Origin of the sequence: Paenibacillus sp. 2KB_22 (assembly GCF_052115745.1) — a bacterium.
Lineage (GTDB): Bacteria > Bacillota > Bacilli > Paenibacillales > Paenibacillaceae > Paenibacillus.
Genome location: NZ_JBFRHG010000010.1, coordinates 1 through 112,433, shown reverse-complemented (window position 1 = coordinate 112,433; position 112,433 = coordinate 1). Strand labels below are relative to the sequence as shown.

At 47.5% G+C, this 112,433-nt stretch carries 102 protein-coding genes, 1 rRNA gene and 2 riboswitches; of the genes, 26 read left to right on the top strand and 77 right to left on the bottom strand.

Features of this window, described 5'->3' with window-relative positions:
• Positions 1-863: 863 nt before the first annotated feature.
• From AB4111_RS29575 to AB4111_RS29540, 8 genes are all read right to left on the bottom strand, one after another.
• Complete coding sequence (locus AB4111_RS29575) at positions 864-2,240, bottom strand: NCS2 family permease (RefSeq protein ID WP_036614057.1); 1,377 nt, start codon at positions 2,238-2,240, stop codon at positions 864-866.
• A 171-nt stretch (positions 2,241-2,411) separates the two neighbouring features.
• Positions 2,412-2,511, bottom strand: a riboswitch (purine riboswitch).
• Positions 2,512-2,917: 406 nt separating this feature from the next.
• Entirely contained in the window at positions 2,918-3,169 is a 252-nt protein-coding gene (locus AB4111_RS29570) for a hypothetical protein (protein ID WP_442034850.1), read from the bottom strand.
• 241 nt (positions 3,170-3,410) lie between these two features.
• Complete coding sequence (guaA, locus tag AB4111_RS29565) at positions 3,411-4,949, bottom strand: glutamine-hydrolyzing GMP synthase (RefSeq protein ID WP_253429998.1); 1,539 nt, start codon at positions 4,947-4,949, stop codon at positions 3,411-3,413.
• 214 nt (positions 4,950-5,163) lie between these two features.
• The gene (locus AB4111_RS29560) at positions 5,164-5,301 is read right to left on the bottom strand and encodes a hypothetical protein (RefSeq protein WP_442034847.1); all 138 of its coding nucleotides are present in this window, start codon (positions 5,299-5,301) and stop codon (positions 5,164-5,166) included.
• 21 nt (positions 5,302-5,322) lie between these two features.
• The gene (locus AB4111_RS29555; RefSeq protein WP_442034845.1) at positions 5,323-7,689 is read right to left on the bottom strand and encodes a transglutaminase family protein; all 2,367 of its coding nucleotides are present in this window, start codon (positions 7,687-7,689) and stop codon (positions 5,323-5,325) included.
• Complete coding sequence (locus tag AB4111_RS29550; RefSeq protein WP_442034843.1) at positions 7,676-8,938, bottom strand: DUF58 domain-containing protein; 1,263 nt, start codon at positions 8,936-8,938, stop codon at positions 7,676-7,678. The genes AB4111_RS29555 and AB4111_RS29550 overlap by 14 nt, the downstream gene beginning before the upstream one ends.
• The gene (locus AB4111_RS29545; RefSeq protein WP_442034841.1) at positions 8,935-9,924 is read right to left on the bottom strand and encodes an AAA family ATPase; all 990 of its coding nucleotides are present in this window, start codon (positions 9,922-9,924) and stop codon (positions 8,935-8,937) included. Before AB4111_RS29545 ends, AB4111_RS29550 begins: the two co-directional genes overlap by 4 nt.
• Before the next feature lie 103 nt (positions 9,925-10,027).
• The gene (locus tag AB4111_RS29540; protein ID WP_442034839.1) at positions 10,028-11,329 is read right to left on the bottom strand and encodes a polysaccharide deacetylase family protein; all 1,302 of its coding nucleotides are present in this window, start codon (positions 11,327-11,329) and stop codon (positions 10,028-10,030) included.
• Positions 11,330-11,571: 242 nt separating this feature from the next.
• Here AB4111_RS29540 and AB4111_RS29535 point away from each other — a divergent pair, with 242 nt between their 5' ends.
• The 6 genes from AB4111_RS29535 (at position 11,572) to AB4111_RS29510 (ending at position 17,788) form a co-directional block, all read left to right on the top strand.
• Entirely contained in the window at positions 11,572-12,219 is a 648-nt protein-coding gene (locus tag AB4111_RS29535) for a DedA family protein (protein ID WP_253429985.1), read from the top strand.
• 224 nt (positions 12,220-12,443) lie between these two features.
• A complete protein-coding gene (locus tag AB4111_RS29530) occupies positions 12,444-13,958 on the top strand; it encodes a spore germination protein (RefSeq protein ID WP_342571794.1) in 1,515 nt (504 codons plus the stop codon).
• Positions 13,959-13,978: 20 nt separating this feature from the next.
• Positions 13,979-15,181 (top strand): Ger(x)C family spore germination protein, encoded by a 1,203-nt coding sequence (locus AB4111_RS29525; protein WP_442034837.1) that lies wholly within the window; start codon positions 13,979-13,981, stop codon positions 15,179-15,181.
• A 6-nt stretch (positions 15,182-15,187) separates the two neighbouring features.
• The gene (locus AB4111_RS29520) at positions 15,188-15,424 is read left to right on the top strand and encodes a hypothetical protein (RefSeq protein WP_442034835.1); all 237 of its coding nucleotides are present in this window, start codon (positions 15,188-15,190) and stop codon (positions 15,422-15,424) included.
• A gap of 18 nt (positions 15,425-15,442) precedes the next feature.
• Complete coding sequence (locus AB4111_RS29515; RefSeq protein WP_442034833.1) at positions 15,443-16,567, top strand: GerAB/ArcD/ProY family transporter; 1,125 nt, start codon at positions 15,443-15,445, stop codon at positions 16,565-16,567.
• Positions 16,568-16,660: 93 nt separating this feature from the next.
• On the top strand, positions 16,661-17,788 hold the full coding sequence (locus AB4111_RS29510; protein ID WP_442034831.1) for a GerAB/ArcD/ProY family transporter: 1,128 nt from the start codon (positions 16,661-16,663) through the stop codon (positions 17,786-17,788).
• Positions 17,789-17,880: 92 nt separating this feature from the next.
• Here AB4111_RS29510 and bcp read toward each other — a convergent pair whose 3' ends face one another.
• The 4 genes from bcp to AB4111_RS29490 are packed head-to-tail and all read right to left on the bottom strand — an operon-like array spanning position 17,881 to position 21,021.
• Positions 17,881-18,345, bottom strand: a complete 465-nt coding sequence (gene bcp / locus AB4111_RS29505; RefSeq protein WP_442034829.1) for a thioredoxin-dependent thiol peroxidase — start codon at positions 18,343-18,345, stop codon at positions 17,881-17,883.
• A gap of 43 nt (positions 18,346-18,388) precedes the next feature.
• Complete coding sequence (locus AB4111_RS29500; protein ID WP_253429966.1) at positions 18,389-19,174, bottom strand: ABC transporter permease; 786 nt, start codon at positions 19,172-19,174, stop codon at positions 18,389-18,391.
• 4 nt (positions 19,175-19,178) lie between these two features.
• Positions 19,179-19,973, bottom strand: a complete 795-nt coding sequence (locus AB4111_RS29495; RefSeq protein WP_062837592.1) for an ABC transporter permease — start codon at positions 19,971-19,973, stop codon at positions 19,179-19,181.
• A 1-nt stretch (position 19,974) separates the two neighbouring features.
• A complete protein-coding gene (locus AB4111_RS29490) occupies positions 19,975-21,021 on the bottom strand; it encodes an ABC transporter ATP-binding protein (RefSeq protein ID WP_101315092.1) in 1,047 nt (348 codons plus the stop codon).
• A 213-nt stretch (positions 21,022-21,234) separates the two neighbouring features.
• Here AB4111_RS29490 and AB4111_RS29485 point away from each other — a divergent pair, with 213 nt between their 5' ends.
• Both AB4111_RS29485 and AB4111_RS29480 read left to right on the top strand, forming a co-directional pair.
• Positions 21,235-22,278 (top strand): LCP family protein, encoded by a 1,044-nt coding sequence (locus AB4111_RS29485; RefSeq protein WP_253429963.1) that lies wholly within the window; start codon positions 21,235-21,237, stop codon positions 22,276-22,278.
• Positions 22,279-22,409: 131 nt separating this feature from the next.
• On the top strand, positions 22,410-23,729 hold the full coding sequence (locus AB4111_RS29480) for a glutamate-1-semialdehyde 2,1-aminomutase (protein ID WP_339239447.1): 1,320 nt from the start codon (positions 22,410-22,412) through the stop codon (positions 23,727-23,729).
• A 220-nt stretch (positions 23,730-23,949) separates the two neighbouring features.
• Here the strand turns inward: AB4111_RS29480 and AB4111_RS29475 are convergent, their stop codons facing one another.
• A complete protein-coding gene (locus AB4111_RS29475) occupies positions 23,950-25,344 on the bottom strand; it encodes an aminotransferase-like domain-containing protein (RefSeq protein ID WP_442034825.1) in 1,395 nt (464 codons plus the stop codon).
• 158 nt (positions 25,345-25,502) lie between these two features.
• Here AB4111_RS29475 and AB4111_RS29470 point away from each other — a divergent pair, with 158 nt between their 5' ends.
• The 4 genes from AB4111_RS29470 (at position 25,503) to AB4111_RS29455 (ending at position 30,356) form a co-directional block, all read left to right on the top strand.
• Positions 25,503-26,447 (top strand): DMT family transporter, encoded by a 945-nt coding sequence (locus AB4111_RS29470; protein ID WP_442034823.1) that lies wholly within the window; start codon positions 25,503-25,505, stop codon positions 26,445-26,447.
• Positions 26,448-26,645: 198 nt separating this feature from the next.
• Positions 26,646-27,752: a GerAB/ArcD/ProY family transporter gene (locus AB4111_RS29465; RefSeq protein WP_442034821.1), complete on the top strand. Its 1,107-nt coding sequence runs from the start codon at positions 26,646-26,648 to the stop codon at positions 27,750-27,752.
• Positions 27,733-29,202, top strand: coding sequence for a spore germination protein (locus tag AB4111_RS29460; protein WP_105602359.1), 1,470 nt, complete (start codon positions 27,733-27,735; stop codon positions 29,200-29,202). The genes AB4111_RS29465 and AB4111_RS29460 overlap by 20 nt, the downstream gene beginning before the upstream one ends.
• Complete coding sequence (locus AB4111_RS29455) at positions 29,199-30,356, top strand: Ger(x)C family spore germination protein (RefSeq protein WP_179198605.1); 1,158 nt, start codon at positions 29,199-29,201, stop codon at positions 30,354-30,356. The genes AB4111_RS29460 and AB4111_RS29455 overlap by 4 nt, the downstream gene beginning before the upstream one ends.
• Positions 30,357-30,440: 84 nt before the next feature.
• On the opposite strand, the gene AB4111_RS29450 is transcribed toward AB4111_RS29455, so the two are convergent.
• From AB4111_RS29450 to AB4111_RS29385, 14 genes are all read right to left on the bottom strand, one after another.
• Complete coding sequence (locus tag AB4111_RS29450) at positions 30,441-30,857, bottom strand: sensory rhodopsin transducer (RefSeq protein ID WP_091018716.1); 417 nt, start codon at positions 30,855-30,857, stop codon at positions 30,441-30,443.
• Positions 30,858-31,344: 487 nt separating this feature from the next.
• Positions 31,345-32,526: a rhamnogalacturonan acetylesterase gene (locus AB4111_RS29445; protein WP_442034858.1), complete on the bottom strand. Its 1,182-nt coding sequence runs from the start codon at positions 32,524-32,526 to the stop codon at positions 31,345-31,347.
• A gap of 135 nt (positions 32,527-32,661) precedes the next feature.
• Complete coding sequence (locus AB4111_RS29440; protein ID WP_253442366.1) at positions 32,662-33,501, bottom strand: carbohydrate ABC transporter permease; 840 nt, start codon at positions 33,499-33,501, stop codon at positions 32,662-32,664.
• A gap of 5 nt (positions 33,502-33,506) precedes the next feature.
• The gene (locus AB4111_RS29435) at positions 33,507-34,409 is read right to left on the bottom strand and encodes a carbohydrate ABC transporter permease (RefSeq protein ID WP_253429934.1); all 903 of its coding nucleotides are present in this window, start codon (positions 34,407-34,409) and stop codon (positions 33,507-33,509) included.
• A gap of 139 nt (positions 34,410-34,548) precedes the next feature.
• Positions 34,549-35,832: an ABC transporter substrate-binding protein gene (locus AB4111_RS29430; protein WP_442034817.1), complete on the bottom strand. Its 1,284-nt coding sequence runs from the start codon at positions 35,830-35,832 to the stop codon at positions 34,549-34,551.
• A 220-nt stretch (positions 35,833-36,052) separates the two neighbouring features.
• Positions 36,053-37,606 carry a response regulator transcription factor gene (locus AB4111_RS29425; protein WP_442034815.1) on the bottom strand — a complete coding sequence of 518 codons (1,554 nt, stop codon included), beginning with the start codon at positions 37,604-37,606 and terminating at the stop codon, positions 36,053-36,055.
• Positions 37,581-39,368 (bottom strand): histidine kinase, encoded by a 1,788-nt coding sequence (locus AB4111_RS29420; protein WP_442034813.1) that lies wholly within the window; start codon positions 39,366-39,368, stop codon positions 37,581-37,583. Before AB4111_RS29420 ends, AB4111_RS29425 begins: the two co-directional genes overlap by 26 nt.
• Before the next feature lie 247 nt (positions 39,369-39,615).
• Entirely contained in the window at positions 39,616-40,938 is a 1,323-nt protein-coding gene (locus AB4111_RS29415) for a stalk domain-containing protein (protein ID WP_442034811.1), read from the bottom strand.
• A 306-nt stretch (positions 40,939-41,244) separates the two neighbouring features.
• Positions 41,245-41,535: a hypothetical protein gene (locus AB4111_RS29410; RefSeq protein ID WP_442034809.1), complete on the bottom strand. Its 291-nt coding sequence runs from the start codon at positions 41,533-41,535 to the stop codon at positions 41,245-41,247.
• A 64-nt stretch (positions 41,536-41,599) separates the two neighbouring features.
• A complete protein-coding gene (locus AB4111_RS29405) occupies positions 41,600-42,463 on the bottom strand; it encodes an inositol monophosphatase family protein (protein WP_442034807.1) in 864 nt (287 codons plus the stop codon).
• 107 nt (positions 42,464-42,570) lie between these two features.
• The gene (uvsE, locus tag AB4111_RS29400) at positions 42,571-43,572 is read right to left on the bottom strand and encodes a UV DNA damage repair endonuclease UvsE (protein ID WP_253429912.1); all 1,002 of its coding nucleotides are present in this window, start codon (positions 43,570-43,572) and stop codon (positions 42,571-42,573) included.
• A 157-nt stretch (positions 43,573-43,729) separates the two neighbouring features.
• Positions 43,730-44,053, bottom strand: a complete 324-nt coding sequence (locus AB4111_RS29395) for a hypothetical protein (protein WP_062837611.1) — start codon at positions 44,051-44,053, stop codon at positions 43,730-43,732.
• 30 nt (positions 44,054-44,083) lie between these two features.
• Complete coding sequence (locus tag AB4111_RS29390; RefSeq protein ID WP_036614110.1) at positions 44,084-45,184, bottom strand: D-alanine--D-alanine ligase; 1,101 nt, start codon at positions 45,182-45,184, stop codon at positions 44,084-44,086.
• A 137-nt stretch (positions 45,185-45,321) separates the two neighbouring features.
• The gene (locus tag AB4111_RS29385) at positions 45,322-46,341 is read right to left on the bottom strand and encodes an amidase domain-containing protein (RefSeq protein ID WP_442034804.1); all 1,020 of its coding nucleotides are present in this window, start codon (positions 46,339-46,341) and stop codon (positions 45,322-45,324) included.
• A gap of 362 nt (positions 46,342-46,703) precedes the next feature.
• Between AB4111_RS29385 and acnA the strand changes: the two genes are divergently transcribed.
• Positions 46,704-49,418: an aconitate hydratase AcnA gene (gene acnA / locus AB4111_RS29380; protein WP_253429909.1), complete on the top strand. Its 2,715-nt coding sequence runs from the start codon at positions 46,704-46,706 to the stop codon at positions 49,416-49,418.
• Positions 49,419-49,557: 139 nt separating this feature from the next.
• Here the strand turns inward: acnA and AB4111_RS29375 are convergent, their stop codons facing one another.
• The 5 genes from AB4111_RS29375 to AB4111_RS29355 all read right to left on the bottom strand — a co-directional run bounded on the left by AB4111_RS29375 (position 49,558) and on the right by AB4111_RS29355 (position 53,108).
• On the bottom strand, positions 49,558-49,767 hold the full coding sequence (locus tag AB4111_RS29375) for a hypothetical protein (RefSeq protein ID WP_442034802.1): 210 nt from the start codon (positions 49,765-49,767) through the stop codon (positions 49,558-49,560).
• Between the two features lie 12 nt (positions 49,768-49,779).
• A complete protein-coding gene (locus AB4111_RS29370; protein ID WP_339239427.1) occupies positions 49,780-50,337 on the bottom strand; it encodes a VanZ family protein in 558 nt (185 codons plus the stop codon).
• A gap of 28 nt (positions 50,338-50,365) precedes the next feature.
• Positions 50,366-51,229: a M15 family metallopeptidase gene (locus tag AB4111_RS29365; RefSeq protein WP_442034799.1), complete on the bottom strand. Its 864-nt coding sequence runs from the start codon at positions 51,227-51,229 to the stop codon at positions 50,366-50,368.
• Positions 51,230-51,328: 99 nt separating this feature from the next.
• On the bottom strand, positions 51,329-52,417 hold the full coding sequence (locus AB4111_RS29360) for a HAMP domain-containing sensor histidine kinase (protein WP_339239425.1): 1,089 nt from the start codon (positions 52,415-52,417) through the stop codon (positions 51,329-51,331).
• Entirely contained in the window at positions 52,410-53,108 is a 699-nt protein-coding gene (locus AB4111_RS29355; RefSeq protein ID WP_442034797.1) for a response regulator transcription factor, read from the bottom strand. Before AB4111_RS29355 ends, AB4111_RS29360 begins: the two co-directional genes overlap by 8 nt.
• A 308-nt stretch (positions 53,109-53,416) precedes the next feature.
• Here AB4111_RS29355 and AB4111_RS29350 point away from each other — a divergent pair, with 308 nt between their 5' ends.
• The 4 genes from AB4111_RS29350 (at position 53,417) to AB4111_RS29335 (ending at position 56,755) form a co-directional block, all read left to right on the top strand.
• On the top strand, positions 53,417-54,367 hold the full coding sequence (locus tag AB4111_RS29350; RefSeq protein WP_442034795.1) for a helix-turn-helix transcriptional regulator: 951 nt from the start codon (positions 53,417-53,419) through the stop codon (positions 54,365-54,367).
• An 81-nt stretch (positions 54,368-54,448) separates the two neighbouring features.
• A complete protein-coding gene (locus AB4111_RS29345) occupies positions 54,449-55,267 on the top strand; it encodes a zinc ribbon domain-containing protein (RefSeq protein WP_442034793.1) in 819 nt (272 codons plus the stop codon).
• A 454-nt stretch (positions 55,268-55,721) separates the two neighbouring features.
• A complete protein-coding gene (locus AB4111_RS29340; RefSeq protein ID WP_253429884.1) occupies positions 55,722-55,889 on the top strand; it encodes a hypothetical protein in 168 nt (55 codons plus the stop codon).
• A 176-nt stretch (positions 55,890-56,065) separates the two neighbouring features.
• Complete coding sequence (locus AB4111_RS29335; protein WP_442034790.1) at positions 56,066-56,755, top strand: aspartate/glutamate racemase family protein; 690 nt, start codon at positions 56,066-56,068, stop codon at positions 56,753-56,755.
• A 529-nt stretch (positions 56,756-57,284) separates the two neighbouring features.
• Here AB4111_RS29335 and thiC read toward each other — a convergent pair.
• Both thiC and AB4111_RS29325 read right to left on the bottom strand, forming a co-directional pair.
• Positions 57,285-59,069 (bottom strand): phosphomethylpyrimidine synthase ThiC, encoded by a 1,785-nt coding sequence (gene thiC, locus AB4111_RS29330; protein WP_442034856.1) that lies wholly within the window; start codon positions 59,067-59,069, stop codon positions 57,285-57,287.
• A 420-nt stretch (positions 59,070-59,489) separates the two neighbouring features.
• A riboswitch (TPP riboswitch) is annotated at positions 59,490-59,603 on the bottom strand.
• A gap of 147 nt (positions 59,604-59,750) precedes the next feature.
• Positions 59,751-60,494, bottom strand: a complete 744-nt coding sequence (locus AB4111_RS29325) for an IclR family transcriptional regulator (protein WP_076216717.1) — start codon at positions 60,492-60,494, stop codon at positions 59,751-59,753.
• A 359-nt stretch (positions 60,495-60,853) separates the two neighbouring features.
• On the opposite strand from AB4111_RS29325, the gene AB4111_RS29320 reads away from it, so the two are divergent.
• Both AB4111_RS29320 and AB4111_RS29315 read left to right on the top strand, forming a co-directional pair.
• A complete protein-coding gene (locus AB4111_RS29320; protein WP_442034788.1) occupies positions 60,854-61,879 on the top strand; it encodes an alpha/beta hydrolase in 1,026 nt (341 codons plus the stop codon).
• Positions 61,880-62,038: 159 nt separating this feature from the next.
• The gene (locus AB4111_RS29315) at positions 62,039-63,319 is read left to right on the top strand and encodes a Fe-Mn family superoxide dismutase (RefSeq protein ID WP_442034786.1); all 1,281 of its coding nucleotides are present in this window, start codon (positions 62,039-62,041) and stop codon (positions 63,317-63,319) included.
• 153 nt (positions 63,320-63,472) lie between these two features.
• Here the strand turns inward: AB4111_RS29315 and AB4111_RS29310 are convergent, their stop codons facing one another.
• From AB4111_RS29310 to AB4111_RS29275, 8 genes are all read right to left on the bottom strand, one after another.
• On the bottom strand, positions 63,473-63,697 hold the full coding sequence (locus AB4111_RS29310) for a hypothetical protein (protein WP_091039003.1): 225 nt from the start codon (positions 63,695-63,697) through the stop codon (positions 63,473-63,475).
• A gap of 71 nt (positions 63,698-63,768) precedes the next feature.
• Positions 63,769-64,623 (bottom strand): lipoate--protein ligase family protein, encoded by an 855-nt coding sequence (locus AB4111_RS29305; RefSeq protein WP_442034783.1) that lies wholly within the window; start codon positions 64,621-64,623, stop codon positions 63,769-63,771.
• Between the two features lie 190 nt (positions 64,624-64,813).
• A complete protein-coding gene (gene folE / locus AB4111_RS29300; protein WP_062837627.1) occupies positions 64,814-65,407 on the bottom strand; it encodes a GTP cyclohydrolase I FolE in 594 nt (197 codons plus the stop codon).
• Positions 65,408-65,519: 112 nt separating this feature from the next.
• A complete protein-coding gene (locus AB4111_RS29295; RefSeq protein ID WP_017690778.1) occupies positions 65,520-65,783 on the bottom strand; it encodes a YneF family protein in 264 nt (87 codons plus the stop codon).
• A gap of 165 nt (positions 65,784-65,948) precedes the next feature.
• Positions 65,949-66,980, bottom strand: coding sequence for an HD domain-containing phosphohydrolase (locus AB4111_RS29290; protein ID WP_442034781.1), 1,032 nt, complete (start codon positions 66,978-66,980; stop codon positions 65,949-65,951).
• Positions 66,981-66,995: 15 nt separating this feature from the next.
• A complete protein-coding gene (queG, locus tag AB4111_RS29285; RefSeq protein ID WP_442034779.1) occupies positions 66,996-68,885 on the bottom strand; it encodes a tRNA epoxyqueuosine(34) reductase QueG in 1,890 nt (629 codons plus the stop codon).
• A gap of 171 nt (positions 68,886-69,056) precedes the next feature.
• Positions 69,057-69,641 (bottom strand): signal peptidase I, encoded by a 585-nt coding sequence (lepB, locus tag AB4111_RS29280; protein WP_442034854.1) that lies wholly within the window; start codon positions 69,639-69,641, stop codon positions 69,057-69,059.
• A 345-nt stretch (positions 69,642-69,986) separates the two neighbouring features.
• Positions 69,987-70,412, bottom strand: a complete 426-nt coding sequence (locus AB4111_RS29275) for a GNAT family N-acetyltransferase (protein ID WP_278297013.1) — start codon at positions 70,410-70,412, stop codon at positions 69,987-69,989.
• Positions 70,413-70,831: 419 nt separating this feature from the next.
• Between AB4111_RS29275 and AB4111_RS29270 the strand changes: the two genes are divergently transcribed.
• Positions 70,832-71,443, top strand: coding sequence for a superoxide dismutase (locus AB4111_RS29270; protein ID WP_150364015.1), 612 nt, complete (start codon positions 70,832-70,834; stop codon positions 71,441-71,443).
• 319 nt (positions 71,444-71,762) lie between these two features.
• Here AB4111_RS29270 and mutY read toward each other — a convergent pair whose 3' ends face one another.
• Entirely contained in the window at positions 71,763-73,133 is a 1,371-nt protein-coding gene (gene mutY, locus AB4111_RS29265; protein ID WP_442034776.1) for an A/G-specific adenine glycosylase, read from the bottom strand.
• A gap of 29 nt (positions 73,134-73,162) precedes the next feature.
• Positions 73,163-73,561 (bottom strand): holo-ACP synthase, encoded by a 399-nt coding sequence (gene acpS / locus AB4111_RS29260; protein WP_076216711.1) that lies wholly within the window; start codon positions 73,559-73,561, stop codon positions 73,163-73,165.
• Positions 73,562-73,811: 250 nt separating this feature from the next.
• On the opposite strand from acpS, the gene AB4111_RS29255 reads away from it, so the two are divergent.
• Entirely contained in the window at positions 73,812-74,627 is an 816-nt protein-coding gene (locus AB4111_RS29255) for an alpha/beta hydrolase family protein (RefSeq protein ID WP_442034774.1), read from the top strand.
• 94 nt (positions 74,628-74,721) lie between these two features.
• On the opposite strand, the gene nadE is transcribed toward AB4111_RS29255, so the two are convergent.
• From nadE to AB4111_RS29240, 3 genes are all read right to left on the bottom strand, one after another.
• A complete protein-coding gene (gene nadE / locus AB4111_RS29250) occupies positions 74,722-75,531 on the bottom strand; it encodes an ammonia-dependent NAD(+) synthetase (protein WP_253429852.1) in 810 nt (269 codons plus the stop codon).
• Between the two features lie 138 nt (positions 75,532-75,669).
• Complete coding sequence (locus AB4111_RS29245) at positions 75,670-76,104, bottom strand: BrxA/BrxB family bacilliredoxin (protein WP_253429849.1); 435 nt, start codon at positions 76,102-76,104, stop codon at positions 75,670-75,672.
• A gap of 221 nt (positions 76,105-76,325) precedes the next feature.
• Positions 76,326-78,020 carry a two-component system sensor histidine kinase NtrB gene (locus AB4111_RS29240; protein WP_442034771.1) on the bottom strand — a complete coding sequence of 565 codons (1,695 nt, stop codon included), beginning with the start codon at positions 78,018-78,020 and terminating at the stop codon, positions 76,326-76,328.
• 195 nt (positions 78,021-78,215) lie between these two features.
• Here AB4111_RS29240 and AB4111_RS29235 point away from each other — a divergent pair, with 195 nt between their 5' ends.
• Positions 78,216-79,484: an NAD(P)/FAD-dependent oxidoreductase gene (locus AB4111_RS29235; RefSeq protein WP_442034769.1), complete on the top strand. Its 1,269-nt coding sequence runs from the start codon at positions 78,216-78,218 to the stop codon at positions 79,482-79,484.
• A gap of 165 nt (positions 79,485-79,649) precedes the next feature.
• Here AB4111_RS29235 and AB4111_RS29230 read toward each other — a convergent pair whose 3' ends face one another.
• The 8 genes from AB4111_RS29230 to AB4111_RS29195 all read right to left on the bottom strand — a co-directional run bounded on the left by AB4111_RS29230 (position 79,650) and on the right by AB4111_RS29195 (position 87,661).
• Positions 79,650-80,036: a hypothetical protein gene (locus AB4111_RS29230; RefSeq protein ID WP_339239403.1), complete on the bottom strand. Its 387-nt coding sequence runs from the start codon at positions 80,034-80,036 to the stop codon at positions 79,650-79,652.
• 111 nt (positions 80,037-80,147) lie between these two features.
• On the bottom strand, positions 80,148-81,395 hold the full coding sequence (locus AB4111_RS29225) for an ABC transporter permease (RefSeq protein WP_442034767.1): 1,248 nt from the start codon (positions 81,393-81,395) through the stop codon (positions 80,148-80,150).
• 21 nt (positions 81,396-81,416) lie between these two features.
• The gene (locus AB4111_RS29220) at positions 81,417-82,148 is read right to left on the bottom strand and encodes an ABC transporter ATP-binding protein (RefSeq protein ID WP_442034765.1); all 732 of its coding nucleotides are present in this window, start codon (positions 82,146-82,148) and stop codon (positions 81,417-81,419) included.
• Positions 82,149-82,476: 328 nt separating this feature from the next.
• Positions 82,477-82,884, bottom strand: a complete 408-nt coding sequence (locus tag AB4111_RS29215) for a type II toxin-antitoxin system death-on-curing family toxin (protein WP_442034763.1) — start codon at positions 82,882-82,884, stop codon at positions 82,477-82,479.
• Positions 82,881-83,144, bottom strand: a complete 264-nt coding sequence (locus AB4111_RS29210) for an AbrB/MazE/SpoVT family DNA-binding domain-containing protein (RefSeq protein ID WP_442034761.1) — start codon at positions 83,142-83,144, stop codon at positions 82,881-82,883. Before AB4111_RS29210 ends, AB4111_RS29215 begins: the two co-directional genes overlap by 4 nt.
• Before the next feature lie 148 nt (positions 83,145-83,292).
• Positions 83,293-84,723, bottom strand: coding sequence for a hypothetical protein (locus AB4111_RS29205; protein WP_442034759.1), 1,431 nt, complete (start codon positions 84,721-84,723; stop codon positions 83,293-83,295).
• 49 nt (positions 84,724-84,772) lie between these two features.
• Complete coding sequence (locus AB4111_RS29200) at positions 84,773-86,122, bottom strand: hypothetical protein (RefSeq protein ID WP_442034757.1); 1,350 nt, start codon at positions 86,120-86,122, stop codon at positions 84,773-84,775.
• A gap of 207 nt (positions 86,123-86,329) precedes the next feature.
• Complete coding sequence (locus tag AB4111_RS29195) at positions 86,330-87,661, bottom strand: MFS transporter (RefSeq protein ID WP_442034755.1); 1,332 nt, start codon at positions 87,659-87,661, stop codon at positions 86,330-86,332.
• 399 nt (positions 87,662-88,060) lie between these two features.
• Between AB4111_RS29195 and AB4111_RS29190 the strand changes: the two genes are divergently transcribed.
• Positions 88,061-88,522: a MarR family winged helix-turn-helix transcriptional regulator gene (locus AB4111_RS29190; protein WP_253429818.1), complete on the top strand. Its 462-nt coding sequence runs from the start codon at positions 88,061-88,063 to the stop codon at positions 88,520-88,522.
• Between the two features lie 420 nt (positions 88,523-88,942).
• Here the strand turns inward: AB4111_RS29190 and AB4111_RS29185 are convergent, their stop codons facing one another.
• The 3 genes from AB4111_RS29185 to AB4111_RS29175 all read right to left on the bottom strand — a co-directional run bounded on the left by AB4111_RS29185 (position 88,943) and on the right by AB4111_RS29175 (position 91,647).
• Positions 88,943-90,448 (bottom strand): MDR family MFS transporter, encoded by a 1,506-nt coding sequence (locus AB4111_RS29185; RefSeq protein WP_442034852.1) that lies wholly within the window; start codon positions 90,446-90,448, stop codon positions 88,943-88,945.
• Between the two features lie 123 nt (positions 90,449-90,571).
• A complete protein-coding gene (locus tag AB4111_RS29180) occupies positions 90,572-91,144 on the bottom strand; it encodes a GNAT family N-acetyltransferase (protein ID WP_278297027.1) in 573 nt (190 codons plus the stop codon).
• A gap of 206 nt (positions 91,145-91,350) precedes the next feature.
• Positions 91,351-91,647, bottom strand: a complete 297-nt coding sequence (locus AB4111_RS29175) for a hypothetical protein (protein WP_339239393.1) — start codon at positions 91,645-91,647, stop codon at positions 91,351-91,353.
• Between the two features lie 185 nt (positions 91,648-91,832).
• Between AB4111_RS29175 and AB4111_RS29170 the strand changes: the two genes are divergently transcribed.
• Positions 91,833-92,330, top strand: a complete 498-nt coding sequence (locus tag AB4111_RS29170) for a GAF domain-containing protein (protein WP_442034752.1) — start codon at positions 91,833-91,835, stop codon at positions 92,328-92,330.
• Between the two features lie 138 nt (positions 92,331-92,468).
• Here AB4111_RS29170 and AB4111_RS29165 read toward each other — a convergent pair whose 3' ends face one another.
• From AB4111_RS29165 to AB4111_RS29135, 7 genes are all read right to left on the bottom strand, one after another.
• Complete coding sequence (locus tag AB4111_RS29165; RefSeq protein WP_253429806.1) at positions 92,469-93,242, bottom strand: MerR family transcriptional regulator; 774 nt, start codon at positions 93,240-93,242, stop codon at positions 92,469-92,471.
• Positions 93,243-93,614: 372 nt separating this feature from the next.
• A complete protein-coding gene (locus AB4111_RS29160) occupies positions 93,615-95,039 on the bottom strand; it encodes an aldehyde dehydrogenase family protein (RefSeq protein ID WP_442034750.1) in 1,425 nt (474 codons plus the stop codon).
• A gap of 94 nt (positions 95,040-95,133) precedes the next feature.
• Positions 95,134-95,556, bottom strand: a complete 423-nt coding sequence (locus AB4111_RS29155; protein WP_442034748.1) for a universal stress protein — start codon at positions 95,554-95,556, stop codon at positions 95,134-95,136.
• 18 nt (positions 95,557-95,574) lie between these two features.
• Positions 95,575-96,795: an MFS transporter gene (locus tag AB4111_RS29150; RefSeq protein ID WP_442034746.1), complete on the bottom strand. Its 1,221-nt coding sequence runs from the start codon at positions 96,793-96,795 to the stop codon at positions 95,575-95,577.
• Between the two features lie 229 nt (positions 96,796-97,024).
• Positions 97,025-97,483 carry a MerR family transcriptional regulator gene (locus tag AB4111_RS29145; RefSeq protein ID WP_442034744.1) on the bottom strand — a complete coding sequence of 153 codons (459 nt, stop codon included), beginning with the start codon at positions 97,481-97,483 and terminating at the stop codon, positions 97,025-97,027.
• A gap of 194 nt (positions 97,484-97,677) precedes the next feature.
• Entirely contained in the window at positions 97,678-98,034 is a 357-nt protein-coding gene (locus AB4111_RS29140) for an SdpI family protein (protein ID WP_339239384.1), read from the bottom strand.
• A 186-nt stretch (positions 98,035-98,220) separates the two neighbouring features.
• Positions 98,221-100,566, bottom strand: coding sequence for a heavy metal translocating P-type ATPase (locus AB4111_RS29135; protein ID WP_442034741.1), 2,346 nt, complete (start codon positions 100,564-100,566; stop codon positions 98,221-98,223).
• A gap of 228 nt (positions 100,567-100,794) precedes the next feature.
• Between AB4111_RS29135 and AB4111_RS29130 the strand changes: the two genes are divergently transcribed.
• Positions 100,795-101,166: an ArsR/SmtB family transcription factor gene (locus tag AB4111_RS29130; RefSeq protein WP_253429786.1), complete on the top strand. Its 372-nt coding sequence runs from the start codon at positions 100,795-100,797 to the stop codon at positions 101,164-101,166.
• Positions 101,167-101,319: 153 nt separating this feature from the next.
• Here AB4111_RS29130 and AB4111_RS29125 read toward each other — a convergent pair whose 3' ends face one another.
• From AB4111_RS29125 to AB4111_RS29080, 10 genes are all read right to left on the bottom strand, one after another.
• Complete coding sequence (locus AB4111_RS29125; RefSeq protein ID WP_442034739.1) at positions 101,320-102,480, bottom strand: AI-2E family transporter; 1,161 nt, start codon at positions 102,478-102,480, stop codon at positions 101,320-101,322.
• 314 nt (positions 102,481-102,794) lie between these two features.
• Entirely contained in the window at positions 102,795-103,829 is a 1,035-nt protein-coding gene (locus tag AB4111_RS29120; protein ID WP_442034737.1) for an LLM class flavin-dependent oxidoreductase, read from the bottom strand.
• Between the two features lie 159 nt (positions 103,830-103,988).
• Positions 103,989-104,300, bottom strand: coding sequence for an ArsR/SmtB family transcription factor (locus AB4111_RS29115; protein WP_017690814.1), 312 nt, complete (start codon positions 104,298-104,300; stop codon positions 103,989-103,991).
• A 113-nt stretch (positions 104,301-104,413) separates the two neighbouring features.
• The gene (locus tag AB4111_RS29110) at positions 104,414-104,995 is read right to left on the bottom strand and encodes an NAD(P)H-dependent oxidoreductase (protein ID WP_442034734.1); all 582 of its coding nucleotides are present in this window, start codon (positions 104,993-104,995) and stop codon (positions 104,414-104,416) included.
• Positions 104,996-105,160: 165 nt separating this feature from the next.
• The gene (locus AB4111_RS29105; RefSeq protein ID WP_091018819.1) at positions 105,161-105,583 is read right to left on the bottom strand and encodes a MarR family winged helix-turn-helix transcriptional regulator; all 423 of its coding nucleotides are present in this window, start codon (positions 105,581-105,583) and stop codon (positions 105,161-105,163) included.
• A 221-nt stretch (positions 105,584-105,804) separates the two neighbouring features.
• Positions 105,805-106,482: an NAD(P)H-dependent oxidoreductase gene (locus AB4111_RS29100; protein WP_442034732.1), complete on the bottom strand. Its 678-nt coding sequence runs from the start codon at positions 106,480-106,482 to the stop codon at positions 105,805-105,807.
• A gap of 218 nt (positions 106,483-106,700) precedes the next feature.
• Complete coding sequence (locus AB4111_RS29095; RefSeq protein ID WP_442034730.1) at positions 106,701-107,159, bottom strand: DUF523 domain-containing protein; 459 nt, start codon at positions 107,157-107,159, stop codon at positions 106,701-106,703.
• A 58-nt stretch (positions 107,160-107,217) separates the two neighbouring features.
• Positions 107,218-108,501, bottom strand: a complete 1,284-nt coding sequence (locus tag AB4111_RS29090) for a hypothetical protein (RefSeq protein ID WP_442034728.1) — start codon at positions 108,499-108,501, stop codon at positions 107,218-107,220.
• On the bottom strand, positions 108,498-109,076 hold the full coding sequence (locus AB4111_RS29085) for an RNA polymerase sigma factor (protein ID WP_442034726.1): 579 nt from the start codon (positions 109,074-109,076) through the stop codon (positions 108,498-108,500). Before AB4111_RS29085 ends, AB4111_RS29090 begins: the two co-directional genes overlap by 4 nt.
• A 201-nt stretch (positions 109,077-109,277) precedes the next feature.
• On the bottom strand, positions 109,278-110,012 hold the full coding sequence (locus tag AB4111_RS29080; protein ID WP_442034724.1) for a class I SAM-dependent methyltransferase: 735 nt from the start codon (positions 110,010-110,012) through the stop codon (positions 109,278-109,280).
• A gap of 162 nt (positions 110,013-110,174) precedes the next feature.
• On the opposite strand from AB4111_RS29080, the gene AB4111_RS29075 reads away from it, so the two are divergent.
• Entirely contained in the window at positions 110,175-111,530 is a 1,356-nt protein-coding gene (locus AB4111_RS29075) for an MATE family efflux transporter (protein ID WP_442034722.1), read from the top strand.
• Positions 111,531-111,690: 160 nt separating this feature from the next.
• Here the strand turns inward: AB4111_RS29075 and AB4111_RS29070 are convergent, their stop codons facing one another.
• Together AB4111_RS29070 and rrf are read right to left on the bottom strand one after the other, a co-directional pair.
• Positions 111,691-112,038, bottom strand: coding sequence for a FlxA-like family protein (locus AB4111_RS29070; RefSeq protein ID WP_442034720.1), 348 nt, complete (start codon positions 112,036-112,038; stop codon positions 111,691-111,693).
• 262 nt (positions 112,039-112,300) lie between these two features.
• Positions 112,301-112,417: ribosomal RNA gene (rrf, locus tag AB4111_RS29065) — 5S ribosomal RNA — on the bottom strand.
• Positions 112,418-112,433 lie beyond the last annotated feature (16 nt).

The window sequence follows — 112,433 nt, the reverse complement described above, 5'->3', positions numbered from 1 at the left end:
CATGCCGCCAGCGTTCGTCCTGAGCCAGGATCAAACTCTCCAATAAAGTATTGAAAAGAGCGATAAGCTCATTTTGAATCTGACGAGATTAAAAATCTCATTTGTGCTCCAGTCGATTCAAGCCAAGGCTTGTTTCCAACTTTCGCGTTTCATTCTGCAAGCAGAATGTTTACTCACTCGTTGTTCAGTTTTCAAAGATCAAACTTGTTTTGCTACCGAATGTCGTTCTCTTCAGCAACTCTTATATAATATCATGTTCCAACCAACTTTGCAAGCTCTTTTTTTTAAGTTTCTTTCGAAGCTTATTTCATTCGCTTGCCGCACCGTGTTTCTCGTGTTTTTTTGGCCGGAAATAGAATATACCATGTACGCTTATCGAATGCAAGTCTTTTTCGAATAAGATTAGTTTCTTTAAATATATTATCCCATAGTCCTTTAACAAGCATTTCCTTATTGTCGGACGTATGATACATACGCAAAAAACTCACCGTATGATTTCCAATCCTATTATAGAGAAAACTCCTTTTGTGTACATGCTACAATAACTGTGCTAATTACATTCAGATCACGAAAAGTTCACTTCACTATTATCATTCATTGTGAAAGAAAGAATAGTATAGAATCTTCATATTATAGAAGCATACTAACTGTATGATCTCATTGGATAAATAACCAACAGATCATAGAACATTATATTCATTCCTTCTATATAGAAGGGAAATATTTTTGAAATTCATTTTACTCAAGAATAGAAAACAAAAAAAAGCGAAAGCTCCGGGTATAGATCCCGTGGGCTTCCGCTTCTTTCATATATAAGGCTACATCCTTAATGCAGTATTCTTTTCATCACAACTATTGTAGGTTTACTCCCCGCCAATAAATACGTATCTGCAGACTACAATGATCGCCAAGATCCACATGAGCCAGTGAATTTTCACTTTACGCTCTGTAACCAAGTTACTGAACACCGCCAGAATCACATAAGATACGATACCTGCGGAGATCCCGTTCGCGATTCCGCCTGTGAAAGGCATCAATACAATGGTTAGGAACGCAGGGAAAGCTTGCAGGAAATCATCCCACTCGATGCTACGTACTTGACTCATCATAAGCACACCCACGATGATCAATGCCGGAGCCGTCGCAGCGGATGGAACAACCAGCGCAAGAGGAGCAATAAACAGAGCCAAGATGAACAACAAACCTGTCGTTACCGAAGTCAGTCCTGTACGTCCACCCGCCTCAACGCCTGAAGCACTTTCAACGTATGCTGTAATGGTACTTGTACCCAGGGCAGCACCTGCGCTGACACCAACTGCATCGACGAGCATCGCTTTACCGATCGTTTTCTCGCCTTTTTTCTTATCCTTCATAATCCCCATACGTGTTGCCGTACCTACCATGGTACCGAACGTGTCGAACAATTCAACGAAGGTAAAGATGAAGATGATCTCGAACAGCCCCAGACTGATAGCACCTTTCAAATCCAGTTGTCCAACCGCCAGATCACTGAAATTAGGCAACCAGCTTGCGCCTGAAAGACCACTCAAATTCGTAACTCCCATTGGAATACCAATCAGCGTTGTTGCTATGATCCCGATCAGCAGAGCGCCTTTGACACGCATAACCATCAGTATAGCAATCAGGAGCAAACCAATCAGAGCCAGCAATGCATCATGATGTGTTACAAAGTTGCCCAATGACAGGTTAAAACTGCTACCCGGAATCGGCTGACTCAGATCTGCGTCTGGTGCAACATTAACAGTTACCGCCACGAGATTAGCAAGTTTGAAACCGATAATCGTAATAAAGAGACCGATACCCACCGTAATGGCCATTTTGATCGACTGCGGAACTGCAACAAGCAGCATTTGCCGAATCTTTGTCACGGTCAAAATAATGAACACGATACCCGAAAGGAATACTGCTCCGAGAGCAGCCTGCCATGTAATCGCCCCATTGGAGCTTAGAACGACAGTCATGAAGTAAGCATTCAATCCCATACCTGGTGCGAGCGCAATCGGAATATTCACGAACAATCCCATAATAATAGTCATTAATCCGGCGCCGACGGCTGTTGCAAAGAATACTGCATTATCCGACATCCCCGCCCCGGCTTGACCCAAGAACAACGTATTCACAAAAAGAATGTAAGCCATTGTCATAAAGGTAGTAAGACCCGCAACAATCTCCGTTCTAACGTTTGTTCCGTTTTCTTTTAATTTAAAAAAACGATCCATAATTAACTAACTCCCCCTTAGAGATGTTGAAGCCATATTGAAAAACGACAAATGACCCTGATGAAGATTCTTCACCCAGGGTTCAGCTGACAAGGAGTGGCACGATGCCTTTGCTAAGAACAAAAAAAATTCTAATGTGCGTGATGTCCCGCAATCATGTAGAATTCCTGTGCTCAGCCTTCTCCTCTTCGTAGCCAGATCATTAGGGTGATCTCGTAGAGACTCCCGGGCCAATTCCCGAGATTATACGAATTAGTATGCGCTATTTGTTTGTTTCCCATCACTATTTTAGGAGGGCAGTATGTTTTTGTCAATGATAAAAACGAATGTTAATATCGATATCCTATAATATCGTTCGTATTATTTAACAGATTGAACCAGTTCAGCGGTTTACAACCCAATTGTATGCGCTTTTTTCGGTGAAATCTCAATGGAATATGTTCATTCTATCAGACTGAACGTTCAGCAGTTTAATATAAAAAAGCTATCCTGATCAAAGGGCAAGAAGCGCTCTAAATCAGGATAGCTTATGTTTCTGATGCATTTAAAGCAATCAGATGAATGGTGATTCCAGGAATAACAATGCCCCTTATTCCGAAGGCCTATTATCATTAGGTATATGGAGCAATTGGCGACATGTTCCGGAGCTATTTTTTACCGGATCAGTCCTATGTTAGTTAAATCTCTGTCTGTGGAGCATCCTGTCCCTCATGTTGTTCCTGATTCGTGTTCGTTGTTAAGTCAGAGGATAACTCCTGGTTACTGGTCTGATCGGAAGAAGCATCCGTTGCCTCTAAGTTCACAAATGGAAAGTCACCCCAACCGGAAGCCAGGTCTTGCATACCTGAACCGCATCCTGCCAGCATCACCATCAGAAACGCACTTCCAATGCCCATCTTCCATTTGCTCATATAGTCGGTTTTACGCATACATTCAATCTCCTTTCAGTAGCCATATAGCTCTTAGTATCTACTTATTGTACAGGCTAGACCTGAAAGAATCATGAATTGAACTTTAAAATGGGATGAAATTCTAGAGTTTATTATAGAAGAACTACGCCCTGATAAACGTTTAATCATACTATACGCAATAAAAAAGACTCCCTTCCATTTGCTAAACACCGCAGATAAAAGAGAGTCATTTTTCAATCTATTGTTAAGAGTTTATACCCTATTCCCACTCGATCGTTGCAGGTGGTTTGGATGTTACGTCATAGACGATACGGTTTACGTTATCAACTTCGTTAACGATCCGTACGGAGATTTTCTCCAGCACATCCCAAGGGATACGTGCCCAGTCCGCAGTCATACCGTCGATGGACGTTACTGCACGGATACCTACAGTGTAGGAATACGTACGTGCATCACCCATAACGCCAACACTCTTCATGTTCGGCAGGGCTGTGAAGTACTGCCAGATTTCGCGGTCAAGACCGGCTTTGGCAATCTCTTCGCGCAGAATGTAGTCTGAATCACGAACAATTTTAAGTTTCTCTTCGGTAACCTCACCCAGAACACGGATCGCAAGACCCGGACCAGGGAACGGCTGACGGTGTACAATTTCGTCCGGCAGGCCACACTCGGTACCGACTTTACGTACTTCATCCTTGAACAATGTGCTCAGTGGCTCGATGAGTTTGAAGTTCATGTCCTCAGGCAGACCGCCCACGTTGTGGTGGGATTTGATGGTCTGTGCAGTCGCTGTACCACTTTCCACGATGTCCGTGTACAGTGTACCTTGCGCCAAGAATGCAAAATCATCGAACTGCTTGGACTCTTCGTCAAATACGTAAATAAACTCGTTACCGATAATTTTACGTTTTTGTTCTGGATCATCCACGCCAGCCAGCTTGGACATAAAGCGCTCCTGTGCATCAATTTTGACAACTTTCATGTCGAATTTGCCAACAAACGTCTCCATGACACTTTCAGCTTCACCTTTGCGCAGCAGACCGTGGTCGATAAACATACATGTTAATTGATCACCAATGGCTTTGTGAAGCAATGCAGCTACAACGGAAGAATCTACACCGCCGCTAAGCGCACACAGTACTTTACTGTCGCCCACTTTTTCACGAATGTCTTTGATCGTGTCATCGATGAATGTCTCCATCGTCCAGTTTCCTTCGCAACCACAGATTTCGAACAGGAAGTTGCGAATCATGTCGTTACCCCGAACAGAGTGACGTACCTCCGGATGGAACTGAACAGCATACAATTTACGCTCATCGTCGCTCATGGCAGCGATTGGCGCACTTTCCGTGCCTGCATCCAGTTTGAAACCTGGAGGAAGTGTAACCACGTGGTCACCGTGACTCATCCATACGGTATGTTCACCTTCAATGCCTTTTGCGAGTGTAGATCCAGCAGCAAATTCAAGGTCTGCTTTACCATACTCACGCTTCTCGGAACGTTCTACTTTACCTTCGAGCTGTTGGGCCATAAGCTGCATCCCGTAGCAGATCCCGAAGATTGGCAAGCCTAGGTCATAGACAGCCGGGTCCACGTGTGGAGCATTCTCAGCGTATACGCTGGACGGACCACCTGAAAATACGATCCCTTTTGGTGCCATTTCTGCGATCTTCTCCGCCGGTGTATTATACGGCAAAAGCTCGCTGTATACGCCAAGATCCCGGATTCTTCTGGCGATTAACTGATTGTATTGGCCCCCAAAGTCAAGGACAACTACAATTTCATTCTGCTTATTCATAACCGTGCCTCCCTCAATTCAATGAAACTAATTATACGCAACGACAAAACATACCGTCAAGGAAAGGCGAAACTCCTTTTTTCGACATTTCAAAACAGGGTTGCCCACTGCCTCTAAATATGAAATTTCGAATGGAAAGCCTGGCAGCAAGATGATGGTTCAAGTGTATGATCGTGGAAAGACGCCTCATTCGCAGCGTAGCGCGAAAGGCGTCTTATGTATAACATACAACGATGATCAACCGATGCACAATAGAATAGATGCACCAGTGGTGATCATCTTCTGCCACAACCTGCCAAACTGTATCGGAAAGCGATAGCGAGAGTCCAATCACCGGCAGGTTGTGTGGCATCCATGTTGTAACATCCTTGGGTTACAACGCCTGCAGGCGCCGGGCCAAACGAAGTGCCCGGCGCAGGAAGTCCAGACTGTCTGCGCGCAGCGGACGGTCTGGCCCGTACAGCAGCCGTTCCCAGTCGGCTGCAAACCGCGCGATGTCCGCGCCGTCCGCGCCTGCGGCCAATGCCGGTGACGCTGCATATTCCCGCAGCGTCATACCCGGCGGCCGCGGGCCGTACCGGCGCGCGAGCGCGGCCCAGACCGGAGCGGCGGCACCCAGCAGCCGCTCGCGGTCTGGAAAGCTGCTGCGCGGCCAAGCCAGCAGCAGCCTGATTCGCAGCGCGGGGCGTAGCCGCCGCATGCGGATTAGAGCAGCGGCGCCCAGCAGGGCCGCTGCCACAAGGGCTGCCGCGAGCCACGGCTCCGCGGCAATGGCCCGTGCGCGGGCGAGCAGCCACGCGCCCGCGTTAGCCAATCCGCCGCTCATATACGGCAGAGTCTCCACAACAGGCTGCGGCCCGGCGAGCGCTGCGACATCTTCGCCCGCGCCTTGCGCCATGGTGAAGCCCGGTGTAGCCTCGAACGGCATCCAGCCTGCACCCGGAAAATACACCTCTACCCAGGAATGTGCATCTCCTTGGGAAATAATATACTGACCGGGTATATTCGGGTCAGCTATTCCAGACCCGAAGCCTTTAACCCAGCGTGCCGGGATGCCCTCTGCACGCAGCAAAACAATCATGGCTGTGGAGAAATGATTGCAATACCCCTGCCGTGTGACGAATAGAAAATCGTCCACAAAATCTGTTCCACGCGGTGGCATACGGGTATCCAGCGTATATTCGGCATGAGCAGCCAGATACGTCTTGACGGCTTGAACAGCGTCATACCGAGTTTCACTCCCTTGAATGATTTCCTTGGCTAGCGTCTGCACTCGACCCGGGAGTGACGTGGGCAGTTGAAGATATGTCCTCCGAATAGATGCGGGATCTTTGCCTTTATTCGCATTCCCTAGCAGACGTAACTGTTCCGGCGATGCCACAGGAAGCATGACGTCTGTCGTATAATTTTTAACCGTATTATCATCCCCGGAGCTTGCAATCCACAACGTTGCGGAATCTCGATTAGATAGCAAAGTACGCATGTTCTCCTCATTATTGCTGTTCTTATCCTGAAACGATACATTCAGCGGGATTCCCCCGGTAAATAACGGATTTGGCCCTTTCCAGTCCCGTTTCATCGTCACCGTTTGGCGAATACGCTTCCAATAGGCTTGATTCTCCCAACCATCAGCACGCAGGATTCCGGACGGACTGGCCGTTTCAAAGCTTTGCTCAGGGTCACTCCAGGTACTACCGTTATAATATGAACGAGTCTCCCCTCGCCAATACGTCACTTCCGGACTCTTCGCTGTGAAAAAGATGGAATCCCCCTGCACCAGAGGTGCTCCCATGGGCGCATCTGCTGTGCTATATCCCGTGACCGCCGTTGCAGCAGGGATACTACTGTGCTGCGTATAACCTGCCCAGCGAGCTATACGTTCACCCATCTGCTCCAGGGATATGCGTTCCGGTTGAGGTATGGAAGCGAACTGACCAGGTAACGCAGAGAAAAGTACCATACCTGTGGAAGCAACAATGGTTATAACGCTCCAACGGCCATAGGGACTGCCACGATAACTCGGAGTAGTGACTCCTCCGTTGAGGCGTAGTAGCTGAAGCAGAGCCTGAATTAGAAAAGTCCATAAGACAGACCGTATTACCGAAGCATATACATCCAACCCCGCAAAGGATTCAAGCAGAAGCAAGTATACCAGCGTTGCACTGCCAAATAGCATAACGCTTCTACGTAGCAATACAAGGGATTGCACAGAAGCCATGAGCATGCTCCAGCCGCACATCATGAGCAGCCCTCTCGTTTCTGTACTAATCGAGTGGAATCGCCAGCTATTCACAAAGGTGTCCATATCCGCTGAAAGTATCCCCGGGTATGCAACCGCCCAACGGACAGGATCACTTCCTCCGTACATCAGACATAACGCAGCGAGTGCAATGAATAATCGGATCAGTATTCCGGTGATCCACCCTGTGCGAAATAACCCCGCGAGCAGCAATGCTCCAGTTAATCCCGCCATTACGGACAAGAAACGTTCACTGCCCTGCTGATCTGATGACGTAACAGGATATATCCACTCCAGAGACAGTATAAGTAAAATGGCCGAAATAAAAATTTTATACAGGACAGGAATTACAACTATTCCCTCATCCTTTATGTCCGTCACAGAAGTCTGGTTCACAGCTTTAAATACGGAATGGGCCGAATCTATTCTCAGACGGGCTGTTGACGCTTTGTCAGCCGCCACAGTGGAATTGGGTTCCTGGTTTCTATTACGCTCCCACATCCGTTACCTCCACCTTTCCCAATGAAGATAACGCAACGTCTGTAACCGCATGGATCGGTACCCCGCTGTGACGAAGACGCTCCAAACTGAAGCTGTCATATTCTAATCCAGTCATTAATCTATCCACTGATTCTACCTGGTTCATTTCAGTCAATTGCACCTCTACACGATAACCCGACCCGATTGCAGTTATAATCCATTCAGCCAGAACCTGATCCATCTTACCTGTGAGAACCACAATTCGCGAACCGCTCGCCAGTCCATCCAACATCTCCGTTCGGAGTGAAACAGACACAGATTGTGCTGCTGTGGATATTCGTGCCCCCGCTAGTCTGTCCAGTCCATGATTCTCATCATCTGCAAGGAATGACCCGTTTTGCCATTGATCTTGTGCATCATGGCTCTTATCTCCACCTTCCATCCACAGATGATAAGGAATGTCATCCCGCTCAGCGGTATGAATCCAGCGGGCTGCTGCACGAACCACTCGTTCAAAAGCAGGTGCATCCTTGATCTCTGGCTGTTTTACCTCATAACCCGACGCGCCTTCATACACAAGGATGCCCAGCGAAGCCAGATCCGTGGTATCGGGCAGAAAGGTTTGAAGTTGCCCCGTTTTGGCTGTACTTTTCCAATGAACACGTCCCAGTGGGTCACCCTGCTGATATTCACGAAACTCGGGGCTACGGTTCCCCTGGCTATTTCTTCGCTCAGACAGAGTCCCTTCGATCATCGCTGCGAATTCTACCGAATCCCCCTTCCCCCAAGCCGTTGCGTGAGGAACAACAATCAAGGGTGTACCTCCTGCGGTCTCTGCGGAGAGGGTATTCCAGCCAAACATATCACCCCAGTACAACCTGCCAGTATCCCATCTGTAGACCCCTCTGCGTAAACCGGAACATTCATATTGATAGGAAAATTGTCGCCGTGTGCCCGGGAAAATCAATTTGCGATGAACACCTGCAGGTGAATTCTCACACAGAACGATCCATAACAATGGAATACGGCAATCGAATTCCAGCTCGACTAGAACCCTTACCCGCTCGCCTGCTTCAATCCGATTCGCATGTATTTTCCGACGGATGTGAATACGCCGTGGTCTGAACCAATGGAGAAGCAGACCTCCTGTGAACATCATGCAAGCCATAATGGATAGAAACAACGCCGCTTTGCCCCCATGCCACTGATACAAGGAAGCAAAAGCCACCACCAAGACAGCACTCAAAATCCGTTGTCCCAGAGCAGTCATTGCCTCCGTCCCCTTCCCTGTGATGCCATTTGTACAGGGACCGGGACCGATGACAATGCTTCCTCAATGACTTGGACTTGTCCCCAAACCTCCGCTCTGTTCTGAGCCTTCAATTGAATACGATGTGAAAGAACAGGCACAGCCAACTCTTTCACATCATCGGGAATGACATAACTGCGTCCTTGAAGGTAGGCAAATGACTGCGCCGCAGCCATCCAGGCCAGTGTTCCACGCGGGCTGATGCCCAGTCTGACCGCCGGAAGGCTGCGAGAGGCTACAGCAACGGCCACCAGATACTGTTTGACGACCGGGTCAACATGTACCTGTTTGACTTCACGCTGCATGGCTACGACTTCTTCAGCAAGCAGGACAGGGCGAAGCTCATCAAGCGCTTCTCTACCTTGCATGCGGCTTAACAGTTCCAATTCCTGTTCCGGATCGGGATACCCTAGTCCAATCCTCATGATAAATCGATCCAGCTGCGCTTCAGGCAGACGGTACGTACCCTCGAACTGTAACGGATTCTGTGTCGCCAGCAGAAAGAACGGGCGTGGCAAGGCGTAGGTTGTGCCATCAACCGTAATACGTCGTTCCTCCATTGCCTCCAGCAGGGCAGACTGAGTACGGGGTGAAGCGCGATTTATTTCATCCGCCAAGACAACGTTGGACATGACAGGTCCGGGGCGAAACTTGAATTCAGCTGTATGTGGATGATAGATTGAAGTGCCCGTAACATCTGCCGGCATGACATCGGACGTGAATTGAATCCGGCCCATGGAGCAGTCCAGCGCAGAAGCAACGGCACGAACCAGCATGGTTTTTCCGGTACCCGGCACATCTTCCAGAAGCACATGCCCCCCACTGAGCATTGCAGTGAGAACATAACGAATCTCCTTTTTTTTGCCAATAATCACACTCTCAACACGCTTCATGACCCTATTTAACAATTCAACCGCATGTTCATGTTCCATTCGGATATAAGACATTTCTCCTGATCTCCTTCCATCCATCGGCATTCCTGAGCCATAGTAATCTATGATTCAGTGTTGCCCGGAAGTAGAGAGAATAGTCCTGCAAGAATGACTTTCTTCAGATCATTTTATACTTAAATATGAGATTCATTGCTGAAATGGATCTGGAAGAGCCCGCCTTCACCGTCCACTCTGCCTCATTACTGGTTAAGGAATTTACTTTTAACCCCATCTGCTCCAGTAACTCACGTAACGGAACCCAGATGGTTCCCCCCTGACTGTGTACTGCTCCTGTTTCAATTACCCCTGTTGAGCTCAGTGTTCCGCTCACACTGTCTGCATGAATCGTTCTTTCCTTCCATACTGCTGTGGCTGTCCTTGTCTCCGGGTCCCACCGAGTGCTGCCCCCGAATTTTTTCATAAATGTACGCAAAGGCACCATGATTCGCTGCCCATCCATTCGGAACTCTCCAGGTTGCAAGGTTGCCGCAGCCAGTCCCACCTCTACCTTCAGCTTCTTGCTTGTGAGCCACAATGCGGCATTCCCTTCTACATGCTCTGCAATCCATGCCTTTCCCGGAGCCTTGCGGGACTTATACTTAGCATCGGGATGAACTCGGAATTGAACCGGTTGATCCGTGCTCTTTATGGTGTCAAAACGGTAGCCGTGATCACGATAATATTTGATAATACCCGGAAGTGCTTTTACCGTTTCAGCATGCGCACCACCGTCATGCATCAGGACAATCACCGAACGTGTTCCCGCAGGTACTTTAGTCGAATTTTTAAGGATTTCTTTGGCAGGAACCCCTTTTCGTTTGGAGTCCCCACTGTCAACATTCCAGTCCATGACGGTGTATCCACCCAATTGGAGCAAATCAAAATAACTTTGGTCAAAATGTCCGTAGGTACCTCCTGGCGCTCGCACCAGATTAGGACGGAAGCCAGTTATACGTTCCAGCACTTCCTCTGTCTGCTTGATCTGTTTCCAGAACACTTTAAAATCACTGTACAGCTGTTTATATTGATGATTGAACGTATGATTGCCCAGAGCATGTCCATCCTCCACAAGCTCTCGGATTAACTCGGGATAACGCTCTGCCTGCTCACCCAGCACAAAAAAAGTAGCCAAAACCTGCTCTTTGCGCAAAATATCCAATACTTCTCGGGTATGGTTACCCGGTCCGTCGTCAAAACTCAGATAGACGACATTGTCTTGCGTATTCTTATCTTCCTTGATCGGATCACCTGAACCGGAAGCAGAAGATGCATACGCCGTGCCTGCATATACAGCGAATACACATAGCAATATCGCAACTCGCACTAAAATGACAGACCATTGTCCAGATAAAAACGTATGTATGGATGTTACGGGAATTTCCCCTTTTTCCTTGATTCTTAATTCCGGTCTCTGTACCATTTACGAATCGCCCTCCACCGTCTCTAGTGAATTTGCTGATAGACTTCAGCAGATTTGTTAGAATTATATGGAGGCTTTATTGAAAAAAGACGCATTTTTGTTTAATATTTTTTCACAATTTGATATGGTGTGTGATTGATTCTTCGCTTCAGATTAGGTAGCATAATGGACAGGCAGAACGTATTCAAAACACCTTGGAGAGGATTCATGCTCCCACCCCGTCTTCAGGAGAGTGAAATCTATTGGAATTGCTTGAGAAGATCCAACATTTGTTTGGGTCCTACGGATACAGCGTATTGTTTTTTGGCTTGTTGCTTGAATTCATCGCACTTCCCTTTCCTGGTGAAACAACGATGGCTTACGCAGGGTTTCTCTCCTACAAGGGTCATCTCGACTTCGGAATCCTCACCATACTGGCTTTTCTGGGAACAACGATAGGCATGACCATCACTTATTTTATTGGAGCCAAAGCAGGACTGCCCTTTATAACACGATACGGAAAATGGTTTCTGCTGAAGCAGGACAAACTCGATAAAACGCAAAAGTGGTTCGCCAAGTATGGTAATGCTTTAATCTTCATCGGTTATTTCATTCCGGGAGTACGGCATTTCACCGGATATTTCGCGGGAATAGCTGCTGTTCCTTTTCGCAAGTTCGCTCTCTACGCTTATTCGGGCGCGCTGTTCTGGGTTGTACTGTTTCTGGGCATCGGCAAAATATTCGGCCCCCAGTGGAATGCCGTATTCCATCTGGCTCATCAATATGCAGCATATATCGTGGGAGGAATTGGCTTATTGCTTATTGTTGCCGTGCTTTACCGTTACCGCAAAGCATGGGTATCAAGATCCGCCGTATCCAAGTCAGCCCCTGTTCGTCAAAGACAAAAGTAAATTCGGACAAACGTCCATCTATAATAAGTAAGCAAGGAGTTGCGAATAATCGCGGCTCTTTTTTTTTCGTTTTTTTTCAATTAAACTCTGTAATCACCTCATCACCTCCTCCAAAATAAACACTTACTCAAACGGAATGATGAACTATCATTCTTTTTTGTGATAATCCGAATTCATCCAGGTCATACTAACTTGCAAATATAGGATGTATAGGGGGTGAAGATATGAGTGAACCAAACGTGGAGCATCAAGATCAGAGGCAAATCTCACCGAATCTCAGCGAAAATATGGATTACTGTAAGCAAGTCATGGGGAACAGCAATGACTTGATGATGCGCACTCTCCAGTGTCTACATAAATGGCCTGCCGTCATGTTGTACATTGATGGATTAGTGGATGTGCAGATCCTGAATCATTCCATCCTGGAATCCCTGTTAAAGACACATGACCTCCCGGAATTCTCGGCAGATGAAGAGCATCTAAGCTACATTCAAAATGATATTTTAGCCGCGAGCAATGTCATTCTGGTGGATGACATGGAGGATGTGCTCAATGCTCTCCTGTCAGGATCGGCTATTCTGCTGATCGAAGGTTGTGTGCGTGGATTGAAAATAGCTGCCGCCGGTTGGGAAGACCGTGCTGTGGGTGAACCCATCTCACAGACCGTTGTCCGGGGTCCCATGGAAGGATTCAATGAAAATCTGCGTACGAATACAGCCTTGATCCGCAAACGGATTCGGGACCCTCATCTCTGGATCGAAGAAAGAGAGATTGGTCGTATTACCAAAACAAGGGTTGCTGTCTTATATCTGAAACATACCGTTGATGCAGGTGTCGTGGAGGAACTAAGGCGGAGGCTCGATGAGATCGATATTGATGGGATTCTGGAAAGCGGGTATATCGAAGAACTTGTACAGGATGAAACAGGCACGCTATTTCCTACCGTTTACAATAGTGAACGTCCGGATACGGTTTGTGCTGCCTTGCTTGAGGGAAGAGTAGCCATCATCGTAGACGGGACGCCTTTTGTACTACTGGTCCCGGCATTGTTCGTGCATTTCTTCCAGTCACCGGAGGATTACTATCAACGGGCCGATATCAGCACATTGATTCGTATGATTCGATATCTGTCCTTTTTCATCGCTCTGCTGGCCCCATCCTTCTATATTGCTATTACCACTTTTCACCAAGAGATGCTGCCCACCAATCTGCTTATTAGTCTGGCAGCTCAACGTGAAGGCGTGCCTTTTCCCGCATTCATTGAAGCTATACTTATGGAATTGACCTATGAAATTTTGCGGGAAGCAGGCATACGGATTCCGAAAACCGTTGGTCAGGCCGTCTCCATTGTCGGGACGCTGGTTATCGGCCAGGCAGCCGTTGATGCAGGGGTTGTCTCCGCTGCAATGGTTATTATCGTTTCTATTACGGCCATATCCAGTTATGTCATTCCAGAGAATGGACTGTCCATCTCTGTCCGAATTCTGCGATTTGTATTGATGATCCTCGCGGCAGCATTTGGTTTCTACGGTATTCTCATTGTTCTGCTCATTACGGTTACCCATCTATGCAGCTTGCGTTCTTTTGGCGTACCCTATATGTCCCCCTTTGCACCTTTCATTCAGAAAGATCTGAAGGATACTCTGTTTCGTGTACCTTGGTCCCATATGAAAACACGTCCACTTTCTACAGGTACACCGAACAAAACCAGACAAGCCAGCAAAAAAACGAAGCGTTAATTCGGTAAGGAGAACATCGTATGAACAAGTGCTTCCGATTAATTCTATGCATGACATTCCTGCTCCCTCTCCTTACCGGATGCTGGGACCGCCAGGAATTGAATGAACTTGGCATCATGCTGGGTCTTGGGGTAGACAAGGATGGCGATTTGATTAAAGTGAGCGCTCAGGTCGTTGTGCCGAATGAAGTCTCCTCCAAATCGGGCGGAGGAAATGGCACCCCTGTTACACAGTATGAAGCGTCCGCACCCACGCTGTTTGAAGCGATTCAAAAGCTGACTGAGACAAGCCCGCGCCGCATATTCATGGCCCATATTCGTGTGCTGGTGTTCGGTGAAGAATATGCCCGCAAAGAGGGCATCTACGATGTCATTGAAGCGTTAATGAGAGAACCTACTGCGAGACCCGATTATTACGTCATGGTTGCTCGAAATACAACAGCTTCCAAGGTACTGGATACACTTACTCCATTGGAGAATTTACCTGCGGAGAAGTTATTTAATTCCCTCGATGTATCCGCCAAAACCTGGTCACCCACAACGACTGTCACTGGTGACCAGTTAATGGAGTATATGCTGGCTCCCGGTATACAACCTGTAATCACCGGTGTAGAGATTATTGGCAATTCTCAAAAAAGCGGAAGCAAAGAAAATATCGCGACAATCAAGTCCCCAGCTCGTCTCAATTCAACGGGATTAAGTGTCTTCAAGAAGGACAAACTGATCGGCTGGTTAACTGAAGATGAATCCAAAGGATACAACTATATCCGCAACAATGTGGTCTCTACCATTGGTCACTTGCCTTGCCGAAAAGGCGGCAATGTGACTTTCAAAACCCTTCGTACCAAGACGAAACGAAAAGCGAAGATCATCAAAGATCAGCCAGTAGTTCATATCAAAATAAAAAATGTATCTTCCATCGGTGCAGTAGAGTGTGGTGTCCGAATTGGTTCGATGAAAACGCTCAAAGAGTTGGAAAAAGACAGTGAGGAACTGCTGATGGAACTGATGGAAAAATCGATAAACTCCGTGCGGCGAAAATTCCATGTCGATATTTTTGGATTTGGTCAGGAAGTATACCATGCTGATCCTGCATTTTTCAAAAAGGTTGAGAAGGATTGGGATCAATATTTTGAGAACCTGGATGTTACGTATGAAGCCAATGTACAGATTAAACGTGTAGGTACACTGGATGATTCATTCAAGGAGGATTTGAAGGAGTGAGACCTGATGTTGATTACAATTACTGTCATTGTCATAGGGGGCCTTATAGGCTTGTTTGATCTGCCGGGTCTTATCCGTCGCAAGGAATGGAGGGAAACAGCTGTGTATAGCGGCATGCTCGTCATTGCCACAGGGTTTAGCGTGATCGCAGCAAACCTCTGGGATTTTCCGAGTCCGCTCTATATCATCATGTGGATCTATGAACCTGTTAATCAATTCTTGGCACATCTGACGGGAACCTAGAAAAAGGAGAGGACCATTATGCTTGAACAGGGGCGCCTTGGTACAAGACAATTGACCACTCTCACTTTTTTGATCGTGGTCGGGGATATGATGCTGATCTACCCCTCAGTCATCACATCCTATGCGAAACAAGACTCCTGGATCTGTGCTTTCATAGGCGTTCCTCTGGGAATGGCACTCATGGCCATGATCCTGAAGTTGTGCAGTTTGCATCCAGAAAAAAATCTGGTACAGATGGCACGAAGTATTCTGGGGTTCTGGCCAGGTACTCTCTTTTCCTGCATCTACCTGTTCTTTTTTATTATTGGTGCTTCCACCCATACGAGAGAAGTCGGCGATTTCATGACGACTCAAATCTTCCAGTACACTCCCATTCGTATCGTCATTCTGATGTTTGTCATCGTGATCGGCTGGGGAGTATTTCACGGATTAGAGGCGATGGGGCGAAGTAGTGAACTACTGATGCCCGTCGTTATTTTGTTTATTGTCGTCCTTGCAGTCTGCCTGCTTCCTCAGATTGATACCAGCAATTTGAAGCCCGTAAGTGATACGAGTGTTGTCTCTATTTTGCAGGGCATTCTGGTAAGCATTATATATCCCATTGGTGAAGTCGTCCCCATCATGATGATTCTGCCCTACGTTGCCAAGCAGGCTCATCGAACACGGGACGTACTTATTGCAGCAGGCCTAGGGAACCTGGTATTGGCAACACTTGTTACCATATCACTGCTGGTCTTGGGTGCCTTTCTCACGCAACATAACATATACGCTTCTTTTGTTTTATCCCAGAAAATTAGTATTGGAAGCTTCTTTGAACGTATTGAAGCTATTATGGCCTCTTCCTGGCTGATCTCAACTTACTTCAAAGCGATGATATACTTATACGCCTTTATTGTTGGTTGTGCGGAACTGTTCAAGCTTAAGCAGTATCGGATGCTTGTTCTCCCAGCATCGCTACTCGTTTTCGGATTAGCCAATCTTGTCTCACCAACCATAACCTTTATCGTAATCACCGTTGTTCCCTATTGGGTAGATTGGGATACTACTCTGGGGATCATTCTACCCGGCTGTCTCCTGCTGATACAATTGCTCAAGTCGCACAGAAAATCATCGGTTACTCATAACAACGCCTCACAGGAATGAATACTTTTTTCGGGAAGGAGCCTGGTACGGATAAAAAATTGAAATTCATCAACGAATGTCATCCATGCTGAATTTAGGGAAGGAGTGCGGTCTATGTTAATTAAAGAGAAAATCACCATTAGGCAATTTGCACTGCTCACCTTCCTGGTCATGGTTGGAGACATGATTCTGCTCTATCCCTCCGTGGTTACTGCTTCCGGCAAACAGGATTCCTGGTTCTGTTCTCTTATCGGTCAGCCGATCGGCTTACTCATCATATGGGTTCTATACAAACTTCATCAGACACATCCTGATCTGTCCCTTATTGAAATCTGCCAAAAAATACTTGGCCGGTGGGCAGGGGCTGTTTTGTCATCTGCATATCTGTTCTATTTCGCCATAGGCGCTGCCATATGTATCCGTGAAGTTGGTGACTTTATGACCACACAGATCTATCTTCAGACCCCCATCCGGATCATTCTGATTATACTCATTTGCGCTCTTGTCTGGGGAGTTATGCATGGCTTGAATACAATAAGTGCAAGCAGTGAATTGCTGACGCCGATTGTTGTTGCATTTATGATCCTGTTATTCATGGGGCTGATACCCCAAGTAAACAGTTCACATCTACAGCCTTACTTGAACACCCCCTGGATTCAACTGATTCAGTCTACCATTAAGGGGGCTTTCACTTCCTTTGGTGAACTAATTGTGATTACCATGGTTCTCCCTTATGTTATGTCAGGGCCACATATCAAACGTGACATGTTACTCGCTACCTTATGTGGAGGCTTATTGTTAACCACCCTGTTGCTCATTTCCTTGATGATCTTTGGCCCCTTTCTGACCCAACATGACATCTACATCTCCTATACCCTGTCTCAGAAAATTAATATTGGCAACTTTTTCGAGCGAATTGAGGCGTTCATGGCGACCGCTTGGTTGATTGCTACCTATTTCAAAAGCCTGCTGTACATGTTCTCTTTTGTCATTGGAACAGCACAGCTATTTCAGTTAAAGACATATAAGCCTCTCATCCTGCCATCAGCAATGTTATTATTCGCTTTAGCTGTACTGATATCTCCCAATGTCATTTTCTACACCAATACGATCATGCCCGCTTGGGTGGATTGGGATATCACTGTAAGCTTTATTATTCCGCTATTCCTTCTGCTCGTGCATCGGCTTCGTTCTGGCAAGAGCAAGAACAATTCAACTAATCATAAACGATTGCCCACCTAAAAAGGCTGTGTTCACGGTATACCCCGCGAAACACAGCCTTTGGTAATGAAACGGATAAGATGTATTCACTCATACATATCCAGGTCATTACATTACAATGCCTTCACAGCCTCAAGTGCTGCCTCAATATGTCCTTTGACCCGAACTTTGGACCAATCCTTGATCAATTTCCCCTCTTCATCAATCAGAAAAGTAGAGCGAACCACACCCATGTACTCCTTGCCATACATTTTCTTCAGCTGCCATACACCGTATTGCTCGGCTACAAGGTGTTCTTCATCTGATAACAAGGTGAACGGCAGTCCATATTTGGCGATAAACTTGTCATGCTGTTTCATCGGATCGGTACTGATCCCGAGAATGACCGTGTTTAGCCCTTCAAATTCAGCATGTCGATCCCGGAAATCACAAGCCTGTTGCGTACAAGACGAGGTCATATCCTTGGGATAAAAATAAAGCAGCACCCGCTGTCCGCGGTAATCGGAAAGCTTCACCGTTTCCCCCGTACTGGACGGAAGCTCAAAATCCGGTGCCAATTCGCCTACAGTTAACGTCATGTCAGTTCCTCCCTAGTCTCGCCCATGAATGTTATAGGCGTTATTATGATCCTGCTCCGCGATACCTTTTCACACCATAATTCCACAGAAGCAAGCCCATGGAACCAAACACCAGTCCCATCACAGGTGTAAGCAGCGCCATGCGATGCATCTCGGACCTCTCCAGGAACAAGGCAGCCGGATAGATACCCACGAAGGCAAACGGAATGATCCAGGTCAACAGCACCTGAATGGCACGGTTGTAGATCGTTACCGGGTAACGCCCATACCCTTGGATGTTATACATCAATGGCAGAATACCTGTTGGTGCGTCCGAATAAAAGGACAACGAAGTCAGTGTGGTATAGATTCCGGCATAGATCATTACTGAGCTGAGTGCCAGAATAATCAAGGCAGGAATATGCCACCATTCCAGCACCAAGCCCATCTCTGCTCCGCTAAAGATCATGATGATCAAGCCGATAAACGAGCCCACCAGCGCAGGCGGGTCTACATTTTCAAGCAAGATCTGGAACAGATTATGTGCAGGGCGTGTTAGGATACGATCCATCTCGCCTTTGACGATATACCGTTCACTGAATCCCCACAGATTGATAAAACAACTGAAGATGCCATAGGGCACCATAAAATATCCATAAACAAAGAGCACTTCACTCTCACTCCAGCCGCCCAGGTTATCCGTATGGCGAAAGACCACAAAGATAAAGATCAGGTTGGTTGCCTGGAACAGCAGATCCGATAGGATCTCCACCCAGAAATCAGCACGGTACGTGAGTCGTGTTTTCATATAGTTCTTCAAATATTCCCAGATCAGACCCATATAGTACATTCCGTTATCCCCCTTGCACGAACAGACGCTTGCGCGCCTTACGCCAGATCAGTACCATCGGAAGCAGCAACACGGCGAACCAGAACACCTGAATACCGAGTACATTCCAGATGGCGGTACCTTCCACTCTTCCAGTAAAGACCGAACCGGGCAGATACGTAATGGCCTGAAAAGGCAATACCTTCATCACCGCGGACATCCAGCCTGGATACAGGCTGATCGGGATGATTAGACCGGAGAACAAATCAACCACGACGCGTTTCATACGCATCATGCCTTCATTATTTTCCACAAAGAATGCTGCCAGTCCCGTGATTACATTAATCTGGGAATTAATGAGGAAACTGAAGAACAGCATGACGAGAAATCCAATCCACGCCGATGGGGCCGTAGGCAGTTCGACCGGGAACAGCAGAATGGCAATGAGCATCCCCGGAATCATGAGGAGCAGGAAGCGGAAAATGCCTTCGCCAAGACCCTGCATCATTTTGACCATAACGTAATTGATTGGCCTGATGAATTGAATCGCAATGGAACCATCCCGTATATCTGCTGCAATCTCTCGGTCCAGGTTGTTAAAGTAAAAGGCACGTGCCATCCAGGATACAGCGATGTAAGTAGTCATCTGCGCCGCCGTGAAGCCGCCAAGTTCACCACTGCTGCCGTAAATGGCTTGCCAGGTAAAGTAATACACGCCGATATTCAGCGTATATATCAAAATGCCGGAGTAATAATTCACCCGGTATGCCAGCATCGTTAGAAAACGGATGCGCATAAAATCAATAAATGCACTATTCATCTCAGGATACACCCACCGCTTCTTTCCCTGCTCCCACAATCTCGGGACGCTCGGCGGAACCGGATTGGTAAATACTGCGCACAATCTCATCCGTGTTAATCTCGATAATCTGAATATCGGTAATATCGGCTTGTCCAACGACACGTCCGAGTACATCCGAAACGTTCAATTCCAGTGGAATCCATACGGATGCAGACAATTCATTCTCTACCGTCCAACGTACAGGTAACGCCGCAGTCCATTCCTGCATCTGACTCATGTTGTGAGCTGAACCGAACTTGAAGCGGATTTCCCGTTCCTTGCCCCATTGGGACTTCAGATGATCCAGACCTCCATCATAGATGATGTTACCCGCATCAAGCATGATCACCCTGGAACATAGGGCCTCAATGTCCTGCAAATCATGGGTTGTGAGCAGAATGGTTGTTCCATGCTCCTTGTTCATGTCTTTCAAGAAATCCCGAATTTCCGACTTCACGACAATATCCAAGCCAATGGTTGGCTCATCCAGAAAAACAATACTCGGGTTGTGCAACAATGCTGCCACTAACTCGCAGCGCATACGCTGACCAAGACTGAGCTTCCGCACTGGACGACTCAGCAGGTCCTGAAGCTGCAATCGCTCAACCAGTTCATCCAGCCTTTTACGGAAATCGACCTCTCCTACACGATATACTTTGCGCAATAAATGGAAGGATTCGATAACGCCAATATCCCACCACAATTGACTGCGCTGACCAAAAACAACACCAATATTCTGTACAAACTTCTCCCGTTCCTGATACGGAACATATCCACCAACCGATATTTGCCCTGAAGTAGGCACCAAAATGCCGGTCAACATCTTGATTGTTGTTGATTTACCGGCACCGTTCTCCCCGATATATCCGCATATTTCGCCTTGCGGAATCTGAAATGAAATATCATTTACAGCCAATACCTCTTGGTATTGACGTGCAAACAGGTCCTGGAACGCGCCCTTCAGCCCACCTCGGCTTTTCTGGACGCTAAACGACTTGCGCAAATCTTTGACATCAATCGCCAGCATGATTATACCTCACTTGGATTTTGTTGAAATTGCTTGTAGCCCAAAAAGAAATTATAATGGTATCAGTCAAAATTCAGCAAGCTTTAAAATAGTCTGGAGCCGCGTCCTGCCCTTATGTATGGGAAAAGACGTGTACGGAAAGCTCCGACTACATCTTACATGAATACTCGAACTCGTTTTTTTATTTCATCTCAAATACAAAGGAGAGCTAGCATGACCAGAAAGACGAAGAGAACCATATGGATTTCTCTTGCCGCCTTCGTGTTAATTATTGGAGGAGCTGCGGCATATTATTTCGGTTCTATTCTCAATCAGTTGGACGGTTTGGCAAAGGACGGCGACGATTCACCATTCGCTGGTATCGAAAATGTGGAGAAAGTAAATACTCCTGACCCGCCCAAATGGGAAGGCACAGAAACGGTCAATATTCTCGTTATGGGTGTCGATGCACGTGGATTGAAAAAAGGTGAAGTTCCTCGCTCCGACAGCATGATGGTCGTATCGCTCGACCCACTTACCAAAAAAATTAATCTGTTCTCCATTCTGCGCGACACTTACGTCAATATTGACGGATATGGCAAGGAGCGGATCAATACCGCCATCACCCATGGTCCTAATGCAGCAATGCAAGCTGCCGGCGACCTGCTCGGCATTCCTGTACAATATTATGTGTATACGGATTTCCAAGGATTCATCAAATTGGTGGATGCCGTTGGCGGTGTTGATTTTAATGTGGAGAAAGACATGCATTATACAAGTAAAGCAGACAATAACGAATACGATATTGATCTCAAAAAAGGGTACCAGCATCTGGATGGCGAGACAGCTCTCATGTACGTTCGTTTCCGTCATGATGCGATGTCGGATTTCGCTCGTTCCGAGCGTCAGCGTGAATTGCTGAAAGCTGTTACGGCGAAAATGCAGTCCACGACTACTATTGCCAAACTGCCTGCCATTCTGGAACAGGTTAATCCTTACGTAGATACGAATCTGACACTATCCGATATGTGGAAGCTGGGTGGACTCGGATACCAGAGCAGCATGAACGGCAGTGAGCAGATTCCACCGATGAACCTGTTGAAAGAAGAACGTACAGCAGGCGGTGCGCAAGTATTGACGGTTACCAATGAAGAGAAATTGAAGCAGCATATTCAGGATATTATTCACCCGCCTGCTACAACGGATGACAGTACGACCAGCACCGAAGATAAAACAGCCAGTGGTGACGATCAGAAGTCAGAGCAACCGGCTCAGTAATCTATACATGCAGAGGGCAGCCATTACGCTGCCCTCTCGTTGTGCCCGGTTATAATATTATGAGAGAATCATCATATCTTTCTGTGGCTTGTACCTTTATCATATTTTGAATTACGAAAGGAAGTTATCTTATGAAACCATCACGTTCCCGATCCGAACTTCTATACGCAGAAGCACTTGAACATATTGTAGGAGGTGTGAACAGCCCTTCACGCTCGTTTAAAGCCGTTGGTGGCGGTGCACCTGTATTTATGAAAAAAGCCCAGGGCGCCCACTTCTGGGATGTTGATGACAACCGTTACATTGATTATCTGGCTGCTTATGGTCCAATTGTTACAGGACATGCCCACCCTCATATTACGCAGGCAATTACGGAAGCAGCAGCCAATGGAGTATTGTACGGTACCCCGACTGAACTAGAGATCAAGCTTGCCAAAATGCTGAAGGAAGCCATTCCTTCCATGGATAAAGTACGCTTTGTTAACTCCGGTACGGAGGCGGTCATGACCACAATTCGGGTAGCTCGTGCCTACACCAAACGCAACAAGATCGTAAAATTCGCGGGATGTTACCATGGTCACTCGGATCTGGTGCTTGTGGCGGCCGGTTCTGGCCCGTCCACGCTGGGTATTCCGGATAGTGCCGGCATTCCTACCAGTATTGCGCAAGAGGTCATCACCGTGCCTTACAATGACCTGGATAGCCTGAAAGCCGCACTGGAGCACTGGGGTGACGATGTTGCCGCGGTCATGGTTGAACCGATCGTTGGGAACTTCGGTATGGTGATGCCGGAACCTGGCTTCCTGGAAGGTCTCTGTGCCATGACACGCGCCAATGGCTCACTGGTTATCTATGACGAGGTTATTACGGCTTTCCGTTTCCATTACGGTTCTACACAGACGTATGCCGGACTCGATAATCATGCGGAGATTGAACCGGATCTGACGGCTCTTGGTAAAATTATTGGTGGCGGCCTGCCCATCGGTGCTTACGGTGGACGCAAACACGTTATGGAGCAGGTTGCTCCACTCGGCCCGGCTTATCAAGCGGGAACGATGGCTGGTAACCCTGCATCCATCTCGGCTGGTATCGCATGTCTGGAGGTCCTGCAAGGGGCGGGTGTGTACGAAGAGATGGAACGCCTTGCTATCGACCTGACAGCAGGTCTGCAAGCTTCTGCTGACCGTCATGGGATTGCACTGACAATCAACCGGATTCGCGGTGCATTCTCCACCCATTTCTGTGATCATCCGGTGACGAACTATGATCATGCCCAAGACACAGACGGAGAACGCTTCGCTTCCTTCTTCCGTCACATGCTGGACCGTGGCATTAACCTCGCTCCATCCAAATATGAGGCCTGGTTCCTGACCACGGCTCATACAGACGAGGATGTTCAGGCTACATTGGAAGCCGCAGAAGCTTCCTTCAAGGCGATGGCTCAGGAATAACCCGAATAATTCCCACCCAAATGTAACGTACAAACAATAGTTGATAGAGAGCAACTACGAAAAGAGGCGTCCAACAAGTGTTCAACTTGTGTGGACGCCTTTTGGTGTTTTTTACAAACAGTGGTGATTGTCTACATGGGGTTAGGGTTAGATGCTATGCAATATCTTCAAGCGTAGCTTATTGATATGGTTCGCTGTTAGGATCACGTCATTACTTAGCTTATCTCTGACTGATCTGCAGTTTCAGAATTTCCTCCCGTATCACCTGCATCCCTTCTTCGATTCGCTGCTTCGGCACATTGGAGATGTTCAATCGCAGCATCTGATCCTGATGCACCTGATAGGTTCCCTCCGGATAATACCGTTCTGTCGTATCCACGATGACTCCGCGCTTTTGGAGCCGGGACAACAGAACACGAAGTGGCATATCACCCGCCAAAGGTAACACCGTATGCTCCCCTCCTGTTCGAGGAGCGTTCATAAACGGAGCAAAGTCTGGATAGGCGTCCAGTTGCTCATGAACCGTGTGCATTCGTGCAGCATATCGGTTACGAATCACTTTCCTGTGATGAGCAAACATACCACTATGGACATAGATCTCCAGAGCAGCTTGAGACAGGACGGAAGTGTCGATATCAAGCATTTTTTTGTAAGCCCCAAAAGATTGAATGAGTGGTGCGGGCAGAACAGCTACACCAATGCGCAAGCCTGGAAACAAAATTTTGGAGTAACTCTTCAGATAGATGACCCGGCCTTCCGTATCATAGGACCATAGCGGGTCCTGTTTCGTATTGTCCTCCAGATCCGCCAGATAATCATCCTCCACCAGATACACATCGTACCGCTGTGCAAGCCGGATCAGTCTCTTCTTCTCAGCAACCGTTAACGATGTGCCAATCGGATTGTGAAAGCGCGGCATGACATAAAAAAACTTGATATCTTCCTCAGCGAACTGACGTTCAAGCGATGCCCAGTCCAGCCCATCTTGGGTACGTCTCACACCGGCAATAGGTACATTTAATCCACTCAGGAGGGAAGGCATATTGTGATAGGTTGGTAGTTCTAGCATTACTGTTCTCTTTCCATTGGGAAAAGGCATCAATGCAAGTACAGCAAGCGCCTGTTGCACACCTGATGTGATAAAGAACTGCTCTGTTCTCGCAAACACCTGATAATCCGCAAACTGCTTCTGCAACAGCAGAATTAGCGAAGGTAATCCCTGATCCGTTCCATACATGAATAACTCTGCCTGCTTCTTCTCCATCGCCTGATCCACACAATGACGAAAGTCTGCATAAGGGAACACCCGCGGATCCGGAGCAGCCGAAGCGAAGTCCATTGCTCCCTGCCAGTCCATGTCCTGAGCACCTGTCCCATTCTGTACGGCATAATAGCCAGATTGAGGGATAGCGTACACCAAATGCCGCTGTTCCAGCCACTCATATGCACGAATTGCTGTGCTTACACTGCATTGATACTGTTCAGCTATAACTCGAACAGCTGGAAGTCGGATGCCCTTATCTGCCCACTGGCGACGATCCTGCCGCTGCATCTGTTCCTGAATCCATTGCTTTAATGCTTCGGCAATCACTTCATATTTTCTCACCGCACCCATTCCTCTCCTACAATTGTACCGTTACAGTTTAACCTTTTATCTATTGTAGCACGATGCACCCGGCAGTATATTGAATAAGGCAAGCAACATGCCTTGAACCTGGTATGTTCAGGATTATAAAGATAAAACCCTAAGACCATTGTATTGGAGGAGCATTCATGAACACAGCACATACCCGGGGATACGCTTATATCGCAGCTGTATTGTACGCGGCTATTATCGGTCTATCTTTTCTATTTGTTAAAATGACTGTCACTGTTGCACATCCGATTGATGTGCTTGCCCACCGATTCGCGCTGTCGCTGATCGTTGTTAGCATTCCTGTCATTTTGGGTTGGATCAAAATCCGATTGAGCCTTCGTGATCTGTGGCGAATTATTCCACTGGGGCTGTTATCTCCCGTCCTATTTTTTGCCTTTCAAGCCTTTGGACTCGTATCTTCCAACTCATCGGAAGCGGGTATTATTCAGGCTATGGCCCCAGTATTCACACTCGTTCTCGCTTCAGTTTTCCTGAAGGAACGCACATCCACCACGCAGAAGCTTTTCCTGCTTCTGTCTGTCGCTGGAGTCGTTTTTATTTTCATGATGCAAGGAAATGGCATGTCAGTGGGTAACCTGAAGGGTATTGCATTATTGCTGCTATCCACAGTCTGTTTTGCAGGTTACGGTGTGCTTGCAAGACCATTAACCCAGAAGTATAAACCGATGGAATTAACATGGGTCACACTGATGGTTGGCTGTATTGTGTTTAACGCTGCTTCCCTGATCCGCCATGCTTCCAGCGGCTCCATGATGGATTACATCAAACCATTTGGTGATGCATCCTATCTGGGTGCACTCGCTTATCTGGCGATCCTCTCCACCATGATCTCCACCCTGCTTGCGAGCTATGCCCTGACACATCTGGAGGCGTCCCAGATGAGCGTATTCAGCAACCTGTCCACACTCATCTCCATCGTAGGCGGTGCATGGATCTTGCACGAACCCGTTGGTAGCCATCACTATATTGGAGCATTGCTAATCATCGCTGGTGTACTCGGCACCAATATGAGTGGCCGCAAACACAGGCTGGTCAGTGGGACCAACCAAGGCCAAAACTGATCCTGCCCGCATCCATCGTTCTGATCCAGGACACCCGGCACGCGACAGGCTCGACAGGTCGCACGTAACAAGATGCTTGAGGTACGGGAAGCCATGGGTATCCGTTATTTTGATCTCTAAATGTAATACCTGTATGAAGGGCTTCAAACACGTTAACACTGCTGAGGACAGTCTAATGGGAAAAGGGGACTCTTCAGCATGAAACGAACACAGCCTTCTTTTTTACAAGCGATGATGTTGATCATGTTGTCCGTTGGCTTGATCAGCCATGTTCTGATTATTCCTGCCCTTTTGGCTGCCGCCAAAAGGGATTCTTGGATTTCCGTCCTGTTATCGACCGGACCATTTCTAATATTTGCGCTAATGCTCGCTTATGTCTCTCGTTTTCTTCAGCATCAAACCTTGCATGATTGGTTAACATCCCGTCTAGGCAAGCCCATTGGCATATTGTTTCGAGTTGGCAACAGCCTCTTTTTTCTAAGCGTAATCTTTTTCACACTGCATGATACCACGGCTTGGGCTAAAACGAACTATCTGACCGAAACACCCGTGTTGGTAACCAGTATTGCCCTGATGTCTCTCTGTGCCTACGCTGCGTATAAAGGTATTCGCTCGCTGGCATTTACCGCAGGTTTAGTCCTGCCACTAGTTGTCTTGTTAGGCTTCTATGTTGCTATCGTAAATACCCAATACAAGGACTACAGTCGTCTGTTGCCCGTTCTTGAACATGGCTGGCATCCTATTTTTGAAGGCATGGTCTACAGTCTTGCAGGCATGTTTGAACTGCTGTTCATCTGGTATATCCAGCCTCATCTCACCAAACGTATACGTGTATGGCAGTATCTGATGCTCGCACTCATTCTTGTCGGACTGACTGTCGGCCCACTCATTGGGGCGATTGTGGAATTCGATCCTTTTGAGGCTGCCAAAATGAGATATCCCGCCTTTGAAGAATGGCGAATTGCCTCTTTGGGCAAATACATTGCTCAGACCGACTTCTTTTCCATCTACCAATGGCTCGCAGGTGCATTCACCCGAATTAGTCTTGCCATGTATATTATAGTAGAAATATGGAATATTAAGAGCTCTACCAAAAGGCTTATCAGTTGTATCTCGTTAGGTGTCTTCTTTATCCTGACCATGTTGTATCCTATGGATGATATGACCTTCGAAAGGCTTCTGGTTGAATACATATTCCCGTTCAATCTCGTATATCTGAGCGGACTTGCGATTATAGCAACGACGGTTGCCTTTATCCATTCACGCCATCAGAGGAGGAAACATCATGGAGCATCAAGCGATTGACACCACGTCCCATGAAACACTGCTTGCCTCTTTGAAAGAGCAATTCAATCCATGTGCAGATGTCGTTATTCAGACCTTTCCTGTTAAAGACGAATCTGATCAGCCCGTAATTCTGCTTTATTGTGACGGTCTCGTCGACGGTAAACAAATCAACCAATTTATCATTCCCCGTCTGGAACAGCACTCCCTGATCATTGAGGAATCACATCCCAAAGAACTCGGATTAACATTGAATCCGTTGGATGACCTCAAAGATACTAACAAGCTTAATATGTTGATATTTAGTGGACAACTATTGATCATTTTCGGTAATGGTGTACAGTCCTGCAGTGTAGATATTGCTGATATCCCGGGACGCAGTCCCGAAGAATCAGCCATTGAAACATCAGTTAAAGGCCCGCGCGATGGATTCACCGAAGAACTCACTACCAACGTGGCCCTTATACGCAAACGAATGAAAACATCTTCGATGTGTTATGAGAAATATGTCAAAGGCGGACGTACTCAAACTGCCATTGGACTTGTATATGTAAAAGATATTATTAATCCAGACATTCTAAAAGAAGCACGACACAATCTGGATCAGATTGAGATCGATGGCATTCTGGGAACCTCGATCATGGAGCGGGCTGTCATGGGAGGGGTTCGGAGCATCTTTCCGCTCACGGATAACACTGAACGTCCTGATTTTGTTGTCGATTCCCTGTTAAATGGACGGTTTGCCGTTCTTATTGAAGGCTCTCCTGTAGCGGTCATCGCGCCAACTACACTTTTCAATCAATTGAAATCTCCTGAAGACGAAAGTACACCCTTTTTCATCGTTACTTTCGAACGAATTTTGCGTATATCCGGACTGCTGATTGCCTGTTTCTTCCCAGCCTTCTATATCGGCCTGACCAGTTTCAATGTGGAACAGATCCCACTACCTCTCTTGGCTACAATTGCTGGTACTCGAATGGGCCTGCCCATGCCGGTGACGCTGGAAGCGTTCCTGATGATCTTTATGTTTGAGCTATTCAACGAAGCAGGGCGTAGATTACCACGTGCGTTGGGGCAAACGGTCAGCGTTGTTGGCGGGCTTATTATTGGGGATGCCGCTATTCGTGCAGGGATTACTTCTCCCACCATAATAGTCACGGTTGCGATCTCGGTCATCTCTAGTTATATTCTCGTGAATACTGTGCTAAGCGGGGCTACTGCCCATGTTCGGATCGGGATGTTACTCGTCTCTTCCATTCTTGGATTGTTCGGTTTTATGATCGGACTATTCGCCCTGTTGGTGCATCTCGTATCGTTGGAGTGTTATGGCGTATCCTATCTGTCACCTGTATCTCCTTACATTCCCGGAGACTTCACTCAGGCCGTATCCATGCCACCTTCCATGAAAAGAACCAAGCGCCCAGAAGCACTTCATACACAGGATTCTACCCGCCGGAGGAAACGTCCGTGAAACGATGGGTATCCATAAGCGGCCTTCTTATATGCTGCTTGATCCTGCTAACGGGGTGCTGGGATTCCAAAGAGGTGCAAAGTATAAACTTCATTACGGCGATAGGAATTGATTATGTAGACAACCAGTATATTGCGTATGCCCAACTGATTGACTTCTCCAGTATTGCAAAACAGGAAACACCAACTTCCCGGGAGACAAGGGATATCTGGATTGGACGGGGCGAAGGTACAACACTGAGTATGGCTATTAACGACTTGTATGAAACGTCACAGCAGCAAACGCTCTGGACTCATGTTAAAGCTATTGTTTTATCGAAAAATGCTCTCGACGGGAAGCTGGAGGATATATTTAACACGTTGCTGCATTCAGGTCAACTGAGATATACACCCTGGATTTACGCGACAGAACATAACATTCCGGACGTGCTCTCCCCTTCTGCGCTGCTGAACCAATCCGCCCAGACCATTGAGTTATTTGAGCCCATGAGGCTATACAAACAGCATTCCGGTTACGAACCAATCCGGCTCCATCAGCTTCTTGATGGACTACGGGAGCCAGCTTCCGTTGTTCTTTTACCCTCGGTTTCAACAAGGAACGAGACTTGGTTCAACGGGGATAAAACTCCCCCCCTTGTTAGAATGGATGGATTTTATGTTATTTCCAAAGGAACAAGTCAGGGTAGAGTTGCAGGAGCAGACGCGGACGGTACACGATACGTAAATTATGAGCGCGTACATCAGTACCCACTATACGTATATGGGAATGGTCGAAAGACTCCTGATTTAACCCTGATGCTTCGTGATCCCAAGACTAGAATCAAGGCAAGGAAACAAGGAGATGGCGTCACATTTGATCTGGTTACCTCGGTCAAAAGTTCCATCACCGAAGACCATGGAGCCCCGCGCACGCCTCAGGCCATGGAACAAGAAGCGGAGAAACAAATCGAATCCCAAATCCGAGATACGTTCGAAAAAACCAAGTCACGCATGATTGATTCATACGGTCTTGTGGAACACTTATATCGCCACAACCTTCCCTTATGGAAACAGGAAGTCTACAACCGGGCGGACCCACTCCAACGTTTTAAGCTTGGAAAAGTGGAGGTTCACGTGGATATCCTTAATGCGAGCACGTATAAATACAGCGAATAAATGAAGAAAAAGAAGCCCCGTGCCTGCATTGGATGCAAGGTTACGGGGCTTCTTACCATCTCCAACTGCTGTCGATTGGGGAAGTTATCCTAATGGATACGCCATGACACTCATCAAAGCCAATTCAGGCTGGGTCGTATCCAAACGACTGTACTGGACGATAACGGGGATATTGCTCGAAACCGTAATCGCATAAGGCACGCCCGGCGGAATAGACTGCTCCCCGGATCGTAGCGATGCAGTGCGAATATGCTTCGTCCTTCTCGCTGGCACTTCAGCGACCATACCTTCGAGTGGTTCTCTGTCTTCAAAGTAAATCGTGATGTGCAGCTCCGCATCCGTGGCACTGGTGTTCAGTACACAGATGCTCTCATGACTCTCCAATGTGCCCCGGCTCTCCGGGGGAATGTAACCATCCGGAATGACCCAGTAGGTGTGACCTGTAGCTGCTGAAACGTTCTTACGGGCAGATGTGCCTGATTCTGTCTGGTCAGGTGTCATTGAAATACATCCTCCTCTTTTTTACGAGTGCAATATAGGTTAAAAATAAATCGGCTCACAGGGCAGTCGCTTCGGCGGACGGATCGGGCTACAGACCGCTGTTGGCTCGGGATTTCTTTTGGCTCATTCGCGGGGGCAACTCTTAAAACCCGTGGGCTCGCGGGGCAGCCGCTTCGGCGGGCGGATCGGGCTGTGGGCCGCTGTTGGCTCGGGATTTCTATTCAATTCCCCCCTCAGCAGGGGAAATCCCGCTCCAAAGGCGGACGCTTCGCTCCCTCTACCCGATTCCGCCCTCCTCCGCTGCTACGCTCGCCGGACTGATTTAAAAGATTATTGCCTTCGCTCTTTCGCTGGGCAACTTTTGCTGGCTCGTTACTTCGTTTAACTCGCTTTGCATAAATACGGACGAACAGGACTTAAAATCCTGCGGGAACTTATCCACTAGTGCAATAGAATTAGAACCTTTACAACTGTGATGATTACTCGCCTACCGCAGATACATCTGCAGCGGTTGTAATTGCAGCTCGCGGATGGCTTCTGCCACCTGCTGGGCAAGGCGGCGGGCACCGCGTTCCTGAAAATGCGTGTTATCCTCCACGCCTGAAGGGAAGTTCACATACTCTCCTGGCAGCACCCACATAAAGTCATCCTTGGTGGCTTCCACACCCGCCTGCTCGAACAGAAGACGGCTACGCTCTGCCAGATCGATCAGCGGAACAGCTTCCTGTTCCGCCAGCTCACGCACGGCGATGATATAATCGCCATGGGTATCGGTCAATGTGCCATCATCCGCAAAATAGCGACGATGCACCGGGGTTATGAGCACCGGACGAGCCTTGGCTTCACGGGCAGCATCGATATACTTTTTCAAATATTCCTTATATGTTGTGAATGGGTCGGTCCCACGTTCAGGGTCCGGCTTCTCATCGTTATGTCCAAATTGAATAAACAGAAAATCTTCGGGCTTGATTCGCTCCATAATGGCGCTGAGCCTGCCTTCATTAATAAAGCTGCGGGAACTGCGCCCTGACTGGGCATGATTATCCACTGCCACATCATGTTTGAACTGTGCTGGCAATAGCTGGCCCCAACCACAATACGGATATCCACTTTCCGGCTGATCCGTTACGGTTGAATCCCCGGCAAGAAATACAGTCATGGTCTGATTCGCAAGGGTAATCTCTAGCGCATTGATTCTTGGCGCGGGACCGGAGAATGATAGACGAAGTCTGCCGCCACGAACAACGACCGAGAATCGCACCTCTGCAAATTGCCCAGGAAGTGTACGAATGGTTGGCAGTACAAGCCTGCCCTCACCAGCTTTCACACGGGTCACGGTCTCAGCCAATTCATCACCTGCAACAAGTAATACTTGATAGGTTCCATCGGGAACATCCACGATGAAGGATGCTTTGAGCGGAATACAGAAGCCCGAACGCAATCGGGCAGACATGGTTGTCTGCCCCGGATGGTTATGATGTTGGTTCGTGGAATTCGGCACGTCATCAACTCCGATGCGTTGTTTCTCATACACCAGAGAACCTGCTTCGAATCCGTATCCTCCTCGTTCCTCATATGCGGTTGTTGCAGTTACTTTCAGATAATCCCCTGTCTCATCTGCTCTTCCCGAGTCCGGTCCAAAGTTAAACTTCCAGCTGGTCACGGACATTGCCTGGCCCTCTGCCGCTGCCCCCATGGCAACAGCCTGACTATCCTGAGCTTTATTCAAAAGCGATAACCTCCTTGGTTAACTTTCCGTAAACGTTCAATCGGGCAAGATACGAAGATATACAGTGAAGCCTGCTTATCCTTTCAATCCGCTAGTGCTCATCCCTTGAACAATTTGTTTCTGGAAGATGAAGAACACAGCTACAACCGGAACCAGACTGACGATGGACATCGCGAACATGGCGCCCCAGTTGGAAGCAGATTCGCTATCCAGGAACATTTTCAATGCCATCGATACGGTATATTTCTCAGGCGAGTTGAGGTACAATACCGGACCGAGCAGATCCTCCCATCTCCAGTAGAAGGAGAAAATCGCTGCTGTTGCCAGAGAAGACTTGATGAGCGGCATAATAATCTGGATATACAGTCTGAATTTGTTACATCCATCAATGGTTGCAGCCTCATCCAGCTCCTTCGGAATCGTTCGAATGAACTGTACCATCAGGAAGATGAAGAACGGCATTCCGAAGAATGTAGGAACAACGATTGGCAGAATCGTATTCAGCCAACCCAGCTTCGTGAAGATAATATATTGAGGAACCAATACCACGTCATGTGGCAGCATCAGCGTCAACATCATAATGGAGAACCAGAAGCTACGACCTTTGAAGCTAAGTCTGGCAAAACCAAAAGCGATCAACGATGACGATATCACAGCACCGATGGTAGATATAACTACAATTACAAGTGAGTTGGTAATGTAATCCATGAACGGTCTTCCTGCTGTGCCTTTCCAACCATCCACATAGTTACTCCAGATCCACTCCGTAGGAAACAGGGTGTCTGCGGTAACAAAGATCGTACGGCTTTCCTTGAATGAACTGAAGAGCATCCAGAGTACAGGATAGAGCATCAGGAGGGCAAGAGCTGCAACGAACAGGTGATACACGGGCCATTTCACATTTTTCCATACCATCATCGTTACTTCCCTCCTTCAGATTCGTAGAATACCCAGTACTTGGATGTCAGGAACACAGCTACCGTGAGTATTCCAATCATAATGAGCATGATCCAGGCCATTGCCGAAGCATAGCCCATGTTGTTAAACATAAATGCCTGACGGAATAGATACAGGGAGTACAGCATGGTACCATCCATTGGGCCGCCTTCGCCTTTGGAGATAATGTAAGCAGGTACGAAGGTCATGAATGCTCCAATCGTCTGCATGATCATATTGAACAGAACGATTGGGCTAAGAAGTGGCAAGGTGATGCTGAAAAATTTTCGAACCGGATTCGCACCATCCACGCCTGCTGCCTCGTACATCTCAGGGGAGATATTTTTGAGACCAGCCAGGAAGATCAGCATGGACGAACCGAACTGCCACACAGACAGTGAGATCAGCATAACCAGGGACGCATTCGGGTCACCAAACCAGCTTATAGGCCCAATTCCAATTGCCGTCAGAGCGCTGTTGATAACACCCTCATTACTGAAGAGGTTACGCCACATAATGGATACGGCCACACTACCACCGATAATGGATGGCAGGTAATACAACGTCCGATACGTTCCAATCATACGAGAGCCAGTGTTCAGGACCATCGCTACGAAGAGGGCAAAGATCAATCTTAACGGTACCCCAATGAATACATACAGAAACGTAACTTTGACCGAATTCCAATATTTCGGGTCATCAAAAAACATTTTGGTGTAGTTATCAAGCCCAATCCACCGCGGGGAAGTGAACAAGTTATAACTCGTGAACGACATATATAAGGACACAAACATGGGGATGAGTGTGAAGCCCAGGAATCCAATAATAAACGGGCTTATGAACGCATATCCGGTTAAGTTTCTACGTAACGACGAATACTGCCTCAATGGAACGAACCTCCTTCATGGATCAGCTTACTCCCTCATCCTTACTTCGGTCATCTGGACGGGGAAAGGCCCTCGCATTCGCGAGCAGCCCCATTCCCGACCATCCCTGAAGTGGGACAAGCAAGCTATCATTCAACTGTTATTTATTGTTTGCAAGTACAGATTCGGCGTTCTTGCGGAATGTTTCTGCTGCTTGTTGAGGTGTAATTTTGCCAAAGTTCAACTCTTCAACCACATCGGCCAGAGCAGAGATTACTTCAGGTGAACCCACCGGTGGCGGAGAACTCATTGGTGAAGCCTTAGGCTCCATGGCTGCTACGAATTCAAAGACCTGTTTCGTGGCGTCACTCAGCTCAGGTGCGATGGCTTCCTTGATTGCTCCTGAGATAGGCACACCGCGCTCCCCTTTGATCAGTTTGTTGGCTTCCACGTCATTCACCCAGAAATCAATGAATTTAGCCGCTTCTTCCTTCACTTTGGAGTTGGACGTTACACCCCAGTACATACTTGGTTGCATATAAAGTCCTTTTTCCATATCCGGTCCTGGCATTGGAGCGATTTCGAGCGGACGGTTCGCTACCTGTTGCAAGGCTACGAACTGGTTGGACCATTGCCATACTCCAATTCCTTTTTCCTTCACGAGATCCGATTCTTCAATAATACCTTTGGTTTGGTTGGCTACATCCGGTGTAGGTGCTGCGCCCTGCTCAATCATGCGGCGCATAAGTCCGAAGAATTCAACAAACAATTGGTCATCATCATAACCAAGACCTGTACCTTCCGCATTGTATAGCGACAACCCTTTGGTACGCAGGAAGTAGTGGAAGAAGATATCCGGAGCTACCCCTCCATCCAAATACAAACCTTTCTCAGCGGCTTGTTTACCCAGTGCTTCGTACGATTCCCAAGTCATATTGTCAGGGATTGCATCCACGCCTGCTTTTTTAAGCAACGCCGGATCATATTGGAAGCCCAGAACGTTAACACCGGCAGGTACACCGTATTGTTTGCCATTAATTACACCTGTGCTAATTACATTCTCGGACACATTGTCCACTTTGATCTGGTTGCCCAGATAAGGAGCTAGATCCTCAAGCTGACCATTCTGTGCATATTGGCTGATGTAGGAAATATCCATCTGAACGATGTCAGGCAATTGATTTGCAGCTGCTTGTGGTGCGAGCTTTTTCCAGTAGTCATCAAATGAAGCATATTCCACGTCAATTTTGACATTCGGATTTTTCGACTTGTACAGGTCAATGACTTTCTGTGTATATTCATGCCGTGCATCCGAGCCCCACCAAGCGATCCGCAGAGTAACCGATCCATCCGAAGACCCCTGTTCGCTTCCTCCACCTGAACTACATGCCGCTGTAAAAACGAGCAACGCAGCCATCATCAGGAATATTGCCTTTTTCACCATGCCAATCTCCCCTTTTATGTTGATATGGTTGTGTGAACGAGTTATCCTTTTGTTCCTGATAACGCTTTCACAAACTTGTTAATGTCATTTTCGCAAATGTACGACCAGAGTTGAATACACAAAACCGTCTTGTTGGTTCAAAAAACAGAGGAGGACAACAGCCTCCTCTCGGCGCTGTTCGTCCTCCCCAGATAGGAGTCACATGATTGGTAGCCCATTGTTATATGCCAATCCTGCGGAATTCTGTAGGTGTCATACCGGTCCACTTTTTGAACACCTGACTGAAATATTGCGAATTACCGCCGAATCCGAACAACTCAGCTAGTTCGAATACTTTTACATCCCCGCCTCTGCGAATATGATCACACGCCCGTTCGATGCGCAGACGATTGACGTAATTGGAGAAGTTCTCGCCCGTGACTTTTTTGAAAATCTTGCCCAGATAATCCGGATTCATATATAACATCTGATGAGCGACTCCATTAAGAGAGAGATCCGCCTCTCCATAATGACGATCCACGATATCCATCATCTTCTCCACGGCGGAAGACTGGCGACTGATATGGTTTTTGTAATAACCGGAAGTTAGCCGGGCTGCACTGCTTGCAACAAAAGACTTCAACCCAGATAACGTATCGATATGAGGCAGTTCCGCCATACGCTGGGTGAATTCTGTTGCCTCCTCGGGCGGACAAACATGAACCATCGCAGAATACAGCTGCACTACATAAGAACGAGTCACCTCAATCTCCAACTGCTGACGCGATAATAGATCAAACAGACGATCCACCTCTGCCGCGGTTTCTTCTGTATTGCCCGATTTGATCAACTGACATAGTTGCTCCGCATCCTGCTCAGCATGCACGCCGTCGCATTCTCCGGCCAGAACAAGATCGCTCTTCGTAATCAGCTTGCCTTCACCAATAAAAAAGCGATGATTCAAGTACTGCAATGCCTCACGAAACAACCGCCGGGACTGGATCATTCGATCTGCTTCACTCAGCGCAGCGGTCACTTCCAGTTTATATAGTCGGGTAAATGCAGCCCGAACCTCTTCAATACTTTCTTTCAATCCGGCCGGATCAGCTGAATCCGCAAGCAGAATCAGGAGTTTGCCTTCAATGGTAGTGCTTAACAGGACATGTGGGAGCAGGTCACTGGCAATGTTTTTGATCGCAAATAAGTGACTGTAATCATGCTCATCTACGATTCGGAACAGCAGTAACCGAACTGTGTTCTCTTCAAGCTCCAGATCGAACAGCTCCTGATAATACTCCAGATCAACTGGCCCATAGGTTCGGTTGGTCATGAACTCCAGCAGAAATTGCTCCTTCACATGCGGAAGGACACGCTGCAATCGCTGTTTCATCTCACCAGCAACATGTTCCTTCACCTGGGCATCCTGATGCTCCTGCAACAGTTCAGTTAACGCATCATGGATCTGATTCTCATTACATGGTTTGAGCAAATAATGCTTCACACCATATTGCATCGCTCTGCGGGCATATTCGAACTCCTTGTAGCCGGATAACATGATGAAACGTACCCCCGGATATGCTTCGGATGCCTTCTCTATGAGTCCGAGACCATCCAGACCTGGCATGGAAATATCCGTAATAATAATGTCAGGTCTCGACTGCCCAATTTTGTCCAATGCTTCGATCCCATTCCTCGCCGTACCCACCAATTCCGTACCTGCTGCGGCCCAATCGACCACTTGGGAAATCCCCTCCAGAATGACACGTTCATCATCCACGAGCATCACTTTGTACATCGTCATCGTCCTCTCTAATCCAAGGTATGCTGATCGATACTACAGTTCCTGATCCAGGCTTGCTGCTTATCACCATTCCGCCTTCTTCGCCGAAGGTCAGCCTGATTCGTTCCTGGATGTTAGATAACCCAATGCCCTGTCCTCTTGTCTGTATGCGTCCTTCATGTAACTGCTCCAGGAACTCAGGTGTCATTCCTGGGCCATCATCTTCAACTTCGATAATCACCTGATCACCATCCGCTCTTGCTCGAATACGTATCCGGCATGGGTCAATACTTGGCTCAAGCGCATAATGGATGGCATTCTCCACGAGTGGCTGTAACGTTAACTTGGGAATTCGGGCCGTCCCCACCTCAGGGGCAATCTCCATGTCAAAATCAAGTCTCTCCTCAAAACGAGTACGCTGAATCGTGACGTAACTGCGGACAATGTCCAGCTCTCTTTCCAGCGTGATCCACTTCTCGGACATATTTACAGAGCTACGCAGCAGAAATCCGAGAGCCTCAACCATTTCCGAGATCTGTCGTTGCTTCTGCACTTTAGCCAGCCAGTTAATCGATTCCAGCGTGTTATATAGAAAATGTGGATTAATCTGCGCCTGAAGCGCTTTCAACTCAGTCTCACGAATCACCAATTGCTTGGCATAGTTCTCATCAATCAATTCACGTATCCGTTGAAGCATCATCTTGAATGTGCGATGTAGCAGCCCAACCTCATTCTGTGGAGATATCGGAACATTGCCGAGGGCAGCCTCCTCCAGTTTATCCAAATCGCCTTTTTCGATATTACGCATCTTTTTGATCAACTGCGCAATTGGATGGGTAATACTGCGGGAGAATCTCGCTCCAATGATCAGCGCCGCCAGAAAAATCATGATGAAGATCACCGTGACCAACTGTTTGACAAACTGGATCTGTTTAAACATCTGGTCATACGGGGTGGTGTACAAATAGGTCCAATCCGTATAGGAAGAATGGGCACGCGCTACAAAGTGTCTCCCTTGCTCCAACATGGCAATTCCATAGGGCTGGGTACGCTTCAGTTCAGACTCAATCTCGGCTTCACTGACTGCTGATTCTGTTGGATAGATCACTTCTCTTCCATCGGTAATCAATAATTGGGAGTCCTCAGCTGGTTCTTGCATCTGATCCTGTACAATTCGGTCCAGCCTTACGCGGATGATCAGTGTGCCGAGGTCCTCCAATGTAAATGCTCCGCCAATAAAGGATTTCACCTGTCGGACCGACAAGAGTCGGGACTGTTTATCCCCGCTGGTATGCCAAGCATTGGAGCCCGAATATTGCTGCCCCAGTGCAACCAGTTCCTTTTGCGTGGACTCTGAGATTCCCTCCCGATTGCCTGCGGCCATAACGTTATTATCATTATCGATAAATAGCATGGAATAGACGTATTTTTCGGAACCCGCGTAAGCGACTAACCTGTTGGTAATCTTTTTACGCAATCCATTTTTCTCGTAACCCGTTTCGACCTTTTTCAGTTGGAGCAGATATTGCTGAAGCGGCTCGTCCGACATCACCTTGAAGGAAAGGTTGGAAATTTCACGCAGTTGATTCTCAATGCCTACTGAAGACATATTGAGGACTTGCGAGGATTTCTCATAGATCTGACGGTCATAGATACTGAACACATATCGGAGTACGGACGCATAAAACGTAAAGCTGATTAACATCAAAAGCCCGATGAGAAGAATTGTTTTATGATGAATCGGCAGTGTTGTGAAAGCGTTCTTAATTTTACTCATCCTAAGCGCTCCTTTGCCTTGCGAAGGGTTGCTGTCGTGTTATGGGTTAGTGGTTTTATTGTAAGTTATTTTCATATTTACACATCCATTGGTCATCTGACAAGATATATTTATGCAACATTTCAGGTCATTAGAGAAGGTATACACCTCTGTCAGCAATTTTAAAAGAACACAAAACAGCCAGAATGCTTTGATCAGGTCAAGGCATTCTGGCTGTTGAATAACATGTTAGAGCACAAAATACTTATTACGGATTAACAAAAACAGTTTTCAGCTTCGCTACATATTGCACATCAAAGCCAAGACCTTCAGCCACCATGGCAAGGGGTACATACGTTTTAGACTCTTTGCCTACCTTATTCAGGAATGCAGGTGTGTCCACGGTAACCGATGCTCCATTTACCTTCACAGCATTGGCACCAATCTTGACAGCAACCTTCCGCTCTCCATATGTAATGGTTGCAGTTGAAGTCTTGTTATCCCATACCGTAGTAGCACCAACAGCGTTCACGATATCTTGGATTGCCACAAAGTTTTTGCCGTTACGGATAATCGGTTTGTATGGTGTATTCAATGTTTTGCCACTCACGATAATATTCATGGGTTCACCTGTGGCAGGTGCAGTCAGCTTGGTGTAATCTCCCCAGATCGTTTTGGCAAATACTTCAGCAATGGCCGCATATCCGAATTGATTCGGGTGGAAATCACGATCTTTGATCATATGAGTCATCGTGCCCTCACCGCCAACAAACTCCTTGGCCACGTGTGCGACTTTGACATCAGTACCTTGAGCAGAGAATTGCGCTGCGATTCCATCAATCGTCTGTGTGAAGCCTTGGGAGGCCTCCATCAGTTTGGCATAGAGTGCCTTGCCTGCTACTTCTGGCATCGGTTGATACTGGTCGGCGATGACAATTGTAGCTGCCGGATTTATTTCATGGATATCATTAATCGTTGCACTAACGTTGGCTGTATAAGTTGCGAGTAATTCTTTTACCTTCGCTTGCAGTTCCTGATCACTCAGTTTGTCTGCTGTACCGAGAAGCTCAGATACATCATTTCCCCCAATGGTAATTGCAACCAGATTGGCCTGTGCTACACTCTCACGGATTGCAGCAGTATTGGCTCCGATCTGCCCCGCTCTTGGATCAGGAAGACTTGGTTGAATGGCTTCGGAAGTCAGTGTTTGGCCATCCTTAATTGCAGTAGTGAAGTTTTTCAAGCCACTGGTTTTCAATCCGGCAATCCCGTAGTTGTCCACCTGTGTACGTCCATGCAGCAAACCTTGCTCCTGCAGACGTTCTACATAACCATAAGGCAATTCTTTCGTGTTGGGCTCATAACCTACCGTTATGGAGTCTCCCAACGTGACGATGCGGAACTCCTTGGTAACGGCTACTGCATCTTTCTTCGCAGTCAGCGAAGCCTCGTTTGTACCCGCTGGCAATACACCCGTTTTGGTGTCAGCCGCGTGTGCAGGCAATGCAGAAGATGTGAAGAGCAGCATTCCTGCCAACATGCTCGCCGTTAAACCGGCAGCAGTATTTTCCCATATACGTTTACGCTTCATTCGGGGTAACACTCCTTTTCGCGAATCTATCTTAATTCACACTAATATGCGTGTTCAAAAAGAGCGCTTTTCAGTACCGACAAGATGGGATAAAGCTAAGCATCCTTCGTAATCAAAAGCAGACTTTCTGACCAGTCTCACTATTGTATAGTACATCGGTCAAACCAATGACATAAGTTCGTGTTACTCTATTCTATCATTTTAAAGTAGGCGCTGTCCTCTCTACTGGAAGTGCGCATGAAATAACAGACTCCCGGATGGGGAGTCTGTTACTGGTGAGGCACAGCTATGACGTTCAGTGATTAGTTAAGATTGCGGCTTATCCGAGTCTTCGGCAATCGAATGACCCTTGTCGCTCTCCAGTTTGTTCCCGGTAGCTCGCTCCAGATATCGATCATAACGATCATCCACTTCGCGTGCCATCTTCCGGTACTTTAACGTTTCCTCGACAATCGGATCACGTTCTGTCTGGATTCGCACTTCATATTTGGGAGGAATCAGCTGGCGTTCACGCTGATCGGTGTCGCCGGACTCTTCCATGTCCCCTTCCGTCAGCATATCACTGAGCCGTCGTTCCAGTTCTTTGGATTCATCCATTGTTCTCGCTCCTTTAATTAAAGCCATACATGCGTTAGTTAAAGCATGGATGGGTTGAATAAACTCACTCCAAGCCAGTAGCCTTCGCTTCCTTCAGCACATCTGTCAGTGCATCATGGATTTTGCCATTACTGGCAACGACATGACTTACTGACAGTTGATAAGGTGTTCCGAGTGTATCCGTTACCTTACCGCCGGATTCTTCGACCAGCAGCGCACCTGCAGCAATATCCCACGGTTTCAATCCGACTTCGGTGTAGGCGCTGAGACGTCCTGCGGCAACATACGCCAGATGAAGGGCGGCCGATCCACCTGCACGCAAGTTACGAACTTGCGGAGCAAGCGCCTGCACAGCAGCCATATTCAGTGGCAACGCAAAGGTTGTGTCTGCCGGGAATCCAACCGCGATCAGGCTCTGCGCCAGTTCCTGTTCACCAGATACAAGCATCCGGTTGCCGTGGACGTAAGCTCCTTTACCCTTTTCCGCAACAAACAGTTCGTCACGGGAAGGGTCGTATATTACGCCGACAATGACTTCACCATTGTGAGCCAATGCGATGGACACCGAATAAAACGGGAATCCGTGTACAAAGTTCGTCGTTCCGTCCACAGGGTCAACAATCCAGAGGAACTCTTCTTCCTCGGCCTCTTTCAGTGCTTTTGCCGAAGCTTCCGGTCCCGGTTCGACGCCTTCTTCACCCAGAATGGCATGGTGGGGAAAATGCGTGAGAATCAGGCGGCGGATCATCTGCTCCGCTCCCTTATCCACTTCGGTCACCAGATCCTGGGGTGAATATTTGGTGCCTGGTTCAGTTACCGTCCCAAGACGGCTTTTGATCCATTCTCCAGCTTTGGAAGCTGCATTAATAGCAACGGCAGTATAGCTTTTGCTTGTCACGACATAAGGTATCTTTTCCTTCTCATTCAAAGCGTTCACTCTACTTTCTATATCAATCTACGAAAAGTTGAAATACTTGTTAAAAGTATACGCCCCGCAGGTCGTAAAGTTTCTCGTTGCCCAAGCCCCTTTTGGCTCTACGGATGAATGATGACGGTAGACTCGTCCACCCACTCCACGCCCTCTTCGTGATAGAATGCCAGCTTCTGCATCAGCTGCACAAGAGCCTCATCCTTGCGTTTGGCCTCAATCATCACGTCAAGCCTTGGGGTGTCTGCTGCGATATGACGCAAGAAGTCGAGCATAGGCTCTACCTCCACGCCATCGGCATGACCTCGCAGATCCTTTTCACTCTTCGGACTGGAGACATGAATTTTGGGTGGCAATGGCTGATCAGCCGGTGAATCTGCCTGGGCAAGTGGTGACTCCCAGGTCTTCAGAATATCAGCCCACAGATCCCACGGCTGTTCTCCTTCGTTGTTCACCCACTGGTGATGGATATCCAGTACCATGGGTAATCCCAGGCGCTGGCACACGGCCAGTGTCTCGGGCGCGTTGAACGTTTTGTCATCATTTTCGAGTGTCAGCCGCTCCTGGATGTCCCGATCCAGCTTCAAAAAGTTTTCTTCAAAACGAAGCGCCGCCGAAGGCTTGTCCCCGTATGCACCACCAATATGTATATTGTTCTTGGCAGTGGCATTCAGTCCCATGGCATCCAGCATCCGAACATGATGACGAAGGTCGCGAATCGAGTTGCGCAGAACTCCCTCACGGGGTGTACTAAGTACGGTAAAATGATCCGGATGAAAGGATACACGCATATGATTTTCCTTCACAAAATCACCAATGGCAGCAAAGTCCTGCTTCAGAGCCGGGAACGGGTCCCAGTCATTCAGGTCCTCGTGTGTTGCCAGTGGAATCAATTTGGAAGAGAAGCGATATACATGAATATGGCTGCCCTTGTTGTGCCTGAGCAAACGTAATGTATTATGCAGGTTCTCGGCTGCAATCCGTTCGAGCTTGCGGATGGCTGCTTCCCTGTCATCGATTTTGTTAAAACTCGACATGGTCATGGTCCGGGAAGGCGAGGCATTCTCTATAAGCACGGACATGGCCACGTAACCAAAGCGTACGAGCATGAATTTCTTCCTCTCTATTAGGGCGGAGAACCCGCACGGCATATTCAGCCGTCAGGATGTACCGTCACTGTATATAACCAAGTTTTACCCTAAAAGAGTGACCATAATCGTATTCTGGCAAATCAGTCCATCCAACCCGCATTCACGGTCAAAATCACTATTCCTGCGCTTGTTCTCCAAAGAACATCTCATCGGCAAGCGCGGTCTGGATACGTGATTCTTCCTCCGTCAGTTTGCGGATCAGTTGCATCTCCACTTCGGTTACTTCTTGCCCCTGGAAGTTGATCTCTGCAATGGAAACCACGATCTTGACGATGGCTACAGCCACGTTATCCGGTGTGTATGCAATCACTTTCTGGCCGGTAGGAAATACCCGGAAGCCCTGTTTGACCATTTTGCCGCGTCCGTATTCAAGCAGTTCGAACAGCTCCTGCTCACTCTTGAACTTGCATACGGAATTGAATTCAGTCTGAAATCCCATGTATATCCCTCCTGATCTTGTGGTCTCAGGCTACGCCTGTACGCCGTTCTCGTAATTCAGTGCCTGCTTGCGGTTGTAACGCTCCAATGCCAGCTCAATCATGCGATCCAGCAATTCGGCATACGATACACCTGTCTCACGCCATAGAAGTGGATACATACTATAGGGTGTGAAACCAGGCATGGTGTTAACTTCATTAATAAGCAATGCGCCGTCATTTTTCCGAATGAAGAAATCCGCACGTGAAATGCCGTTACCTTCAATCGCACGGAACGCCTGCAGAGCTGCCTCGCGAATGCGATCTGCGGCCTCCGGGTCCAGTGGAGCTGGGATCAGCATCTGTGATTGACCATCAATATACTTGGCTGCATAGTCATAATATTCACCGGAGGATACGATCTCGCCTGGAACGGAAGCCATTGGCTCGTCATTGCCGAGCACGCTGACCTCAACTTCACGCGCTTCAACGAACTCCTCAATGACCACCTTCGTATCATACCGAAGTGCAAATTCAACAGCTGTCTTCAGCTCATCGCGGTTACGCGCTTTGGAGATGCCTACACTGGAGCCCAGATTGGCCGGTTTGATAAAACAAGGATACCCCAGCTGATCTTCGACCTGTACGATCATTTCGTGCTCTGTCTGCTTCCATTGTGTAGCATTAAAATACGTAAAGGCACATTGGTCGATGCCCGCCTGTGCGAACAGCTTTTTCATGACCACTTTGTCCATGCCGCCAGCCGAAGCCAGTACGCCTGCACCTACATATGGCATATCCGCCATCTCGAACATGCCCTGGATGGTGCCATCCTCTCCAAACGTACCATGCAGCAGAGGGAACATCACATCCAGCGCTTCTGCTCCGCCATACAAACGGCCAAACAGCGCGTTCAGCGCATCCTGTGTTCCACCCGCCGATTGCTCCAGCTTCAAATCTTCAATCTGCGCGAACGGCGCATGCATGACAGGTCCTTTTTTCCACGTCCCCTGCTTGGAAATATAGAAAGGAACCAGTTCATACTTCTCGTAATCAAATGCGTTCGTTACAGCAAACGCCGTTTGCAGCGACACCTCATGCTCGCCTGATTTTCCGCCGTACACGACGCCTACTTTTAATTTATCCATACTCATGTGTACCCTCCGATTATCTGTGCCTGATGCTGTCATGCTTGCATGCTCAGCACCCTTGTTTTTCTGTATGTGTTATCTGGTCTTATTTTACACGGAACTGGATGTCTGCGTCACCGCATCCCGAAAATCTTTCGTCATCAAAACTCATCTGCAATATGAAAAAGCCGGTATACCGTCCGCTCCGTCCAGGCGTAAGAATCCCGGTAATCCCAAAATCGGTGACGGCTGCTAACCGTATGTGCGTTAACAAGCGGCATACCGCCCGCATCAAATGCGGTCACAACGGTGCTGTGCTGAAATCGTGCATCCCCATCCCAATCGTAGAGAATTACATCACCGAGCATCAACTGCTCAGGACGCTCCACTTCTGTCGCAGTCAGACCCCAGCTGCTACCTGACAAATAACGCTCCAGACTATTGGAGACTGCCCAGCTGTAACTCCACATTTCGGAGCCGTTCACATACCCCTTATACCACCAACCAGCTTCTCTTCTACCAGTATAGTGGATGGGTGCGCCCCCTGCAAAGAGACATTGGGACACGTAATTGGTGCAATCCACATCAAATTCCTCAAATGCCGGATTCCCCGCATTCCACCACCGATCCGCATAGGCAACCGCCAGATCTCTGCGATAGGACTGTTGCCTTGAGCTTCTTCCCTGACCCAACACTTCCCGATTCAGCAGCGGTCGATTCATCGCCTGTACAAAATCGGCTTGTTGAAACGGACGTCCTTCCCCCGCAGGGCGACGCTCCGGCACTTCTCGCTCAACCCGTCCAATGATCCATCCACCACTCTGCCGCAGAAAGGTTAACCGCTCCCGCTCAATCCGGTCCTCCCGGTGGGTGATACCGCTCTTCTCATAGAACAGTCTGCTGTACAATTGTACATCCACCACCGCTTCTTCCTGTCCATCCATAAGCGTGCGCACAAGCTTGGCGCTGGTCTCGCTGCGAAGAGGCACGGCGCGCCGCTTACGATACCATTCGTCCAGCCTTGCCATACGCTCTCCCCGTTCCACCACGAAGTCAGGATCGGTAACGATCCGTTCGCTGGTCTGTGGACGGTAGTCGATCTCACAGCGATTGTACTGGTTCACGTAAGTATATAAGGCACTCTTCCATTCCCGTTCCAAGCCTATGTCCCCCTTTGGCATGAGTTCTGTCCGGAATATTTCATTGCGTATATAAACTCCTACTATTCATATGAGAGGGTCCCCGGTTGTATGTACACGGCTCGGGAAGGAGATCCAAAATTCGGCAAATACAGGTACACGAGATATCTTATTCCTGCCCGCTTCACGAAAACGCCTTCATTGGTCCAAATGCTTGCTTGATCAGGCAAAAAGACCTTTACGTACGGAGGTGAAAACGGTATACTTAATACTAAAGTCATGATTATGAAATTACGTTTCATCTGATGAAACTAACGAACAAGAACACGGAACGATGAAGGCCTGTTCTTCACCTAAATGAACGTTTTCTTCATCTCACCGACACATCCCAAGGAGGTACATGTATGTCAGCAAAGAATCATTTCTCCGCCGCTCGCAGTCTTGAGGTGGGAGGCAAGTCTTACCGCTACTACAGTCTCGATGCTCTTCAGGAAAACGGCCACGGCGATCTTTCCAGGCTTCCTTTCTCCATTAAAGTGTTGCTTGAAGCAGCAATTCGTCAATTCGACGGACGTGCCATTACCGAAGAACATGTAAAACAACTGACCGGCTGGGCAGATGGCCGTGATAATAACAAGGAAATCCCATTCATTCCTGCGCGTATCGTACTGCAGGATTTCACCGGTGTACCGGTTGTCGTTGACCTCGCTGCAATGCGTGATACCGTAAAAAAAGCAGGCGGCGACCCGAAACAGATCAACCCGCTCGTTCCCGTCGATCTCGTTATCGACCACTCTGTTATGGTTGATGCTTTCGGTACCAACGATGCACTTGATTACAATATCAAAGTTGAGTTCGAGCGTAATGAAGAGCGTTACCGCTTCTTGCGTTGGGCGCAGACGGCATTCAACAACTTCCGTGCAGTTCCACCATCCACAGGGATCGTTCACCAGGTTAACCTGGAGTATCTGGCTTCCGTGGCAGCAACGAAAACTGTTGACGGCGAGACCGTTGTATTCCCGGATTCCCTCGTAGGTACTGACTCCCACACCACCATGATCAACGGACTTGGCGTTGTTGGTTGGGGTGTTGGTGGAATCGAGGCCGAAGCAGGTATGCTGGGCCAACCGCTTTACTTTGTAACACCGGACGTTATCGGTTTCAAACTGACAGGCAGCCTGAGTGAAGGCGCAACAGCAACGGATCTGGCACTGACAGTTACCCAATTGCTTCGTAAAAAAGGCGTTGTTGGTAAATTCGTAGAGTTCTACGGACCTGGTCTTGCCAACATCGGTCTGGCTGACCGTGCAACAGTAGCCAACATGGCACCAGAGTACGGCGCAACGATCGGTTTCTTCCCTGTCGATAGTGAAACGTTGAACTATCTGCGCAGCACTGGCCGTCCTGACGAGCAAGTAGAGTTGGTTGAAGCTTACTACAAAGCTCAAGGCATGTTCCGTACTTCCAGCACCGTTGACCCTGAATTCACAGATGTGATTGAACTGGATCTCGGCTCTGTTGTACCAAGTCTTGCAGGACCAAAACGTCCACAGGATCGCATCGAGCTGACACAAATGAAAGAAAGCTTCAATAGCATCATCCGTACACCTGTAGATAAAGGTGGTTACGGGCTGAGCGATGAGAAAATTGAGCAAGCGGTACCTGTGAAGCACCCTAACGGTTCCTCCAGTGAACTGAAAGCAGGCGCTGTTGTGATCGCTGCGATCACAAGTTGTACGAACACTTCGAATCCAAGTGTTATGGTTGGAGCGGGACTGCTGGCGAAAAAAGCAGTTGAACGCGGCCTGACCAAGCCAGGATATGTGAAAAGCAGTCTGACTCCAGGTTCCCTTGTTGTTACCGAGTATCTGGAAAAAGCAGGCCTGATTCCATATCTAGACCAACTCGGATTCAACGTTGCCGGCTATGGCTGTGCGACTTGCATCGGTAACTCCGGCCCACTGCCAGACGAAGTGAGCGAAGCGATTGCTGAGAATGATATGACCGTTGCGGCTGTATTGTCCGGTAACCGTAACTTTGAAGGCCGTGTGCACGCACAGGTTAAAGCCAACTACCTGGCATCTCCACCACTCGTTGTGGCATATGCACTTGCAGGTACTGTGAATATTGACTTTGAAACCGATCCAATCGGTTATGATACGAACAATGAGCCTGTATTCCTGAAAGACCTCTGGCCTAGCTCCGAGGAAATCAAGGATACCATTGCAAGTTCCCTGAACGCTCAGATGTTCCGCAACAAGTACGAGAACGTATTTACAGCCAATGAGCGTTGGAATGCAATCTCTGTACCGGAAGGTGAGTTGTACGAGTGGGATCCAAATTCCACGTACATTCAGAATCCTCCGTTCTTCCAAGAACTTGGCGACAAGTTGAACGATATCGCAGATATCCGTTCTGCACGCGTTATGGCATTGCTTGCGGATTCCGTAACAACGGACCATATCTCGCCAGCTGGTAATATTGCAGTATCCAGCCCGGCTGGACTGTACTTGAAAGAACATGGCGTAGAGCGCAAGGACTTCAACTCCTACGGTTCACGTCGTGGTAACCATGAAGTAATGATGCGTGGTACGTTCGCTAATATTCGTATCCGTAACCAGGTGGCTCCAGGCACCGAGGGTGGTATCACGAAATACCTGCCGACAGACGAAGAAATGTCCATCTACGATGCTTCCATGAAGTATCAGGATGAAGGACAGAACCTGATCGTCATCGCAGGTAAAGAGTATGGTACAGGAAGCTCCCGTGACTGGGCGGCAAAAGGAACATTCCTGCTCGGCGTCAAAGCCGTTATCGCCGAAAGCTTCGAGCGGATTCACCGTAGTAACCTGGTCGGCATGGGCGTAATGCCATTGCAATTCCAAGAGGGTCACGGCTGGTCCAGCCTTGGTCTGAACGGACGCGAAACGTATGACATTACTGGCCTCAGCAATGATGTGAAGCCAGGACAAGAGTTGAAAGTTACCGTAACTCGTGAAGACGGTACACAGTTCGAATTCCCTGTTATCGCTCGTCTGGACAGCATGGTTGACGTGGATTACTACCATAACGGTGGAATCCTGCAAACCGTATTGCGTCAAATGATGAAAAAAGCGTAATTACATGAATCATTAATGTGATAAAGTGAGACAGAAAAGCTCCCCATTACGTGCACTCAGCACGATGATGGGGAGCTTTTTTTGCTTTGCTTTTCACAATCGGGATATATTTAAAATCAATTTTCAATCCAATCACCTGCTAATGTCCAATGTGATGTGAGGCTTGATCGAACAGTTGAATCGTGCCCATGATCAGAAACAGACACGACAGAGCAATTAACGAGCCTCCGACCCATCTAGACATGATCAATCGCTCCGTAATCTGTTTTTCCGAAGCATCCGTTACCTTGTGTGGATACACGAGAAACATTAGCCCTACGCTAATGAACAGTATCGCGATGACAATCAACGTAATCCCTCCTTACACGTGACTCTCCTTAGAGGTTAACTTCGTCGTCTCGCGGGATTCTCCTCCCACCAACACCCTTTTCAGGCCAATGGCCATGGTGAAAATGATATATCCAATCAAGCCGCCGAGCGTGTTAAGCATCAGGTCATCCACATCAAATATGCCCATGCCAGTCACTAACTGTGTCACCTCATACCCCAGACTGAGCAGCAGGGACAGCAGGAATACCTTTATTCCAGAGAATAATTTGTTGCCCGTCAGAACAGGAATGAAGATACCCAGTGGGATAAAAGCCAGAACATTCCCTACCAGATGGATTGCTGTACCTGGACGATGTGATGACAAGCTGTTCCAGTCTCGTGAAATTTCCTGAAATGGCGTCAGGTTGACGGTTCGCGTATGAATCAGATCCGGTTGTTGCAAGAATGCCATCAGTCGAACCTTCACGATGCCAAAGTCGACAGCACTTCCTTTGAACAGGATCAGCTTCGTCAGCAGATATAAATAGATAATGAACACGGCAGTCCAAAGGATGTAATGTTTGCTTTTCTTCTGGTTGTTGTGTTTCATGTTGTTTGGCCTCCCTTGTGTTGCCCTGTTATTTCTTTACGGTGACAATGACGCCGTCCATGTTGTCACCCGATATTTCAGTTTCGCCGTGCTCAGGTATGTAAACAGTCGTATCTCCAGTGGCCCGATAATAGCGGATATGATACGTCTCATCCTCTACTTCAACAGAGATGTTCTCCTTCTCCTTCAACATATCAAGGTACTCCTCCAGTACCAGATTGTTCTTATGCATGATCGCACTGTGGGGCAACCCCACATACCGAAAGTGCCATGGTTCATATTGAATACCCGTGATGCTTACTTTATCTTTCGGGTAACGCAAGATAAATCCGTATTTCCATGCATTTTTCTCCAGCCAGTCACCCTCCGGTGCTTCATTCATGGCAGCCAGACTTGAACCGACATCCAGGGATAAGCCAAGATTATGCTCACTGTGACCTGCAGGAAGTGCATAGTCTGAACCCATTTCCTGATATAGCTCGTCCTGCTTCTCAAAGTCCCTGTACCCACTGCTCATGAGAAAATATCGAACTCCCTCTTCCCCTGCTGCCTCAACCATCTTCTGAAACTCCTGCGCCACCAGTCGGGATAACATGATTTTCCGATCCATTATTCCATATCCACGAAGCAGATCATCCTCATCCGCCACATATACAATATCGGATCTAACCCCCTCCTCGTGAACGGGGTATTGCTTATTAACCAGTAACAAATTGCCCTTATGTACCTGATCCTGAATATTTCCTGTGACGGATACCGTATAACCTGCGGGATTTTCACGCGTATTCTGAATCTCGATGGGCAGCTCATTCTTCTGCTGAAGCCATCCCGGTGATTGTGTAACAATATATCCAACCAAAACGATACATATTAAAAAGCCCCACTTTTTCATGCTTGTTCCTCCTTTTACCTCATACATCAAGGATAGACAAAACAAGTTAAAGAAAAAGCAGGGCAATTTTAAAGTTTTTCTTAAATTATACGTTGAACCTTATTGGAATACCGGCAAACGAACTTCGAATTGCGTCCGTACCACATCGCTCTGGGCCGAAATCGTACCGTCATGCTGCTCTACAATATTGCGGGCAATAAATAGGCCAAGGCCTGTCCCACCCTCTTGAGGGGTTCGGGCACGATCTCCTGTGTAATACATATCGAAGATATGCGGCAATTCCTCCGGACGAATATGTCCCCCATAGTTAATCACCTGAATAATGATCCGGTCTGCATCACGATATCCGTTAATATCCACGTACATGCCATCCTTGCCGTGCCGTGCAGCGTTAATCAGCAGATTCTCGAACACACGAGCCAGCAGCTCACCATCACCGGAGATGGTAAGTTCAGTGTCTATTTTCAAACGGGTAATCAGATGATTCTTTTCAAATACAGGATAGAGCTCTTCGTTCATCTGCTTCAGCAGTTCGCTAAGATCCAGCCGTGTTTTGTTTATAGGCAACATGCCATAATTCATACGGGTAATTTCGAACAAATCATCAATCAGCTTCTCCAGACGCTGTGATTTGGTGAATGCAATCGATGTAAAGTGTCTTACTTGCTCCTCTGTCAGTTGATCATCCTTCATGAGCAGGTCCAAATATCCAAGCACAGAGGTCAGAGGCGTTCGCAGGTCATGCGCAAGGTTTACGATGAGCTGGTCTTTGCTGTTCTCGGCAAAGTCACCTCGTTCCACCGCTTCCCTTAGCTTCTCACTTGCCAGATTCACATCCTCCGCAATCGTACCTAACTCATCCTTCGAAGAAATCTGTACACGATGCTGAAAGTCTCCATTCGCCAAGTGATTAATGCCTGCGGAAATCTCTTTGAAATACGTGACATAGGGTCTTGTAAACAAGTAGAAAAACAAAATTGCAAGCGGGATGAAGAGCAGCATAAAGACATATAGATCGCCAATACTTCTCATGATATTACGATATTCCGCCAGCGGATCTTCTCTCCTGACCCCTGCATAATACATCTGCAACAGCCTGTACACGATAAATGTTACGGCGCCAGAAGACAGCATGCTCAGACCGACCAGCATAATCATCGTTGTGCGAAAGCTTCTGCGTTTAGTCATTGAACGTGTACCCCACGCCCCAGATGGTTTTAATAAACTTGTTCTTGTCCACATCTTCTCCGAGCTTCTTGCGCAGCGTCCGAATATGTACCATAACGGTATTGCCACTTTCGAAATAAGCCTCTCCCCATACCTTTTCAAAAATGCTTTCTGCGCTAAAGACCTGTTTCGGATTGCCCGCGAGCAACACTAAAATATCAAATTCCTTCGGTGTTAACTCCAGCGGTTTACCGTAAAGCGTCACGCTATGCTGCTCCGGTACAATGACAAGTCCGCCCTTTTCCAGAATCGAGCGCTGAACCGCCGCTGTGGACTGGCTAAATTGCAATGAACGCCGCAATTGAGAATTCACGCGTGCTACAAGCTCCATCGGGTTAAACGGTTTGGTCATATAATCATCGGCACCCATTACCAGCCCCGTAATTTTATCCATGTCCGAGGTTTTGGCACTCAGGAAAATGATCGGAAAATGATGCTGCTCCCGTATTTTACGAGTCACCTCGTACCCGTCCATACCCGGCATCATAATGTCCAGTACGGCCAAATCAATGGCATGTGTCTGAATCGCCTGTAGTGCCGACTGTCCGTCAGATGCCTTGACGGTATGATAGCCTTCTTTTTGTAAATGTAAAGCCACCAGATCCGCGATCTCTACTTCATCGTCCGCAATCAGAATCGTAATTCGCTTCATTGCTTATTTCACTCCTATATGGGATGCTGAGCAATATAACACCTATGAATCTAACAGATAAGTACAAGATAAACAATTGAAAGCAATGTTATATAAGTTGGACAAAAGTTTTACACAGTTCACTCCGATGACAGAATAACCTTCCAATCGCTGTTATCCCCAGATTTTTTGATTCCCTCTTTCAAAGGGGAAAATCCGGTGATAAAGGCGAACGCTTCGCTTTTTCAGGTTTTTTCTGCCCTCTCCGTTAAAGTGTAAAAGAAATAGCCCATTTATATAAACACAAATAAAAAAAGGAAGAGGTAGCTATGAAACTGGAGCGTTTGTTAGCCATCGTTGTACTGCTTATCAACCGGGGGCGATTACAGGCAAAAGACCTGGCCGATATGTTTGAAGTTTCCATCCGGACGATCTATCGGGATATCGACACATTGGGACAAGCCGGGATTCCCGTCGTGACCTATCAGGGAGCAAGCGGAGGCATCGGTCTGGCGGAAGGGTATCGTCTGGATCGCAATCTGTTAACCGACAAGGATCTTGTTTCCATCGTCACCGCCCTGCGCAGTATATCCACCTCACATACAAATGCTGCACGTGAACTGCTGGTGGAGAAGCTAAGTAGTATCGTTCCGGAAGCCAAAAATGAAGATTTTCAAGCCAGCACGCACCGATTCATCGTGGATCATTCAACGTGGACGCACCCTGAAGCGCTGCAACAGAAATTAAAAGTTATTGATCAGGGAATCGATCAGCTTCAATGCATTTATTTCGCCTATTGCAGCGCCGAAGGCGCACAGACCTATCGTACGGTTGAACCCCACACGCTTGTACTGAAGAGGCACGCGTGGTATCTGTATGCTTTTTGCCATGAACGAAATGAATTCCGCATGTTCAAGCTGGTTCGTATGAAAGACGTCTCTCTTGCTACAGAGCACTTTGAACGAAAATCCATCAACCTTCAAGACCGGCCGTGGCAGCAGGAATGGAGCCGGCCAGACAACCAGATTGGGATTACCCTGAGATTCCATGCCCGTATCCATCATCTTGCGGAGGAATGGTTCGGTATTGAAAATGTATTGCCTGACGGGAACGGCTATTATATCAGCCAGGTCGCTTTTCCAGAAGATAACTGGCTGTACGGCTTCATCTTGGGCTTTGGGGCGGATGTTGAGGTGTTGGAACCCTTGCATATTCGGGATAATGTGTGCCGTATAGCCGAACAAATTGTTCAAAATTATAAAACCTCCGCTCAAACCTGACAGACAGCTGTCCAGTTCCTCCCCGTATACTTCAAATATGTTCAGGTTGAAGTTGCATATATACCCAAGGAGGAATAAAAGATGAACGTTACTGTATGTCAAAGCTGCGGCATGCCACTCACCACCCCTGCCCAATTCGGAACGGAGGCAGATGGAGGCACAACCCGTGAGTACTGTATCTATTGTTACAAGGATGGGAAGTTCGCGCAGCCCGGTATTTCAATCGAAGGCATGACGGAGATGTGCACCGCCATTCTGAAGGACGAGGGCATGGATGAGGAATCCGCTCGTTCGATGCTGCGTAATCAGCTTCCTTTTTTGAAACGTTGGCGCACGAATACAACGGATCAACACGAAGTATCTCCAGCTGAAAACTCTGCCACTTCTGCTATACCGGGTCAGGTTACAACAACTCAATCGTTATCTGCCCAGCCCGTTCGTTATGTCACACTCCCAGGCAAACGTCTGGCCGGCATATCCGCCCGCACAACCAATGCCATTGAGATTAGTGGCAAAGGCTGTATTCAGGGACTCTGGAACAATTATTTTGCCTCAGAGCACCTCCCTGCACCCGAAGCTGCCCGCTATGGCTGTTACACAGATTACACCGATGGCATAACCGGAGAGTACACCATACTGGTAGGGCATGAGGTCAGTTCAGAGGAATCATTACCTGAAGGATTGGACGACACTCTGCTCCCGCCTGCAACTTACGCCGTATTCACTTCCAGAAAAGGGCCAATGGCAGAGGTAGTTGGCGAAGCATGGGGAGCCGTGTGGGCATGGGACAAACAAAGTGATCGTACGTTCACCGGGGATTTTGAATTGTATGATGAACGCAGCCTGAATCCCGAAAGTGTACAAGTGGACATATACATCGCTGTTCGTCAAAGTAGATAAAGCCAAGACTATACCACCTCAGACAGGATTAAAGTTTCATCGCATCCTTCTGTATATCATGCAAGCTGCCGAGTTCGATCGGCAGTTTTTTTGATGTTCATCCCATGATACAACCGTCTATAGTACCAAGTTAGTTAGCATGTAACCTACCTATTCAACCAGACAATATGCCTCATAAGCGGGTACCATTGACTTCCTTAAAATTGGGACTATTCACATAACAACCATTGCTATCCTCCCACACAAAACCTTTCAAATCAGGTCCTTTACTCCTGAATTTCCCTAAAACCGTTTACATCTCCCGAATACGGGGTAAAATCACTACAATCCAATTGGAATTACGCCTTAAACTCTTCTATTTCGTCTAACAAGTCACATGTACCTATATGCGCACCTGGCATGGTAACCAGTCGAAATACATAATTCAAAAAAATGTTTCAAAGGAGGAACCAAGATGATCCAAATGCCTATTCAGCAAATGATCCCGTACCATCACCAATATCCGCGCAACACGGCGACCACTGCTCCTAAAAAGGAGAATGAGAACACTCAAGGTCTATCCTTTCATGAAATTTTACAGCAAAAAATGGCGAAGAAAAATGCTTCTCCTTCCCTTAGATAAAATGAAAGCCGGACGATTGCCAGTCCGGTTATGAACCGTCTTTCCGCAGCTTGGCGGGAGGGCGGTTATTGGCGTTGAGCAGCGAACAACTGTACAGTTCTCAGACATGTTTCTATAATGGTTTAAATATCTATGAGATCCATGACACATACGAACTGGAAAAGGGGATTTAGCACATGATCACCATCGGTTGTTTTCACGCTCATTATTCCAACATCGCTTTAATTGAAGAGACGCTTGCTGCTTATGAAGTTGAATTGGTCCATTACGTCGATCCAGGTCTGGATCGTCTTAAACATGACGCTGACTTTTCCGATGTCTTCATCCACGAGAAAGTAGCCCAGACGCTCCGATGGATCGCCGAGTGTCATGCCGATGCCATTCTGGTCACGTGTACCCTGTTTGCGACAGTACTGGAGCAGGAATCCACACAGGTTCCTGTGCCTGTGATCGGCATAGATGATCCGCTATTGCAGGAGATGCGGCGAGTACCGGGAGATTACATCATCGTGTTCACCAACCCGGCAACCATTGAAGGAACGATGGCACGGGTGAATCAGGCGTTACAGCAAGCGGATGAGAATGGGCAGCCACACGTTGCCAAGGCATCTCAGACGGAAGCTGTGTGTATCCCTGGGACGTTTGAGTTGATTATGCGTGGAGATCAGCAAGGGTATCTCGAAGCGGTACGTGAGGGATTACAGCAGATTGCTGAGCAGTATCCGGGTAAAGCGGTAGTGGCAGCCCAACTGTCTATGGCTCCCGCAGCTGCTCAGGTTACAGCAGACACGGGCATTGCGATCCATAGTCCGCTGGCATTGCTTGCGGCGTATTTGGAGAGGAATTTGGGCGTGGCTCGACAGTAGTAGCTGATTTGGAGTGACATATTACAATCACTAAAAACATGTGAAAACCAGTATGTAGGCTCCTTTGCAAAATAAAAATGCTCTCGAACAAGAGCATTTCAAATGGTATAATCACTTTGTACAGCCAATTTGTGGTGGGAAATAGGCTTGCCTCCAGTGGGAGGTGATCCTATGAACTTCTCTTTTAACGACGTAATCGTGTTCGCGATGTTAATTATTGCGCTCCTGACATACATCGATCGTAAAAAGAAGTGACCCGCCACAGGTTGACGGCCTGACGGGTCACTTCATCTGAACTTGCTGCACTCGGAGGAATACCCACCGCAAATGCTGTGCAGGAGTAGCCATTGGCCTGGCTACTCTTATTGGTGTTTACTTACATTCATTTTATTAAACATCTGCTAGACAATCAACCATAATACTGATAAAAAGTATTATGAAGCTGATCAATAAGAGAAAAATACGACATGATAGCAGTATTCTCCCCTTCAAACGATGTCAGACTGCCAAGGTTAAGCTGAACCAGCGCCTAGGACCGTGTCCGATATTCCTCAGCCTTTTCCTGCATGCCCGCTGCTACAGCCTCATTCTCGGACAATCCTTTATCTGCCGCAAAGGCACGAATGTCCTGCGTAATGCGCATGCTGCAGAACTTTGGTCCGCACATCGAGCAGAAATGAGCTTCTTTGGCTCCTTCTGCCGGCAGCGTCTCATCATGGTAGGATAAAGCCCGTTCCGGGTCCAGTGACAGGTTGAACTGGTCTCTCCAGCGGAACTCGAAGCGCGCCTTGGACAATGCATCATCCCGGCGCTGAGCACGCGGATGACCTTTCGCCAGATCGGCAGCATGAGCTGCAATCTTGTAGGCAATAACCCCTTCCCGTACATCATCCTTGTTGGGCAGGCCCAGATGTTCTTTTGGCGTGACGTAACAGAGCATGGACGTGCCAAACCAGCCAATCATAGCCGCACCAATGGCGGACGTAATATGATCGTATCCCGGGGCAATATCGGTCGTTAGCGGCCCAAGTGTGTAGAACGGTGCCTCTTGGCATATCTCCATCTGTAGGTCCACATTCTCTTTGATCTTGTGCATCGGTACATGACCCGGGCCTTCGATCATTACCTGCACATCATGCTTCCACGCGATCTGCGTCAGTTCCCCGAGCGTAGCCAGTTCCGCCATCTGTGCTTCGTCATTGGCATCGTAGATACTGCCTGGACGTAGTCCATCTCCCAGCGAGAACGCCACATCATACCTTTTCATAATCTCGCAGATTTCTTCAAAATGAGTGTACAAAAAATTCTCCTGATGATGTGCCAGGCACCATGCTGCCATAATGGAACCGCCCCGGGACACAATGCCTGTCATGCGCTTGGCGGTCATTGGGATATAACGCAGCAGCACGCCTGCATGAATCGTAAAGTAGTCCACGCCCTGCTCTGCCTGCTCAATGAGCGTGTCACGGTATAATTCCCAGGTCAGCGCTTCAGCCTCGCCATTCACCTTCTCCAGCGCCTGATACAGCGGCACCGTGCCAATCGGCACAGGTGAATTGCGGATGATCCATTCCCGGGTAGTATGAATGTTTTTACCTGTGGACAGATCCATCACGGTATCCGATCCCCAGCGTACCGCCCAAGTCATCTTCTCGACCTCTTCCTCGATGGAAGAGGATACGGCAGAATTACCAATGTTGGCATTGATCTTCACGTGAAAATGACGACCGATCAACATTGGCTCACTCTCTGGATGATTGATGTTGGATGGCAGAATCGCCCGTCCACTCGCCAGCTCCTGCCGTACAAATTCCGGTTCCACGCCCTCACGAATGGCGGCGAACTCCATCTCTGATGTAATGACTCCCTGCCTCGCGTAATGCATCTGGGTCACACAGCGTCCTGGCTGTGCCCGCAGTGGTTTGCCACGTAATCCAGGGTACTCTTCGGTGCTGGCTCTCTTTCCGTCGGGTTTTAGTCCGTTATCCTCCGGTTTAACCGTACGGCCCTGATAAGCTTCAACATCGCCGCGCTCTGTGATCCAACGGGTGCGCAGGGCTGGCAGACCTGCACGGATATCCGCATGAAATGCGGGATCGGTCATGGGGCCGCTCGTATCGTAGACACGCAGCGGTTCGTTATGCTCCACCCCTTGGGGAGTATTCGTGTCATGAAGGGCTATCTCACGTTCCGGTACAGCAATGTCCGACCGTGAGCCCTGAATGTAGACTTTGCGGCTGCCCGGAAAGGGCTGAACCCGTCCGGCCGCTCCTGTTTCTTTTTCCACCTGCTGACCGTTATGTTCCTGTTCCATCGCTTGTTGTCCCGTTTGATTTCCAATACTCATGTTTACTCGTCTCCTCCTCCGTGTTCGTTCGCTTGGTTTGGTTGGTAGCATCATTGCTCGCTTACACACCTATCCCAAATCATGCAGAGCGCAGAGAAGAAAGAGCGATCCTTTACCAGACCAGCGGAGACATTATTCATGTACAGTTAACGACAGAACGGAGGGTACCACAGATCATGAACCTGTGATAGCATCTCTCTTCATCCAAGCCCACTTTCGCAGGTTATTGAAAAAGCAGTCCATGGAATGTGTATTATCTCGCCCGTTCACTGTATATAAAAAAAGCCAGTCCCCTAAGGAACCGACTTTAATGTCCATCACCAATAATGCTCCTGGTTGCAGCTCCATAACGGAGTTCTGCAAGAGTCACACATGTGGTGGTTGTGGTCATATCGCCGATTACTTCCCTACGCTGGTATGATCCAGATCAGGTGCTAAGGGTCCGGAATCTCATGCGATTCCGTCTCAGTCCGGACAATTCGGACTCCCCCAGTAACGTTAAAAGTTGCGGCATACATAAGCCGCCGTTCATATTCAATAAAGCTGGCCCCGCTGGGCCGTCCATTACAGAGTAGCGCAACCGGAACATAAAAACAACCTTTATATTCCAGAACACCAACTCAATTGGAGAAAAACCTTACATCAACATCAGGATAGCATGAGCCCCATCTGCGTAGCAGCTTCCTTTAGCACCGGTGCGTATTCATGCAATGTCTCCTGCGAGAGTCGACTAACAGGCCCTGAGACCGAGAGGGCAGCCGCAATATTGCCTCTACGATCCATAATAGGTACAGATACCGCGGCAGCTCCCGGCTCACGCTCCTCATAACTCGTCGCATATCCGTTATCCCGGATATCTCCCATTTGCGCCAAATACACCGCCGGATCAATAAACACCGGCCATTCCGGCCCGTTCATCAGTTCCTCACGATCCTCATCCGTGGCAAACGCCATCAAGACTTTGCTGGAAGCGCCCACAGACAGCGGAAGTCTAACACCAACGGGAGCGACTCGGCGAATCGCCTGATCACTTTGCACAGCTTGAATCCGTATCCTTTCACTCCCATCACGCAAGTACAGACTTACCGTCTCCCCCAATCGATCTCTCAGTCGCTCCATCGCAGGCAGCAGCAGAATAGCGGGATCATCACTGCGAGACATATGAGCCGACAGCTCCCAGATTCGGATGCCAAGTCGATACTTCTCTGTTGCTGCATCGCGGATTACGAACCCTCGATCCTCCAGTGTAGCCATCAAACGGTGCACTGTACTTTTGTGCAGGCCGATCTGGCTGGCAATCTCGGTGAGCCCCAGATCACTGCGTGTGGTAAAACATAATAATATATCCAGCGCCCGTTCCACAGCCCGGACGGTTAACTTACGATCTTCCATGGCATAATGCCCTCCTCATGTTTCATCACATGAAACTTGGTTACATAAATTATATGAGAAACGGTCTCATCTGTAAACCAAAAAGAGCCAAAATTGAAATAGGCCAACGTGTAAATTTTTCCTTTTTATAAGACTTAATCCCCTGTAATTTACACACTAAGGTAATGTTACCCATATATCTTAAGAACTATATAACAATTGCGTAACAAATGCCCTCAATCAATTGACTTTGACTATATTGGAACATACGATAAAGATATATTACATTAAGATATCGCTCTGAAGCAGGCTCTGAAATAGACGCAATTCTCTTTTCATGTCGTTGTTATCTTCAACCGAACTTCAAAGGAGGGGCATTCATGTATCCAACATCCCAGAGCGAAGCCCCGCTGCAAACAAAAGTGTCCGATATGCCCTCTTCCCTATCACCGAGGCTGATTCGGTTCAAACATATTATCGTAGCGTTGCTGCTCTCCGTTGTATTTTTTCTACTGTTTTGTTTTATTGCACTGCACGGTTACATCGCATGGGTATTATCCAACCCGACTGTAGCGCCTGTCTTCTCCAATCCGATGCAGGCCAAGAACATGAAGTACGAAGACATCACGTTCCCGGCAGCAGACGGTAGCCGGACGATGCAAGGATGGTATATACCTGCTGACAATGCCGCAAGCAAAACGATTATTTTCAGTCACGGCTATGGTGCCAATCGTGAAGAAACATGGGTACCCATGTATGACCTGGCACACTATGCCCATCAACTTGGGTTCAACGTCGTCATGTTCGATTATGGCTTCGCCTCCCAGGTGAACAAAGCTGTAGCCACAGGTGGCAAGGCTGAGTCACAGCAATTGCTGGGTGCCATCCAGTTCGCCAAGCAGCGCGGTGCGCAGGAACTGGTAGTCTGGGGTTTCTCCATGGGTGCCGGTACGGCGCTTCAAACCGGACTGATTACACAAGAAGTGGATGCGATGATTCTGGACAGTACGTTCCTGCTTGAGCCGGATACGCTGTACCACAACATTCATAACCAGATCGATCTCCCGCGTCAGCCTACACTGGAGATCATGAAGCTGTTGTTCCCTGTTCTGAATGGTACCGGATTGCAACAGATTCCATACCAGGAAGTGAAAAAGGAAGATTATCCGTTCCCGATTTTCTTCATACATGGTACGGAAGATGAGAAAGCGCCTTACCCTATTGCAGAACAGCTCGCCGCCAACCAGACCAATCCGTACTCGGATGTATGGATTGTCCAGGATGCGCACCATGAGTTGATCTTCCGGGAGCATCCAAAGGAATATCTGCGCCGTGTCTCGACTTTCCTGAGTCATGTAACGAAAACAAGCAGTGACGATGTTCAAAACACCAATAGTGGAGAATAATCAAATCCTAATCATTCGGATTTTCCGTTGATTTTTGAACCCCTCAGGGGCTCTTTTTTTGCACTCATAGGACAACAGCCCGGCTGAATATACTCTTGGGACGCATGAAGCAACGGTCTACATATGCGATGAAATTCAACTGAAGGAGGTCCATCATATATGAACTGGGATGGATATGGTCACTTGCTGCCTCTGCGGACCTTGGAAGAAATCCGTTTCTGGAAAGAGCAGGAGAAAGAACATACACTCGTCATTCGTGCACTGGTGCCCGATCTGGAGCCCCCATACGTCAAGCTGCTGGAGGAATGGGAGGCTACCTTTGCGAACAGTGAGCGAGTAGCGAATCAGCTGTTAAAACAACTATTACCCGCAACCCATCCACCTGCTCCCTACATGGTTCGTTGTATTGATCAACTTGTGTCGGCTGCTCGGCAGCAATCGAGAGAGTTCATCAAACAGCTGTATGTTCTTCTGGAACAAAGTGCTGCGGTGCAAGCTGTTCCGCTTGCCAAAGTACTTATTCTGCATTTTATCCGCGAATCAGAGTATTTTCTGGGCGTATTGGATACGCTTGGCCAACCTAGCATCATGCGAGAAACAAATTTGGAGCCGTCACTTTTTCTGGAGAATGCACTGCATACGTCAGGGTCAAATAGCATCCATCGCCAAGCTTCAGAAGCTCCAACTTCTCCAGAGGGGAATGTAAACGCACCTGCTGCTTCAGCGCAGATCCAATCCGCAACCGTTCAATCACCTTCTACCGAAACAACACAAGCCATGCCCAGCTCTACAGCAACTCCCGTAAAAGAAAAGCCGGTACCTATTGGAGGACACACACTGCCACCCCTTCCCTATGCGTACAATGCGCTGGAGCCACATATTGATGAACTGACGATGCGTATCCATCATGACAAACACCATCAATCTTATGTGGACGGACTAAATGTAGCAGAGAAGAAACTGGCAGAATCGCGAAAAAAGAATAATTTTGAACTCATCAAGCACTGGGAACGTGAACTCGCCTTTAACGGAGCAGGCCACTACCTGCATACGATCTTCTGGACAATTATGAACCCTGCTGGCGGCGGTAAACCTTCCGGTATGCTCGCAGAGCAGATCAAGCGGGATTTCGGAAGTTATGAAGCGTTCAAGAATCAATTCACGGAAGCTGCGAACAAAGTGGAAGGCAGTGGCTGGGCGATGCTTGTCTGGAGCCCGAGAGCACATCGTTTGGAGATTTTGCAGGCGGAAAAACACCAGAACCTGTCCCAGTCGGATATCGTACCGCTCCTGCCACTGGATGTGTGGGAACATGCCTACTATCTGAAACACCAGAATGAACGCAAAAAGTATATTGAAGACTGGTGGAATGTCGTCTACTGGCCGGCTGTTGCTGAGCGTTACGAAACGGCACGCAAGTTGTTGTGGCCACCTTATTAAGCTTGGGGTTAGATGGATTAGAGGAAAAAGAGATATCTCCAGCCGAGTGACTGAAAGATATCTCTTTTTGGTGTATACAAAAAAGCAAGCCTCTTATAATAGAGACTTGCTTATATTTTGAGAGACTTGCTATTTCAAAATGCTCAAGCTCACTTAAGAAGCACAGCCCTCGCACGCCACATAGTTGTCGCCAACCTGTTTGCTAATAGCGATCAGATCGCCCAGCTTGATATCTGCCTCATCTGTAAACTCCAGATCAGCGATACGAGCAACGATCAGTGCAGCAGCCTCTTCCTTACTTGTTGCCATTTGGCTGAACTCAGACTTTTCGCCTGTAGATACAACCTCATATAAGTACGTATATCTCAACGTCTCCATCCTAACACTCTCCTTCCGAAATCACATCATATCATCTCTATTACCCAATTCCAAGTCCGATTATCAAGAACTCAATCATAGCGCAGCTTCATCTGCTCAGCCGTCAGACGTACTTCTTCAGCGCCAACGCTAAGCACCTTGCTGGCTTCCGCCTGCGGATAGCGATTACGTAGAGTTCGAACCAGAGAGGCGGTATATGCTGCCGCAGAAGGAACACCTGCCAACTCCTTCAGACTCGCCATCGTGCCAGGCTGAACATCAGGATATCCTTCACTCGCCCCACCTGATGCATGTTGATAAAATTGACGCACGTCTGCTGCCAGTTGATCTCCCTGACCTTCCACGATGATAAAAGCAGTTATTATGTACGCCTTTGCCTGCCTGCGCTGGGCAATACCACAGAATTTGAGCCCACCTACACTGACATCATAATCCCCCGGGCAAAAAGCACCCTGGACCTCACCCGTTTGCGCCTGATTCGACCATGGCGTTAGCGACTCGGCAATAATCGAAGCCATCTCCCGGAAATCATCATGGATATTGATGGCATGTCTGGGATTAGGCAGAATCAGTGACACATTAACTACCCCTGGATTCAGGGGTACGGCCGCTCCACCGGAAGGTCGAACACAGACTGCTGTCCCTTCGCTTCTTATCCGTTCCATCGCTTCTACAGCCTGTGGCAACCTGCGGTCACGCAGACCGGCTACAAAGGCATCTGGATGCCGCCATATATGTGCAACAGGCAGATGCCCTGCCCCAACCCGCCTGCACATGACTTCTTCCCATGCAAAAGCTTCGAGTACACTACTGCCTTGTCGCTTGAGTGGTGTCTCCCAGATTTGCAGACGCAATGTAGCATGTTTATCCGCTTGTAGTCCCTGTTCCGGCTGAACCGGGTGTTCTGAATGGGAAGGTGCACTCATCGTTTCATTACCTCCGGCTTAACGAATTCGTATGTATTCAGTATATATAGGAATGACAACGCCATATATAAATAAGCCGGTTCCCCTGGGAACACGGCTTATTTATATCACATCCTGCGGCTCAGAAGCTCCTGCTTCCAATGCTACAAGGAGCTAATCTGGCTTGTCCATGAATTGGACATACCCGATCTTAATCTTTCACCAAAGACAAGAACTCTGCACGTTGTGCCGGATTCTCACGGAAAGAACCACGTACAGCAGACGTTACCGTCTTGCTTCCCGGTTTCTTCACGCCGCGGGAACACATGCACAAGTGCTCGCCTTCCACCACGACCATCACGCCATGAGGCTCGACAGCTTCTGTCAGAATGTCAGCGATCTGTGAAGTAATACGTTCCTGAACTTGCAGGCGACGTGTTACCGCTTCGACCAGACGAGCCATTTTGCTCAAACCAACGATCTTGCCGCTTGGTACATACCCAATGTGCACTTTGCCGAAAAACGGCGCCATATGGTGCTCACACTGGCTGTAGTAGACGATATCCTTGACGATAACCAGTTCTTCATGATTCTCGTCAAACGTGACACCGAGCACATCGCGCGGATCTACTTCATATCCACCAAAAATTTCTTCATACATTCGGGTCACACGTGCAGGCGTTTCAAGCAGCCCTTCACGTGTACTATCTTCTCCGATCAATTTCAGGATCTGCTCTACATGATACTCGATCTTTTCCCGATTGTCGGATACTTTTGAATTCATATAATCTTTAACGCCAGCCACTGCCGAACGCCTCCTTTCGAACCACTACTGTAAGAGGTTGTTCAAAAAGTCCGCTTCAGGTACTGAAAACCCAACTTTTTGAACACGCACTTTAAGCAGCCATTCCCTGCTATTATTTTCGGCGGCCCGAACTTTTACGCGCAGGATGCTGTTGCGGCTGAGGCATTTTCGCTCCTGGTTGCTGATTCTTCATCATCTGCTGGGCACGCTGCATTTGCTTGCCATTCAGGTTGTAGCCCATTTGCTTCGCCATTTTCTGAAGCATGTCCGGATTGCTTTGCATTTTCTCGAGTTGTTTACGCAAGTAGAACACCCCGATGAAAAATCCCCCGACCAGACCAACAATCAATGTGATAATCGGTATAACAATATCCATCTCTTAGACACCTCTGTATGCATTCTAAAAAGCCTGATAATCCGTGTCAATTCATGATGTTAAGCGCACATGTTGCTAACCTGACACAGACCGGATTTCCTGAAAGTATCATAGCATTTCCGCACGCCTTGAGCAAACGGATTTTCCAGTTGAACCGCACACAAGCTACGTCATGACGGCTTCAATGAAAACGGTTGTATGCTGAGCCAGATCAATTTCCACCACATCCAGAGAATAACGCGTACTTCCGCGCGCCACCCGGATTACAGGTCTGCCGGGCAATCCCCGATGCTGACGCACAATGACTCCAGTCTCTTTGGTAGACAGTCGTACCGCAGTACCATTGGGATACACGGATACACTCTTGTTGAACTCGATCAGAATATCCCGATCCAGCTTTGTACCAGACAACGCCATCATCTCTTCACAGGCCTCATGTGGCAACAAACTGTCCTTCAATAACCCATTAATGAGATTATCATAGATATTAGCCACACTAACGATTCTCGCAAACAGATGGATGTCATTCCCTTTAATACCTCTTGGCATACCTGTACCATCAACATGCTCATGATGTTGCAGGGCTGTATGGGCGACCAACAGACTGAACTCCCGTTTGTTCTTAATCACTTCGAATCCACGCCATGTATGGTGCAGCGAAGAATTCGCAACAGAGCCACTGCCAGGAGGTTCCCCCACTTTGCCAATATCATGCAATAATGCCCCCACAGCAAGGTCTTTCAATTGATTATAATTGAGTCCCATATTCAGTCCGATGACCGAAGATAACAAACATACATTCATCGCATGAACATACTGTGCATTGTCTTTGGTACGAATATCGGTGAGTTGCACAAGCATTTCACGTCCGTTCAGTACATCATTCAGCAACTTCTCTATACTGAGGGCGACCTTTTTAGGACTCCAATCTTTCCCGGAGCGAATGGATTCGAGTGTGACACTCATTTCATTAATTATTGCCCGTTTCGTGGTTTCATCCAGAATGTCCTCTGTATCCACATCTTTGTACGCTTCATCCTGGATGTATAGCATGGTCACGCCAATACGCTTTAGCGTATTGACCATATATACGGTGAGCTGGACTCCGGCGGACAGCAGTACCGTACCGTTACTGGAATATACCGTCTTGCCCAGAAGTTCCCCCGCTTCCACGCTCTCCACGTTTACATACTTCATGAACGTCCCCCGCTCTTACGATTGCTGCTCCAATGCGAGCAATTGCTCCTTGGTTTGCAGACCGCCTACATAACCCACCAGGGTACCGTCTTTACCGCTGATGCGGTGACAGGGAATAATAATCGGAATCGGATTCTTGCTAATGGCGTCCAGAACTGCACGAACAGCCTTGGGTCTGCCGATCTTTTCCGCAACCTGTTGGTGTGATGAGGCCTCTCCATAAGATATATCGGACAGAACTTGCCATACTTGTAGCTGGAATGGTGTTCCAAGACGATTAAGCTGCAAGTCGAACGTTTTTCTCTCCCCTGCAAAATACTGCTGTACCTGCTTTGCAGCTTCGCTGAGCTTCTCTTCATTCTTCTCATATCGATACTCGCCAATCCAGGTACGTGCCCATTGTTGCAGATGAGCTTCGCGTACGTGAAATGCGCCAAAATCAATGTGACACAGTCCTTCATCTGTAGCGCATAACGTAAGTGTACCAATCGGTGTCAGTACCTCATCGTAGTATACGGGCTTGCCATGAAGACCCGTAACTGCAGAAGGCCTCCACGCTGCGGCTTCCGGTTTGGCAGGCTGTGCAGGCTGCTCACTACCCGGTTCAATCCCAGCTTCCATTTTCAAATCCTGTTGTAACGCCCGTAGTGCATTGTGCTCTTTCTGTTGTTCTTTCTGTTGCTCTGGCTGCTTCTCACTCACTTGTCCAGCCTGTGGCTGTTTGGGTAAGGTCTCGGACGAACTCAGTCGTTCCTCGGCCTTCTGCAGCATGCTTAGTACGTTCCCATCTTGTTCGTTAGCGGCAGCTTCCCCAATTGCTCTCATGGCGTCTTCTCCTCCGATTCTGCTTAACGCCCAAGCTGCGGTTCCCCGCAACTCGGGGCGCGGATCACGTTTTAGTACTTCTGTAAGTTTGGGTATAGCACTTTTGTCTTTGAAATTGCCCAGGGCAATAACGGCATTGCGTTGAATTGGCTTCTTGCCCCGCCAAGCGGCGGAACTCTGACCGAAACGTTCCTTGAATTCCCGATTACCGATATCCAGTAGCGGCAGCAGGAGTGGCTTCACAATCTCTGGATCGGGGTGAAACTCGGGATGGTGATCCCAGTTCTTGCCCCGGTTCTTCGGACAGACAATCTGACATGTGTCACAACCGTATAGACGGTTGCCAATTTTCAGCATAAATTCTTCATCCACGAACCCTTTCGTCTGGGTTACAAAAGAAATACAACGCTGTGAATTCAACTGTCCCGGCCCCACCAATGCGCCTGTAGGACAGGCATCGATACATTTCGTACATTCACCACAGTCTTCGGTCACAGGAGTGTCCGGTTGAAAAGGAATATTCGTCACCAGTTCCCCGAGAAAAATCCATGAACCGAATTTGGGTGATATAATGGCACAGTTCTTGGCGCTAAATCCAATCCCCGCACGCTGGGACACCGCACGATCCACCAGTGCTCCTGTGTCTACCATGCTTTCGATCATGGCTTCAGGTACACGTTCACGTATAAAGTTTACCAACTTGTCCATCGCTGCACGCAGCACCTGATGATAGTCCTGGCCCCAAGCCGAACGGGCAAAAATGCCGCGATACGCACCAGGCTCCGATTTTGGTGGATTCACCATTTTGGACGGGTATGCCACGGCTATCGCAATAAGTGAAGCCGGCTCGCCATCTTTTAAGGCGGGGTGTACTCTTTTTTCAATATCCGGCTCTTCAAAACCTGAAGCATACCCCTTATCCCGCGACTGCTCCAGCAGCGACTTCAGGGAAACAAAGGGATCCGCCGAAGCAAATCCGATATCATCAATGCCCAGTCCGGGGCCAGCTGCCTTGATCTCCTGTTTTAACTTCTCCCATACGGAGGCTTCCTGTGCTGCCCCGGTCTGTACGCTCGTCATTTCTCTTCCCTCTCTTCTTCCAACACGTATTCCGTAAATAGTGAACGCCCGCCTCACGGTAAGAGGACAGGCGTTAATTTCTATATATGCCTTGCTTACTTGAATTAAAACGGAACGAGTCTATATGGTTTAACGCAAAATGCAGTCTGAAGTTGTTGTCCTGTCAGCATTTTACAATTTCTTCAATTCAGAAAACGGCCAGAAAATAAATTCAGCCTTGCCTACAATCTGGTCGGATGTAATACTGCCAAACACTCGGCTATCCTTACTTTTGCCTTCATGACGATTATCCCCCATCACGAAGAAATGATCCGGCTCCAGTGTTATTGGGCCAAAATCCGGGTCCTGCACTTCGATATCCGTGTACGTTTCCGCTTGTCGCTCGCCGTTCACATATAGATGGTGATCCTTGACTTCAATTGTATCTCCCGGAAGTCCAACGATGCGTTTCACCAGAAAATCCTTCTTCTCCACACCTTCACTTGGATCACGAAGTACAATCACATCGGATCGGGATGGTGTATCCAGATGATATACAATTTTGTTCACGAAAAGACGATCTCGCTCAACCAGTGTCGGCTGCATGGACTGTCCCTTGACCATCGACAGATTAAACACAAACAGGTTCAGCAGCATCATGATGACAAAAGCAACAACAATCGTTTTGACCCAGTCCCACAGCTCGACAACCCAGGATTTCTCCGGTTGTTCAGGCTTTGGCGGTTGATTACGTTCCTCGGAAACCATATGTTCCATTGAATGATTATTGGAATTCAAAGGGACACCTCATTTATTAATTAGTTGAATTAAACTTGTAAAATGGTGACCATACTCCTTTTCAGTCTACTCCATTTGGGAGAGTGAAACAATTGGTTATGAGCACCAATACCTTGGATATCATGTATACAGCCGGGATAGGTGCAGTGGTCTAATCGAATTGGGAGGCACCGAAGCGTGTTCAGAGAATGAGAAAACCAGAGGAATATTACGTAAAGAACGCTCATACAAATAGAAAGGCACATCCCTCACGTTTTTACACGTTAAAGAGATATGCCTAATATGAAATGAACATCTTTTTTTATTTCTTTTTAAACATGCAAACTAAGCTTTAGACAAAATACTAAGATTCTGGAAAGCGCTCATAATCTGATTGGCACCGTAACCCATAGCTTCATATAGAGGCATGGCTACTTTGTTGTGCTCATCACCCGCCACCCATACCTGGCTGACTTTACGCTGCTGGAACCTTTGTTCCATAGCCTCGACAAGTGTTTTGCCGACTCCACGGCGACGATAGTCTGGATGTACCGCAATACGGTAGATGCAACCCTGGTTTTGATCAATCGTACCAATCAAAGCGCCGACGAGGTCTCCCTCTTCTTCCGCAACCATGATCAGGTCAGAATCCCATGACAATTGACGGGCAAACGGGCCCATCGTGTTCTCATAACACTCTTCCGATAGTGCAACCTGGAGAAGCTCCGTCATCTGGCTTGCATCACTCAACTGAAAGGAACGAACGTGCATGTCTTAAATCTCCCTTTTCGTTAGCTTAGATGAGGTTTTTTACAAAAAGGAATTCCTTTTTACCAAAAACCCAATGTTCATATAATGACAAAAAACGAGAAAATACCGCTTCTTCGTCAATTAAACCATACTTTACTCCATAAAACACGCATTTTCTTTTGAAAGCGCTTAATTGTAACCGTTTACAATACGATCCTTCATATTTCTGCTTTTTTTTCTATTAAAATCACATAAATATATTCATAAAGGGTAAAATATGTTTGTTATCTCTGGCCCATCATTAGATCAACGCCTCGGGGGACTTAATAAACAAAAATGTTGCTTAATTAGCCCGAATGCGGTTTAATATTAGTGGCAAGGGTATTATTACATATGTACCTGATTAAAAAAAAACCTAAAATCTCAGGAGGTATTTCATTATGGCTTTTCAATTACCGGCACTTCCTTACGCTAACGACGCACTGGAACCACATATCGATGCACAAACGATGGAAATCCACCACGATCGCCATCACAATACTTATGTAACTAACTTGAACGCAGCTCTGGAAAGCGCTCCTGAACTGCAAGAAAAAAGCTTGGAAGATCTGATTGCTAACCTTGACAGCGTACCTGAAGGCATCCGCACAGCGGTTCGCAACAATGGTGGTGGACATGCTAACCACAGCTTGTTCTGGGAAATCATCGGACCTAACGGCGGCGGCGCTCCTACAGGCGATATCGCTGCAGCTATTGATAGCGAACTGGGTGGCTTTGATAAATTCAAAGAAGATTTCGCTAAAGCAGCTACAACTCGCTTCGGTTCCGGCTGGGCTTGGCTCGTAGTTGGCAAAGATGGCAAGTTGTCCATCACTAGCACACCTAACCAAGACAGCCCTCTCTTCGAAGGTCTGACTCCGGTTCTGGGTCTGGATGTATGGGAGCACGCTTACTACCTGAAATATCAAAACAAACGTCCTGATTACATCGGAGCTTTCTGGAATGTAATCAACTGGGATGAAGTGAACAAACGTTACGCTTCTGCAAAATAAGACTGTTTGCATGCAACAGTTAACATAAAAGAGAGCCTGATTCGGTCATCGTGACCGTGATCAGGCTCTCTTTTTGCTATCGCAATCGGTATAGTTATAAGTTAATGGATGTTTTTTCTAACAAATCAAGGACACGCTATTGCTTCATGTTTCATCGTATCGCGAACCTAATGAATCTCAGCGTAACTATTCCCCAAAAAAGGGCATTGATTCGCACTTTTAGGTTAATTTAGCTAAGATAATGTCACTCTGGTTCGTTAGAATTTATAATTGTGGTTTATCCACATGATAAGACCTCTGGAGTTCATTAGCTCCTCATTTAATCACTCACTTGACTATACGCACCGGCAAAATAACTGCTGATCAGCTTCAGAAATATATTCGGAAATGCCATCTTGTCCATATCTTCCGGACCGATCCAGCGGTAGGTCAAGCCATCGCCTTTCCCTGTCATTATCGGAGTGTTCAGCGCCAGGTCACTAACATTAGATGGGGACATCAACATCTCTCCATCGTTAAGCGATGTTGAGATGATGTTCTGCGCATCAGGCGTACCTGGCTGCGATGAATGTGTTGTCTCTGACTCAGGTGACGCAGCTGATGATGAGGCTGTGCCCTCCCTTGTTGCCGCCTGTGCGTCGTAGGCGGCTCTAGCTTCCGCCGCGATCAGCGGAAGCTCACTGCTCTGGTCCTGCTCGGTACACTTGTACACCTGCAGGCTCCAAACAATGTGGCTGAACACATGCTCCGCATGGGTAGCCAGCCCTTCCGGGCGGGCAGCGAAGCCTTCCGCCCACAGACTGCCGGCCAGCAATGCCATGGCCGGCTCATCCGCCAGCGGCGCCGCCTTCTTGCTGGCTGCGGCGGGCGCCGCGAGCACATGCGGCAGCTCCCACATCCGGGCAAGCAGGCCCGTGTCTGGGCGCTGGCGCACAAGCACTTGGCCGCGGTGATCCCCGCGGCCCTCCACAATCGCGACCAGCCGCTGCTCAGGGCGCGGCGGCTTCGCCTTGGTCTTGACCGGCAGCGTAAGCTCTCTTCCGGCGATGCGGCCGGAACATTGCTCCATGACCGGGCAAGTCAGGCAGTGCGGCGCTTTGGGCGTGCACACCAGCGCGCCAAGTTCCATCAGCGCCTGATTGAAATCACGCGCTCGCCCTTCCGGAATGAGCTCTCCTGCGAGCTCTTCCATCAACACCCGGGTGCTGCCCTTCATAATGTCCTCATCGATGAGGAAGTATCGGGACAGAACCCGCATGACATTGCCATCTACCGCAGGCTGCGGCTGGTTGAAGGCAATGCTGAGAATGGCCCCGGCCGTATAGGGGCCAACCCCTTTTAATGCGAAGACAGCCTGCTTGTCCTGAGGCATCTCGCCTCCGTGCAGCTCCATGACTTGTCTCGCGGCTGCCTGAAGATTACGTGCACGGGAGTAATAGCCAAGTCCCTCCCAATTTTTCAGGACATCCTCCTCCGGTGCTTCCGCAAGTGCCTGCACGGTCGGAAAATTCCCGATAAAACGATTGAAATACGGAATTACCGTATCTACCCGAGTCTGCTGAAGCATAATTTCCGATACCCATGTGAAATACGGATTGTTGTGGCGACGCCACGGTAAATCCCGTCGGTTGATCATATACCAATCCAGCAAGTTCACGCTAAAGTGTTGTTTCTGTTCCTGTAAACCCATAAGCCCTTCCTCTCCTATTGCCAAGCTAGCTACTTTTCCATCTGTTCTACGATTGCAAAGGCCGCTGCCAATTCCGTCTGATGCGTAATACTCAAATGAATGTCATATTGCTTATCGTATGGCAGCTGCAGACGCTCCCAGGCTTGACTGGACAGCGAGGCCACTGGACGTCCTGTCCCATCAGGAAGCACTTCAATGTCAGTAAAGCCCATGACGCCACCAATACCACAGCCAAATGCCTTGGACACCGCTTCTTTGGCTGCAAATCGGCCGGATACAAACTCCGTCATCCGCTTTCCTCGACGAACCGCGATCTCCCGCTCTGCTGGTGTTAAAATTCGTTTCAGAAAAGCTTCCGCATGGCGACCGGACAGCAATTTCCGCATACGTCCAATCTCCAGCACATCATTACCAATGCCATATATCATCAACGTTCACCCGCTTAATCTTCTATACTGTAAGAGGTTGTTCAGAAGTTTCATCATCTTCTCGGTACTGATAACTACTCTTTTGAACATGCATTGTATAAGATCTCCATTTAATCACATGATCCGTAACTCTCCGAACACGTATTCTATTGTAGCAGGAGGGGCGCCCAGAAGCGAGTACCTATCCGCATTACCATATATGCTAAAATATGAATCAGGAATCGTCTGAAATTCTTAGGAGGTCTGAACAATGCCCATCACTTTTGAATTGCCCACTGACGTAGATGCTATCATTCGCGGGGACTTTTTCCCTGCACAACAACCCGCTCAAGGCGTCATCATTCTGTCTCACGGATACAAAGGCTTCAAAGACTGGGGCATGTTCCCTTACGCAGCTGCACAGCTAAGCCAGACGCATCATGTGCTAACCTTTAATTTCTCTCACAACGGTATCGGCGAATATCTGGAGCAATTCTCTGAACTTGAAAAGTTCGCAGTGAATACGTACAGCCGGGAGCTTGCCGATCTGGCCTTAATACTGGAGCATGTGGCTACACAACCTGAACTCACCGGACTTCCTGTGTACCTGGTTGGCCATAGTCGCGGTGCAGGCGTAAGTCTCGTCTATGCATTGGATCATCCCGATCAAGTAGCAGGTGTAATCTCCTGGAATGGCGTAACCAATCTGGATCTCTTCACAGCGGAGCAAAAAGAAGAAATGCGTACACATGGCCGCAGCCATGTCGTTAACGGACGTACAGGTCAGCAGATGCCACTGGACGTGTCTATACTGGAAGACCTGGACAAACATCACGAACGTTACGCTATCATTGACCGCTTGGGTGCTTCAAATTTGCGAGTCGCACTCATTCAGGGAACAGAAGATCCGCAGCGTCTGCGGGACGGTTCTGCTGCACTTGTTCAAGCCCGCCCTGATATCCCATGGCACCAGATTAATGAGGGAAACCACACTTTTAATACCGTACATCCATTTAAAGAAACCACTCCGCAACTGGAGCAAGCCATCACCCAGACCCTGCAACAGATCAAAGACTGGAGTAGCTGAACGTGTTCTCATTCCACATAACAAAAAGAGTCGCTGCTCAGGCAGTGACTCTTTTTGCATTCCCTAATATAACGATCATGCTCATCCACCCGTATTAGATACCAGGAATGGCATTGCGTTTGTGATGTGTCCGCGTATAGAACGCTTCAAGGCGCTCTTGTGCAGCCGGATCGATCTGTTTGCCTTCGAGATAGTCGCTGTTCGCTTCATACGAAATTCCCAGCTCATCTTCGTCCGTCTGACCTTCCCATAGCCCTGCAGAGGGTGCCTTGTCCAAAATAGCCTGTGGCACATTCAGATATGCTGCCAGCTGGCGTACCTGACGTTTATTCAGCGTGCTTAGTGGTGTGATATCCACAGCACCATCGCCCCATTTGGTATAGAATCCCGTGATGGCTTCGGACGCATGATCCGTACCTACAACGAGCAGGTTTTCTTCAAACGAAAGCGCATATTGCATAACCATACGAGTTCTCGCTTTAACGTTACCTTTGCCTTGGTGAGTCATATGGCGTGGGCTACCCAAGGATTTGAATCCTTGCTCCACTTCCAGTGCAATCTCGTTCACCGCATCTTCAATATTCGTTTCCACAACATGTTTCAGATCATATGCTTTTGCTACAGCATAGCTGTGGTCGATATCGGATTGTTCACCATACGGTTGAAATACACCCAGCGTTTTGTACTCTTGTTTATTCTCTTCCGTAAGCTCGTCCGTCGCTTTTTTACAAAGCGCCGTTGCCACTGCACTGTCAATACCGCCGCTGATCGCAATCAGCAGGCCCTTGGCACCCGCATTTTTAACATACGTCTTCAGAAAATCAACACGCTTGCGTACTTCCTCTTCTTCATTAATGCTTGGTTTAACCTTCAATTCAGCGATGATCTGTTGTTGCAAACTCATCGTTCACACACCCCGTTTCTAAATTAATGAAATTTGATGTCCATCTTGAAAGGTCCGAATGGTTCAATAACCTTATCTATCCAAAATGAAACGCCCCGGCATCGGTGATCCGAAGGGCGGGGCGTTCTATGGAGCGAATTAACGGCAATAACGTTCAAATGCACTTGTCAGATCAGCCGCAATTTCCTCTGCAGAACGGTCTTCCACTTGATGACGCTCGATAAAGTGAACGAGTTCTCCGTCTTTCATCAGGGCAATGGACGGTGAAGATGGAGGATACGGTGCAAAGAATTCACGTGCTTTTGCAGTTGCTTCCTTGTCCTGACCAGCAAATACAGTGTACAGGTGATCTGGTGTAATATCGTGCTGAAGTGCTTGGGACACACCTGGGCGACATTGACCTGCGGCACATCCGCAGACAGAGTTAATGACAATCAATGCTGTTCCTTTTGCATCTGGAATACTTGCTTCCACTTCTTCAGGAGTACGCAACTCCTGGATTCCTAGACGAGTTAACTCATCCCGCATGGGTTGAACCATATCTTTCATGTATTGATCAAATGACATTGACATTCGGTTTCACTCCTTATAAATGGTTGTTCTATGATCTCGATCGAATTAAAGACGAATAACTTTCGAAAACAACGTTACATTCATATCGAACATTATGGATGTAATGATGTGCTATTCCTATTATACATCCATAAGCAATGAAAGCAAGATTCAGAAACCGCCTGCGGAAAGGCTTCTTCAATAATATTATGTCTCAATGTCTGGCAAAATATGCTGAATGACTAACGTTCAAATGCCACTTTGAAGGTGGTACCCTGGCCTTCCTCCGATTCCACAGTAATGGTTCCATTATGTCGTTCCACAATACTCAGGCACATCGACAATCCAAGTCCGGTTCCCTTGGCTTTTGTCGTGTAAAAAGGTTCAAACAGCTTCTCCTTCTTCACCCGGGGTATACCAGGTCCTGTGTCACGTACACACAGTTCCACCTTATCATCCACGATCCGCGTCTCCAGCGTAAGCACGCCCTTCTCATTCATGGCTTCCATCCCGTTACGGGCCAGGTTCAACACTACCTGTTTGATTTCCTTTGAATTGAGATGCAACTTCGGCACATTATGGGCCAACATGAGTTCAATACTCTGACCACGCAGGTTCGCATCCGCCCATAACAATGGACTGAGTTCATGTATGATATCGTGCAGCTGGGATTCCTCTTTCTCGGCAATACGATTCTGAGCCAGAGACAAGAAATCATTAATGATACTGTTGGCCCGGTCCAGCTCTTCCAGAACGATCCGGTAATAGTGATCCAGGGAATCCGGACTTTTTTCCTGCATGAGTTGAAGAAAGCCCCGCACAACCGCCATGGGATTACGCACCTCATGCGTAATGCTTGCAGCCATCTGCCCCACCAGACTGAGACGATCCACATTATCCAGTTCACTTCGCAACATCTCAAGCTCCGTGATATCCTGAATGATCAGCATGGCTCCTGTAACTTCTCTCGCAGTCTCTGTTGTAAAGGCATAGATCGGAACGGTTCGGGATTGAAAGACGTGCGCACCGTAACGAACGGTTAATCCACTAATCTCACCATGAACGACGGCTCTGCGAATGCTTTTATCCATCTTGTCCGCCTGACCTTGTTCAACAAATTGACTGGCAGGCTGTCCAATGAGATCAGGGGTGGACGTACAAGGAAGCTGCTCTCTTGCGGTTTGCTCCATCATCTCATTAACAAACATCACTGTGCCTTGTTTATCTACGGTGGCAATGGAGAGCGGCACTGCGTTCAGAATCTGATGAAGTTTCTCCGTTTCGGTTATGTATCGGTGGTGGACTTCCGAGAGATGCTGCTCCAGCCCGCGATAGTGCTTCATCCGTTCCAGCCATAGCAGACTCAGACTGCCCGCAACAATGGCTCCAGCGGTATATCCAAGTGCTGTAAGTATCAGGTAGGTCGCAGAGTACGTGGATTCATTCTGGAGGGATGCGATCCACAACAGACTCGTTACAACCAGTTCCATTGTAATTAGGATAAAGAGGATCGTCATTTTGCGCGAAGGTGTATTATGCTTGAATCGTTTGGCAGACAACCATACAATAGGATAGAGAAGAATGCCCGTATGAAGGAGAAATCCGTACAGATCATAGGGATGCGCAAACAGAAAATAGAAGAGAATATGTAGAATGGACAGCGTTACGCCTATAGCGGATTTACAATACAGAATAACAAGTATCACAGGTACAATACTTAATGATATGGGTACGGCTACCGGGCTTGCATAGAGTGAAAATAGCAGACACAATAGCATGCTCAGGGCACTTGTCACAGCAAAACTGGTATGAACGGTTCCGGCATGATCCATTCTGGCAATAGCCCGCTTGGAGAGTACCAGACGGAATAAGGGAATCAGAAATACCGCCGACCCTGCCAGCAGTACTTGTAAAAGCATGTCCTTTAACGCAACCACAATGCCATCTCCTCCTCTGCCTGCACATTCCCTCATGTATTTCTGATTAAAACATAGGCGACAGTATATTACAATATATCCCTTAGGACTCCACAATAGAACTACCCATAACTCCATTATATTTCAGAAAAAGCCAGGAGTAGACACAGTTTACGTAAAACAGACAAAATCAATGAAAAAAGAGGGTAATAACATATGTATGATGTCATTGTAATTGGTGGTGGATCCGCGGGCCTGATGGCTTGCGTTGCAGCTGCCGAGCATGGAGCGTCCGTGCTTCTGCTGGATAAAGGAGATCAACTGGGTCGTAAACTCGGCATCTCTGGCGGAGGTCGATGCAATGTAACCAATGCCAAGGAAACGGATGAACTCATCCGACATATTCCGGGTAATGGACGCTTTTTATATAGTTCGTTTCAGAATCTGGACAACCAGGGAATCATGCGTTTCTTCGAGAATCTCGGAATCGCCCTGAAAGAAGAAGACAACGGCAGAATGTTTCCTGTAACCGATAAAGCAAAAACAGTTGTGGATGCGCTGGTAGGCAAAATTGTCTCCCTCGGCGTTGAGATTCGTACCAAAGAACCGGTTAAGGAACTCATTCAGAACGGTCAGCAAGTGCAGGGTGTTAAATTGATTTCAGGTAAAACCATTCTTGGACGCTCCGTCATTATCGCTACTGGTGGCAAATCCGTACCCCAAACCGGATCAACCGGAGATGGTTACCCCTGGGCTGAGGCTGCGGGTCACACGATTACGGAGTTATATCCAACCGAAGTGCCTATTGTGTCTGGGGAGAGTTGGATTCAATCCAAAGAACTGCAAGGTTTGTCATTGAGAGATATCGGTTTATCTGTATTGGACGCCAAAGGAAAAACCGTCATCTCCCATCGCGGGGATATGATCTTCACGCATTTTGGAGTGTCTGGACCGGTTGCACTGCGTTGTAGCCAATTTATTCGCAAAGTTCAGATGAAGTCTGGAAACCCACAGGTCATCATGAGCATTGATCTGTTCCCAGAGCTGTCCGCAGGTGCACTAGAAACACAGGTTCAACAGGTATTGGAACAAGAGTCCCGCAAGGCTGTCAAAAACATACTGAAAACATGGGTTCCAGAGCGCATGATTCCATTAATGATGAAACGGGCAGAGATCAGCGATGACCTCACGTTCCACCATTTCCCCAAAGGGATGTTAAGCAACTTGTGTGGGTTAATGAAAGCTTTTACCTTCCGTGCAGACGGAACGAGATCGCTCAAAGAAGCCTTCGTCACTGGGGGAGGAATTCACTTAAAGGAAATATACCCAAAAACAATGGAATCCAAGCTGCTGCCTGGACTATTCTTTTGCGGTGAAGTGTTGGATATTCACGGCTACACCGGCGGATATAATATCACCGCTGCATTCTCCACGGGATATACGGCTGGCATGCATGCGGCAGAGTATAAACACGCTACATTATAGTAGAGGTTGTTCAATAATAGGTATTACACACTTTAAGCGCATGATAAATTGCTTCAGATATCAAAAACCCCGATATCCACTGTCTGTGGAGTATCGGGGTTTTTGGGCATTATGCCATTTTAGAAAGACGGAACGAACCACTCTTAGCCTTTGATTTTATCCCTTCTATGCCTTGACACTGCCTGAGAATCCATCAGCCGAATCATCGTAAGTTGGGTCCTCGCTATAGTTATGTCTGCCTTGCTCCGTCTGGCTTCCCTGATTTCCGCTCGCATACCCCTCATTCCAGTCCTCATTCACGAGATGAGCCGGAATCGATATGTTCTGAAACTGATCCAGTTCTTCCGTCTGCGAGGCAAATACGGCACTTCCCCCATGAGATTGTACAATCTCTACAGCAGACTGAGGATCTTGGCGATCTGTGGGGATATACAATTCCAGCGGGCCAGACTGATATGGCTTATATCCCAATTCCTCCAAGGTTGCCTTGGCGGCATTCAACGCTGAACCATCTGAGAAATGCACCTGTAGTTCGCTATTATCCATCATCATCAGCTCTTCCTCCTTGCTATAGCAAATCTCTCATCATCGATAGATGAGATTCTTCTTCTATAGCATGGTCAGTTATAGCGCGTGATATGCTCTAACCTGGAAGGAATTCTTTTAAGCTCGGGTCAGCCGAACCCATCCGGCAATAGATAACACACAGAGTCCAAAGGCCACCGCACCTGCAGCTGTCAGAATACCTACGATCCAACCGAGCCAGGCCAATCCCAGCGTGAATCCCATAAGAATACCAATCGGGACGAACAACATCCGAACCATCATAGAACCTGCACGATGCAGCGCCTCCGAGTCATACGTTATAAGCTGAACATAGTCCGACGTTGCAAAAACATCCCAGGAACGATAAAACATCACCGTCAACATGATGATTAATAACGCACACACGATGACATTGACCGGAAAAGGGGGTAATGCAACTGCTGCGATGGATAGTCCTCCAAGCTGCAAATATAATTTCATCGTGGCCGAATTCCGAAAAAATGCCTTTAATGCAATCTCTGCTGTCCGATTCGCGATGGAACGATTGCGTAACAGTTTACGTGGTTTGCGGAAGATCATGGACCGTGTTCGCGGGGCTTTTGGCTTGCTCACCGCCCGGCTTAACATTAGAGCTGTAAGCTGCAACCTGCTCCGCAGATCCTCTCGGACATCCCCTTCAAACGTTCCCTTCATTAACAGCCGCATCTGTCCAACGGTAATCAGAAGAAGCATGATAAACACGATGCCAAAGATAATTTTCCACGTCTGTCCATGCATCCATGATGTCGCACGGATGGTCACATAACCTATGCCAATCACGAGAGGGATCATCTGAATCCAGCGTCGCCATCCCGTATGTCGAACCTTCGTTATATGTAGTGTTATAGCTTGGAATGAAGCTACTGCACCGAACCAGACAGCCATAAGTGCAATCTGGAGATTAGACATCTCATAGACACGGGACCACAGAGGGGCAGTCAGTGCTGTAACCAAGATCATTTTGCCCAGATGTTGCAGACAGGACCGGTAGAGCCCCTGCCTCATTAAGGTGCGCATCCACAACGGCCTTGATTTCAGAAACAATACATCCGCTTCCTCCACAAATATCAGCACACCCCCGGTAAGCATAACCACGTAAATCAACCCGGTCAGTACGGGAAGCGGTAATCCTGTCGCCCAAGCAGGCAGCGTTTTGGTCCACAGACTCGTGTACCATCCAATCAGATAGAGCAGACCCGGAACAAGCAGGTATACCCATACCGTCCAATCCACGACCAGTCTGAGATTTTTCATCTGCTCCCTGAAATGCTCTTTGCGTCTTCGCCTGTATAAACGAAGCGGTGTATAACGCCGGGAAGTTTCCATCCTCTCTCACCCTCTCTCTATCTAAGACGTCAGTATATCAAAACAGTCAAACAAAGAGGCTCCCGGCAATCCTGCCGCTTCACGGATCTCATCCAGTGTGCCCTCAGCAGCAGATCTGCCCGAAGCAATCAGAATAAATCGGTCGCAGATTCGTTCAGCGGTATCCAGTACATGCGTAGACATGAGCACACCCGCACCGCGGCGGCGTTCATCATCAAGTAATTTCAGAAAATCCTTGGTTGCACGGGGGTCCAGCCCGATGAACGGCTCGTCCACGATATAGATATCCGGCGAAGACAGAAACCCGATCATCAGCATCATTTTCTGCCGCATCCCCTTCGAAAAACTGGCTGGAAGATCATTCCGAACGTGGTCCATGCCGAAGCGAACCAACAGCTCCTCCGCTCTGGCGACAAAGACCTCTTCCTCCATTTCATACGCCGCTGCGGCCAGATCAAGATGTTCCCATAGGGTCATATATTCGTAAAAAACCGGTTGCTCCGGGATATAGGCATAGCGACCATCTCCGCCAATCGTCACTTCATAGTTCGCATGTTCCAGCAGACCAAGCAGTGTTTTGATCGTGGTACTTTTGCCCGCACCATTCGGTCCGATAATACCTACGAGTTCTCCTCGCGCCACATTCATTCGAATATTGCGTATGGTCGATTGTCCTGGCTCATATCCTGCCTTTGTAATATGTACGTCCAATATGGACTCCTGTATGGCTGTACCTTCATTCTCGATCTTCATATCGAACACTCCTGTTCTGATTCGGGGCTTGAACTAAAGACTATTCACACTTGCCACTCCGATGACAGAACAACCTTCCGATCGCTGTTATCCCCCAATTTTTTTGAATCAATTATCACAAAGGTGGAAATCGGGGGATAAAGGCGAAGCATATGCTTCCGAAGTAGCTTTCTTGCAGAAAGCTTTTAGCTCCGCTTCTTCTGGTTCTTGCTGCCCTCTACGTTCTCGTGTAAATGTATAGGCCTGCGTGTATGATTATTTTTAGCGTTGTTACTTTCACAAAAAATAAAGCAATAAATCATATTAATGCATGACTTATTGCTTACTATTATATTTCATTTTCAGTAACACAGTATGTACGAATAATCGAGACTAGTTCTTCAAATGTGTACTTGTGGTTCACCATATCAACAGTAAATTCCTCAGCAAAAGTTTGTTCCATTTTCAGATACACATTATTATAACGCAGAAATATTACCAATGCGGTAAAAGCAGTTCTTTTATTAGCATTATGAAAAGGATGATTTTGGCCCAAAGATTGAAAAATTGCAGCAGATTTTTCATATATAGATGGGTATGCTTCGTTACCAAAAGCTGATGATTGTGCTCTTACAACAGCAGATTCAAGCAGACCAGAATCTTTTACTCCAATCTGCTCTCCAGGACTGTAACGCTTAATCATAGCGACGTTGATCGCGATAACCTCTTGAATACTTAAATACCGGGTCATGCTCATCTATCTTTGAGACCTTTCAAGGTTTGATCATATTCACCCATCACATCAGCCAATGTATCCATAAAATCACTACTAATTCCTTTAGGCAAATTAACTTTTGTAGACTTCTTAATAATAATCTCCCCGTTAGACTGATTTACCTCGATTTGAACCATATCGCCTTGCTCAAGACCAATTTGTTTAAAAGCATCTGTCATTGTCAATCCAAGACTATTGCCGAATTTCGTGACTTTTCGTTCCATCTCACTCACCCTATTCATTCATGGCTCCCCCTAGTTATACTATTCAACTGTTATAACAATTATACTAAAAATGCAGTCTATTTGTATATTATTTTGAATTTCGGAACAAAAAAGAAGCAGGGGTTCCGGAGCCCCTGCTTCTTCATATTACAGTGAAAATCTCACTTTACCGATTTGTCTCCACCACAGATGTAGTTTCACTCTCTGCATCCGCATCCACGTTCAGACCCAGATCCAAGCTTCCACGACTTTCGTTCGTGAAGTTACTGCTTGCGTTACGCTCACGGTCGTTCACGCTGTTATTGCGTTCAGATTGAGCCATCGTTGCACTCTCACCTTCTGCTTTTGCGTTCAGACCCAGATCCAGTGCTCTACGGCTTTCGCTCGCATAGTTGCTGTTCACGTTACGCTCGCTGTCTTTCACACTGTTACTGCGTTCGGATTGAGCCATCGTTGCACTCTCACCTTCTGCTTTTGCGTTCAGACCCATATCCAGTGCTCCACGGCTTTCGCTCGCGAAGTTACTGCTCACGTTACGCTCGCTGTCTTTCACGCTGTTATTGCGTTCAGTTTGAGCCATTGTTGCACTCTCACCTTCCGCTTTTGCGTTCAGACCCAGATCCAGTGCTCCACGGCTTTCGCTCGCATAGCTGCTGTTCACGTTACGCTCGCTGTCTTTCACGCTGTTACTGCGTTCGGATTGAGCCATCGTTGCACTCTCACCTTCTACTTTTGCGTTCAGACCCAGATCCAGTGCTCCACGGCTTTCGCTCGCGAAGTTACTGTTCACGTTACGCTCACGATCATTCACGCTGTTCTTGCGTTCAGTTTGAGCCATTGTTGCACTCTCACCTTCCGCTTTTGCGTTCAGACCCAGATCCAAGCTTCCACGACTTTCATTCGCGTAGCTTCTGCTCACGTTATGCTCACGGTCGTTCACGCTATTGTTGCGTTCAGTTTGAGCCATTGTTGCACTCTCACCTTCCGCTTTTGCGTTCAGACCCAGATCCAAGCTTCCACGACTTTCATTCGCGTAGCTGCTGCTCACGTTATGCTCACGGTCGTTCACGCTATTGTTGCGTTCAGTTTGAGTCATTGTTGCACTCTCACCTTCCGCATTCACGTTCAGACCCAGATCCAGCGCACCACGGCTTTCGCTCGTATAGCTGCTGTTTACGTTCCGATCATCGCCGCCTCGTGAATAATCGCTCATCGTTGTACCTTCTCCCGACACATTGGCATTCAAGCCAAGGCCCAGCTTGCCAGAACTGCTACGCTGAGCAGTGTGGTCAGAAGAACGATCATTGTATCGGTTCGTGCTCTCTGAGGATAAGCCGGCATTGAGTCCAAGATCCAAATTCAATGCTCCGCTTGCACTGGAGGAACCTCCGTAACTTCCATTGTTACCGTAACCTGTGTCACGGTGTCCTGACAGAAGAGATCCCAACTCCAGACGCAAACCTGCATTCAGATCCAGATTGCCACTGCTGTTATTGCTATAGCTATCCGCGTAGGTTGCCTGCGAAGCTCCCAGCAATCCAGCCACCAACGTACCCGACAATACCGACAATTTTACCCAACGATTCACTTTTTTCATGATTATATACACTCCTTCTCAATTTTGGTTGAATTAACGCCAATGTTGTCTATGAGAAAGAGGTATATTGCGGCGGCCGTCCCGGTGGTGCCTGTGACCATTGACTGAACCCATCGAGTCGTTCCATTTGAAAAGCATAACCGTAATCTGGCGTAGCCAGACCCACTGTTGCTCCCGGAAGTGCAGCGGCTGGAGCGGTTGCTCCACCTCCAGTTACACCGGACGAACCGGAGCTTGTCCCTGCGGAAGCATTCGCTGCTCCGGGAGATGTTGCCGCAACAGACCAACTTGTTGGTCGTTCTGTGCGAGGCTGCAATGGAGATGCTGCATTATCATCATCTTGTTTCAGATTGGCTTCCCGGTTACTCCGCACTTGTTCGGTGACAGATGTTTTAGCAGAGTTCTGATCCACGAGGAATAACTCGTTATCAGGCAAATCTGCATTGACATCGGAATCCTGCGTCAGATCGGTTCCGTCAACAGGCAGTGCCTGTGGGACAACAGGTTGTTCTGGACGTACTCCTGGTTCCGGGGTGACCTCAATCACGTTGCCCGTAACCTGAACTGCGTCCTGCCCTTCCACGTTGTTCTGTGATGAAACAGGATCTGCGAGTGCACTCGTATTGGAAGTTTTAACATTCGGTGTTTTGACGACCGGCTGTTGTTCCGGAGTGACTACAGGCCGTTCCGGCTTCACACTTGGAATCTCCACCTTCTCCTGATCAGGATTGAGTTCAGCGGATACGTCTACAACAGGAACTTCTGCTTTCACAGAAGGTAGCTGGACATTTCCCTTACTCAGATCCACTCGGGATGAAGAGATATTGACCGAAGTAACCTCGGGTACATCCACCTTCACGGAAGGTAATTCAACCTTGCCCTGCCGAAGGTTAGTTTTCACAGCAGACGTCTCTGCCTTGATTACCTCGGGTACCTCTGCGGTAACCCCGGGCAAGGAAGCTCTACCTTCGTTCAGGTTCACCTGACTGCTTGATACATCGGCTTTGATCACCGGCGTATCCGCCTGTACAGACGGCAGTTCAACGGTTCCCTTCTTCGCATCAATACCTATCTCTGATGTTCCAGCCGATCCAAGCGGTGTATCTACTTTCAGCTCAGAGACACTTAGCTTACCTGTGGATTCATTCGCTTTGATCGACGGAACTTCAACATCCAGTAATGGTGTGGATACCGATACCGACGGAGTCAGGTTAAACCCGCCATCCGAATCGCGTGAGAACAAGTTTAGCGACAATCCGCTGGACGGCTTTTCAGAAGATATCTGAGCATCACCCGCGTATACATGTGACGATCCAAACCCCAACATCAAAGTCCCGGCAAGTATTGCCAGTGGTATGCTTCCAAGACGTACTATGGATTTTGGTAACTTTACATTCAAGTTGCTTCACCCCCTTTCCGCTACTGCGTTGGTGGGACAAGGCATATGAGTTTTCCCCTAGGAATAATTAGAATACAGGGATTTCTGCCTGTTCCTCATTACACGTGAAGGCGTTTACTCAAACGCTTTTTGATCAAAAACTTAAAATTTGAGTTAAATTTATACCTTCATTTCAACGGTTCTAACCTAAACAGGTCCGACATGTTTCTAGTCCCCTGCAATCATGGTTTTACCCGCAATGGAGCCATTCAGTTCGGCTTTTTCCCTGTTGCGTTTCATCAAATAAATCAAACCAAGCAGGGTCAGCAAAATGCCTGAACAGACAAAAGCTGGCACTACACCGAATGAGGTGACCATGAATCCACCTACCACCGGGCCCATAATATTACTGGCTGTCATAATGCTGCCTACCGTTCCAAATACCCTGCCTGTCATTGGCTCAGGTGTCTGTTCCTGCAACAGGATTTGAAAGGGTACAATCGCAAACCCAATTCCAACACCTGCCAAGGCAAAGAGGGATGCTAGCAGCAGATTGGCACCTAGCCCGGCATGCGGCCAAATCCCAACAATAACACCGGCTCCGCCGATAACCAGACCCATGAGAACGGTACCCAGACCCATTTTCAAAACATGCCCTGCATGCTTCCACTTCCGCACACTCATCGCTGCAATTAATGTACCTACACCACTGGCCGCCACACACCATCCCAGCAGATCACTTGAAATTCCGGGAAGTTGTCTGAATAACACCACGGTCTGTGAATCGGCAAATTGCAGAAAAAGTATAGCTGAAGCAAGCAAGATCAGAGACGTTCCTACATGAGGGAGAGATGCGAGCATGCGGATGCCCTCCTGTGTTTCCTTCCAAAAAGAGTCTTTAGGGCGGTTGCGAACACCCCCAGCTGTCTCTCCCTCTACTTCTGTTACGTTATGAATTGCAGATTGGATCACCCGAGTTCCCGGAATCCACAATAAAATGATGCCGGAAATCAGAAAAGACGCTGAATCGAGAACAAAACACCAGGTGATGCCAAAAGCAGCTACCAGCAGCCCACCAAGCGCTGGACCGATGATTTTGGACATCTGTTCAATGATCGAGCTAATGGATACAGCTTGCGCAAGCTGCTCATGAGGTACAATTTCTTTTAGTTTTCCGTTCTTCGCAGGAGAAAAAATGACGTCGAACAGGGATTTGAGGACAAGCAGTATGTAGACATGCCAGATCTGATCAGCAAAAATCAACGCACCCACGATGATGATTCGTGCACCATCAGCTACAATCATCAGCCATTTTCGGTTCAGTCGATCTGCAAGCGTGCCTGCGAATGGCCCTGTCAACAGAACGGGTAGTGCTGCAGATAGTGTGACAAATGTAATCTCCCATGGCGTTGCATTCCAGCGGATACCTACGAGGGTCAGGATTGCGAGCAGATGCAGCCAATCACCCAGATTGGAAATGGCCTGTGCCACCATCAATGTTACAAAAGATCGGTTATTCTTCAGCGGTCGATGTCCTCCAAACGTTAAATCACTTGTCATCCTTCTTCTCCTCCAGTACCTTCCGAATTCATGATATGAACTCATTATAAGAGAGCAGGGCTTGACTCAACCTCCTGCCAGAGGCGGAGAAGAAGTGGCACCTCAAGGATGATTTTTCGGTATGATGAATGATCAAATTTTAAATGCTAAAAATGCAAATCTTGTGACATATCGCATGTTTTTCGTAAAAATAGAAGTTTACAATTAAACCATGGCGACAACCTGAATCGTCAAACATAACTAACCAACTAACCAACGCATATAAGTTGAAATTATCTTTTACATGAACAGCATAACGATGGGGATAACAGTGATTGGAAGGTTGTTCTGTCCTCGTAGTGGTAGGTTGTAACTTCATCATTTCAACTTATAAAACTAATCTGAAAAGGCGGGATCAGCATGCTGGAATTACAAGAAATCGGAACCGAACGTTCACTTCATCTGTACCGCACCTTGGCCCAGACATTCAAGAGCGTGAATGAACACGCTGTATCCGGAAGCAAAGTGCATGGCTTCAACCCCACCGCATACGGGGTGCTCGAAGTGTTATATATGAAAGGAGCTCAGCCGATTCAACAGGTTGGTGCACAGCTTCTGCTGCAAAGTGGGAATGTGACCTATGTAATTGATAAGCTGGAGCAAAAAGGATTGCTGCACCGCAAACATTGTCCGCAAGACAGACGGATCATTTTTGTGGAACTAACGGAAGAAGGCCAGCGCACCATGGATGACATCTATCCAGGTTATGCGATGAAGATCGATCGTGCTGTCAGTGGACTGAGTGAGGAAGACAAGGATTTACTGTCCGAACTTTTGGGAAGGCTTGCACATTCTGCAGACCGTTTATCAGCGAATAGCTAGAGCTTATCTTCAAACCTGTCTAAAGCCGGAGCGGGAGCGCTAACGAACCTGTGACGTCTTATTCAGGGGTTCGAAGCGCTCGCAGCATTTTAAGGAATCTGACACACGCTATCTTTGAATAAACAGCCGTTTACAACGTGTTTTTCAGGTGATTTCAGGACATAACGTGTCTCATGTTCCTTACAATTCAAAAAGAGCAGCAGAAGGTCAAATAAGACGTCCTCAGTTCCTTAGAAATTCGTCTGGACGATTCACCAGGATCAGTCAGCCTGTACTTCAAAATGCTTTAGACCCGGACATCCCCCAACGTATCACTTGTCTGAGTTTGGAGATACACTCAAGTTCACTGCACATGTGCCAACAAAAATAACCGGATTTGCCTGACAACGGCGAATCCGGTTTTTCGTATATATCCACTTTTTACTTCGAGCCTTGAGGTTGCGGTGGAGCATCTGCATCTTCGGGTACAATTAAACGTTTGCGTAGAGCAAGCGTCGTTACCCATGAGACCAGTGCAATGACAAACATAATGACAAACAAAGAATGCAAGCTTCCTTCCAGCACGCTCCGCAGTAGCGCCCACTTGTCATCCGATAGCGCTGCATCCGTATGTGGTGCGAGAAGTTCGTTCAGATCACTCTCCGAAATCCCAGCTTCGGCCAGATTCTGTTCACTCGATAATGTGGAGATCCGATAGTTCAACCAAGTGCCAAAAGCCGCTGCACCAATCGTCTGTCCCAATGTACGCATGAACGTATGCAGTGCCGTAGAGGAACCACGTTCCTTATATCCTACGGAAGACTGCGAAATAATGGTAAAGATCGTAAACGCAAATCCGAAGCCGAGACCATAAATAAAGGTCAATATAAATAGCACAGCTTGCGGGGATGTCCCTCCCACCAGGAAGAGTCCACCCGATCCGATCGCAATGCCGGTTACTCCAATCAATGCGGTCAACCGTGATCCAATTTTCATCAGCAGGCGACCTGCGAGCACACTACCAATGAGCCAACCGACCGACATCGGTGCGAGTAGCAATCCGGATTCCGTCGCATTTCCTCCCCGAACCCCCTGCACCCAGAGCGGCAAATAACTGGTCAGACCGATCATCAGGGTACTGGTTAACAGTCCGGCGATATTCGCCACACGAATGTCCCGAATTCGGAACAGATGTAGTGGAACCATTGGGGCCTGAGCTCTTTTTTCCACCACAAAAAATAAAATAATAAACAGAGCGGCAACCACACTCAGTCCTACAATCAACAGAGAACTCCAGGCATAATACTGCCCACCCGCCGACAGGACAAATAACAATGCGGTAATGCCCACCGTGAAGGTCAGCGCACCGACATAATCAATTTTGGCTGTACGTGGAGAGATATCTTCCTTCAGATAACGAAATACAAACCACATCGCGAGCAGACCAAACGGCACATTAAAACCAAAGATCCACTGCCAGCCAAGATTGTCTACAAAATAACCGCCAAGCAGCGGTCCTGCCAGAGACGAAATCCCCCAAACGGAGCTGATCCAGCCCTGGATTTTGCCACGTTCTTCAATGGAGTAGATATCCCCAATAATCGTAAATGTAACAGGAACTACCGCACCCGCACCAATCCCCTGAATAGCACGGAAAATAATCAATTGCTCCATATTCTGCGACAGACAGCACAAGAGTGAACCCAGTAAAAATAAGGAACAGCCAATTAGAAATACAGGCTTTCGTCCATACAAGTCACTGATTTTTCCAAAAATGGGCGTGCTCACGGCCATCGTCAGCAGGTATGCGGTGAAAATCCAGCTCAGCAGCTGTACACTCCCCAGCTCACTGACAATGGTAGGCCCTGCCGGACCAATTACGGTGCCTTCAATCGCTGACAGAAATGTCGCGAGCAACAGCCCCGTCAAGATGAAACTGCGCTTCAAACCTCCAGTTGCATTCACACAAACCCTTCTCTCTTCGTTTCTCTATATAATTGGTGCTTCTCCAGCTTTGTTCTGTTTCTCCGTTTACGTGTAAATTAAAAAAACAATTATATATTTTCTCTTTTATTTACCTTTCTTGCGAAGAAACTCATCATACAACATCGAATACATCACCATATCCTTGTATCCGGTGGATGTATGTTGCACCTGACGCAGCAGCCCTTCTCGTGTGAAGCCGCGGTTCGTCAGGAACTCGCCGGAAGCCACATTACGTGGATCAACCAGCGCTTCAATTCGATTAAGACCCATGGTCTCATACCCAAAGGGCAGCAATGCAGAGAAAGCCTCTGTCATATAACCGTGACGCCAATAGTCACGTCCCAGCTCATAACCAATTTCCCCCCGGAATGCGCCTTCAAGCTGCCATGTGTTAAATCCACAGCTTCCGATGAGCCTGCCCGTTTCTTTGAGCTCGATCCCCCAACGGATTGCATCCTCTTCCCCTGCCATTTGGTTGAGCAGTCCAATCATGTCCGCCGCTTCGCTTGTCCCAATCATGGGTGCAAGATTCATGTAACGGGTCACCTCGCGATCTGACCAGCATGCGAACATCTGGGCCGCATCCCGGCGACGCATTTTACGCAGACGAAGCCGCGCAGTCTCCATTTCGGGAATTCTTCCTTTGCATTTATACATATAAGACACTCCGATCCGATCCATCTCCGCAGACCATAAGATTCATTAGTCATCTAATCATAACCTGCGCCGAATGGCAACTATTCAGTCATGAACATACGTCAAAAAACCGGGCCAATGTCGCTCCCGGTCTTGTTGTCCTTATGGATCGATTCAAGTTTGAATGAATCACGTGAATCACGTCATCATGCTTGTCCGATTGAATTTTAAGCTTTGGACGTTTTCTTGTCCTTCGCCAGCAATTCATCGCTAACCCGGCCAAGTACGGTGGTGATTTCCTTGAATTCTTCAATACCAGTCCCGGTTAGGCTCCATTGGTCCCCGTGGGCGGTCAGGAAGTTCTCCTGTGTCAGGTGTTCAAGCTCCTGCTTGATCTCCCGCTCTCCAACACGATATCCCCGTTCTTCCAATAGGGGCAGCGCCTCGCTAACGTTCAAATCCTGATTTTGGGCGAAATATAGTAGATGAATCCGTACAAATAGATTCTGTACCTCTGCATGCATAAGCCAAGCTCCTTCCCGGGTTGTAGCCCTCCGTGGTTGCTAAGTAATTACCCCGCGCGAGAAGCTGAGAAACAGGAGGATTCTTCTGGTATTCCCTTCCCTTTCCGAAATCCTCCGCTTGACTAACCGCATACTCTGCACTATCTTGAAAATAAGTACCATTATGCTCGGGAGGGTGATTTACCATGTTTCAAGCTGTTTCCTATGAAGGAACACGAAGTGAGCAGCACACCGCCGTCCTGGGACAGTTAAGTGCTCTGATCCGCGATGAACCTAGTGCGATTGCCAATCTGGCGAACGCTGCTGCGCTGCTCAATGTATTTATGACCGACACCAATTGGGTCGGCTTCTATCTGTATGATGGAAAAGAACTGGTCCTCGGACCATTCCAAGGACTGCCTGCCTGTATCCGAATTCCACTAGGACGTGGGGTATGCGGCACATCTGCTGCGGAAAAACGTACCCTGGTCGTTGACGATGTTCATGCCTTCCCAGGCCATATCGCCTGTGATGCAGCATCGAACAGTGAGATTGTCGTACCTATTATCAAAAACGGCGAACTGTACGGGGTGCTGGATATCGACAGCCCGCTCAAAAATCGTTTTGATGACGAAGACCGTGTCTTCCTGGAGAAAGCCGTAAGCCTGCTCACTGAGCAGTTGGAAGCAACCATAACTCTCTAGGAAATGATGAGGAGTCTCACCACACGATGATGAAGAACCCGTAATAACAAAGAGCGCAGTCCTCTTAGAGGTCTGCGCTCTTTGTTATCCAAGTTGTTTCACACCCATGTTCTTGCTCGCCCATGTTACTTTATGCATCTAGGATAAATCGTGTTCCGCTTTAATCATCATCCCGTCCCTCAGGAATTCAGCCAGCCTCGGGTGGTAACCATCATACATCTGGCGGAAATTTTTATGCTCTACGTACAGATTGGCCAAATCCCGATAGATCTCAGCAGTGGGTGTATAATAACCTTTGATCCATTCAAGATGCCTGCCGATAATCCGTTGTACTTTCGCACTACCGGGTTCCAATCCATCCTCAATGGCCTGTTGCAAGTCGAGATGAACCTGATCAATTTTCGCCTGGGAGTCCAGATAATCTTCTTTCGATTTTATCTCCTGGTCAGACTTCTGAACGCTCTCTTTCTGCACTCGTTTCACATCATTATTGACAGGGTTAGAACCCGATTCATTCAACAACTGATGACGCCCCTTATCTACAAAACCGATATACAGCTCATGTTCGTCAATTTCCTGATCTCCTTGCAAATGCGCGATCGTTTTGTCCAGTGTCTGAATCAATCCATGCAAGCGGAGTGCCTTCTCCAGAATCTCAATGCGATGCTGTTTCATGATGCGTATGACATCCTGAGGATCATCCCTTAGCATAGGGCCAATCTCATTTTCCTCCATACCCACTTCCTTACAGAAAAGGATTTGCTGGAGTCTCAGTAATTCCTGCTTTTCATAATAGATAGCTTCATCCAAATCCCCAAAGGCCGGATTCAGAAGACCTGTCTCCGCATACTGGCTCAGTTCGTTCAGACTTACGCCTGACATTCCCGATACATCAACCATGGAATATGCCATTTGAATACACCTCCTGCCTGTCCTGCAACTCCAGAGTTCAGGCTTATTATTTCATACTGCATTTTATTTGAATAATGAGAGAATTTAAGACTTTCGGCAGTGCTGTACCGCTTCATTCCGCTCGTGCTCTGGATAGGTACATCATGCTTCGGTGATATGAGCGGCGTTTAGTCATTTAAGTTACGGTATGTTAACTATGTTATACCCGCCTCATCAGATGTGAACCCGCAGTCAGTGAAGAATCCGTATGTATTTTCAAAACTTTTTCCATGATCTTCAATTAAAAAAATCCTGTGCCATTATTCTGGCACAGGAGCGTCTCGTTATATTTCCATTAGCATACGGTATATTGAGTAAAAGAATGGAAAAGGATCATCCTTTGTTAAACATGACAAACTTCAATTCCGTCATTTCTTCTACTGCATATTTTACACCTTCACGCCCAATCCCGCTTTGTTTCACACCACCATAGGGCATGTGATCGACTCGGAACGTGGGAATATCATTAATCATAACTCCGCCTGCTTCGATCTGATCGACTGCATGGAGGGCGGTATGAATATCGTTTGTAAATACGCCTGCCTGAAGCCCGTATATCGAATCGTTAACATGTTCAATACCCTCTTCAACGGAATCCACCGGGTTGATAACAACGATGGGTGCAAACACTTCCTGGCAGGATACCTTGGCATCACGTGGAACGTTAACCAGCACCGTTGGACGCAGAACGCCTCCTTCAGCTTGACCACCTGCTGCCACTTTAGCCCCGGCCTGTTTGGCTTCTTCAATCCAGTCGAGTGTACGCTGTACATCCTTGGAGGTAATCAGTGCAGAGACCACCGTATCCGGGCTCAGCGGGTCTCCGATCACCACTTGATTAGCCGCCTCAGCGAAACGCCGGATGAATTCTTCCGAGATATCACGATGTACGTAGATTCGCTGTAGTGAGATACATACCTGTCCCTGATACGTGAACGCACCGGTCACACAACGAGGAACCACTTTGTCCAGATCCGCGTCCTTATCCACGATCACCGCTGCATTCGACCCAAGCTCCAATGTCACGCGTTTTAGTCCTGCTTTGCTACGAATGCTCGTACCTACCGCTGGACTGCCTGTAAACGTAATGTGGGCAACACGAGGGTGTTCAACAAGCACATCCCCAATGGTTTTGCCGTCACCACTCACCACGTTCAGTGCACCATCCGGCAGTCCGGCTTCCTGAAGCAGATTAGCGATGTAATAGGATGACAGGGGTGTCTGCTCCGCTGGTTTGAGAACAATCGTATTACCTGCCGCAAGCGCTGGGCCTACCTTATGTGCTACCAGGTTCATTGGGAAATTAAACGGCGTAATCGCACCGATGACACCTAGAGGCTGCCGCATCGTATAGCCGATACGCCCTTCTCCCCCTTTGGCTGCATCCATCGGAACGGTCTCACCGGTCAGCCGCTTGGCTTCTTCAGCGGCAAAACGATACGTTTCTACTGTCCGGTCAACCTCAGCCAGTGCTGCGGTAATCGGCTTCGCCGCTTCAAGCGCAATGATTTGCGCTGCTTCTTCCTTGCGTTCTTCAAGCATGGAGGACAACTTGTACAGAATATCCGCACGCTGATGTGCAGGCATCTGGCGCATTGCCTTTCCAGCCTGAACCGCAGCAGCAACAGCAGCCTCCGCTTCCTCGGCTGAAGCCGACGAGACTTCTGTCAGCGTTTCCCCGGAGTATGGTGCTTGAAGTGCTTTATAATCTACGGATTCGGTCGACTTGCCACCGATAAACAGATGTTGTTTTTTCATATGCTGCATCCTCCATCCAATAATGACTACAAGAATATGGCGGTATATTACCTTATCTATTTATACACTACTTCGGGGCGCTCAACCCACTCACCTATTTAACCGTCAGGACAGGGCACTCTGCATGTTTTAATACGCCATGGCTGACACTGCCCACGATCATCTCTGTGAGCATGCCTTTCCCACCTGTACCTATCACGATCATTCCACAATCTCGTTCGCGCGCCACACGGCAGATCTCATTAACGGGATCACCCGCAATCAGCAGTGTCTCATATGCAACGTCTCGCCCAGACAACTGTCTGGTCACCGGTTCTATGATATGTTTCCCTTCTTCAGCAATCCGAGCTTCCAAATCAACACCCAATGCAGGTTCATTAATAGAGATAGCAGGATTAACATGCACGATCAACAGACTTGCAGGTTGTTTCATATCCTCAGCCAGAATCAATGCTTGCTCCAAAGCCTTATGCGCATGATCCGAACCATCAACAGCAACCAATATACGTTTCAGCATTGCATTTCCCCCTATGAATTAATGAGATGTAATAGCGGAATCGATATCCCGCAGATGACGACGGCGTACTAACAGTACCACTACACCAATGAGAACCATTAATGCGCCAAAATAAAACGGCGTTTCTGGCAGGAACCACTCGGACAATTTACCTGCAAGCCATGGAGCAAGTGCACCACCCAGGAAGCGAACGAAGCTGTATGCAGCAGAAGCAACAGAACGCTCCACAGGTGCAGCTTCCATAACAGCCGTTGTAATCAATGTGTTGTTAATCCCAAGGAAGATCCCTGCCACAATGACCGCCACAATAACGGTAGTTGGTGACCCCATCACCGTACCAATGGCCATAACAACCAGATCGATCGCGAACAATGTAAGCATAACACTCATGGACGGAACCGAACCGAATCGGCGTTGCAGTCTTGGAGCGACAAATACCGACGTAATGGCCAGCATCAATCCCCAGCCAAAGAATACATAACCCAAGCCGTGCTCATCCAGATTCATGACATAAGGTGAATAGGCCATCAAAGTAAAGAATCCAAAGTTATAAAGGAAGGCGGTAATCGCCAATGTTTTCAGTGAGGGATAACTTAATACTTTGAACGGATCAGACAACGAACTTCGTGTTTTTGGTTTTGCCATTTTGGGCAACATAAATGTAATGCTGATAAACGCAATTGCCATTAGTACAGCCACCCCATAGAACGGGCCACGCCAAGAGATGGAACCCAGCTCACCACCAAGCAGCGGACCAACCGCAATCCCGAGACCAAGTGCTGCTTCGTACAAAATAATGGCCTTCGCTGTCCCTGAAGTGGACAGTCCCACAATAGCGGATAACGCCGTTGCGATGAACAAGGCATTCCCTAGTCCCCAACCGCCACGGTAACCGACCAGTGCCCCTACCGTGTCTGAGGTACCCCCGAGGAAGGAGAAGATAATAATCAACAATATGCCGCTAAGCAGCGTCCATTTCACACCGATTCGGCTGGATACCACACCTGTAATCAGCATGGCTACCCCAGTTACAGCGTTATAACTGGTAAATAGCAGCGACACCTGGCTTTTGGAAGCATGCAGCTGATCAGCAATTGCGGGCAAGATCGGGTCAACCAGACCCAGACCCATAAAGGATATGATACATGGAAAGGCGACCGCCCATACCGCTCTCGGTTGAGACAGCAAGCCTCCACGGGATGACGGCAATTCGTCCGGTAATGATGGCTCTCTTTTCATACGTAATTCCTCCTGTGAATCATTTATGTGGTAAAACTTTTTATTTGAAAATGTTGTGAAAAACAATGAAAATTACTATTCATTTTCAGAATTAGAGGTAACAAAACGGCACAAATGACATCGGAACATCCGGTGTTTGTACAGGATTGCCACAGGTACTATGGTGCTCACTCCATGTAGCGATTATGTGTATATACAGTTTTGTATATAACTTTGATTGCCATTCGGGTTATCCGTCTTCATCACTCTGCGGATCATGATCATGTACCTGTAATTTCTGAATACCGCTCCGAACGCGTTCACGCAGCTCTTCCAATTCAGTCTGTACGGCATGTATGCTCTGAAGTTTCTGCTCAATCAGTTGCAGCTGACCATCCAGTGTTGTTTCCATCGTGTTGAGCTTCTCAATACGCTCTCTCACTTCGGTCGTCTGCTGGTAGTCAAAACGTTGTTCGTTCAGTGCATCTGCTGTTGCCACATAAGTATGTAGCTCCTGAAGAGAGAATCCAAGTACCTCTTTGGCACGAACCACCTTCTTCAGAAAATTGATATCGTCACGAGTGTACAACCGCGTCCCGCCATCTGTCCGCTGAGGTGAAGGCATGACACCAATCTCTTCATAATACCGAATGGTTCGCTTGGTCAAACCGCATTCCTTGGCTACGTCGTCGATTTTATATAAACTCATTTCCCTCACCTCTCCCATATGTCTGTAATGTTATGTATATAATTATATATACTATTAACGTTAACGTCAACGTTAGATTTCATGCTTGAAGTTTTTAGCGAGTTTAACAGCGTGTTCGCTTCTCCAATTTCAACAAAAAAAAAGACCCGCTTCACTCGCGAGTCTTCTTCTCTACACTATTCATTCATTTTACCTTAACCGTTCTGCTCATTTTGTTGCTGTTGTGCACGCTGCATTTGCTTCAAACGGCCTTCAACTCTGGTAAACAGTCTGAACGTATAGAACCCTGTAGCAACCAGACTCAGCACCAAAGCTCGTACATCTGTAAGCCAGAAACCGATAATGCCGAATATCGTGATAATCACACCAAATTGCATCATCAGATTGGCACTATAACTTTGCGCTTCGTCCCACAACTCGGGATTACTCATTGCACGCGGGGTTCGATACCCATATATCCCGTTAATCATTTTCGGTGGTTTTTTGAACACCATTAACCCCAGAATGAAATAGCACACACCAATGATGATCCCAACTACTGCTCCTGTCAAAACGTTCTCCCCTTCTCTGTTGTCTTCCATCGACCTGCTTACACTGGCACTTCGATGACAGAATAACCTTTCAGGTTATGTCTGTCCTCTCTGTTCTCGTGTAAATGTCCAGTTAGACTTATCTACATAAAAATATAAAAACGGCTCTACGTATATACGAAGAGCCGCCTGGATCGTTTCGTAAACTTAGATATTCTTCACACGAAGTACACGCATGGCGTTCAGGACAGCAAGCACTGTGACACCAACATCGGAGAATACCGCTTCCCACATGGTGGCTATGCCGAACACACCAAGTAGCAGGAAGATTGCCTTAACTCCCAGAGCAAACGCGATATTTTGCCACACAATCATTCGTGTACGCTTTGCAATGCGGATTGCGCTCGCAAGTTTTGACGGTTCATCGGTCATGATGACCACATCTGCCGCTTCAATCGCGGCATCCGAGCCGAGTCCACCCATTGCCACGCCCACGTCGGCGCGTGCCAGCACAGGTGTATCGTTGATACCATCACCGACAAACACCATTTTTTCCTTCGGAGATTTGGCCGCTTCCAATTGCTCCAGTCGTTCGACTTTATCCTGTGGCAACAATTCAGCATAGACCTCATCCACACCCAGCTCGCGTCCTACCGCTTCACCCACGGCTTTGGCATCTCCTGTCAGCATGACCGTTTTGCGGATGCCAAGCTTCTTCAGCGCCTGAATAGCAGCTGCTGCATCGTCCTTCACTTCATCAGCAATGATCAGATGACCAACATACGTGCCAGCTTCAGCAACGTGCACTATCGTTCCAGCCGTCTCTGGTGTGGTATAGGATATACCAGCCTGCTTCATTAATTTAGCGTTGCCTGCCAGCACTTCCCGACCATCCACGCTCACCTTGATCCCATGTCCGGCAACTTCATCATAACCTTCCACACCTTGCGTGGGAATCGCTTTGTCCCAGGCTGAGCGAATGGATTCGGCAATTGGATGATTGGAATTTGCTTCGGCAATGGCTGCCAGCTTCATTAGTTCTTCTTCCGTGCGTCCGCCTTCGGGATGAATGGCTGTTACTTTGAATACACCTTTGGTTAGTGTACCCGTTTTATCAAAAACGACGACTTTCACATCGTTCAATGCTTCAAGATAATTACTGCCTTTGACAAGAATCCCGTTACGTGAAGCCGCTCCGATACCACCGAAGAATCCAAGTGGAATAGAGACCACCAGCGCACAGGGGCATGAGATGACCAGGAAGACCAATGCACGATAGATCCAGTCGGCAAATGTTGCACCACTAAGTATCAACGGTGGAACAAATGCAAGCAGGGCTGCAAGGATTACAACAACCGGGGTATAATAACGGGCGAATTTACTAATAAAATGCTCTGTTTTTGCCTTCCGACTGCTTGCATTCTGCACCAGATCCAAAATTTTGGATACCGTTGATTCACCAAATGTTTTGGTTACTTCAATGGTCAACAATCCGTTTTTGTTTACAAATCCACTTAGTACATCACTTCCAGGCTCCAGTTCACGAGGTAGCGATTCACCTGTCAGAGCAGAAGTGTCCACCATGGAGCGCCCAGCTTGAACGATACCATCCAGTGGTACTCGCTCTCCTGCCTTCACGACAATACGATCACCGATCCGTACGTCTTCCGGAGATACACGCCGTGTCTCGTCACCCGAACCCGTCAGGATATTCGCGTAGTCCGGCCGAATGTCCATCAGTGACTGAATTGACTTGCGTGACCGATTAACCGCCATGCCCTGAAACAGCTCTCCGAGCTGATAGAAGAGCATGACCGCTACCCCTTCCGGATACTCTTCAATGGCAAAGGCACCCAAGGTAGCGACGGACATGAGGAAATATTCATCGAACACCTGACCGCGGATGATGTTTTTGGACGCCTGGAGCACGATATCTCCCCCGGCAATCAGATAAGCGAGTGCATATAGAGTAAACTGTGCCCAACCCTCCAGCGGCGACCAGATTGCAGCGGCGAGCAATACAGAACCGGCAGCAAGACGAGCAAGCAATACTTTGGTCTGGCCTGCACCATGTTCATGCGAATGGCCTGCATGAGCATCGTGATCATGGGTATGGCTATGATCATGACTATGTCCAGCATGACTCCCGTGCTCGTGTGCGTGGCCCTCCGAATCTCCATGATCATGCGTATGCGAGTGATTGCCATGTGAATGTGAATGTCCATGATCATGTCCGGCATGGTCGTGACCGTGTTCGTGTGAATCAGCCGCACTCCCTGTATGGGTGTGTACATGTCCGTTTACCTGTTTTCCTTTTTCCGAGATGCGAATATGAGGCTCCAGCCGAAGCACTTTGCGCTTCGCTTCTTCCACTACTTGTTCATCCATATCAGAAGTGGTGTGTAGCGATAATGTTTTGGTAACAAAATTGACAGAGCATTCGTTAATACCCTTAATTTTTTTGACGCCATTCTCGATCTTTAAAGCGCAGTTCGCACAGTCCAACCCATCAAGCAGAAGTTCCCTTTTCACCTGTTCCTGTCCGGTTCCCATGTGAATTCTCCCCTTTGCAGTACAAAAACAATGTTATAAACCCAACTACATTCAATATATGAGCATTCATTCATATGTTTAGTTACCCCTATTATATGCACGCCTAAACATGAGTGTCAACAATCGTTGTTGATTTTTTATACAGACTATGCTAATAGTAATTATTTCGCTTTAGACGTTTTTTGGATATAATAGAATTACAGTTGTTAACATAGGCGGTGATAGGAAATGGAACAACCGGTTAAAGCACCAAGCGAATGTGATGCAGCCTGCTCAGGTACTGAAGCGGATGTAGAGAAGATTCGCACTTCACTCATAGATCGGGAGACCTCTTCCGAGATGGCAGATTGGTTCAAGGCATTCAGCGACCCAACCCGTCTACGTATTATTGATGCGCTGTTACAGAAGGAATTATGTGTTCATGACCTGACGGTTCTGCTCGACATGGGACAGTCGGCCATTTCACACCAGCTGCGTTCACTCCGCAACATGCGGATCGTCAAGCGGCGCAAGGAAGGCAAGACCGTGTATTACTCTCTGGATGATACTCATATTGAGCAGATTTTCCTGCAAACGCTCCAGCATATTAAACACAGCTAGGCAGCAGCCAAGCTTGTTCATGAAGAAGAACCCCCGCCTCTCGGCTATATGCCGATGGACGGGGGTTCTTCTTGGTAAGGGTACCGTTTTGTACAGAATACAAAGTGACTGTTCCTTCTGATTACCGATCAGTTGGAGAGCATGCCACTTCGGTTATAAAAGATTGTTCTTGTTTGGATCGTACAGGCCGGATCTGTCCTTGAACCAGTTGAAGATATGCGATACACATACTTTCAGCACCGCGTATCCTGGAACAGCGAGCAGAATGCCCACGACTCCAAACAGATTACCTGAAGTCAGGATGACAAAGATAATTGTGATGGGATGAATCTTCAGCGTTTTACCCATGATCTGTGGCGAGATGAATTTACCTTCGATTAACTGTACGATCGTCCATACGGCGACCATCTTCAACAGCATCACCGGCGAAGTGACGAGTGCCACGATCAACGCAGGTGTAATGGCAATTGCAGGTCCCAAATACGGAACAACACTTGTAAACGATGCGATAATTGCAAGAATCAGTGCATAATCCAGACCAATGACCATATAACCGATGTAGAGCAGAATACCGATGCAGAAGCTGACGATAATCTGTCCACGAATGAATGAACTGATCTGGTGATTGATGTCTTCCAGCACATGCATTGCACCCGTACGACTCTTGATTGGTAGGAAAGACAGAATTTTGGATGGAAGCTTCTTGCCGTCTTTCAGCAGATAGAACAGGATGAACGGGACGGTTACGATGGACAGCACAGTCTCAGTGAAAGCTCCGAGGAATCCGCCCAATTTGGTCCAGGTCGAGTTTAGAATTTCAGTAGCCTTCTGGGAGATGGTTCCCCACCAATCCTGAGAATTCAGATTCACCGTCTCCTGGACCTGACCGAACAGTTTACTGCCCGTAAGCTCCTCAAACTGCTGTTTTACCGTCTCGCTGTACGTTGGGAAATTTTCGATTAGCCCCACAATCTGGTTACGTACAACCGGAATGACCGCCAATACGACGACAGTCAGAATGCCTCCAATTGCAAGATACAATATCAGAATGGACCAGCCGCGCTTGATTTTCCACCTTTCCATCACATCCACAATCGGATTCAACAGATAGTAGAGTATGCCTGACAGAATAATAGGTAACACAATGGTTTTGATGAGTACTGCGAGCGGATGAAGAACAAAGGATACTTTGGTTAGAACCATGACGTTCAGTCCCACTAACAGCAGAATTAGCAGAAATAGGACAAACTTGTTGTTAAGAAAAAATCGCTTGAACCGCTCCGGCCAAACGCGGGGTTGCTCAGGTTGCTCCATAGGCGTGTCGTCCTCTCTTATGTATCCTTAATCAATACTAAACTGTAAATCTAATAAATGCCCCTTACATGAAAAAATAAAGTACCTTGTACAAGCCAACATATGTATAACACTCTGGATTTATACGTATGGTGCTGATTATCCGTTTCAAATTAAACCGGTAAAGTCATTTTACCCCAAAATGAATCTTCTGCCCCATACAAATCATTTGCAAATTTTCCCTACTCAAAAACGGCTCGCCTCACTGGGAGACGAACCGTAAATTTGGATCTATAGCTTACTATTAAGCCAGCTTTTATGGTGAAAATTTAAGATTAGGCTTTTCCCGCCAATTGCGCGATTAGCTCATAGGAATGCAGACGTGCCTTATGATCATAGATCATCGACGTAATAATCAGTTCATCTGCCTGCGTCTGCCGAATGAAGGATTCCAGCTGTCCACGTACGGTTTCTGGGGAACCATTAACAGCCGCCTTCAGCGTCTGCTCCACACCAGCTTTCTCACGGTCCGTCCATTTGCCGTCCATCTCTGCAGGAGGCTGTACCAATCCCGTTGTGCCGCGAATAATGTTCAGAAACTGCTGTTGCATCGTTGTACCCAGCCATGCTGCTTCCTCATCTGTATCTGCAACAACAGCATTAACCCCAACAATCACATGTGGCTCCTTCAAGTGATCAGATGGTTGGAAATTGTTCCGATACGTTTCCAGTGCAATCCGGGTGTAATCGGGAGAGAAGTGGCTGGCAAAAGCAAACGGCAATCCCAGCTGACCTGCCAGACGTGCGCTGAAATCACTGGACCCCAACAGGTAGATTGGAATATTCAATCCTTCTCCAGGAACTGCGCGAACAGGCGCATGATAAGATGTCGCCGATGCATCAAAGTATGCTCTGAGCTCTGCGAGCAGCTCCGGGAAATCTTCCCCACTGTTCAGATCTTTGCGTAACGCAAGCGATGTACGGCGGTCACTGCCTGGTGCACGACCCAGCCCCAAGTCAATTCTGCCAGGATACAAGGATTCCAGTGTACCGAACTGCTCAGCGATGACAAGCGGTGCATGGTTGGGTAACATGATGCCTCCTGAACCCAGACGAATCGTTTTGGTTCCACCAGCCAGATATCCAATAACGACCGAAGTTGCGGAAGAAGCAATACCCTGCATGTTGTGATGTTCTGCTACCCAGTAACGGTGATATCCCCAACGCTCAGCATGCTGTGCCAGATCCAGACTGTTGCGTAAGGCATCGGCTGGTGTTGCACCTACAACAACTGGAGCCAAATCCAGGATGGAAAGCTTAACGTCATGAATATGTTCTTTATGGGATGAAGTCGTATTATCTGTAGTCATTATCGTTTAATCTCCTCGATGATTATATTTTTGTATATCCAGATATATAGATTAATTAAATCACAACTGGATAGGGTGATTTGATGATAAACTAGCCGTTTACATCCGGACGGAATCCCTGCCTGCATGTGCATCCTAGCTTCCGTTCCGGCATCCGGCTTATAACTCGTTCTGCACGTACTCGGCAAACTGACGAATCGTCTCTTCGTTGCGCCGATAATACGTCCATTGTCCTCTTCGCTCGGAGAGCAGTAACCCTGCCTTGAGCATGGTCAGCAGGTAACTGGATATAACCGACTGAGCCAGTCCAGCCTTCAATTGAATCGTGCCGACACAAATTCCGTTCTTGCCACCATCCGGATGCTGAGATAGTTCCAGCGGTGGAAAGTGTTGCTCCGGGTTTTTGAGCCACAACAAGATTTGTCTACGTGTCTCGTTCGATAAAGCTTTGAATATAAGTATAGGTTCCATGGGTACGATTATACCCCCTTTCAGGCATTTTGCAAACACATGAACAAACAAACCGACTCATGATCGAGTCGGTCTGGAATCATATGGAACTCGTATGGGAACTAACAACCATATTAGAATTTGGTCGTAACGGTTTGTTTAACCTGATCCAACATGGCTTGATATGCGGGTGCATCCAGATATCCAATACTGCCGAAGAGCAGATGATCTACAGCCTCAATGCCGACAAAATCGAAGATACCTACGTCTGAAGTTATTTTCAATCCAGCAGTCATGCCAATCTGATCATAAATTTCACTTGGTGTACCATGTGTGTTGATGATGAGTCCTTTTTTGCCTGTCAGCAATTTCTCAATTCCCGCTTCACCCGCTGCATATGCAAAACCATAGGCGAATACACGGTCCACATATCCTTTCATAATGGCAGGAAGACCTGTCCACCAGATCGGATAGATGAATGTAATGGCTTCTGCATCCGTAACATACTTTTGCTCTGTTGCGATATCCTGTGGTGTCTGCCCTGCGCGCATGGAAGCTGTATCAGCTTCAGTCAGTACGGGTTGGAATCCAAGCTTATATAAGTCACGAACAACCACTTCATGACCTTGAGCTTCGAGAGCTTCTACAGTAGTAATGAGGATTGCATTATTAAGGCTGTCTGTGCGTGGGTGAGCATATACGATAAGATGTTTCATAGTGTTAATCCCTCCAGGTTTGGTTTGAGTTAGGTTGCGAAAATGGCTTTACATTGATACGTTTTTTATACATAGACATCTATGCATTAGGTCAAAAAAATATTTTGTCTCCTCTGCCTCCACCCATTCGAATGTGGAAGGGTTGCAGACAGAAGAGTTCATTCATTATAACTTTCGGACAATAATGGACAGCAAGCTCTCCAATTGCTCCGACTGTTCATCGGACAGGCCACTATAGATGATGTCATTAATCTGCTCTGATACCTGATGAAAGATCGGTTCGAGCCGCTTCCCCTGTTCAGTAAGGCGAATCATCGTCACCCGGCTATCTTCGGCACTCTTGCTACGTTCAACATAACCGAGCTTCTCCAGCTTGTTGACCAGTACCGTTACCGTGGGTTGCGTGCGTTGAACACGTTCAGCCAACATCTTGATCGACAGCGTCTCTTCACGGTACAAGAACATCAACACATCCCCATGAGAAGGTACAATGCCTGTCACTTCATGCTGTTCCAACTCGTGTACAATCCGTTTGTTGACATGATCTCTGATTCTTGCAATCAGTGCAATGGCGTTATATTTTGGCATGACCTCATTATACATAGACATCTATGTATTTTCAAGTGTTTTTTATAAAAAAGCAAAACAGCCCTTTCCATCCTTGTACCTGTGGAAACTATCGGGCTGTTTCGATCCTGTTTTGTTTTTCTGATCCTCTGTTCTATAATGTTAGATCTTGATCTTAAACCTTGATCTTAAACCTTGATATTAGATCATCGTTCCTGGATTCATGTTGAATTTTGCTGAATTCAGTTAATCCAATGGGTGATTTTCTCAACGGATTGTCGAGCCTTCTCACGCGTGGGCTCCTCCACCCGATAACCGAAGGCTGCCATCACCGAGACGTCCCATGCACCATCTTCCAGCAAACCTTCTTCTTCCATAATCCGATGGACATCCTCACGGCTGAAACCTTCAATTGGACAAGAATCAATCTCGATCTGAGCTGCCGCCGTCATCATGTTACCAAGTGCAATATACGTCTGTTTGGATGCCCAGTCGAATAATGATCGTGGATTGTCCAGAATTCTCTGGTTATTTTGGAACTTTCCATAAGCCTGACTTGTTAGCTCAAATACGTCGTCCGGCATTCCTTTTGTTTCCTTCAACATGTATTCCGCATAGGGAGAATTATAACTGGCATCGGACCGGGCCAAAATAACAACAAAATGGCTTGCTGTAGCCAATTGCTTTTGAGCGCCGGAAGAGAATTCGGACAGACGCTTACGCAGGTTCGGATTTTGTACAATCAGAAACTTCCACGGTTCAAGACCAATGGAACTTGGAGATAATCGGCCTGTTTCCAATATAAATTGGAAATCCTCATCCGAGATTTTGCGGGTATCATCAAATATCTTCGTTGCGTGCCGGAAATGATAAGCCTTTAAGATGTCTTCCTTTTTCTTTGACTTTGCTGTAACTTCCATGGAGCTCCACGTCCTTTTTTATATTTTTTATGTTGAATCGTTAGTCTCTAGTTATTTGGATTTACTTAAGCATTAGTTTAGAATCTATATCCTAAAATGAAAAGTACGCACATTATTGTTCCTCAGTTTCTAAAAGTAACTATTATGTCCTAACAAGGAAAATAGCCGTTGCTGGATCATAAATCTTCTCCTAGACGGCATATTTTCACACATGAAGTTTACAGTTGCTCCATCCATTCATTTTCAGAAATAACGGTATATCCTTCTTGTCTCAGCAATGCTGAGGTGACACCCTCTCCAGCAATCTTGTGGTTGGCAAAATTCCCATCATAGATCATCTGTGTACCACAGGACGGACTGAACTCCTTCAATACTACACACGACACATCCAATTTTCGCGCCCAATCCAATGTCTGATAGGCTCCCTTGATATACAGCTCTGTGACGTCCTTGCCACTTTTCTCAATCACTTTTGCAGTGCCTGCCAGTACGTCCTTGCCCGTGCCACCGATAATTTCAGCCGGTTCCCGTGGAGTGGAGAATCCGCCAAGCAGCTCCGGACACACCATCTTAGCTTGCTCCTTCTCCACAAGCTCCTGAATTTTCTTATCCAGGCTCGCTGTTCCATTGTAACGACAAGCTACCCCCGCCAGACATGAACTCACCAAATATTTCATCGTTATCTCCTTATGCTCATTCCATCTATGAAGTAAATTGTAACATACAGATCAAGCTCTATAACTCGCCTCTGGTGATCATCGTAATTTTTACATCTTCATTGTAGCGAACCCATATAACATCTTTCGGCGACTCTAGTTCAAATATGGCAATCCCCGGATTATCAACTTCCCTATGAAGAGTGTATCCTTGGAGGTTAACGTTAAATACCTCTTTAATCATCGCCCCTACCTGCTCCCTGAGGATAGACTCCTTTACGTCATAAATCTCCTGATGATACGCTTCTACTTCGTCCCAATTAGTAAAATCACTTCGATATAAATTCTCCCCAATTACAGAGTAAACTTTAGTTTCTTCTCCTACAATCATTTGAACTAAATAATGATCATTGAAACTAAGATTAATTACATCTCTCCCAATTTCATCATCTTTGGTACGACTTACCCCCTTAAGTTTTGGAGATGTTTCACCGAATACTACCTTCACAGCATCCTTGGCATCTGCCAATACAGAATTAGATACCTGATCAAGACTAAGATCGCCTGAAATGGATACAGCCTGATCCTGTTGCCATACAATCTCCCCATAACCATCACCAGTCTCATTTTCTAACGCTAATGTCGTATGCGATATCGGCTCCAACTCCCCTTGCTTCATACTTACAAAACGTTGGACTGATGCAGGTTTAAGCGTTGGCGTACTGCCTATACTTTGCAAAAGCGATGGAACCTGGCGCAGGTAACGGTGCTCCAGCTCGCTCGGCTGCATCTCACGTCTCATTCCCACTTCACGCAGATTTCCTGTTGTTGCATCGAGCCATATTTGCGCATACTCCTTCTCGCTTTCATTTCCAGCCTCTACATATATTCTGCCGGACACAGTCAGGTCTTCCACTTTCGTAATCTTCAGCTGTTTACCCAGATCGTCTCGCATGGTAGTCGCAACATTTCTTTTCATTTTGTCGGTTAGCAAATTCGTGTTCAAACCTTCGGGTAACTGTAACGCTGCTGTTGGATAGACCTGCTCAATTACAGGCTTCACCAGCTGTCCATCTTCCCAGATCCATAGGAACAATCCAGCAGCAATAACCAAAGCACCCGTGCCTGCAACGAGGGATCTTCTTCTAAGGCGACGCTTGTGTGAAGTATTGCCTACTTGCGGTCTAACCGGCCTGGATGACCCATAACTTTGCTCCAAGCCATCTCCCAGACTCCCCTCTTCCGACTTCTTCATCAACTCCAGCTGTTGAAGCACATTCTGCTTGTGATCCTCTGTAAAAGGAGACAATGCAAACGGTCCCTTCCGGATTTCCTTTTCCCATTGCTCATCCTTTTGTTTCATTCGCTTCGCTCCTCCCATTGTTTTCGTACCTTGCCCTTACCTCGGGATAGTCTGGATTTTACTGTGCCTGAGCTAATTTTCAACATTTCTGCAATCTCACTCGTCGTAAGCTCATACTTCAGATTCAGCAAAAGAATCTCCCTGAACTTCTTCGGCAACGCCAGAACAATATCCCAGATTTCATGGACATGCTCCTTACGCATCACTTCCATCTCAGCCGAAGGATGTGCAGGCTGCTCTGCAATCATGACTCTTTGGCTCGAACCCCCACGCTTTGTCTCCATGGGTAACGTCTCTCCCCACAGACTGCTACGAAAGAATCTGGATTTTCGATATGTAAAAGTGGTGTTTCTAGTAATCGTCAACAGCCATGTTTTCAGTGAGCACTCTCCGCGATAATGAGCGACCCCCGAGTACGCCCGAATAAATACCTCCTGTGACAATTCATCTGCCTGTTCGGCACTTTTGGTCAGAAAATAAGCGTAATTCCACACGTCATTTCCGTAGTCATCCATCATACTGCTAAGTGTGTAATTGTCGATGGTCTGAGCCTGTGCCAGAAATTGATAATCCAACTGTTGTTCACCTCACTTAATATGACTGAATCTATTGTGGTTTGGTTCCCTGTTTTGGACATTATTTCTTATTATTGTAGCAAAATAAAAAACAGTGTGTTCAACATCGCTGAACACACTGATTTATTCAAGCATTTTCTTTCATTTGAATGACCGATCAACTTTCTGATCGCTGTTACCTTCAAAGTTCTCCTTAATCCTTCAAACTTTAACCGCAGCAATCATGAGAAACATAGGTCTTCGATTCTCGTTTCGCATGCCAGGAACCTGTTCAATCATTTCCGGTGATGGTTTGGATTCAGCCACCTTTTGAATGGCAAACCCGGCCTTAATGAGTTCATTCATATGTGTTGCCAGTGTACGATGATATTTAACCACATCCTGATTCAGAAAGTTCGCCACACGCTTCCCTTCATCGTGGTAATCATCCACGGGCCAGTGCAGGATCTCACCTCCGGGTCCGTAATGCCAATCCTGCGCAGCGCGAGCGGTGAAGATGGGATGTTCGGAGGATAGTACGAATGTCCCCCCTTCAACAAGACAATCGTTGATCTTGGCGTACACCGTGTCTAACCGGTCAATATAATGCAAGGCAAGTGAACTAATCACAACATCGAATTGTCCGGTTTCAAAATTAATATCTTCAATCGCCAGCTGCTCGTACTGGATCTGTGGATCGTCCGTCATTTCACGAGCGCGCTGAAGCATATTTTCAGATAGATCCACACCAATAACTGAACTCGCTTGTTGCTCGCGCGCATACCGGCAATGCCAACCAAAACCACATCCCAAATCCAGCACACGCTTGTCTTTCAAATCCGGCAAAAGGGTCTGCAGCTCATGCCACTCTCCGGCTGCCTCCAGCCCTTGTACAGAACGAGCCATCTTACTGTAGTTATCAAAAAATTCGGATTCATCGTATTTATTTTGTTTCATCAAGAGATTCCTCCCGCCTTATAAATATCAACCTACTCTACCACATAAACGATATTCAAACGCAAAAGTTGCCAAGAGAATTCAAGCCGTGTTATCATACAGAACGAACGTTCAGTATTGTTTTATACAGAATGAACATTCAGTTTACTAACGGAGGTCAATATGAATACGAATTGGACGCATCCATTGGAAGGGCAAACTGTAGGTAGAGCTTTTATAAGCTACCTTGTGCCTTCCGTATTGGGGATGCTGGTAGTTGCTTTTAATTTTATAATCGACGGCATTATGGTTGGACACAAACTGGGCTCTACCGCGATGGCCGGGATCGGCATTGCCTCTCCTGTCTACACGCTTTTTGTTGCCATGTCACTGTGGATTGGCATGGGCGGGGCTACCTTGTACTCTAACGCGATGGGTAGAAAAGATAAAAACACAGCCAAACAAATTTTTACCAAATCCATTATGCTCATTATGCTCGTTACGATGGCTATTGGATATACTGCATTTACGTTCAAAGACAAGCTGGTATACTCCCTCGGTGCTAACGCCGAGACCTTCCCGTTTGCTTCAGACTACATGAATATCATGTTGTTGTTCGGATTTGTCTTTACCATTGAGAATGCACTCTCTGTTTTTGTTCGGAACGACGGGAATCCCAACACATCCATGTACGCTCAGATTACCTTTGCTGTGGCCAATATCGTCATTAATTATGTAACATTGTATGTACTCGAATGGGGTGTACGTGGTGTGGCCATCGGTACCATCGTATCGGCTTCTCTTGCGCTACTTGTCCTGTTCACTCACTTTTTCAAAAAAACAAATAATCTCACGTTCACCCGGTTCAAATGGAATAATAAACTGCTGGCTTCCCTTCTACTTATTGGTTTCCCCAGCTTTCTGGCTGAACTTGGCATGTCGGTCTTCTCTGTCTCTCACAATATCTCCATGGACCGCATTGCGGGTACGGATGGTGTAGCATCCTTCACCGTGTTGAACTACATTCATGGTGTTGTTTTGTTAGCTTTCCTGGGTCTGGCATCCGCTGCCCAACCTCTGATAAGCTATTATCACGGTGCCAGTCAGGTTACACGAGTACAACAAACGATACGTTTAGCCACCAAAACGGCTCTGGCATGCGGTTTACTGTTACTACTTGTTGTTCAAATCGGTGCACCTTATTTCGTGCAAATCTTTGGAAACTTCAGTAGCGGCGTAACGGATAATGCCGTATACGGATTACGTATATTTACATTTGCCTACGTATTTATGGGTGTTAACTTTGTCATGAGCACCTATTTCCAATCTGTAGGTAATGCCAAAATGGCCATCTGGATTACAGCCGCGCGTGAGATGATCATCATGATTGCACTGATTGCAGTCCTCCCTTCCTTCTTTGGTGTAACGGGTGTATGGCTTGCCGTACCGTTATCTGAGATGCTCGTTCTCGCAACCATAGCCGTATACTATAGAAAACGATCCCTTACGGATCGAATAAACGCGTTGCAGCCTGAATAACGTTAACAGATAATATAGTGGTATCAGATAGACGATAAATGGAACGTTGATAAATTGTAGGTAGACTTTATAAATTATCTAACAAAAACCATAAACAAGCCCTGCACGATCCATAAAGATCGGGCAGGGCTTTGTTTTATCCTATACTAGATGTGAGCAATTAGATACGTATATCGAATCGGCCATTGCTGTCTGTCGTTGCGTTCGCAATTTCCTTAGGGGTAGCTATGCCTCCATTGGCTGAAGGTTGGGCAGGTGGCGCCTCCTTAGCAACGGCTGTACCGGATCCTTGAGAGCTTTGTTGTGCAATCTGCGCCTCAATCTGCTTGATCTGCTGTTCAAGCTGTTTGGTCTTTGTCTCCTTAGTCTTCTCATCGTCCTTGCTGGACTGTACTTTCTCCAGTTGAGCCTCAAGCTTCGTCTTTTGTTTCTCTAAACTACTTGAATTGTCCGAACTCGAAGATGTCGATATGTATGATGTGGAGCTGGCTGCAGAAGATATATTCATTATGGTCCTCCTCGTTTTTACATGGCTTCACTATACCCCATCCCACTGAAACGTACGTTAAATTCAACTGAAAGGTTGCTGAACGAAGCTATGAGAGTCTGGAATTCAAATAGATGAAATACATATAGCAGCTTTAATCAATAGTCAGTCTAATCATACAGTGTAGGTCCTGGTGCACTCTGATCTGTAAAGTTAGTTGTTTCCCGGTGTAAAATAAAAACAAAAAAGACACACTCGATATCATCCAGTGTGTCTTTCGATTGCTTGGCGGCGTCCTACTCTCCCAGGACCCTGCGGTCCAAGTACCATCGGCGCTAGAGGGCTTAACGGTCGTGTTCGGGATGGGTACGTGTGGAACCCCTCCGCCATCGCCACCAAACGCATAGCTAAGCTTA

What these genes read in the sequence shown, in the direction of transcription:
- AB4111_RS29575 (WP_036614057.1), bottom strand. Translation starts at nt 2,240, where the DNA reads ATGGATCGTTTTTTTAAATTAAAAGAAAACGGAACAAACGTTAGAACG.
- AB4111_RS29570 (WP_442034850.1), bottom strand. Translation starts at nt 3,169, where the DNA reads ATGCGTAAAACCGACTATATGAGCAAATGGAAGATGGGCATTGGAAGT.
- guaA (WP_253429998.1), bottom strand. Translation starts at nt 4,949, where the DNA reads ATGAATAAGCAGAATGAAATTGTAGTTGTCCTTGACTTTGGGGGCCAA.
- AB4111_RS29560 (WP_442034847.1), bottom strand. Translation starts at nt 5,301, where the DNA reads ATGCCACACAACCTGCCGGTGATTGGACTCTCGCTATCGCTTTCCGAT.
- AB4111_RS29555 (WP_442034845.1), bottom strand. Translation starts at nt 7,689, where the DNA reads ATGTGGGAGCGTAATAGAAACCAGGAACCCAATTCCACTGTGGCGGCT.
- AB4111_RS29550 (WP_442034843.1), bottom strand. Translation starts at nt 8,938, where the DNA reads ATGACTGCTCTGGGACAACGGATTTTGAGTGCTGTCTTGGTGGTGGCT.
- AB4111_RS29545 (WP_442034841.1), bottom strand. Translation starts at nt 9,924, where the DNA reads ATGTCTTATATCCGAATGGAACATGAACATGCGGTTGAATTGTTAAAT.
- AB4111_RS29540 (WP_442034839.1), bottom strand. Translation starts at nt 11,329, where the DNA reads ATGGTACAGAGACCGGAATTAAGAATCAAGGAAAAAGGGGAAATTCCC.
- AB4111_RS29530 (WP_342571794.1), top strand. Translation starts at nt 12,444, where the DNA reads ATGAGTGAACCAAACGTGGAGCATCAAGATCAGAGGCAAATCTCACCG.
- AB4111_RS29525 (WP_442034837.1), top strand. Translation starts at nt 13,979, where the DNA reads ATGAACAAGTGCTTCCGATTAATTCTATGCATGACATTCCTGCTCCCT.
- AB4111_RS29520 (WP_442034835.1), top strand. Translation starts at nt 15,188, where the DNA reads ATGTTGATTACAATTACTGTCATTGTCATAGGGGGCCTTATAGGCTTG.
- AB4111_RS29515 (WP_442034833.1), top strand. Translation starts at nt 15,443, where the DNA reads ATGCTTGAACAGGGGCGCCTTGGTACAAGACAATTGACCACTCTCACT.
- AB4111_RS29510 (WP_442034831.1), top strand. Translation starts at nt 16,661, where the DNA reads ATGTTAATTAAAGAGAAAATCACCATTAGGCAATTTGCACTGCTCACC.
- bcp (WP_442034829.1), bottom strand. Translation starts at nt 18,345, where the DNA reads ATGACGTTAACTGTAGGCGAATTGGCACCGGATTTTGAGCTTCCGTCC.
- AB4111_RS29500 (WP_253429966.1), bottom strand. Translation starts at nt 19,174, where the DNA reads ATGTACTATATGGGTCTGATCTGGGAATATTTGAAGAACTATATGAAA.
- AB4111_RS29495 (WP_062837592.1), bottom strand. Translation starts at nt 19,973, where the DNA reads ATGAATAGTGCATTTATTGATTTTATGCGCATCCGTTTTCTAACGATG.
- AB4111_RS29490 (WP_101315092.1), bottom strand. Translation starts at nt 21,021, where the DNA reads ATGCTGGCGATTGATGTCAAAGATTTGCGCAAGTCGTTTAGCGTCCAG.
- AB4111_RS29485 (WP_253429963.1), top strand. Translation starts at nt 21,235, where the DNA reads ATGACCAGAAAGACGAAGAGAACCATATGGATTTCTCTTGCCGCCTTC.
- AB4111_RS29480 (WP_339239447.1), top strand. Translation starts at nt 22,410, where the DNA reads ATGAAACCATCACGTTCCCGATCCGAACTTCTATACGCAGAAGCACTT.
- AB4111_RS29475 (WP_442034825.1), bottom strand. Translation starts at nt 25,344, where the DNA reads ATGGGTGCGGTGAGAAAATATGAAGTGATTGCCGAAGCATTAAAGCAA.
- AB4111_RS29470 (WP_442034823.1), top strand. Translation starts at nt 25,503, where the DNA reads ATGAACACAGCACATACCCGGGGATACGCTTATATCGCAGCTGTATTG.
- AB4111_RS29465 (WP_442034821.1), top strand. Translation starts at nt 26,646, where the DNA reads ATGAAACGAACACAGCCTTCTTTTTTACAAGCGATGATGTTGATCATG.
- AB4111_RS29460 (WP_105602359.1), top strand. Translation starts at nt 27,733, where the DNA reads ATGGAGCATCAAGCGATTGACACCACGTCCCATGAAACACTGCTTGCC.
- AB4111_RS29450 (WP_091018716.1), bottom strand. Translation starts at nt 30,857, where the DNA reads ATGACACCTGACCAGACAGAATCAGGCACATCTGCCCGTAAGAACGTT.
- AB4111_RS29445 (WP_442034858.1), bottom strand. Translation starts at nt 32,526, where the DNA reads ATGTCCGTGACCAGCTGGAAGTTTAACTTTGGACCGGACTCGGGAAGA.
- AB4111_RS29440 (WP_253442366.1), bottom strand. Translation starts at nt 33,501, where the DNA reads ATGGTATGGAAAAATGTGAAATGGCCCGTGTATCACCTGTTCGTTGCA.
- AB4111_RS29430 (WP_442034817.1), bottom strand. Translation starts at nt 35,832, where the DNA reads ATGGTGAAAAAGGCAATATTCCTGATGATGGCTGCGTTGCTCGTTTTT.
- AB4111_RS29425 (WP_442034815.1), bottom strand. Translation starts at nt 37,606, where the DNA reads ATGTACAAAGTGATGCTCGTGGATGATGAACGTGTCATTCTGGAGGGG.
- AB4111_RS29420 (WP_442034813.1), bottom strand. Translation starts at nt 39,368, where the DNA reads ATGAGTAAAATTAAGAACGCTTTCACAACACTGCCGATTCATCATAAA.
- AB4111_RS29415 (WP_442034811.1), bottom strand. Translation starts at nt 40,938, where the DNA reads ATGAAGCGTAAACGTATATGGGAAAATACTGCTGCCGGTTTAACGGCG.
- AB4111_RS29410 (WP_442034809.1), bottom strand. Translation starts at nt 41,535, where the DNA reads ATGGATGAATCCAAAGAACTGGAACGACGGCTCAGTGATATGCTGACG.
- uvsE (WP_253429912.1), bottom strand. Translation starts at nt 43,572, where the DNA reads ATGCTCGTACGCTTTGGTTACGTGGCCATGTCCGTGCTTATAGAGAAT.
- AB4111_RS29395 (WP_062837611.1), bottom strand. Translation starts at nt 44,053, where the DNA reads ATGGGATTTCAGACTGAATTCAATTCCGTATGCAAGTTCAAGAGTGAG.
- AB4111_RS29390 (WP_036614110.1), bottom strand. Translation starts at nt 45,184, where the DNA reads ATGAGTATGGATAAATTAAAAGTAGGCGTCGTGTACGGCGGAAAATCA.
- AB4111_RS29385 (WP_442034804.1), bottom strand. Translation starts at nt 46,341, where the DNA reads ATGCCAAAGGGGGACATAGGCTTGGAACGGGAATGGAAGAGTGCCTTA.
- acnA (WP_253429909.1), top strand. Translation starts at nt 46,704, where the DNA reads ATGTCAGCAAAGAATCATTTCTCCGCCGCTCGCAGTCTTGAGGTGGGA.
- AB4111_RS29370 (WP_339239427.1), bottom strand. Translation starts at nt 50,337, where the DNA reads ATGAAACACAACAACCAGAAGAAAAGCAAACATTACATCCTTTGGACT.
- AB4111_RS29365 (WP_442034799.1), bottom strand. Translation starts at nt 51,229, where the DNA reads ATGAAAAAGTGGGGCTTTTTAATATGTATCGTTTTGGTTGGATATATT.
- AB4111_RS29360 (WP_339239425.1), bottom strand. Translation starts at nt 52,417, where the DNA reads ATGACTAAACGCAGAAGCTTTCGCACAACGATGATTATGCTGGTCGGT.
- AB4111_RS29355 (WP_442034797.1), bottom strand. Translation starts at nt 53,108, where the DNA reads ATGAAGCGAATTACGATTCTGATTGCGGACGATGAAGTAGAGATCGCG.
- AB4111_RS29350 (WP_442034795.1), top strand. Translation starts at nt 53,417, where the DNA reads ATGAAACTGGAGCGTTTGTTAGCCATCGTTGTACTGCTTATCAACCGG.
- AB4111_RS29345 (WP_442034793.1), top strand. Translation starts at nt 54,449, where the DNA reads ATGAACGTTACTGTATGTCAAAGCTGCGGCATGCCACTCACCACCCCT.
- AB4111_RS29340 (WP_253429884.1), top strand. Translation starts at nt 55,722, where the DNA reads ATGATCCAAATGCCTATTCAGCAAATGATCCCGTACCATCACCAATAT.
- AB4111_RS29335 (WP_442034790.1), top strand. Translation starts at nt 56,066, where the DNA reads ATGATCACCATCGGTTGTTTTCACGCTCATTATTCCAACATCGCTTTA.
- thiC (WP_442034856.1), bottom strand. Translation starts at nt 59,069, where the DNA reads ATGGAACAGGAACATAACGGTCAGCAGGTGGAAAAAGAAACAGGAGCG.
- AB4111_RS29325 (WP_076216717.1), bottom strand. Translation starts at nt 60,494, where the DNA reads ATGGAAGATCGTAAGTTAACCGTCCGGGCTGTGGAACGGGCGCTGGAT.
- AB4111_RS29320 (WP_442034788.1), top strand. Translation starts at nt 60,854, where the DNA reads ATGTATCCAACATCCCAGAGCGAAGCCCCGCTGCAAACAAAAGTGTCC.
- AB4111_RS29315 (WP_442034786.1), top strand. Translation starts at nt 62,039, where the DNA reads ATGAACTGGGATGGATATGGTCACTTGCTGCCTCTGCGGACCTTGGAA.
- AB4111_RS29310 (WP_091039003.1), bottom strand. Translation starts at nt 63,697, where the DNA reads ATGGAGACGTTGAGATATACGTACTTATATGAGGTTGTATCTACAGGC.
- AB4111_RS29305 (WP_442034783.1), bottom strand. Translation starts at nt 64,623, where the DNA reads ATGAGTGCACCTTCCCATTCAGAACACCCGGTTCAGCCGGAACAGGGA.
- AB4111_RS29295 (WP_017690778.1), bottom strand. Translation starts at nt 65,783, where the DNA reads ATGGATATTGTTATACCGATTATCACATTGATTGTTGGTCTGGTCGGG.
- AB4111_RS29290 (WP_442034781.1), bottom strand. Translation starts at nt 66,980, where the DNA reads ATGAAGTATGTAAACGTGGAGAGCGTGGAAGCGGGGGAACTTCTGGGC.
- queG (WP_442034779.1), bottom strand. Translation starts at nt 68,885, where the DNA reads ATGACGAGCGTACAGACCGGGGCAGCACAGGAAGCCTCCGTATGGGAG.
- lepB (WP_442034854.1), bottom strand. Translation starts at nt 69,641, where the DNA reads ATGGAACATATGGTTTCCGAGGAACGTAATCAACCGCCAAAGCCTGAA.
- AB4111_RS29275 (WP_278297013.1), bottom strand. Translation starts at nt 70,412, where the DNA reads ATGCACGTTCGTTCCTTTCAGTTGAGTGATGCAAGCCAGATGACGGAG.
- AB4111_RS29270 (WP_150364015.1), top strand. Translation starts at nt 70,832, where the DNA reads ATGGCTTTTCAATTACCGGCACTTCCTTACGCTAACGACGCACTGGAA.
- mutY (WP_442034776.1), bottom strand. Translation starts at nt 73,133, where the DNA reads ATGGGTTTACAGGAACAGAAACAACACTTTAGCGTGAACTTGCTGGAT.
- acpS (WP_076216711.1), bottom strand. Translation starts at nt 73,561, where the DNA reads ATGATATATGGCATTGGTAATGATGTGCTGGAGATTGGACGTATGCGG.
- AB4111_RS29255 (WP_442034774.1), top strand. Translation starts at nt 73,812, where the DNA reads ATGCCCATCACTTTTGAATTGCCCACTGACGTAGATGCTATCATTCGC.
- nadE (WP_253429852.1), bottom strand. Translation starts at nt 75,531, where the DNA reads ATGAGTTTGCAACAACAGATCATCGCTGAATTGAAGGTTAAACCAAGC.
- AB4111_RS29245 (WP_253429849.1), bottom strand. Translation starts at nt 76,104, where the DNA reads ATGTCAATGTCATTTGATCAATACATGAAAGATATGGTTCAACCCATG.
- AB4111_RS29235 (WP_442034769.1), top strand. Translation starts at nt 78,216, where the DNA reads ATGTATGATGTCATTGTAATTGGTGGTGGATCCGCGGGCCTGATGGCT.
- AB4111_RS29230 (WP_339239403.1), bottom strand. Translation starts at nt 80,036, where the DNA reads ATGATGATGGATAATAGCGAACTACAGGTGCATTTCTCAGATGGTTCA.
- AB4111_RS29225 (WP_442034767.1), bottom strand. Translation starts at nt 81,395, where the DNA reads ATGGAAACTTCCCGGCGTTATACACCGCTTCGTTTATACAGGCGAAGA.
- AB4111_RS29220 (WP_442034765.1), bottom strand. Translation starts at nt 82,148, where the DNA reads ATGAAGATCGAGAATGAAGGTACAGCCATACAGGAGTCCATATTGGAC.
- AB4111_RS29215 (WP_442034763.1), bottom strand. Translation starts at nt 82,884, where the DNA reads ATGAGCATGACCCGGTATTTAAGTATTCAAGAGGTTATCGCGATCAAC.
- AB4111_RS29210 (WP_442034761.1), bottom strand. Translation starts at nt 83,144, where the DNA reads ATGAATAGGGTGAGTGAGATGGAACGAAAAGTCACGAAATTCGGCAAT.
- AB4111_RS29205 (WP_442034759.1), bottom strand. Translation starts at nt 84,723, where the DNA reads ATGAAAAAAGTGAATCGTTGGGTAAAATTGTCGGTATTGTCGGGTACG.
- AB4111_RS29195 (WP_442034755.1), bottom strand. Translation starts at nt 87,661, where the DNA reads ATGACAAGTGATTTAACGTTTGGAGGACATCGACCGCTGAAGAATAAC.
- AB4111_RS29190 (WP_253429818.1), top strand. Translation starts at nt 88,061, where the DNA reads ATGCTGGAATTACAAGAAATCGGAACCGAACGTTCACTTCATCTGTAC.
- AB4111_RS29180 (WP_278297027.1), bottom strand. Translation starts at nt 91,144, where the DNA reads ATGTATAAATGCAAAGGAAGAATTCCCGAAATGGAGACTGCGCGGCTT.
- AB4111_RS29175 (WP_339239393.1), bottom strand. Translation starts at nt 91,647, where the DNA reads ATGCATGCAGAGGTACAGAATCTATTTGTACGGATTCATCTACTATAT.
- AB4111_RS29170 (WP_442034752.1), top strand. Translation starts at nt 91,833, where the DNA reads ATGTTTCAAGCTGTTTCCTATGAAGGAACACGAAGTGAGCAGCACACC.
- AB4111_RS29165 (WP_253429806.1), bottom strand. Translation starts at nt 93,242, where the DNA reads ATGGCATATTCCATGGTTGATGTATCGGGAATGTCAGGCGTAAGTCTG.
- AB4111_RS29160 (WP_442034750.1), bottom strand. Translation starts at nt 95,039, where the DNA reads ATGAAAAAACAACATCTGTTTATCGGTGGCAAGTCGACCGAATCCGTA.
- AB4111_RS29155 (WP_442034748.1), bottom strand. Translation starts at nt 95,556, where the DNA reads ATGCTGAAACGTATATTGGTTGCTGTTGATGGTTCGGATCATGCGCAT.
- AB4111_RS29150 (WP_442034746.1), bottom strand. Translation starts at nt 96,795, where the DNA reads ATGAAAAGAGAGCCATCATTACCGGACGAATTGCCGTCATCCCGTGGA.
- AB4111_RS29145 (WP_442034744.1), bottom strand. Translation starts at nt 97,483, where the DNA reads ATGAGTTTATATAAAATCGACGACGTAGCCAAGGAATGCGGTTTGACC.
- AB4111_RS29135 (WP_442034741.1), bottom strand. Translation starts at nt 100,566, where the DNA reads ATGGGAACCGGACAGGAACAGGTGAAAAGGGAACTTCTGCTTGATGGG.
- AB4111_RS29130 (WP_253429786.1), top strand. Translation starts at nt 100,795, where the DNA reads ATGGAACAACCGGTTAAAGCACCAAGCGAATGTGATGCAGCCTGCTCA.
- AB4111_RS29125 (WP_442034739.1), bottom strand. Translation starts at nt 102,480, where the DNA reads ATGGAGCAACCTGAGCAACCCCGCGTTTGGCCGGAGCGGTTCAAGCGA.
- AB4111_RS29120 (WP_442034737.1), bottom strand. Translation starts at nt 103,829, where the DNA reads ATGACTACAGATAATACGACTTCATCCCATAAAGAACATATTCATGAC.
- AB4111_RS29115 (WP_017690814.1), bottom strand. Translation starts at nt 104,300, where the DNA reads ATGGAACCTATACTTATATTCAAAGCTTTATCGAACGAGACACGTAGA.
- AB4111_RS29110 (WP_442034734.1), bottom strand. Translation starts at nt 104,995, where the DNA reads ATGAAACATCTTATCGTATATGCTCACCCACGCACAGACAGCCTTAAT.
- AB4111_RS29105 (WP_091018819.1), bottom strand. Translation starts at nt 105,583, where the DNA reads ATGCCAAAATATAACGCCATTGCACTGATTGCAAGAATCAGAGATCAT.
- AB4111_RS29100 (WP_442034732.1), bottom strand. Translation starts at nt 106,482, where the DNA reads ATGGAAGTTACAGCAAAGTCAAAGAAAAAGGAAGACATCTTAAAGGCT.
- AB4111_RS29095 (WP_442034730.1), bottom strand. Translation starts at nt 107,159, where the DNA reads ATGAAATATTTGGTGAGTTCATGTCTGGCGGGGGTAGCTTGTCGTTAC.
- AB4111_RS29090 (WP_442034728.1), bottom strand. Translation starts at nt 108,501, where the DNA reads ATGAAACAAAAGGATGAGCAATGGGAAAAGGAAATCCGGAAGGGACCG.
- AB4111_RS29080 (WP_442034724.1), bottom strand. Translation starts at nt 110,012, where the DNA reads ATGAAACAAAATAAATACGATGAATCCGAATTTTTTGATAACTACAGT.
- AB4111_RS29075 (WP_442034722.1), top strand. Translation starts at nt 110,175, where the DNA reads ATGAATACGAATTGGACGCATCCATTGGAAGGGCAAACTGTAGGTAGA.
- AB4111_RS29070 (WP_442034720.1), bottom strand. Translation starts at nt 112,038, where the DNA reads ATGAATATATCTTCTGCAGCCAGCTCCACATCATACATATCGACATCT.